The sequence below is a fragment of the Streptomyces sp. AA4 genome, assembly GCF_000158875.1.
Lineage (GTDB): Bacteria > Actinomycetota > Actinomycetes > Mycobacteriales > Pseudonocardiaceae > Amycolatopsis.
The window spans coordinates 7531867-7643537 of sequence record NZ_GG657746.1 but is presented as its reverse complement, the minus strand read 5'-3'; the positions used below and the strand labels follow the sequence as shown (position 1 = coordinate 7643537).

Here is a 111671-nt window from a genome sequence, read left to right as displayed (position 1 = left end):
CCTGGCCTTCCCGCTCGAGCAGGTGCCTTACGTGCACCCGGAGACCGAGATCAACCGCTGACCTGCGGACCGCGTCCGGGAGCGCCGCGAGCCGCGGCGCCCCGGGCCTGAAGTTACTGGTCAGTCACCCGGTTGGGGTGGGGTGGCGCGGGTCACCGGACTAGATTCGAGCCGTCCGAACCCACACCACCTGCGGGGAGTACGTGTCATGCCGGTTCCCGGTCCCGGGTATTCGATCACCGTCCGGGTCGAGGCCCCGGCCTCGTCCACGGCGGCGGGCGATCTCACCACCGCGGTCGGCCGCGTCGGCGGCGTGCTGACGGCGTTCGACGTCGTCGAATCGCACGCGGACATGATCGTGGTCGACATCAGCGCCAACGCGCTGTCGGAAAACCACGCGCAGGACATCACGCAGGCGCTCGATTCGCTGCCCGGCGTCCAGGTGCGCAAGGTCTCGGACCGGACGTTCCTGATCCACCTCGGCGGCAAGATCGAGGTCAGCCCCAAGGTCGCGCTCCGCAACCGTGATGACCTGTCCCGCGCGTACACGCCGGGGGTCGCCCGCGTGTGCCAGGCGATCGCCGCGAACCCCGAGGACGCGCGCCGGCTGACGATCAAGCGCAACACCGTCGCGGTGCTCACCGACGGTTCGGCCGTGCTCGGCCTCGGCAACATCGGCCCGGCCGCCGCGCTCCCGGTGATGGAGGGCAAGGCGGCGCTGTTCAAGAAGTTCGCCGGCGTCGACGCGTGGCCAGTCTGCCTGGACACCCAGGACACCGAAGAGATCATCATGATCGCGAAGGCGCTCGCGCCGGTGTACGCGGGCATCAACCTCGAGGACATCGCCGCGCCGCGCTGCTTCGAGATCGAGAAGCGGCTGCGCGAGCAGCTGGACATCCCGGTCTTCCACGACGACCAGCACGGCACCGCGATCGTCGTGGTCGCCGCGCTGCGCAACGCGCTGCGCGTGGTCGGGAAGAACATCGAGGACTGCAAGATCGTGGTCAGCGGCGTCGGCGCGGCCGGTTCCGCGATCATCCGGCTGCTGCTGCGCAAGAACCCGGGCGACATCGTGGCCGCCGACATCGACGGCATCGTCTACCCCGAGCGCGGCAACCTCGACGACAACCTGACCTGGATCGCCGAGCACACCAACAAGGACGGCAAGTCCGGCACCCTGCACGACGCGCTGGTCGGCGCGGACGTCTTCATCGGCGTCTCGGCCCCGAACCTCTTCGGCGCGGAGCAGGTCGCCAAGATGAACGACGACGCGGTCGTGTTCGCGCTGGCCAACCCGGACCCGGAGATCGACCCGCTGGAAGCCCAGAAGCACGCCGCGGTCGTCGCCACCGGCCGCAGCGACTTCCCGAACCAGATCAACAACGTCCTGGCGTTCCCGGGCGTCTTCCGCGGCCTGCTCGACGCCGCCGCGCACAACATCGACGACAACATGCTGCTGGCCGCCTCCGACGCGATCGCCGACGTGGTGGACAACGGCAAGCTCAACGCGTCGTTCATCGTGCCGAGCGTGTTCGACAGCGCGGTGGCCCCGGCGGTCGCGGAAGCGGTGCGCAACGCCGTCCGCGCCGAACGCGCCAGCTGACCCAGGCTCCGTCCGTGAAGGGCTCCTTGAGGGAATCAGATTCCCTGAAGGAGCCCTTCACGGACTTTGGGCGGAGTTGCGCAGTAGCCTCGCGGGCGTGAGTGAACTCAGCCATGTCGACGAGTCCGGGGCGGCCCGGATGGTCGACGTCTCCGGCAAGACCGCGTCCGCGCGCACCGCGCTGGCCGGCGGGACCGTCCACACCACGGCGGAGGTCGTCGGCCTGCTTTCGGCCAACGGCCTTCCCAAGGGCGACGCGCTGGCGACCGCGCGGATCGCCGGGATCATGGGCGCCAAGCGGGTGCCCGAGCTGATCCCGCTGTGCCACCAGATCGCGCTGTCCGGGGTCAAGGTGGAGTTCGAACTGGCCGAAACCGCCGTGCACATCAGTGCGACGGCCAAGACCAAGGACGTCACCGGGGTCGAGATGGAGGCGCTCACCGCCGTCGCGGTCGCCGGGCTGACGCTGCACGACATGATCAAGGCCGTCGATCCGGCCGCGACGCTCGACAACGTGCGGCTGCTCCGCAAGGACGGCGGCAAGACCGGGACCTGGGAGCGGCCATGACCAAGACCGCGCGCGTCATCGTCGCGTCCAACCGCGCCGCGCGAGGCGTCTACGAGGACAAGACCGGCCCGGTGCTCGTCGCCTGGCTGGCCGGACGGGGCTACGACGTGCCGCCGCCGGTCGTCGTCGAGGACGGCGACCCGGTGGGCGTCGCCCTGCGGGCCGCGGTGGCCGACGGCGTCCAGGTGATCCTCACGACCGGCGGCACCGGCATCTCGCCGACCGACCGGACCCCGGACGTCACCCGCGCGGTGCTGGACTACGAGCTGCCCGGCGTCGCGGACGCGATCCGCGCGGCCGGACTGCCGAAGGTGCCCACCGCGGTGCTGTCGCGCGGCGTGGCCGGGATCGCGGGCCGGACCCTCGTCGTGAACCTTCCCGGGTCGAGCGGCGGCGTGAAGGACGGTCTGCGGGTGCTGGAGGACATTCTCGAGCACGCGGTGGACCAGCTGGCCGGTGGAGACCACCCGCGCGAGCCGTCGGGTCCCGCGGTCCGGATCCTGCGCGCGGACGTGAGCGACCAGCCGCTGTCGGTCGAGGAACACGCGCGACTGGTGGAGGACGACGCGGCGGGCGCCGTGGTCACGTTCTCCGGAGTGGTCCGCGACCACGACGGCGGCAAGGGCGTGCGCGATCTGACCTACGAGGGCCACCCGACGGCCCGCGACGTGCTCGCCGAGGTGGTCAACGACCTGGCGGCGCGCTGGAAGGGCGTACGGGCGGTGGCGGTGAGCCATCGGGTCGGCGCGCTGACGATCGGGGACGTGGCGCTTGCCTGCGCGGTCGCCGCCGAGCACCGCGGCCAGGCTTTTACGGCGTGCGCGGAGCTGGTGGACGAGGTGAAGGCGCGGCTTCCGGTGTGGAAGCACCAGCACTTCACCGACGGCACGGACGAGTGGGTCAACTCGCCCTGACCCCGTGAGCGCTGTTCAGCAGCCTGGAGACGACGAAAGGCCCATCGCGAGGGATTGACGCGGTGGGGCCTCTTCGGGCGTTCTGTGCCCCGGCGACGTGCTCGCCGAGGCGGTGAGCGATCTGGCGACGCGTGGGGAGGGCGTGCGGAGACGTAGAGCCCGGAGACGACGAAGGGCCCCACCGCCAGGGGATTGACGCGGTGGGGCCCTTCGGGCGTTCTGTCACAGCAGTCGCTGCGCCGGAACCAGCCTCACGAGGAGGCCAGGGTTCACTTGGTGGCGAGCTTCTGGCCGACCACGATGAAGTTCGGGTTCGACACGTACTGCTTGTTCAGGTCCTGCAGCTTCTGGTAGCCGCCCTGGATGTTGTTCTCCTTGGCGATCTTCGAGAGCGTGTCGCCAGCCTTGACGGTGTAGTCGCCGTTCGGGTTGGAGTTCGCCACCAGCGCGGCGACCGGCTGGGCCACCTTCTTCGGGGCGTCGCTCTTCGGGGTCGCCTTCTTGGTGGCGGTGCTCTTCTTCGGGGTCGCCTTGTGCGCGGAGGCCGAGCTGCCGGCCTTCTTGCTGCACACCGGCCACGCGCCGGGGCCCTGGCCCTGCATCACGCGCTCGGCGACGGCGATCTGCTGCTCGCGCGACGCGCCCTGCGGGCTGCCGGTGCCGCCGTAGGCCTTCCAGGTGCTCTGGGTGAACTGGAGACCACCGTAGTAGCCGTTTCCGGTGTTGGTGTTCCAGTTGCCGCCGCTCTCGCACTGCGCGATGGCGTCCCAGTTCGTCGCCGACGCGGGGGTCGCGGCGATCGCGAGGGGGGCGCCGACCGCGATACCCGCGACTGCGACACGGGCAATGGTGCGGGTGGCGGCGGACATCTTGCGGTGCTTGCCTCGGTAAGACATCTGAAAACTTCTCGATTCCTGCGCCTACGAGCTCGATGCTGCGGGTCGGGTTGGGAGCCCGTCCGCCCGTTGCCGGGCGGCTGACGCGGACGTCGCACGACGCGCCGTCTTCGTCCCCTCGTCTCTGTCCGGAAATGCTTTCGCTCGGGGTATGGGTCCGGGGATCCGTTGGACAGAGCTGGGCGCTACGGATTCCCGGTGTTGCTTGGTCGGTCGGGGCCAACCGAAAAGCGACGGTACGTAATTCCGAGCGTGATCGGAAATCATTCGGGGTGTGACCTACGTCACAGTAACGGCACGCAACCTGTCTCGATCCGCCTGTTTGCGCTGGTCAGAGCGTCGTTATCTGCCCGTTTTCTTGCCGAGATATTTCACGGATCGTGAGGCTTGGGTCACGTCGATAAGGCGTCAAGGGGCCATTCGCAGCAGATAAGGGCGAGCACTCTAAACCACTCGTCAACTGTCGGCCACTGCCCGCCGAGTGGTTCTTTGAGCTGCGCAAATAAGCCGTGAGCGAAACGCTTCGGAGAGTAGGGATAAAGCGCGTTGACCGCTCAGCGCGCCAGTGCCGCCATTCGTCGTGGTCCGGACCAATCGACCGGAAACCGCCGCTCCGGCCGTGCACGCGGCGCTCAGCCGGGTGAACGGGGCCTTTCCGGCGGCTCATCCGCCGGCGAACGGCGGGAGGACGTCCAGATGGGCCCCGTCACTGAGCGCGCGGCCGCGATCGCGGACCGCCACCTCGTTGACCAGGAAGCTCGCCGCGTCGAGAACACGGGAAAGTTGCCCGGGGTGCAGCTCGCGCAGCGCCTGGACGGCGTCGGCCACCGTCGCGCCCGCCGCCAGCTCCACCTTCTCCTCCTCGGTGCCCGCCGCGGCCCGCGCCGAGGCGAAGTACCGGACGACGACCGTCACCGGAGAAGCGGGCACAGAGGGAGAGGTCATCGCTCAACCGCCGATCGCGCTCATCGGCCGGATCGGCTGCGCGAAGCCGGCCTCGTTGATCTCGTGGCCCGCGAGCTTGCGCCACATCGTCGCCCGCCACGCGTCCGCCACCTCCTCATCGCGCGCGCCCGCGCGCACGAGGGAACGCAGGTCCGTCTCGTCGTTCGAGAAGAGACAGGAGCGGACGGCGCCGTCGGCGGTCAGCCGGGTGCGCTCGCAGGCGGAGCAGAACGGCCTGGTCACCGACGCGATCACGCCCACGTCGCCCGGTCCTCCGTCGACCAGCCAGCGTTCGGCGGGGGCGCCGCCGCGCGGGGCCGGGAACGGGGAGAGCGTGAAGGCCTCGCCGAGCATCGCGAGGATCTCCTCGGCGGTGATCATGTCGCGGCGGTTCCAGCCGTGCTGCGCGTCCAGCGGCATCTGCTCGATGAACCGCAGGTGGTAGCCCTCTTCGAGGCAGAACCGCAGCAGCGGAACCGCCTCGTGCTCGTTGTACCCGCGCATCAGCACGGAGTTGATTTTGACCGGCGACAGCCCGGCGTCGCGGGCGGCGGCGAGCCCGGCCAGCACGTGCGGCAGCCGGTCGCGGCGGGTCAGCTCGGCGAAGCGCTCGCGGTCGATCGTGTCCAGCGACACGTTGATCCGGTCGAGCCCGGCCGCGACGAGACCGGGGGCGCGTTTGGCCAGCCCGATCCCGTTGGTGGTCATGGACACCCGGGGGCGCGGTTCGAGCGCGGTGATCCGCTCGACGATGTGCTCCAGCCCCGGGCGCAGCAGCGGTTCGCCGCCGGTCAGCCGGATGTCGGTGACGCCGAGCATCTCGACCGCGATCCGCATCAGCCGGACCAGTTCGTCGTCGGAGAGCACCTGCTCGCTCGGCATCCAGTCGAGGCCCTCGGCCGGCATGCAGTACGTGCAGCGCAGATTGCACCGGTCGGTGAGGGAGACCCGCAGGTCGGTCGCGACGCGGCCGAAGGAATCGACAAGACCGGGGTGCTCGGGCCGGGGCGTGCCGGACGGACCTCGGTTGCCGGGGACGCGAGGAAACCCGAGATGTACTGCTGTCATTACTCTCAGGATAGCTTGCGGCGTCTGAAAAGGCAGTCTTGCGAAAAACCTGGAAACCACCCTCGGTTCCGATGTGGAGGCACTCGGTGAGCACCGCTGAGACGAATAGTGAGCTGACTCACTTCGCCGCGCTGGCGGCTCAGCTGCGCACGCACCTCGTCCTCCGGCACGCTCGCGACGCCGCCCTCGAAGGGCTTTCGGCGACCGAACTGCAGGCTCTCGAACTCGCCGGACAGAGCGCGGATTCCCTTACGCCAGGCCGAATCGGGCAGCTCACCGGCTTGTCGACGGGTGCGGTGACCGGCGTGCTCGACCGGCTGGAGAAGGCCGGTCTGGTGCTCCGCGAACGCGACCGGACCGACCGCCGGAAGGTGCTCGTGACGATCACCGGGGCCGGCCGGGAACGGCTCGACGCCGTCTCCGCGCGGGTCGCGCGCCGCCTTGCCGAGGTGCTCGCGGAGTTCAGTTCCGCAGAACGGAAAGTCCTCGGGCGTTATCAGTTCGCAATGCTCGAAGCGTTACGCGAAAATGCGCGGCCCGCATAGCTTTTCCGCATCTGCGGGGATAATGTTCCGGCCATGCCGCAATTTCGGTTGTCCGAGGCCGCTCGGCTCCTCGGCGTCAGTGACGACACCGTCCGCCGGTGGGTTCGCGCGGGTCAGCTGACCGCGACGGACGACGCCGCCGGCCGCAAGGTCGTCGACGGCGCGCAGCTCGCCGGGTTCGCCCGGGCGCAGGCCAGCGAACCGGACGACCCGTCGGCGGTCGGCCGCTCCGCCCGCAACCGCTTCGTCGGGCTCGTCACCGAGGTCGTCGCCGACAAGGTGATGGCGCAGGTCGAACTGCAGTGCGGGGCGCACCGAGTGGTGTCACTGATGAGCACCGAGGCGGTCCGCGAGCTCGGGCTGCGCCCGGGCGTGCTCGCGGTCGCCGTGGTCAAGGCGACCACCGTCGTGGTGGAAACCCCGGAAGGATCCAGATGAAGAAGCTCGCCCTCGTCGGCGCCGCGACGCTCGCGCTGTTCGCCAGTGCCTGCAGCTCCGGCGACCAGCCCAGCTCGAACCCGGGCGCGGGTTCCGCGTCCGCTCCCGCCCCGGCGGGCGGCGCGAGCGGCACGCTGACCGTGTTCGCCGCGGCCTCGCTCACCGAGTCGTTCAACGCGCTGGGCAAGCAGTTCGAGGCCGCGCACCCGGGCGTAAAGATCACCTTCGACTACGAGGGTTCCTCCGCGCTCGTGCAGAAGCTGGACAACGGGGCCAAGGCCGACGTGTTCGCCTCGGCGGACCAGAAGAACATGGACAAGGCCGTGCAGGACGGCGTCATCGACGGCCAGCCGACGGTGTTCGCCACCAACAAGCTCGCGATCGCCGTGGCCAAGGGCAACCCGAAGGGGATCAAGACCTTCGCCGACCTGACCAAGCCGGGCCTGAACGTGGTCGTCTGCGCGCAGCAGGTGCCGTGCGGTTCGGCCACGCAGAAGGTCGAGCAGACCACCAAGACCGCGCTCAAGCCGGTCAGCGAGGAGACGAACGTCAAGCAGGTGCTGGCCAAGGTCCAGTCGGGCGACGCCGACGCCGGGCTGGTGTACGTCACGGACGCGACGTCGGCGGCGGGCAAGGTGGACAAGGTCGACTTCCCGGAGTCGTCGGGCGCGGTGAACCAGTACCCGATCGCGGTGGTCAAGAACGCTCCGCAGGCGGCGCTGGCGAAGCAGTTCACCGACTTCGTCCTCGGGGAGCAGGGCAAGGCCGAACTGGCCAAGATCGGGTTTGGCCCTGGCAAGTAAGGCGGGCGCGGCGGCCGAGACCCGGCCGCCGCACGCCCGGGTTCCGCTCGTCCTCTGGTTCCCCGCCGCGGCGGCGCTCGCGCTCGTGGTGCTGCCGGTGGTCGGCCTCCTGGTGCGGTCCGATCTGACCCGCCTGCCGTCGCTGCTGGTCACCCCGTCGTCGCTGAACGCGCTCAAGCTGTCCCTGGCGACCGCCGCACTGTCCACAGTGGCCTGTGTGGTGCTCGGCGTTCCGCTCGCGGTCGTGCTGGCCCGCTCCCGGGTGCCGGGCGTGCGGATGCTGCGGTCGATCGTGCTGCTGCCGCTCGTGCTGCCGCCGGTGGTCGGCGGACTGGCCTTGCTGTACCTGCTGGGCCGCAAGGGTTTCCTCGGCATCTTGATCACCTGGCTGACCGGCGAGCAGGTGCCGTTCACGACGGCCGCGGTGGTCATCGCGCAGACGTTCGTGGCGATGCCGTTTCTCGTCGTCAGCCTGGAGGGCGCGCTGCGCGGCTCCGGTGACCGGTACGAGCAGGTCGCCTCGACCCTCGGCGCGCGCCCGTGGACGGTGTTCCGCCGGGTGACGCTGCCGTTGCTGCTGCCCGCGCTGGGCTCCGGCGTCGTGCTGAGCTTCGCTCGCGCGCTGGGGGAGTTCGGCGCGACCATCACGTTCGCGGGCAGCCTGGAAGGCGTGACCCGGACGCTGCCGCTCGAGGTCTACACGCAGGCCGAAGTGGACATCGACAGCGCGGTCGCGCTCGCGTTGCTGCTCATCGTGGTCGCCGTCCTGGTCATCGCGTTCGCGCGGCCGCGGTCGTGGGAAGGCGGGCTGCGGTGACGCTTTCCGCGAAACTGGCGCTGACCCGCGGCGAGTTCTCGCTCGACGTCGAGTTCACCGTGCCCGGCGGCACCGTGCTCGCGCTGCTCGGTCCCAACGGCTCCGGAAAGTCCACTGTGCTCGGTGGCCTCGCCGGTCTGCTGTCGGTGACCTCGGCCGACGTCACGCTCGCTGACCGGCGGCTGGCCGGGAACGGCGTCGACCTTCCGCCGCACGAACGGCGGATCGGCCTGCTGTCCCAGGACGCGCTGCTCTTCCCGCATCTGTCCGCAATGGACAACGTCGCGTTCTCGCCGCGTTCGACCGGTGCCGGCCGGGCGGAGGCGCGGGCGATCGCCGCGCGGTGGCTGGCCGAAGTGGACGCGGCGGAGTTCGCGAACCGGCGGCCGAGCCAGCTGTCCGGCGGGCAGCAGCAGCGGGTGGCGATCGCGCGAGCGCTGGCGTCCGCGCCGGATCTGCTGCTGCTGGACGAACCGTTCGCCGCGCTCGACGTCGACTCGGCCCCGGCGATCCGCGGTCTGCTGCGCCGGGTGCTGCGCGACGGCCCGACGACTGTGCTGGTCACGCACGACCCGCTGGACGCGTTGGCGCTGGCCGATCACGTAGCGGTGATGAACGGCGGCCGGATCGTCGAACGCGGCCCGACGCGGGAGGTGCTCGCCGCGCCGCGGACGCCGTTCACCGCGCGGATCGCCGGGTTGAACCTGGTGTCCGGCGTGGCGGTGGAGGACGGATTGCGCACGCCCGCCGGTGAAGTGGTGACGGGGTTGCTGACGCCCGACACGGTGGTGGGCGAGGGGGCGGTCGCGGTGTTCGCGCCGAACGCAGTCGCGGTTTACCCGCACGACGGCGAGCACCACGGCAGCCCGCGCAACACGATCGACGCCGTCGTCGCGGCACTGGAACCGCACGGTCCGGTGATCCGCGTCCGAACCGAGGGCGACGGCTGGGCACACGGCCTGACCGCCGACCTCACCCCGGCCGCCGTCGCGGAACTCGCGCTGGAGCCCGGTTCGGCGGTGGAGCTATCGGTGAAGGCCGCGACCGTCGCGGTGCATCCGGCCGCGGCCTCCTGAGCCGAGCATCCCCCCTCACGGCGCCCGGCCCGGTCCCGGTCAGCCGTCGTGGTGGTGGCCGCCGCCCGGGTGGACGTGGAACTTCGCCACCTCGGGCGGGTGCACGACGAACGGCCGCATCATGCCCTCGTCCTCGTGGTCGAGGATGTGGCAGTGGTACATGAATTCGCCGGTGCCGCCGCCGAACTGGCCGGCGACGCTCACCCACTCGCCGGGGTTCACGATGATCGTGTCCTTCCACCCCTCCTCGTACTTCTCCAGCGGGATCTCGGTGAAGCCCTCGATCGCCTTGGTCGTGCGCTCGGCGACCGGGTCGAACGTCGTGGCGAAGCGACGCCGGAAGAGCGCCTGGAATTCGGTCAGGTGAATGTGGAACGGGTGCGCCGGCCCGTCTTTCGCGACGTGCACGATGTTCCACACCGCCCACTTGTCGTGGTCGAGGAAGATGCCCGTGGTGTCGTCGAAGAGCCGCCCGATCATCCGGAACGTCTTCAGCCCGCCCGCCGGGTCCTTCAGCTGGATGACCCCCTTGCCGCCCGGATCGGCGTCGACCTCTTCGAGGTCCCACATCTCCGGATGCCCGCTCGCGTTGAGCAGCAGCGCGACCCAGACGTGGGCGTGGTCCTCCGGCAGCGTCGAACCGTGCTTGATCCGGACGTAGGACGTCGAGAGCTTTTCGGGCAGCTCGAACGAATCGTGCCGCGCGCGGCTTTCCACCCGGAACTCCAGGACGTCCGGTTCGACCCCGCCGAGGCCCGGATCGGCGTTGCGCAGCTTGAGTTTCCGTCCCGGGAACCGGCTGAAATCGATCAGCACGTCGAAGCGCTCGGCGGGCGCGACGGTCAGTCCGCCGGACGGCAGCGGTGCGGGCGCCGGCAGCAATCCGCCGTCGGTGCCGATCAGGCGGACCGCGTCGTTCTGCGGCACGTTGTTCTCGTCGACCAGGTTCAGCGTGTAGAACCGCTCGTTGGCCGAGTTGAGCAGCCGGAAGCGGTACCACCGCGCGCTGACGTCGAGGTGCGGCCAGATCACGCCGTTGACCAGCGTGAACGGACCGGAGAACGGGATCATCGGCCCGTTCGGCACGTACGGGAATTTGTACAGCAGCTGCCCGGTGAGCCTGCCGGTCTCCGGGTCGGTGTCGAGGTTGCGGTCGGCCAGGATCAGCGGCAGTTCGCGGTCGCCGCCGGGCAGGCCCAGTTCGTCCTCCTCGTCGTCGCGGATCAGGTACATCCCGGCCAGGCCCGTGTGGACGTTGAACCGGGTGATCGCCATCGCGTGGTCGTGGTACCAGAGCGGCATCGCCTGCTGCCGGTTCTGGTACTCGACGAGCTGCGACGTGCCCTGGAGGCCGGCATTGTGCGCCCAGCCGTCGTTGCCCGCGTTGGTGCGGGCGCCGTGCAGGTGCACGACGGTCCAGGCGGGCAGGTCCGCGACGCCGTCGACGATCGAGTAGCCGGGCCGGTCGAGCTCGCGGCCCGGCCGGCTGGCCGGGCCGTCGCCCACCGGTCCCTGAACGGCGACCAACGGGACCTTTCCCTCTATTTCATTCGACCACGAAATCCGCAGTTGTTTGCCGCTGCGCACTTCGATTGTCGGCCCCGGGAAATGTCCCGCGTAGGTCCACAAGTCGCTCGGCGGCAATTGCGAGTGCAGTCGCTGCCGCTTGGCCACCATCGGAATGGTGATCATGTCCTGGCCCCACCACGGCGGCCGCAGCACCGGCGGAACCGGCAGCGGGTCAAGGAATTTGGCGAGCCCCCAGTTCGGCCCGGTGATCGGGTCCGCGACGGCAGGCCGGTCGGCAATGTCAGTCATGCGGTTGTTCCCCCTTCAAGACAAGGGGCAGGAAGAATTGCGCCACGGCGAATACGCCGGTGCTGACGGAAAAGATTCCCCCGAACCCCCTCGGTGACCGGTCGCGCGACTCCCCTCGCGTTACCGGCAATTTCCACTGTAGCCGTTTTCGTCGTATGCCGCAGGTCTCTCGCGCGCGTGATAGGTTTTCGCGCATGAGCGAAGGCCGGTGGACGTATCTCTCCGACATGGACGGTGTGCTGGTCAGGGAGGAACACCTCGTCCCGGGGGCGGACGAGTTCCTCGCCGAACTGCGGAACAACGATATCGACTTTCTCGTGCTCACCAATAACTCGATCTACACCCCGCGCGACTTGCGGGCGCGGCTGCTGCGGACCGGACTGGACATCCCCGAGGAGTCGATCTGGACCTCGGCGCTGGCGACCGCGAAGTTCCTCGCGTCGCAGCGGCCGAACGGCTCGGCGTTCGTGATCGGCGAAGCGGGGCTCACCACGGCGCTGCACGAGGTCGGCTACGTGCTGACCGAAAGCGACCCGGACTACGTCGTGCTCGGCGAGACGCGCACGTACAGCTTCAGCGCCATCACCCGCGCGATCCGGCTGATCGAGGGCGGCGCGAAGTTCATCGCGACCAACCCGGACGCGACCGGCCCGAGCATCGAGGGCTCGATGCCGGCCACCGGGTCCGTCGCGGCGTTGATCGAACGGGCCACCGGCCGCTCGCCGTACTACGTCGGCAAGCCGAACCCGCTGATGATGCGGTCCGCGCTGCGCCGGCTGGGCGCGCATTCGGAGTCGACGCTCATGATCGGCGACCGGATGGACACCGACGTGCACTCCGGGATCGAGGCCGGACTGCAGACCATTCTGGTGCTCACCGGCATCTCGAACGAGGAATCGGTGGAGAACTACCCGTACCGGCCGACGAAGGTGATCGGCTCGGTCGCCGACCTGATCGGGCGAACGCTCGACCCGTTCGGCGAAGGCTGACCGCCCACCGCCCGGGAACAGGGCATATCGTCGAACAATGAGCGTCTATGTGGTGGGCGACGTCCACGGGCACCGGGACGCCCTGGTTGACGCACTGCGCGCCGAGGGCCTGGTCGACAGCGACGGCAACTGGGCCGGCGTCGACGACCGGCTGTGGTTCCTCGGCGACTTCACCGACCGCGGCCCGGACGGCGTCGGGGTGATCGACCTCGTGCGCCAGCTGCAGGACCAGGCGGCCGAAGCGGGCGGCTCGGTGCAGATGCTGCTCGGCAACCACGAGATCCTGCTGCTGGGGATGTACCACTTCGGCGACCGCCCGGTGCCGTCCGACTTCGGGCCGCGCAGTTTCGCGCGCAGCTGGGAGATCAACGGCGGCCTGCTGTCGGACCAGGACCGGCTCACCCCCGAGCACATCGAATGGCTCACCGCCCGCCCGCTGGTCGCGGTCGACGCGGACCATCTGCTGCTGCACTCGGACACTCTCGAGTACCTCGACTGGGGCGAGGATCTCGACTCGATCAACGCCACCGCCCGCGACATCCTCTCCGGCAGCAACATCGAGGACTGGTGGGACGTGTGGCGGCGGATGACCACCCGGTACGCCTTCCGCGGTCCCGACGGCGAGGAGAACGCCGACCGGCTCCTCGACGCGCTGGGCGGTTCGCGGATCGTCCACGGGCACAGCGTGATCGCCGACCAGCTGGGCATCCACCCGACGCAGATCGAAGGCCCGTACCTCTACGCCGGGGGAAAGGCGCTGGGCATCGACGGCGGCCTGTTCGTCGGCGGACCGTGTCTCGTGGTGAAGCTGCCCTTCGAGCCGGAGGACTAGGCGTACCGCAGCTCGAGGATTCCGGACGGGAAGGCGGTGCTCTTCACCAGGCGCAGCCGCCGCGCCTCGTCGAGCTGCGGGAACAGCGGCGCGCCCTTGCCGGTGACCGCGGGGAGCACCCAAAGCCGGTACTCGTCCACGACGTCGAGCTTGATCAGCGAGTGCAGAAACGCGGTGCCGCCCGCGGCGACGAGATCCTTGCCGGGCTCGGCCTTGAGCTTCGCGATCTCCTCGGCGAGGTCCCCGCTGACGATCCGCGTCTCGGCCCAGTCGGCTTCGGTGAGGGAGCTGGAGAACACGACCTTGGGAATCGCGTTCATCGCCTTGGCCGAGGGATGGTCGGAGGTGGGCCAGAAGCCTGCCATGGCCTCGTAGGTATTGCGGCCCATGAGGAAGGCGCCGGTCTCCCATAGCTCGTCGACGAAGTACTTCTCCTGCTCGGGGTCGTCGATGGACATCAGGACGTCCCGGATGCCGTTGTCGGCGTCGGCGCTCTTGCCGTCGAGCGAGACGTAGAAACCGAGGATCAGCTTTCGAGTGTTGGTCATGCGGCTTAGCCTGCTGCCGATGGATTGAATTGTCAAGACAAAAATATTGTTCGGTGGCGTTCGGGGGAATCGGCTGGTCCGGGAACGGAAGGTGCCGGAGGCTGGAGGTCGTGCCGGTGTGGCAGATCGCGACGTCGAGCGCGGCTGGCTCTTTGATCGCGCTGATCGGTGTGTTCGCCGGAGTCGTGGCGACGACTCGGACTCAAAGGCGGCACTGGGCGCGCGACAAGCTCACCGACGCGTGCCGGGACATCCTTCGAGAAGCGACGCGCGTCCAGCGAGCCTTCCTGCACCGGTGGGAGGGCAGCACTGAGCCGATCGACTGGGTGGCCTGGAACCAGGCGTTGTCCGGCCTGTGGCTGTTCGGCGACGACCGTCTCGTCCGCGCCGCCGCGCAGATGGACGAGACGTTCTTCCTCGTTCAGCAGGCCTTCCGGAAAGGCGAGGTCGCGGACCTCGCCTCGTGGCGCCGCGCCCGGGACGCCATGGAGTCCGACCGGCTCGCCTTCATCAATTGCGCGCGAAGCGGAGCCCTGAACGCGAAGCTGACGATCCGCACGCCGCTGAACTCGCGCCCGGAGTCCGACCGGCGCGACCCCGGCGAAGAGACGAGCCGGTGACTGGCCCTCAGGAGTCCACGATCTCCTTGCCCAGCGGCATCAGCGAGATCGGGATCATCTTGAAGTTCGCCAGCCCCAGCGGGATGCCGATGATCGTGAGGCACTGCAGGGCCCCGGTGATCAAGTGGCCGATGCTGAGCCACAGGCCGGCGACCAGGAACCAGATCACGTTGCCGACGAACGAGCCCACTCCGGCCTCGCGGCGGTCGACGACCGTGCGGCCGAACGGCCACAGCGCGTAGTTCGCGATCCGGAACGACGCGATGCCGAAGGGGATCGTGACGATCAGGACGCAGCAGACGACCCCGGCCAGCAGGTAGCCCAGCGCCATCCAGAAACCGGCGAGCACGAGCCAGATCACGTTGAGGATCAGTCGCATCAGACGTACAACTCCCCGCTCACTACGGTGACGGCCTGGCCGCGCAGCAGCACTCGATCGTCGCGGACTTCGGTGCGTACGGTTCCGCCTCGGGCGGAGAGCTGGTGTCCGACGAGGGCGGTTTTGCCCAGTTGCCCTGCCCAGTACGGGGCCAGCGAGCAGTGTGCGGAACCGGTGACCGGGTCCTCGTCCACGCCGACACCGGGGCCGAAGAACCGGCTGACGAAGTCGTCGCCCGCCGCGGTGAGGATGAGCCGTCCGGTCCAGGTGGCGCGGAGGGCGTCGAGGTCCGGCTCCGCGTCGCGGACCGCTTCGACGCTGTCCAGCACCGCGAAGAGGTTCTCGCGCGCCCGCCCGGTGAACTTCGCGGGCGCTTTGAGGAGGTGGGACAGGTCTTCGCCGGTCTCGACGGGCGGGTCGGCGGGGAAGTCCATCTCGATCCAGCCGTCGGCCTTGGTGCAGGTCAACCGGCCGCTGAGCGTGTCGTAAACCTGGTGCCCGCCAAGGACATGCGTGACCGCGATGGTGGCGTGCCCGCAGAGCGCGACCTCGGCGGTCGGGGTGAACCAGCGCAGCGATTTCGCTCCCTCGCCGGAGTTGACCACGAAGGCGGTCTCGGAGTGCTTCATCTCCGCCGCGACCTGCTGCATCCACGCGGCGTCCGCGGGCTGGTCAAGCACGACGACGCCGGCCGGGTTGCCGGCGAAGGCCCGGTCGGTGAAGGCGTCGACGAGATGGAATTCGGTGTGGGCACTCGGGTCCATGAACCCGATCTTGCCGCGCCGGGCGGGCGAGGGCATCGGGGATTAGCCCTGAATTCTCAGCGCACGCCCTCTTCGATGGTCTCCAGCAGCCACTTGCGCAGGTGCGTGCCGGTCGAAGGGGTGAAGTGCAGCCGGAATCCGCCGTCGGGCAACGGTTCCGAGAACGTCAGGTACCGGCCGCCGTCGGTGTCCACGAACGTCGCCGTCGAGACCGGGCGGAGCGTGCCTCGGCCCGGCCGCAGCGAAAGCTCCACGGTTCCGTGCCGGTGCAGCGGCCATTGCGAGTACCCGGCCAGCGCGTCGCGATCCTGGCGCGAGGGCGCGGGAGGCTCGGCGTTGCGTTTCGCGGGCGGGGGCCGGGTGATCGCGACCGGGGGAACGGGCATCGCGGGATAGGGCGGGAACATGCTCAGCACCAGGTCGACCAGCCGCTCCGGCCGGACCTGGCGGAAGCGGAGCCCGTCGTCGACCTGCTCCGAGAACACGCCGAGGCCCTCGCCGATGCACGCGCGGTACAGCACCACCCCGGACGGCGGTTCGGCCGCGCGCACGATGATCAGCACGTCCGGCTTGGTCCAGGCGCGCAGAGTCGCTTCGACGTCCCGGTCCAGTTTCTCCGCGTCGGCGAGGCCGCGGCCGCGCAGCGCGTCCCAGGCTTCGTCGGCCAGGCGGCGGTGCTCGGTCATCGTCGCGCCCGCGCTGCGGATCTCGAACGGATGCCACGACGCGGGCAGTCCGGTGCGCCGCACCGCCACGTCGGTCTCGGTCCAGCCCAGGGAGAATTCCTCCGGCAACGTCCCCGTCCCCTCGTGCACGCGACAACCCGCACCGAGGGTAGCGGAACGGGCACGACGATCAGCCGCTCGTGCGAGCGCACCCCATAACTAGGGTGGCGGAAAGGTCCGAAATCGAGCTTAGACTCGGGCTCGTCGAAGAAGACCGCCACGGGAGGCACCGATGCCTGACGCGCCCGCACTGCCCAGCTACGCCTCCGGGACCTCCAGCGTCCCCCTGCTCGGCGACACGATCGGGGACAATTTCGACCGCACGGTAGCCGCTTTCGGCGACCGGGACGCGCTCGTCGACCGCGAGGCGGGCGCCCGCTGGACCTACCGCGAACTCGCCGCCGAGGTCGACACCCTCGCGCACGGGCTGCTGGCGTCGGGCATCGGCAAGGGCGACCGCGTCGGCATCTGGTCGCCGAACCGGGCGGAGTGGACGTTCCTCCAGTACGCGACGGCGAAAATCGGCGCGATCCTGGTCAACATCAACCCGGCCTACCGCTCGCACGAGCTGAAATACGTGCTCAACCAGGCAGGCATCCGGCTGCTGGTGGCCGCGGACAAGTTCAAGACGTCCGACTACGCCGCGATGATCGAGGAGGTCCGGCCGGACTGCCCCGGCCTGGAAGCGGTCGTGCTGCTCGGCACCTCGTCGTGGACCGACCTGATGGAATCCGGCCGCGGCGGCGACCCGGCGCGGCTCGCGCAGCTGCAGGCCGGGCTGTCCGCGGACGATCCGATCAACATCCAGTACACGAGCGGCACCACCGGCTTCCCCAAGGGCGCGACGCTCAGCCACCACAACATCCTCAACAACGGCTATTTCGTCGGCGAGCTGTGCAATTACACCGAGGAGGACCGGGTCTGCATCCCGGTGCCCTTCTACCACTGCTTCGGCATGGTGATGGGCAATCTCGCGTGCACCAGCCACGGCGCGTGCATGGTCATCCCGGCCCCGGCGTTCGACCCGAAGGCCACGCTCGCCGCGGTCGCCGCCGAACGCTGCACGTCGCTGTACGGCGTGCCGACGATGTTCATCGCCGAGCTGAACCACCCCGAGTTCGAGACGTTCGACCTCGGCTCGCTGCGCACCGGCATCATGGCCGGCTCGCCGTGCCCGGTCGAGGTGATGAAGCAGGTCATCGACCGGATGGGGATGACCGAGGTGTCCATTTGCTACGGCATGACCGAGACGTCGCCGGTGTCCACGCAGACCCGCGCCGACGATTCGGTGGAACGCCGGGTGTCCACGGTCGGCCGGGTCGGCCCGCATCTGGAGTCCAAAGTGGTCGATCCGGAAACCGGGCTGACCGTGCCGCGCGGCACTCCCGGCGAACTGTGCACCCGCGGCTATTCGGTGATGCTCGGCTATTGGGAGGAACCGGAAAAGACCGCCGAGGCGATCGACGCCGCGCGCTGGATGCACACCGGCGACCTGGCGATCATGGACGACGAGGGCTACCTCAACATCACCGGCCGGATCAAGGACATGGTGATCCGCGGCGGCGAGAACATCTACCCGCGCGAGATCGAGGAATTCCTCTACACGCATCCCGACGTGCTGGACGCGCAGGTGATCGGCGTGCCGGACGTCAAGTACGGCGAGGAATTGATGGCCTGGATCCGGATGCGCGAGGGCGCGGAACCGCTGACCGTCGAGTCGGTGCGCGAGTTCTGCCAGGGGAAGCTGGCGCATTACAAGATCCCGCGCTACATCCACGTGGTCGAGGAATTCCCGATGACGGTGACGGGGAAGGTGCGCAAGGTGGAGATGCGGCAGCAGTCGGTGACTTTGCTGGGGCTGGAGCAGGCGGCGGCGCAGAAGCACGCGTGAACCTCGTGAGTGTTTATGCCGGTTCTAACCGGCATAAACACTCACGAGGAGGTCAGGCGGAGGCGGCTGCGGCGGCTTCGGCGAGCGCCTTTTCGTCTTCCTCTCCGAACGTTTCCTCAAGCTGCTCAGGCGAGTAGTCGAGGTCGATCTGCTCGACCGGCGTGCCTCGTGCGGATTCGATCGCCCCGAGGCGGCGCTGGGCACGGTCAGCGGCGTACTGGAGCAACTCTTCCGGATCGTTGTCGAACGGGACTTCCTCGAACTGGTCCTGCACCCACTGGATCATCCCGAGCGCGTGCGGCAGCAGTTCGCCCATGCGTTCCTGCACCGCGTCCCACATCGCGTCGTCCGCGGCCACGTGCCTGCGGCAAGTAAAGGTGCCCCACGCCATGTGGCGGCGTTCGTCGTCGCCGATGTGGCGCACCAATTCCTGCATTCCCGGCAGGATCTGGTTCTGCGTGCAGATCAGCTGCCACGAGTAGTACCCGGTGAGCGCGAGGCTGCCTTCGATCACGTGGTTGTACGTCACGCTCGCGCGGATCTGGTTGAGCGGGCTGGGATCGTCCTCCAGCGCGCGCAGCGACTGCGGCAGTTCCTCGTAGAAAAGCTTGCGGTAGTGCGGGTTTTCCGCGACGTAGGAGTGCAGGTCGTCGTCCAGTCCGACCGCGTCCATCCAGCGGCGGAAGACCTCGACGTGTTTGGCTTCCTCGAAACAGAACTGCGTCAGGTACATCTCGTCGCCGAACCGGCCGGTGGCCGACATCGCGCGCATGAACGGCTGGATGTCCTCGGTCACCGCCTCCTCGCCCGCGATGAACTGCGCCACCAGGTAGGTGGTCGAGCGCTGCTGTTCGGGCGTCAGGCTGTCCCAGCCCTCGCGTTCCTTGCTGAAATCGAGGTCCGCCGGGTTCCAGAATTTCTTGTTCCCCTTGACGAACAGCCGCAACGGGAACGAGTCCCAGTTCAGGCCGCCCTTGCGCAGGGACGAGAATCCGCTGCGCAGCTCCGGAAGCGTCTCGGTCATGACTGGCCCTCTCGTTTCACTCCATTGTGGACGAATCGGTCGATGGCGGGGGCGAGCACCGCGAGGATCGACTCCGCGGCCTCGGGTGCGGAATGCGTCGGCAGCACCAGGTGGCTGAGCGACAGCCGGACCACCGTTTCGGCGAGCAGCGCGGCGGATTCCGGGGTGAGCCGGGGTTCGAGCGCGAGGTACTGCTGCGTCGCGAGTTCGGCCGACGCGGTGAGGATCGGCTCGCCGCGCGAGGTCAGCAAGGGCAGCAGATCCTCGCCTGCCTCGGTGCCGAGCGCCGCCGCGATCAGCCGGTTCTCCCTGGCGTGTTCGATGGTGTAGACGACCGCGCCGCGGATCCCCGTGAGCAAACTCTCGGCGTCCTCGAACCGGCAGCGGATGCCGTCGAGGAATTCCGCCGCGACGCGCAGCGCGACGGCCTGCGTGAGCGCCGCCTTGCTGCCGAACTCGTTGTAGACCGTCTGCCTGCTGACCCCGGCTTTCGCGGCGACGTCGGCCATCCGGAGGCCCTGATGGCCGCGGTCGGGAAGGAGATCCGCGGCCGCGTCCAGCAGCGTCTCGCGAAGCGTCGCCTTGGTCCGCTCGGTGAAGCTGGTCACACCGCCAGCTTGACACAGGCTGAATCTGTGTCAAGAACCTTTACCTGGATGGTCCACGTGTACAGCAACGGGAGAGGAATTGTCGGTGCGGACGGCTACCGTGTGGGCCGTGGGCATCACGGTGGGGTTCGACCTCGACATGACATTGATCGACCCGCGGCCGGGCATGGTCGCGGCGATGAACGCGCTGGGCAAGAAGTCCGGGCTGCCGTTCGACGGGGAGGCGTTCGCCTCGAACCTCGGTCCGCCGCTCGATCAGGCGCTGCGCGACTTCGGCGCGCCCGAGGACCGGATCCCCGAGCTGATCTGGCAGTTCCGCGAGCTGTACCCGGAGACGGTCGTGCCGAGCACGGTCGCGCTGCCCGGCGCGGCCGAGGCGCTGCACGCGGTCCGGGCGGCGGGCGGGCGGACGCTCGTGGTCACCGGGAAGTACGGGCCCAACGCGCAGATGCACCTCGACGCGCTGGGCATGCGGGTCGACGCGCTGGTGGGCGAGCTGTGGTCCACGCAGAAGGCGGCGGCCCTGCTGGAACACGACGCGCGGGCGTACGTCGGCGACCACCTCGGCGACGTGCGGGGCGCGCGAGCGGCCAGCGCGGTGTCCGTGGCCGTGGCGACCGGGCCGTGCACCCGCGAGGAACTGGCCGCCGAGGGCGCGGACGTGGTGTTCGACTCGCTGGTCGAGTTCCCCGAGTGGTTTGCCAGGACGTTCGTGGAGACCGCGGTGTAACCGCTGCTCAGCCGTGCTTTCCGGCGCGGGCTTCCTGGATCAGCGCGATCAGCCCGAGCAGCAGGCCGAGCGGCGTGATCACCCCGGCGGCCGCGCTGAGCCACACCGGCAGGTTCTCGAGCCCGGCGGCGAACAGCACGAACACCGTCGCCACCGCGAGCATGCCGATGGCGAACAGGCCGATGCCGAGCCGCATGAGGATCGGTTTGCCGGTCTGCTTCGCTTTGTTCTCCATGGGGGGTGAGAGTAACGGGACTATCCGCTTCTCCCCAGCGCCTGTGGCGAGATACGCTTGTCGGACGCGCGCCTCGAGATCGCTCGGGGCGCGTTCGTCGTGACCTGCACAGCAGAAGGACTGGTGAGGGAAGTGCCGACCGGCAAGGTCAAGTGGTACGACGCGGAGAAGGGGTTCGGCTTCGTCACGCAAGACGGCGGTGCGGACGTCTACATCCGCAAGGCCGCGCTGCCCCACGGCGTGGAGGGCCTGAAAGCCGGGCAGCGGCTCGAGTTCGGCGTGGCCGACGGCAGGCGCGGACCGCAGGCGCTCTCCGTCCGGCTGCTGGACCCGCCGCCGTCGGTCGCCGAGGCGCGCCGCCGTCCCGCGGAGGAGCTGCACGGCCTCGTCGAGGACATGATCAAGCTGCTGGAGCTGAAGGTCCAGCCGGACCTGCGGCGCAACCGGTACCCGGATCGCAAGAACACCAAGCAGATCGCGGAGATCATGCGGGCGGTCGCGCGCGACCTCGACCCGTGATCGGCGATGCCACCGCTTGAAAAACAGTGAAGGGCTCCGCGCGGGAATCCCGGCGCGGAGCCCTTCGCGGCTTTTCGAAGACTCAAGCAGGCTGGACCTGCAGCGACCACAGCGCCGTCGTGACCGCCTCGGCGTCGTTCGGGTCGCCGGTGCGGCTGACCACCGACGCCTGCGCGATCTCGACCACCACGATCTGGTCGTCCTTCGCGGGCGGGGTCGCGGTGTAGGCGTAGCGGTCGCGGGAGGTGATGATGTCCTCCTTGAGCGGCTGGGGCTCGCCCTTGCCGTTCACGTACTGCACGGTGACCTTCCACGGCGTCTCGGCGATTTCCTTCGGCACCGAGATCTGCACCGACCGGCCCGGGCGCACCTTGAGCTTGCCGGTCGCGCCGGGATTGGCCGCGCACACGCCGGATTTGATGTCGCAGTTGCCGATCGGCGCGACGTTGATCGTGTGCCCGTCGGCGTAGAAAGTCACCTCGGCCGGGCCCGGCGCGGAACAGCCGGCCACCGCGAAACCACCGGCCGCGAGCACGGCCACCACCCGGGAACGTCGCATGGCCCGAGATTACCGGCGGCCTCGCGCGGGCCCGGGGGCGGGGAAGCTGCCGGTCGGCTCCGGGCGCAACGGGCGATTGCCGCCGAGCCCGGGCAGGAGCGAACCGCCGCGCTGCACCAGGAAGGTCTGCGTCAGGCCGACCGCCAGCAAGAGCGTCACGACCAGGAAGCCGATCCAGTACGTCGGCGGCAGCAGCAGCCCGACCGCGCCGCCCATGCACCACGACAGCTGCAGCACCGTCTCGGAACGCCCGAACGCCGACGCGCGCGACTGCTCCGGCAGATCTTCCTGGATCACCGCGTCGAGGCTGATCTTCGCCAGCGCGCTGGCCGTCGCGCCGATGAGACCGACGATGGCCGCCGTGGCGAGGCCGGGCAGCAGGGTCGCGACCAGCGTGGTCACGACGCACGCCGCCACGCAGGCGACGATCACCTGGTCCGCCGAACCGAAGTGCAGCCGCGAACCCAGCGCGTTGCCGACGAATCCGCCGACGCCGGCCGCCGCGCCGATGATGCCCAGCAACAGCAGCTGCACGAACGGGCTGTGCCCGGCGTGTTCGGTCTGTGCCTTCACCGCGAAGGCGGCGAACATCATCAGGAACCCGGTCAGCACGCGGACGGAACCGTTGCCCCACAAGGCAACGACGATGTGCCGTCCCATCGGCTGGCGCCGCCGCTTCTGCTTCGGCTCCGGCCGCGCGGACAGCGACGTCGGGACCTCGCCCTCGGTCACCTCGACCCAGGACGGGATCCGCATCGACTGCACGGCCGCGGCCACGCAGATCGCGGCGGTGAACCACAGCGCGCCGGAGGAGTTGGTGAGGCTGCTCACGCCGCTGGCCAGCGCGCCGAACACGCCGCCCGCGATCAGGCCGAACACGGTGATCCGCGCGTTGGTCTTCGACAGCGTGATCTCCGGCGGCACCACGCGCGGCGTGACCGCCGCCTTCAGCACGGTGAACGACTTCGACAGCACCATCATCCCGAGCGCCGCCGGGTACAGCAGCCAGTCGTCGAAGTGCAGCGCCATCACCACGGCCATCAGGCCCTGCCCGATCGACGACACGCACATCGCGAGCCGGCGGCCGCGCTGGATCCGGTCCAGCGCCGGGCCGATCACCGGCGCGACGAGCGCGAACGGCGCGATCGTGATCAGCAGGTACAGCGCGACCTTGCCCTTGCTCTCGCCGCTGGTCGCGGCGAAGAACAGCGTGTTGGCCAGCGCGATCGCCATCGCGGCGTCGCTGGCGTAGTTCAGCATCACCGCGTACATCAGCGAGGTGAGGCCGGACTTGTCCGCGCCGTCCGCCTTGGTCGCGCGCTGGAACGCGCCGATCGCCTGTCCGCTCAGCTGACGGCTGCGCAGCGCGGCGACCCGCGTGACGGTGAGCTTCTTCGGCAGCTTCGGAATCGACCCGGCACCGGGGACGGCCGTGGTGTTCAGCGCTTCGTCCTGCAGATCGTCGACGCGAGGCTCGCCCGCGTAGCCGCCGGTGTCGTAGTGCTCGTAGCCGGCGCTGCCGGGCCGGTCCTCGTACGGCCGCGGGTGGACGGGCTCGGTGCGGTGGTCGCGCGGCGGGTACGGCCGGGCACCGCGCGGCGGCGGAGGCGGACGGTGTCCCATCGGGGCGGCACCGGTGGGCGCTTCGTCGGCGTTCGGCGTGAACGGCGGCACGTCGTCGTAGAACGCGCTGCGTCCGGGATACGCGCGAGGCGGTTCGGCCGGGCGGCCGCGCGGCGGTTCGGGCGGGATGCGCTCCGGACGGGCCCGCGGCGGCTCCGGCGCGTACTCCGGCGGAACCTGGCGAACGCGCTGGTCAACGGCCTGATCGACCCGGGTCGGCGGGGCCTCGCGCCACTGGCGGGCCCGTGCCGCGCCGGGCTCGGGAGTCCAGCGGCGCTTCTTCTTCCCACGGCCTTTGCCCGACTGCCCGCCGAGGGGGCTGTCGGAACCGGAGCGCGAGCTGAAGAGGGCCACGGTTCAATCCTGCCTCATCGGGGTCCCGCACCGCCCGCTCACGTGCCGGTTCGCTGATTTTCCGGGACGAACTTCACGCGGAACGACGACTGCCACAGCTTCCCGGTGAGGAGGAATTCGTCGGTGCCCGGGATGGCGGCGATGCCGTTCAGCACGTCCTCGCCGGGCCGGGCGGGCTTGCGCAGCCCGCTGGCGTCGATCTTCGCGGTGATCCGTCCGGTGTTGGCGTCGATGCGCAGAATCGTGTCGGTCTGCCAGACGTTCGCGTAGACGGTGTCGCCGACGCACTCCAGTTCGTTCAGCTGGTCCTGGCCGACCTCGACGGAACCGGTGACCGCAAACGTTTGCGGGTCCCGGAACGTGAGGCTGGATGACCCGTTGCTCATCACCAGCCGCCCGTTGGGCTGGTGGCACAGTCCCCAGCCCTCGCCGTCGTAGCGGACCCGCCGCAGCTCGGCGAGCGTCTGGGAGTCGCGCTCGATCGCGATTCCGTCGCGCCAGGTCAGCTGCCACAGCTTCGGCCCGAGCACCGTGATGCCCTCGGCGAACAGCGGCGACGGCACCGTCACCTGTTTGGCTGGCGTTCCGCCGGCCGGACCCGCGGTGAGCGCGGACTTGCCTTCGAGCCCGCGGCTCTCGTACAGCGTCGTGCCGGAGTACTCGAGCCCTTCGGTGAAGGCCGTCGAGTCGTGCGGCAGCGTTCCGAGCACCTGGACGGCGAGCTGTTCGGGCTGGGCGGGCACGGCTTGGGTGCCCGCGCATCCGCCGAGCACGGCGGCGGCCACCAGGGGCCAGACGATCCGGGTTCGCACGAGGAACAGCCTGGCACGGGCGGCGCGGATGCGTGCGGCACAATTGGGGGTATGACGCTGCTGTTGACCCTGGACGACGGCTCTCTCCACCGGAAGCTCGCGGACGCCGTCGAGGTGGCGCGGGAGGCCGTGCTGGCGGAAGCACCCGCTGACCAGGTCGGCGAGCACGTCGGAGTGGAACGCGAGGACGCGGTCTCGGCGAGCCACCTTTTCGAGGCCTCGGTGCCGGGCTACGGCGGCTGGCGCTGGTCGGTCACCGTCGCGGTGGCCGGGCCGGACGAGCCGGTCACGGTGAGCGAGCTCGTGCTGCAGCCGGGCCCGGAGGCCCTGGTCGCGCCCGCCTGGGTGCCGTGGGAGCAGCGCGTGCGCGCGGGCGACCTCGGCGTCGGCGACCTCTTCCCGGCGGACAAGGACGACCCGCGCCTTTCGCCCGCGTACCTCCAGTCGGACGACCCGGCCGTCGAGGAAGCGGCGATGGAAGTCGGCCTCGGCCGGGTGCACGTCCTCTCGCGCTACGGCCGGCTGGACGCGGCCGCCCGCTGGCACAGCGGCGAGTTCGGCCCGCGTTCGGACATGGCCCGGAGCGCGCCCGCGACCTGCGGGACCTGCGGGTTCTTCGTGCCGCTGGCGGGTTCGCTGCGCGGCTCCTTCGGCGCCTGCACCAACGACATCGCGCCCGCGGACGGGCACGTCGTGGACGTGGCTTACGGGTGCGGGGCGCATTCGGAGGTGCGGGTCGAGGTGACGTCCTCGGTTCCGGTCGCGGAGCTGGTTTACGACGATTCGCTGATCGACTTCACTCCCGCTCCGGAGCCGGCTCCGGAGCCGAGCGCGGTCGCGGACCCGGCGGTGGTCGAAGAGGCGGCGGCCGCGGCGGCGGAGGAAACCGCTGAGGTCGCGGTGGTGGAGCCGGAGACGGCTGCCGAGGTCGCGGTCGAGGAGGCTGCGGAAGCGGCTGCGGACGTTGCTTCGGATGAGGTCGAGCGCGTTGCCGAGGATCCGGTCGAGGGCGCGGACGTGGTCGAGTCGGGTGCTGAGGAGCCGGTGGCGAGCGTGGACACGGCCCAGCCGGTTGCCGAGGAGCCGGTCGCGGACGTGGCCGAGGCTTCGGCGGCGGGCACGGCGGTCGACGTGGTCGTCGAGGCGGTCGCGCCGGAGGCTGCCGAGGAAGGCACCGCCCCGGAGCAGGGTGACGCCGACGGGAGCGATGTCCTCCGGTGAACGAAGTCGCTGGGGGAGCGGCTGATCCTTTCGGGACAGTCCGGCTGCGGGAAGCGGTGCTGAGCGCCTGGCGCGATTCGCCCACCCGCTTCATCGAGGACACCAACTCCGAACGCGACCTGCGCGTCGGCGCTTATCGCGACCGGTTGTTCGTCGAATTGGCCCAGAACGCCGCCGACGCCGCGCAGCTCGCGGGCGAACCCGGGCGCATCCGGGTGTCCGTTGTGGACGGTGAGCTGCGGTTCGCCAACACCGGCGTGCCGCTGGACGCCCGCGGGGTCGAATCGCTCTCGTCGTTGCGGGCGTCGGCCAAGGAAGGGACCGTCGGCCGGTTCGGGGTCGGGTTCGCGGCCGTCCTGACCGTCACCGACGAGCCGCGCGTGGTTTCCACCTCGGGCGGGGTCGCGTTTTCCGCGCAGCGCACCCGGGAAGAGTCCGGTCGGAACGGCGACGTTCCGGTGCTGCGGCTGCCGTTTCCCGTCTCGGAGCAACCGGCTGACGGATTCGCCACCGAAGTGCGGTTGCCGCTCCGGGAATCCGGACAGGGTTTGCTCGACGGCCTGGCGAACGAGATCGAAGATCTCCTGCTGGCGCTGCCGTGGCTCGCTGAGGCCGAAGTGGACGGTCGCAAGTGGACGCGAAGCGGCGAGGAGATCGTCGAGATCACGTCGCCGACCGGGCAACGGCGTTGGCTGAAGCACGGAGTCTGGGCGGTCCCGGTTGACGCCGACGGGGTGCCGCAGCCGCTCGAGGACGATCTGCTTCACGCGCCGACGCCGACCGACGAAGGCCTTTCGCTCCCGGCTCGGTTGATTGCCGAGGTGCCGCTGGAGCCGTCTCGCCGCCGGGTGCTTCCGGGCGCGGAGCTCACTCGCGCGCTGGAGCAAGCGGCGAGCGAGTACGTCGAGCTGGTCCGGGCGGTCAAGCCGGAGCACCGGCCGATTCTGGTTCCCGCCGCGGGTTTCCCGCAGTCCACTGTGGACGCACAGTTGAAAGACCTCGTCTACGCCGCGCTCGCGCAGGAGCCCTGGTTGACCACTGTGGACGGTCGGGAGGTCTCCGGGCAGCAGGCCCGGGTGCTCGACGTCGACGGGCTGGCTCCCCTGCTCGCCGACGTCATTCCGGGCCTGGTGCAAGCGAATCCGCGACTGCTCAAGCCGGTGTCCGCGCAGATCCTCGGCATTGGCGACGTCCTCGAAGTCCTGACCGGCATCGACCGCGAGCCCGGCTGGTGGCAGAAGCTGTACGCGGAGCTGGCGGTCGCGGTCGAGAGTCACGCGCTCAGCGCGAATCAGCTCGACGGCCTGCCGGTTCCGTTGTCGGACGGGCGGACGTTGCCGGGCGTCAAGGGCGCGCTGCTCGTCGACGGCAGCAGCGAGCTCCGCGAACTTCTGTCCGATGTGGACGTTCCCGGTCTTCGGCTGGTGCATCCAGGTGCCGCGCATCAGCTCCTGGAACTGTTGGGGGCCAAGCACGCGGACGCGCGTCAGTTGCTCGAAGCGGAGCAACTGCAGTACGCGGTCGAGCACAGTGTCGCCGACGTTCAGTCCGGTTTGGACGGAATGAACCTCGCCGGTGCGGTGCTCCGCCTGGTCGCGGACTGCGGCGACCAGGCACCGGAATGGATCGGCGCGCTGGCGCTGCCCGCGGAGGACGGCTGGCGGCGCGCGGACGAGCTGGTGCTGCCGACGTCGCCGTTGCTGGACGTGATCGACCCCGAGGTGTTCGAACCCGGCGGCGCGCTTTCCGTGCTGGACGAGGAATTCGCGGAGGACTGGCCGACCGAGACCCTCGTCGCGGCGAAGGTGCTCGACTCGTTCGCGGTCGTGCGGGACGAGGATCCGCACGAGCCCGACCACCACCTCCCGGACGAAGAGCAGTGGTGGGATTCGTTCGAGCAGCCGCCGACGACGGTCGTATCCATCCGGGACCTCGACCTCGTCGCGGACGACGCCTGGCCGGACGCGCTCCGGCTGATCGCGTCCCGTCCGGAAACCTGGCAGGCACTGCACAGCCCGGACGGGCACGCGGGCTGGTGGCTCGCGCGCTACGCCCTGCTGGCCGGCGAAGCCCCCGGCTCTTGGCGGCTCGCCTCGGCGACTGCGCTGGCCGGCCTGTACGACCCGGTGCCCGACCTCGGGCTGAGCGACGACCTGCTTCGCGCGGTGGGGGTCCGCACCGGACTGGATCTGGAGACCGCGGAAGACGTCACCGATCTGCTCGAACGGCTCGGCGATCCAGACCGCACGCCGACTCCGGGCCTGATCGCTCGCGCCCACGCGGCGCTCGTGGCCGCGCCGATCGACATCTCGGACGTCGACGCGCCCGCCCGAGTCCGCGCGGCGGACGGGAGCGTCGTCGAAGACGCCGTGGTGCTGGACGTCCCGTGGGTCGCGGCCGCGCTCGACCCGGCGAAGCTCCTCGTCGCGCCCGCCGAACCCGAGCGGTTGGCGGAACTCCTCGACGTCCCGGTCGCGAGCAGTCTGAAAACCGAGGTCGAGAGCACCGGCGAGTACGTCGCGTGGGCCGACCTGCCCGCCCTCGCGCTCGCCGTGGACCAGCTCGGCATCGCGCTGCCGGACGGCGGGGTGCTGCTGCACGACCGGCTCACCGTGTCGGTCGAGGGCGAGACGGCCGAGGTGCCGTGGTGGTCCGACGACCGGCTGCACGCGGCGGACACGTCCGAGGGGCTGGCGCGCGCCTTCGCGTGGGCGAGCGACCGCTGGGCGGAGCGCTATCGCATCACGGCGTTGCTGGAAGACCCCGCGCCGCGCACGCTGCTGAACTGACGCGGTTAAAGCCGCTGCGCGGACTTGGACCCGCGCCGGGCCGCCGCGCGCTGCCAGAAAATAATCCCGAATCCGATGAACCCGAGCGCGATCCCGGCGATACACGTCTGTAACCAGACGCCTCCGCTCGTGAAGAAAAGCACCACGAGCGCGACAAGCCAGAGCGCAGTACCTACGATCACCACCGGCGTCAGGTCGGTGAGCCGCTTCGGCAGGTCCGGCGTGTGCCGCAACGCGGCCGGAGCGTCCGGGGCACTGGTCGGTTCGTCCACAGGGCAGAGCTTACCCGGACGGAAACAGCGAGACAGGCGGGGAAATGGCGGAGCAGCGCGAACGGGCCGGGTCCACACTGGACCGCTTCTTCCGGATCAGCGAACGCGGGTCGAGCACGGGACGGGAGATCCGCGGCGGCGTGGTCACGTTCGTGACGATGGCCTACATCGTGGTACTCAACCCGCTGATCATCGGCAGTTTCGCGGCCGACACCCCGTCCGCGCACAAGGACGTCCTCGGCCACATCCTCCCGGTCCCGCAGGTCGCCGCGGTGACCGCGCTGGTCGCCGGCGTGCTGACGATCCTGATGGGGCTGGTCGCGAACTATCCGTTCGGCATCGCCACCGGCCTCGGCATCAACAGCCTGCTCGCGGTCACCATCGCGCCGCAGATGAGCTGGCCGGAGGCGATGGGCCTGGTGGTCATCGAGGGCGTGATCATCGTCCTGCTCGTGCTCACCGGCTTCCGCACGGCGGTGTTCCGCGCCGTGCCGCCCGCGCTCAAATCCGCGATCGCGGTCGGCATCGGGCTTTTCATCTGCCTGATCGGCCTGGTCGACGCCGGGTTCGTGCGCCGGCTGCCGGACGACGCGCACACCACGGTGCCGGTCGGGCTCGGCATCGGCGGTTCGATCGCCTCGTGGCCGACCGCGGTGTTCGTGGTCGGGCTGCTGCTCACCGCGGTTCTCGTGGCCAAGCGCGTCAAGGGCGCGATCCTGATCGGCGTGCTCGGCTCGACGGTGCTCGCGATCGTGGTCGAGGCGATCGTGAAGGCCGGGCCGTCCAACGGCACCGACCCGAAGGGCTGGAACCTCGGCTACCCGGCGCTGCCGCAGAAGGTCGTCGGCCTCCCGGATCTGTCGCTGGTCGGCGACGTGTCGTTCGGCGCGTGGACCCGGCTGCCGATCATCACCGTGGTGCTGCTGGTCTTCACCCTCGTGCTCGCGGACTTCTTCGACGCCATGGGCACGATGACCGGCCTCGGCAAGGAAGCCGGTCTGGTCGGCAAGGACGGCCAGCTGCCGAACGTCGGCAAGGCGCTGTTCGTCGAGGGCCTCGCGGGTGCGGCCGGCGGGTTCGGCTCGGCCAGTTCGAACACGGTGTTCGTGGAATCCGCGTCCGGCATCGCGGAGGGCGCGCGGACCGGGCTGGCGAACGTCGTGACCGGGCTGCTGTTCATCGCCGCGATGTTCCTGACCCCGCTGTACCAGGTGGTGCCGGTCGAGGCGGCCGCGCCGGCGCTGGTCGTGGTCGGCGCGCTGATGATGGCGCAGGTCCGCGACATCGACTTCACCGATTTCACGATCGCGCTGCCCGCGTTCCTGACGATCGTGGTCATGCCGTTCACCTACTCGATCGCCAACGGCATCGGCGCCGGATTCGTCAGCTACGTCGTGATCCAGGCGGTCACCGGCAAGGCCCGGAAGGTGCACCCGCTGATGTGGGTCATCGCGGTGGCGTTCGTCGCGTACTTCGCGGTCGGGCCGATCCAGGCCGCACTCAGCTGACCGGCGTAAACCGGAACCTCAAGTCGTGAGGTATGCTAACTATATGTCCGGCGACCCGCACGAGCGTTCCCTGGCGAGCCGCTTGCGTCTCGCGGTGGTGCGGCTCAACCGCAGGCTCCGGGCACAGCGGGTGGCGGACGACGTGTCGCTCACGCAGATCGCGGCGTTGTCCACCCTGCACAAATGCGGTCCGCTGACCCCCGGTCAGCTCGCCGCGAAGGAAGGCGTCCAGCCGCCCTCGATGACGAGGGTCATCGCCGCGCTCGAGGAGATGGGGTTCGTCGAGCGCAGGCCGCACCCGACTGACGGCCGTCAGGCCATCGTCGAGCTGTCCGACGACGGGCTCGCGTTCGTGCGCAAGGCCATCTCGGTGCGGGAGGCGTGGCTGGACCGGCAACTGGCCGAACTCGGCGAGGAAGAGCTCGAAGTGCTCTCCCGCGCCGCGGAGATCATCGACAGGATGGCGGGGAACTAGCACAGGTGACGACCACGGGTAGCGAAACAGGATGTCCGGCCCAATCCACTGCTACCCGGGACACGGCGCCGCCGCCGTCCGGTTCCGCTCCGCCCGGCCCCCGTTCCGTCCCGGCCGGGAAATCGTCTTCCGCGCCGGAACCCGCCGGCGCCGCGGAAACCAAGACCAGGCGCACGATGTTCTCGTCGCTGCGCGTCCGGAATTACCGGCTGTTCTTCAGCGGCCAGGTCATCTCGAACATCGGCACCTGGATGCAGCGCATCGCCCAGGACTGGCTGGTGTTCACGCTGTCCGGCAACGACCCGGTGGCGCTCGGCGTCGCGGTCGCGCTGCAGTTCATCCCGACGCTGCTGCTGTCGCTGTGGGCGGGCGTGCTCGCCGACCGCGTCGACAAGCGGCGGCTGCTGATGCTGATCCAGTCGGTGAACTGCCTGCAGGCCGTGCTGCTCGGCGTGCTCGACCTGACCGGCGTCGCCCAGCTGTGGCACGTCTACCTGCTGTGCGTGATGCTCGGGACGACCTCGGCGATCGAGGTGCCGACGCGGCAGTCGTTCGTCGCCGAGATGGTCGGCCGCGACCAGGTGGCGAACGCGGTCGCGCTGAACTCGTCGATCTTCAACATGGCCCGCATCGTCGGACCGGCCATCGCCGGGTTCGCGATCACCTGGGTCGGCACCGGCTGGCTGTTCATCGCGAACGCGGCGAGCACGCTCGCGGTGATCGCCGGGCTCGCGCTGATGAATCCGGCCAAGCTGTTCCGCGGCCCGGCGATCCCGCGCGCCAAGGGCCAGCTGGTGGAGGGCCTGCGCTACGTGCGCGGACGGCCGGACCTGGTGACCGTCATGGTCCTGATGTTCTTCGTCAGCACGTTCGGCATCACCTACTTCACGTCGCTGCCGATCGTGGCCGCGAACGTCTTCCACACCCAGGCCGACGGCTACGGCCTGCTCTCGACGCTCGTCGCGGTCGGCACCTTCACCGGCGCGCTCGCGTCCGCGCGGCGGGGCGTGAAGAGCCGCCCCCGGGTACGGCTGATGCTGGTGTCGGCGGCGCTGCTCGGCGCGTTCGAGTTCATCACCGCGTTCATGCCGACCTACCTGGCCTTCGGCATCGGGCTGATCCCGCTCGGGTTCGCCACGATCACCTTCCTGAACACGGCGAACGCGCTGGTGCAGACGTCGGTGTCGCCGGAGATGCGCGGCCGCGTGATGGGCATCTACGTGCTGGTGCTGATCGGCGGCAACCCGATCGGCGGGCCGATGACCGGTTGGATGGCCGACGCGTTCGGCGGCCGGTCGCCGTTCTACATCGGCGGCGCGGTTTCGGCGGTCGCGGCGGTGGTGTGCGCGGTGGTGCTGATCCGGCGCGGCGGCGTCCGGATGCCGCGACGGCTCGGCAACGGCCTGCGGATCCTGTCGCGGGAACGGGTCTGACCTGCGGAAATGGCTGCTCGCAGGCGCTGGGACCGCCGAAAGTTGTCACTCCGGAGGGTGAGACTGAGGTCTCCGCTGAGATGGTCTTGCCGTCGTCGGTGAGGTTAGGCTAACCTCATACATGTCCGCTTCGTGGTGGGAGCGGCAGTCAGTTCGGGAACGGACAGAGCCCCGCAACCTGGGAACCCCGGGAGGCGGGGCTCTGTTCATGGTCGGGGCTCTTCCCCGCGAGGGCAAGGCCGTTCACGGGGTTGGGCGTCAGGAAGCGTGCGGGGTCGGCTTCGGGGCCTCCAGCGGATGCTCGCCCGGCCGCATCGGAAGACGGCGCAGCCGCAGGCCGAAGTACACGTGGTACGCCATCCGCACGGCCTCGTCGTTCGGCAGCAGCACCTCGTGGCGCACGCCGTCCACTGTCTCGATCAGCCGGTCGCCGGACAGCGTGACGCGGCCTTGGGCGGTCGGGCGGGAACAGGTGAGGGTCTGCGTGAAGTGCGACTTCGGCGACGTCGACTGCCACCACGCCATCGGCGCGAAGTCCGACAGCTCCCGCCGCCGACGCTCCAGGCGGTACTCGGGCTTGCCGTCGCGCAGGACGTCCACGTCGCCGTACGGAGCGTCCAGGAGGAGGTAGTCGCCCTCGGGGTCGCTCTGCGGTTCGACCGCGGACAGCGCCAGCGGCTGCCGGCTGAACTTGCCGAAGCCGACGTCGACCAGGTACTGCTCGTCGTCGAGCCGGACGAGGATGGCGGCGTGGTCCAGCGGCGGACCGGGTACGCCGGCGTCGGTGAAGACGCGCGCCGCGTGCAGCGTCGCGGTGAAGCCCAGCTCCCGCAGCAGGCCGGCGAAAAGACCGTTCAGCTCGTAGCAGAATCCGCCGCGGCGACGGCGCACGAGCTTGTCGAAGAGTGCTTCTTCGGTGAGGTCGATGGGTTCCCCGAGGTGCACGCTCAGGTTCTCGAACGGGACGTGCATCAGGTGCCGCTCCTGCAGCAGGCGCAGCGCGGCCAGGTCGGCCGCGGGAGGCACCGGCAGGTCGAGGCGAGCGAGGTAGGCGTCGACGTCCATGGGTTCCACTCTCACACCTCCAGTGCACTCCAGGTCAAGCGAAAAAACGGGGCCCGGCCGTTTCCCGGCCGGGCCCCGGGGTGCGCAGCGGGCCTCAGCTGAGCAGGAGGCCGTTGCCGCCGGCGACGGCGTTGTCGAAGCGCTTGCTGATCTCGGCCCAGTTGAAGATGTTCCACAGGGCGTTGACGTAGTCCGGCTTCACGTTCTTGTAGTCGAGGTAGAACGCATGCTCCCACACGTCGACCAGCAGGATCGGCACGGTCGGCAGGATCAGGTTGTTGTGGTGGTCGCGCAGCTGCTGGGTGATCAGCGTCTTGCCGATCGGGTCCCACGACAGCGCGCCCCAGCCGTTGCCCTGGATGGTGGTGGACACGGCGGTGAACTGGGCCTTGAACTTGTCGAACGAGCCGAACGCCTCGTCGATCGCCGCGGCCAGCTCGCCGGTCGGCTTGTCCCCACCCTCGGGGGAGAGGATCTTCCACCACACGACGTGGTTGGCGTGCCCGGCCAGGTTGAACGCCAGCGTCGTCTCCAGGCCGACGATCGAGCCGAAGTCGCCCGCCTCGCGCGCGGCGGCGAGCTTGTCCAGCGTGTCGTTCGCACCCTTGACATAGGTCGCGTGGTGCTTGCTGTGGTGCAGCTCGTTGATCTCGCCCGAAATGTACGGCGCGAGGGCGCCGTAGTCGTAATCGAGTTCGGGCAGCTCGTACCGGGCCATGGGCCCTCCTTCTGATCGACGCGCGGTTTTCTAGGCGGCTTCCCGTGCGGGAGCCTGCTGAAACCGAGCCTCGTACTTCAAGCTAGGTGGAGGTCAACTCGCTGTGACCCGGCTCATGCCGCCGGGTCGCGGTACCGCGCGAGGTCGAGGGCCAGTTCGTCGAACACCGCGACGTTGTGCTCGAACGCGACCACGGATTCGTCGATCACCCGGGCCCGGTCTTCCTCGCTCCACGGCGCTTCGTCCAGCTTCGCGCGGTAGCGGTCGCGGAACGCGGGGGCGCTGCCGATGTCGTCGAAGCGGTAGAAGAGCGTGCCCGCCTCGGCGAGGTCGAACTTCTTCTCGAGCAGCCGCCGGATGATCTGGCCGCCGGCGATGTCGCCGAGGTAGCGCGTGTAGTGGTGCGCCACGAACCCGCCGGACCAGCGTGCCGCCTCGGCGATCCGCGCGGTGTAGGCCTCGGTGGACGCGAGCGGGGCGATCTCGGTGCGCCAGCCGGGACCGACCAGCCGGGCGAGGTCGCGTTCCAGTGCGGGCAGCCGGCGCAGTTCCTCGAACACGAACTGGCCGCCGACCGGGTCGTCGGCCATCGCGTCGCCGGCCCGCTCGATCGCCTGGTAGATGAAGTAGTACTGGGTGGCCAGCGCCGCGTAGCCCGCCAGCGTCAGCTCGCCGCCGAGCAGCGCGTTCATGTACGTGGAGTGATTGGCCTTGTCGTGCACCGCCCGCGTGGACGCGCGCAGCTGTCCGGAGAACGGGCTGGCTTCGAGGTCCGCGGTCACCGTCATCAAAGGCCTCCCGGGCATCTTTCTGACAAGCTGTCAGAAAGAACTGTAGGCCACGACTGGTACTTAGGCTAGCCTAAAATCAGCTGTTTTCACTCGAACCGACCGCTCGGCGCACGAACCGCACGGCGGCTTCGACGGCGTCTTCCAGCTGGTCGGCGGGCACGTCGATCACCTGACGGCTGCCGAGCGCGGCGGTGATCATCGGGACCACCACGTCGAGGTCCTGGGCGGGCCAGCTGCCCGCGTCGACTCCGGCGAGCAGCACCGAACGCAGCTGTTCGATGATCGGGTCGGCGTGCGCGCTGATCCGCTGGTACGCCGCGGGCGCGAGCGCGGACTCCAGCGCGGTGCCCGGCGGAAGGTGGTGTTCGGCCAGCACGCGCAGCTGCAGCCGCACGAATGTGGCCAGCTGGGCGACCGGGTCCGGTTCGGCGTCCACCGCCGCGCGCAGCCGCTCGACGTACCGGGCGGCCTCGTCCTCCACGAACGCGACGAGCAGGCTTTCCTTGTCCGGGAAGTGGTTGTAGATCGCGGTGCGGCCGAGCCCGGCCTCCGCGGCGACCCCGGCGAGCGTGATCGCGTCGAACCCGCGTTCGTACAGCTGCGCGCGGACGACGTCGAACACCCGTGACCGCACTTCGCGGCGGTGCGCTTCGAGCGAACCGCCCAGCACCTTCGGCACGCGCGCCACCCCCTTCCCGTGCGAAACACTTTAGGGGACCCGCGCGAAACGGCTCAGTCGTCGAGCGTCCAGGTGTGCACCGGCTCGCCGTTCTCCGACAGCTCCAGGTACCGCCGCAGCATCCAGTTGAGCGCGGTTTCGCGGTCGGCTCCGCGTTCGTGCGCGCGCAGCACGTAGTCGCGCTGCCAGGTCGCACCGTTGCGGCGGGCGAGGCAGCGGCGTTCGATGATGCCGAGATAACGCACGCGTGCCTCGTCGGAGACGTCCGAACGGCGAAGGCCCTCGTGCGCCAGCGGCAGCAGCACGCGCAGCGCCAGTTCGTCCGGCGGGATCCAGCCGATGCCGGGCCAGTACAGCTGCGCGTCGAAACCCTTGCGCGCGCCCTCGTACAGGTTTTCTTCCGCGGCCTGGAACGACATCTGCGACCAGACCGGCCGGTCCTGCTCCGCGAGCGCGCGTTGGGCGCCGTAGAAAAACGCCGCGTTGGCCACGATGTCGGCGACCGTCGGACCGGCGGGCAGCACGCGGTTTTCCACGCGCAAGTGCGGCAGGCCGTCGACTACGTCGTACACCGGCCGGTTCCACCGCCAAATCGTTCCGTTGTGCAGCCGCAGTTCGGAAAGCTTCGGTGCCTGCCCGGATTCCAGCGCCTCGATCGGGTCCTCGATGTCCGTCTCCGGCAGCAGACCCGGGAAATAGCGGACGTTTTCCTCGAAGAGGTCGAAGATCGACGTGATCCACCGTTCGCCGAACCACACGCGCGGCCGGACGCCCTGGTTTTTCAGTTCCTCCGGCCGGGTGTCGGTGGCCTGCTGGAACAACGGGATCCGGGTTTCGTGCCACAGCGCCTTGCCCAGCAGGAAAGGAGAGTTCGACGCGAGCGCGATCTGCACGCCGGCCAGGCATTGCGCGGCGTTCCAGTGCGCCGCGAATTCCTCGGGGGCGACCTGCAGGTGCAATTGGACCGAGGTGCAGGCGGCCTCCGGAAGAATGGATTCCGCGTAGTGCCGCAGCCGCTCCGGCTGTGCCCCGGGCAACGCCGGGCCGTCCATCGCGAGCGCGATCCGCTCGCCGCGGGCGGCGAAGATCTCGTCGTTCAGCGACGAATAGCGCGTTTTGTGGGAAAGCCACTTTTGATCGAAATGTTCCGGCCCCAGCGTCGGCAGAATGCCGATCATGGCCACCGACGAGCCGGTGTGCGCCGCGCTCTCCTGCGCTTTCGCCAGGTAGGAGTGCAGGTCTTCTTCCAGCCGCAGCGCGGAATCCCCGGCGAGCGGGCGCGGCGGCACGTTGAGTTCCAGGTTGTGCTGGCCGAGTTCGGTGGTGAACGACGCGTCGTCGAGCGCCTCCAGCACGACCGAGTTGGTCATCGACGGGCGCAGTTGCCCGTCCACCAGATTCAGCTCGACTTCGAGGCCGATGTTCTTGCGGGGAAAGGAAAAACTGCCGTCGGTGAGCATCCTCGCCAGGGTGTCCAGGCAGCGCTGGACCTTCCGGCGGTACCGTCCGCGATCGAGCCGGCCGGGATGTGCCGAGAGATCCGTACCCATGGTTCGACGCGCTCCTTGGCTGCTGTCCGCAGTGGTCTGGGCGGCTAGGACGCCAGGCAGACCACCGTCGCACAGCGAGTCGCCATGGGCTAGCGGCCAAACTGGTGCTCTCCGTCACCGGCGGTTGACCCTGCGCGTAACTACGCCGTTTGCCCTAACCCGGCCGCGCGTTCGGACCAGTGGGCACGGGTTCGGCCGGGTGCGAGACTGTCCGATGTGGCTCAACTGATCTTCACCGAGGACCGGGCGCATCCGGGCCTCGACGATTTCCGCGACCTGTCCACAGCGGACCGTCGCCCGGACCGCCCAGGCGGGCGCGGGCTGGTGATCGCCGAGGGAACCGTCGTGGTCGGACGGCTGCTCGCGTCGCGTTATCCGGTGCGCGCGCTGCTCGGCGTGGAGAGGCGGCTGCGGGAATTGGAAGACGAACTCGCCGGCGTCGACGTGCCCGCGTACGTGACGTCCGCGGAGACGATGGCCGACGTGGTCGGATTCCATCTCAATCGCGGCGTGCTCGCGGTCGCGGACCGCCCGGAACCGCCGACGGTTTCCCAAATCGTGGACGGCACGCAGGTTTTGGCCGTGCTCGAAGGGGTCGGCGATCACGAAAATCTCGGCGCGCTGTTCCGCAATGCCGCCGCGCTCGGCGTCGGCGGGGTTTTGCTCGGTCCAGGTTGTTCGGATCCGCTTTACCGGCGCAGTGTGCGCGTTTCGATGGGACACGTGCTGCGCGTCCCCTTCGCGACTTTCGACAGCTGGCCCGGCGGCCTGGATGTCCTGCGGGCACGGGGTTTCACGGTGGCCGCGCTCACACCGCGCGCGGATTCCGTACCGCTGCGCGGATTGCGCGAAAAGGTGCCGGGACCGATCGCGCTGCTGCTCGGTGCGGAGGGACCGGGACTGACGGACGAGGCGATCGAGGCCGCGGACGTCGCGGTCCGCGTGGAGATGGTGTCCGGCGTCGACTCGCTGAATGTCGCCACGGCCGCGGCGATCGCCTTCCACGAGGTCTCCGCGGGGGTCGCCCCACTAGAGTGACCCCCGGCACGTTTCTTGCGGGGAGGGGCACCCATGGAGCTGCGGATCCGCGGCGAGCAGGCGGTGCTCGCCGGGCCGGGCGGCGAGCACGCGCGGGAGGTCGACCCGCGTCGCCTCGCGATCGGTGCCGACCTGGCCCAGGCACTGCACGAATGGGCGCGCGTGGCGTCGGCGGTGGCGCGCTCCGACTCCGACGTCGATGTCGCCGGTTCGGTCGTGTCCCAACGCGGACGGCAGCTCGCCGCGCGACTGGCCGCCGTGATGGGCACCCAGGTGCGGTTCGTCGATCCGGTGACCGGCGTGGAAACGGTGGTCGAACCGCCGCCGCGACCGGACCAGCCTGCGCGCCCACCGCTTCCCGAGGAGCCGACGCCGTGGGCCACTGGGCTTACCGTGTCGGCGTTCGCGGCCGCCGTGGTGATCGTCGCGATGCTCGCGCTGGCCGGGACGCTCGCGCGCGAGACGAGCACGTGGCTGGCGCTGATCGCGTCGCTGGTGGTCACCGGCGGGGTCGCACCGTCGCTGTGGCTGGGCCGCAAGGTGCCGATCTTGCGCTGGGCGGTATACGGCGCGGGCGGCGGTCTGGTGCTCGCGTGGATCGGTGTGCTGGCCACGGTGTTCTGACTCCCGGATACTGACCCGATGGCCCCGCTCGACAAGCTGCGCGCGCTCTGCCTCGCCCTGCCCGAAGCGACCGAACGGCTCAGCCACGGCGAGCCGACGTGGTTCGTCCGGGGACGCAAGACGTTCGTGATGTTCGCTGACCGGCACCACGACGACAAAGTCGCGTTCTGGTGTCCCGCGCCGCCCGGGGTGCAGGAGGAGCTGGTGCGCACCGAGCCGGACCGGTTCTTCCGGCCGCCCTACGTCGGGGTGCACGGATGGCTCGGCGTACGGCTGGACGTGGACGTCGACTGGGGCGAGGTGGAGCAGATCGTGCGGGAGGCTTATCGGCACGTCGCGCCGAAGAAGCTGGCTGCTCTGCTGGACACCTGACCCTGACCGGCGCTTGCCGCTTCCGGTGGGCTCGCCGCGCTGCGGAGGCAACCCCAATGTGGCATTGGGGCGCTGGAAAACCGGAGTGCGTCAGCCGCGCTGGGTGCGGACTCCCAGCAGCACGTCTTCCCACGACGGCACGATCGGATGGTTCTTCTTCGCCTTCGTGCGCGGCTGCTCGGCGTCGTCGCCGTCGGACTCGCCGGGGACGTGCGGGATCTCGCGGGTCTCCTCGGCGCCGTCGTCCGGGCCCTCGATGGCGCGCGGTTCCTCGACGGCGTCGAGGGTCGGCTGCACCACCGAATCGCGAGCGGGGGCCAGCGCGCGGACCGTGCGCGGGGCGACGTACGAGTTCGGGTTCAGCAGGACCTCGGCGTTTTCGTCGAGCGCGTGCACCGTGCCGCCGTGCGCGCCGGGCGAGAACGACCAGTGCGCGCGGTTGTCGGAGCGGCCCGCCTTCCAGCGCAGCACGACGACCCACTTGCCGTCGTCGCCGCGCCACGCGTCCCAGGCGGCCTGGTTGTAGTCGTGGCCGCGGACGCCGAACGCGTAGGCGATGACCTCGCCGAGCGTCTGGACGTCGGGCCCGTCCTCGCGGACCGGGTGCGCCGACTGCGCGAGTTCCGCCGTGCGGGACCGTTCGAGCAGCACCGGATAGGCGAATCGCTCCACCCGCTGCGTCGAGACGCCCGCGCTGCTCGCGACCTGCTCGACGGACTCGCCCGCGCGGATTCGCGCCTGGATCTCGCGTGGCCGCATCTGGCTCTCCAACTCGATCTCGATCTGGCCCAGCCGGGCTATGTCCCCCCTCGCCGCCGCACGCAGTCTCTCGTCGGCCGGGAGCAGGAAGCGGGTACGGCTCGCGGGGTCCTCCAGCACGAGGGACTTCCCGTCCTCGTGCAGCCCGACCACCCGCAACGCCCGCATTTCTCGCCTCCCCGGTGTCACCTTTGTGGGTGCCCACGTTAGAACGGCGCGTCGGCTTGACGTGCGAGGCGCGCCGACGCCTCACCCATCCGAACTCAATCCGACGACACTTTCCCGGCCATTTTCGCGGCGGCGGAGATCGGCGACCGCCGTGACACGCCGACCACGGTCCGTCACGAACGAGTGGTCATCGACGCGAACCGCCCCGCGAGCCGGGGTGGCTGGCGGGGCGGTTTGGGCGTTTTCGGCGCGTTGTGGATTCAGCCGAGCCGTTCCACGACGTATTCGATGCTCTGGGTGAGCTTGGTGACATCGTCCGGGTCGATCGCCGGGAACAGGCCGACGCGCAGCTGGTTGCGGCCCAGCTTCCGGTACGGCTCGGTGTCGACGATCCCGTTGGCGCGCAACGCCTTCGCGACCGCGGCCGCGTCGACCTCGTCGGCGAAGTCGACCGTGCCGACGACCTGCGAGCGCAGCTCCGGGTTCGCCACGAACGGCGTGGTGTACGAGGTTTTCTCGGCCCATTCGTACAGCCGGGTCGAGGATTCCTTGGTGCGCGAGGTGGTCCAGTCGAGGCCGCCCTGGCCGTTCATCCACTCGATTTGCTCGGCGAGCAGGAAAAGCGTGGCGACGGCGGGGGTGTTGTAGGTCTGGTCCTTGCGCGAGTTGTCGAGCGCGGTGGTGAGCGACAGGAATTCGGGGATCCAGCGGTCGCCGCCGCCGATCTCGCCGATCCGCTCGATCGCGGCGGGCGAGGCGAGCGCGATCCACAGGCCGCCGTCGGAAGCGAACGACTTCTGCGGCGCGAAGTAGTAGACGTCGAAGTCCTCGGCCTTGACCGGGAGGCCGCCGGCGCCGGACGTCGCGTCGATCGCGACCAGCGCGCCGTCGCTGCCCTCGGGCCTCCGCACCGGCACCGCGACGCCGGTGGAGGTCTCGTTGTGCGCCCAGCCGACGAGGTCCGCGCCGTGGGAGTAAGCGATCTCCGGCGCGCTGCCCGGGTCGGCCTTCACCACGATCGACTCGCCGAGGAACGGGGCCTTGTTCGTCACGGTCGCGAACTTCGACGAGAACTCGCCGTAGGTGAAGTGCTGGGCGCGCTCGCGCACGAGGCCGAACGCGGCGGCGTCCCAGAAGGCGGTCGTCCCGCCGTTGCCGAGGATGACCTCGTACCCGTCCGGGAGGGAGAACAGCTCGGAAAGCCCGGCGCGCACGCGGCCGACGAGCGACTTGACCGGCTTCTGCCGGTGCGACGTGCCGAGGTAGGTGGAACCGGACCGGGCGAGGGCGGCGAGCTGCTCTTCGCGAACCTTCGAGGGTCCGCAGCCGAAGCGGCCGTCGGCCGGCTTGAGGTCTGCTGGGATCGTCAACTCAGCGTCGGTCATGTGCTTAGTCTCTCAGGTCGGGACAACGCAGGTAACGGCGGTTGGCGGGTGTCCGGCATGTGGAATCCTGACGGAAACGCACGGTTGCCGCCCGGGTTGCGCTCTTCGGCTTGGCGGCGTTGGGACGGCCGTGGGACGCGACTGCGCTGAACGGCGGGCGGGCCGCGCCGCGAGTACCCGGCCTGGACGCCGACGAATCCGGCGTCCAGGCCGAAGCGGGACGAATCAGCGCCATCCGCCCTCGTCCAGCCCGCCGGGGATCGGCGCGGCCGGGTCGTACGGCGTGCGGCTGAAGATGAACGTCGCGAGGTTCAGGTGGTTCGCCGTCCCGTCCGCGTCGCGGCCGACGGTGAGCGTTTCGCCCGCGTAGTAGCCGTCCAGGCCGATCCAGGTGTCCGGGCCCTCGGGGCGGAACCGGGAGGCGCGCCCGGCGCCGACGGCGGGGTTCAGCGAGATCAGGCCGTCGCCCTGCACGCGCAGGAAGTACGGCGACGGGCCCCAGTGCCACAGCCCGGTCAGCGCGAGCAGGTCCGGGTCCACAGTGGACGGGAACCACTCGTCGGGCAGCGCGGGCTCGAGGTCGTCGGCGGTGGTGATCAGGTCGAGGCAGAGCTGGGTGATGCCGACGCCGCCGGTCGAGTTCGCGAGGCACAGCGCGCCGGTGCCGGTGCGCGGGTCGACCAGCGTCGCGGCGAGGAAGCCGGGCATCGAGCCGGTGTGCCCGGCCAGGTGCCTGCCCTGGTAGCGCACGACCATCAGGCCGAGGCCGAACCCGGTCGACCACACCTCGGTGTCGTCGACGGTGTTCATCGTCCGCATTTCGTCGACGGTGTCGGCGGACAGCACGTCGCCGGTGTGGCCGCCGAGGAACGACGTCCAGCGGCCGAGGTCGGTGACGGTGGACCAGAGCTGGCCGGCCGGGGCCATCGCGCCGGCGTCCGGCCACTTCTCCGGCAGCAGCACGTCGGCGAACGGGTGCACGGCGAATCCCTCGGCGTGCGCGCCTTCCGGATGCGGCGTCGTGCGGTTCATGCCCAGCGGGGTAAGGATTTCGTCGCGCACGACGTCGAACCACGGCCGCTCGCGGTGCCGGGCGACCAGTTCGCCGAGGACGCCGTAGCCGACGTTCGAGTAGTGGAATTTGGAGCCGGGACGCAGCTTCGTCGCGTCCTTCTCCAGGCTCGAGACGAGCGCCGCCCAGTCCGCGCCGGGCGAGCGTTCCCACCATTGGCCGGGCGATTCCGACGTGAGGCCCGAGGTGTGCGACAGCAGTTGCGCGATGGTGACCGAACCGAACGCGGTGCCCGGCAGGTGCCGCTCCAGCGGGTCGGTCAGGTCGAGTTTGCCCTCGTCGCGCAGCCGCATGACCGCGGTCGCGATCATCGTTTTGGTGATCGACCCCAGCCGGTACTGCGTGTCGTCGTCCGGGCGCCGGTCGCCGACGCGGCCGCGGGCGCCGGACCAGACGACCTCGCCGCCTCGGACGACGGCGGCGACGAGGGACGGGGCGCGACTGACGGACTGCTCGTGTGCGAGCCGTCGGTACAGGGCGAGTTCGGTGGTGTCGAGCATGGCCGTCATTCTGCCCGGGCAGGTCCGCCGGGCAGCAGGGCCGTCAGCGTGCGCGCCGGAGTGCTTCGTCGATCATCTCCGTGGTCGGCGCGGTCGCCGGTCCGCGCTGGGTCACGGCGAGTGCCGCGGCCACGTTCGCGCGCCGGGCGGCCTGCGTCAGGTCGTTTCCTCGCGCCAGTGCCGCGGCGAGCACCCCGCCGTGTGCGTCGCCCGCGCCGTTGGTGTCGACGGCGGCGACCGGGTAGGCGGGCACGTTCGTCGCCGAGCCCGGCGATTCCGCGGTCGCGACCCAGCAGCCGGTGCCGCCGGTGCGCACGATCGCGGCTCGGCCGCGCACCCGTTTCGCCAGTTCGGGCGCGGCCGAGGCGGGATCTTCGCGGCCGGTCAGGAGGCGGGCTTCCCGGGCGTTCGCGGTGAGGATGTCCGTGCGCGCCAGCACCGCGGCGACCGTCTCGGGAGCGAGGTCGCCGATGAGCGGAGACGGGTCGAACAGCACGCGGACCGGCGCGGGCAGATCCGCCAGCCAGCCCGGCAGCGCATCCGCGTTGCTCCGGTGGGCCAGGCTGTATCCCGAGACGTACACCAGATCGGCCGGGCGCACGGCGATCCGGTCGAGATCGGCGCGGGTCAGGCGGCCTTCCGCACCGGCCGAGGTGACGAAGGTGCGCTCCGCGGTCGCGTCGACCATCGCGACGCAGTAGCCGCTGTCGGTTTCGGCGAGGCCGGGCTGCACGACCTCGAACCCGGACGACGCCAGCGCGGAGCGCACGACGTCGCCGAACGGACCAGTGCCGTACTGCCCGCCGAACACCACCGGCAACCCGTCCCGATGCGCGGCGATCATCGTGTTGTAGCCGCCTCCCGCGGTGAGCGTGCTGGAGGAGGCGACGACGTCGCCGCCGGGTTCCGGGATCGCGTCGACGGTCAGGACGAGGTCGACGATGACGTTGCCGGTGAAAACGAGCCGGGGGTCAGCCACGGGTCTGCTCCGCGTCGGCCGGCGCGGGAGCGTCCAGCCGGCCGCGGGCGCCGCCGAGCGCGAGATATCCCGCTGCTCCCACGGCGAACGCGACGATCCAGGCGATCCCGCTCTGCCCGGCGGCGAGCAGCACGTAGCCGCACACTGTTGCCGCGAGCCAGGAACCGGCCGCGCGCCATTCGATGCCGCCGGTGTACCAGTACCGACCGCCGCGGCCCATGTCCAGCAACGCTTCCGCGTCGTACCAGCGGCGCTTGAGCAGGTCCGCCAGGAACACCGCGAGCCACGCGGTGATCGGGATGGCCAGCAACGAGATGAAGCTGATGAAAGGTCCGTAGAACGAATCCGCGATCAGCATGAAGTAAATCGACCCGAGGAAGGTGACGACGACGTCGACCGCCACCGCCCACACGCGCGGGATGCGCACGCCGAGCGTGAGGGTCGTCAGCCCCGCCGAGTAGACCGAAAGGTGGTTCGACAGCAGCAGCCCGCCGAACGCGGCGATCAGGTACGGCACGGCCATCCACGACGGCAGCAGGTCCCGGATGGCGGCCACCGGGTCGCCCGCGGTCGCCAGTGCCTTGTCGCCCGCGCTCAGCAGCGCGCCGAGGCCGATCAGGACGACGAGCGGGATGCCCGCGCCCGCCGCGCTCGCCGCGACCAGATGTGCCGTCTTGGCACTGGTTTTCTGGTAGCGCGCCATGTCCGCGCCCGCGTTCGCCCAGCCGATCCCGGTCCCCGCGGCCATCGTGCCGATGCCGACGAGAACCGCGCCGAACGACCCGCCGGGGATCGCGGTGACCGCGGACCAGTCGACGGTGGCGACGAGCGCGACCGCCACGACGATGTTGAGCGCCCCGAAGATCCACGTGGCCCACTTCTGGATGACGAGGATCGCCGCGTGCCCGAGCCCGGACACCAGCAGGGTGCAGATCTCGAAGAGCGCGATGGCGGCCAGCGCCAGCAACGGCACGGTCTTGCTGTCCGCGGAACTGCCGAACAGCAACGAGAACAACGACAGCAGCACGAACGCCCCGGTCGTCGTGTTCACCGTTTCCCAGCCCAGCCGGGAAAGCAGCGACACGAACGTCGGGCCCGCGTTGCCGCGCGGGCCGAAGACCGCGCGCGAAAGCGTCATGCTCGGCGCGCCGCCGCGGCGTCCGGCCGTGGAGATCACCCCGACCACGGCGAACGATCCCGCCGCGCCGACCACCGCGACGATCAGCGCCTGCCAGATGTCCAGGCCCTGTATCGCGACCAGCGTCGCGCCGAGCGGCAGCCCGAGAATGGAGATGTTCGCGGCGAACCACACCCAGAACAGCTGGAGCGGGTTGCCGTTCCGCTGGTTCTCGGGCACCGGCTCGATGCCGCGTTGTTCGACGGCGGAAAGAGTGCGCATCGGGATTCCCAACATCGTCGGTGGTTCGGGGAGGGGTCAGGCGCGCAGCGCGAGCAGATCGCGGGCGAGGCGCGCGAGGTCGAGGTCGTTCGCCTCGTCCAGGACGACGCGTTCCCGGTCCGGCCACACCGCCGTACCGTGCGTCGCGCCGAGAATCGCGCCGGCCATCGCGGCGACAGTGTCGGTGTCTCCGCCTAGTCCGGCTGCGACGCAAAGCGTGTCCCAGGGATCGTCGGCCGTCGCGGCGAGCGCGAAGGCGGCGACGACGGATTCCTGCGACGCCACCGAAGTGCCGATCACTTCGGCGACCGCGTCCGCCCGGCGGGACGCGGGAAGTGTTTGGAGATAAGGGATTGCCCAGCGCAACCGCGGGCCGATCTCGCCGCCTGCCGCCCAATGTCCGCGCCGGGCGCCTTCGTCGGCCGCGGCGATCGCGATCTCCACCGCTTCGGCCAGGTCGGCACCGTCGACACCGGCACTCACTGCGGCGCCGACGGCCGCGGCACTCGCGATGCCCAACGAGGTGTTGTGCGTGGCGACGCTGGTCGCCTCGACCGCGTCGACGAATTTCGGCACCGAACGGGTCGAGCGCACGATGCCGAGCGGGGTGATCCGCATCGCCGCGCCGTTCGTCGTCCCGTACCGTCCGGCTTCCTCGGCGGGGAGGCCGTCGGACAGCCGTTGCAGCGCGGATTTGGTGCTGGGGCCGAGAAGATCGAGCGATCCGCGTTCGGCCATGGCGGCTTCCCAGTCCAGGAGCCGCTCGGCGAACACGGCCACGTCGACCTGTCCGGAACCCTCGATCAGCAATTGGGCGAGCAAGACCGCCTGTTCGGTGTCGTCGGTGACCGACCCGGCGGGCATGCCCGCGGCGATCTTCTGCCGGGGACCGGCGGCGAGGAACCCGCGGATCGGCCCGTAATCCTCCTGGATTTCCCGCCGGGACATCGACTGCGTCGGCATCCCGAGCGCGTCGCCGAACGCGAGGCCTTCCAGCGCGCCGAGCGCGCGATCGGCCGCGCTCACCGGGCCCCGCCGAAGGTCGTGTGGAGCCGGAACCGTTTCGGGTCGAGCCAGCTGGTGACCTTTTCGACGAACCGGCCGTCCGCGTCCCAGGAGATCCGCACCGCGTGCAGGAACGCCTCGTCCGGACGCCTGCCGAGCAGTTCGGCGTCGGCGGATTCGAGCGGGGCCACCGCGATCCACTGTTCGCCGCGGGCCGGGGTCAGGCCCTCTTCGGCCATTGTCGCGGTCAGCGAGTCGTCGACCAGGCCCTCGACCGGCACGTCGGCGATCCGGCCGAGCGCGGGGACGCGGCTGCGCTCCAGCGAGACTGCGGTGCCGTCGGCCAGCCGGCGGACCCGGTCCAGCGCGAGGAATTCCATGCCCGCCGACGACACCGACGCGGCGAGTTCGGGGTCGACGACGAGCTGCGCGCGCACGATCTCGGCGCGCACCGCCGCGCCGATGACCGCGAACGCGTGGCCCCAGCTCGATTCGGCGCCGAGCGGCCGTCCGTCGAAGGTGACGAACGAGCCGACCCCGGTCTGCGTGTCGATCAGGTCTTCCTCGGCGAGCGAGCCGAGCGCCCGGCGGATCGTGCCGCGGCTGACCCCGAACCGCTGCGCCAGCTCGTTCTCGCCGGGCAGCAGCGCGCCGTTGCCGTACGTGCCGGCGAGGATCTCCGACCGCAGTTCGCCGGCGATTTCCTGGCGCTTCAGCGTGCCGCGCCGTCGCTGGTCCGGGCTTTCGTGCTCCACCATGCCGCGGACGGTACCTGTACAGTACCTGTACTGTCTAGCCTCGGCTCAGCCGAGCAGGTGCCGGTCCAGCGCCGTCGTCACCGCCGCCGTGCGGTCGGAAACGCCGAGCTTCGAGAACACCCGCAGCAGGTGCGTTTTCACCGTTGCCTCGCCGATGTGCAGCTCACGGCCGATTTCCGCGTTGGTGCGGCCCTTCGCGACCAGCCGGAGCACTTCCACCTCGCGCGCGGACAGCGGCGACACCGGTTCCGGGTTCCGCATCCGGTGCACGAGCTTGCCCGCGACCGACGGGGCCAGCACGGTCTCGCCGCGGTGCGCGGCCCGGATCGCCCCGGCCAATTCGGTGCGCGACGCGTCTTTCAGCAGGTATCCGGCCGCGCCTGCCTCGACCGCGCGCAGGATGTCCGCGTCGGTTTCGTACGTGGTGAGCACGACGATCCGGCGCGCGGGTGTTTCCTTGAGGATCGCGTGGATCGCGCCGACGCCGTCGAGGCCCGGCATGCGCAGGTCCATCAGGACGACGTCGGGTTGTTTCACGCGGTCGAGCGCCACCGCCTCGTCGCCGGACCCCGCCTCGCCGACCACGGTGAGGTCGTCCTCGGCTTCGAGCATGCCGCGCAGTCCTTCGCGCACCACGGGATGGTCGTCGACCAGCATGATCGTGATCACGCGGGCACCTCCAGTTCCAGTTCGGTGCCGCCGTTCGCGCCGGTCCGCACTTCCAGGGCACCGCCCACCTGCTCGGCCCGCGAACGCATGCCGCGCAACCCGAATCCGGCTCCGTCGACGTCCGGGGCGAAGCCGCATCCGTTGTCCGCCACCCGCAACCGGATCGCTCCGTCCACAGCGGACAGCCGGACGCGGACGAGGCTCGCGCCCGAATGCTTGCGCACGTTGGACAACGCTTCTTGCACCGCGCGCAGCAGCACGACTTCGACCGCAGTGGACAGTGGCGGCAGCGCATCGTCCACTTCGCACTCCACCGGAATGCCGCTTTCCTCGGCGAGCCGGTCTGCCTGCCGCTGCACGGCTTCCGGCAACGAACCAGCGGCCAAATCGGACGGTGCGAGCGCGGCGACCATCGCGCGGGCCTCGGCGAGATTCTCGCGCGCCGTGCGTCCGGCGAGCGCGAGATGCTTGCGCACCGCGGACAGGTCAGTGTCCAGTTCGGACTCGATCGCCTGGGTCAGCGTGATGATGCTGGTGAAGCCTTGGGCGAGCGTGTCGTGGATTTCCCGTGCCAGCCGTTCGCGTTCCGCCGCGGTGCCCGCTTCCCTGGACAGCCGGGCGACTTCGGCCTGGCTGGATTCCAGTTCGCGAATCAGCTCTGCGCGGGCGCGGCTCTGCCGCAGGACGTCGCTGGTGAACTTCCCGGCCAGCACGCTGAAGACGATGAGGATCGCGGTCATCGGCAGCAGGACCGACAGCAACTGGTTGTCCCAGCCGCCGTTCAGCACCGCGGAGACGGGTTCGAGCAGGATCAGCAGCGTCGTCGCCACGATCCCGGGGCGCAGTTCCAGCAGCATGAACACCAGCGGGCAGGCGAGGAACAGCACGAAGCTCGCCGTGGTGGTCGCGAGAATGGCGGTGGCGCTCAACGCGATCAGCGCCACCGCCGCGACGACGCGGGCGGTCCCGTTGTCCTCGCCGTGCACGACGCGGCGTCCCACGGCCAGATATCCGACGGCGATCGCGCCCAGCGCGGCCTCGGCGGTGCTCTTCGCCGCCGCCGAACCGTCGTTGAGGAGCACCAGGAGCGCGGTCGCCGCGTAGGCGACCGCGAACAGCACCTCCCAGGACCAGTACGACCGCTCCCACGCGTCGGCCTGGGTCACTTCGCTTCGTTCGTCCACCGGAACGTCACCCTCGCGAGCACCAGGCCCACCACGCACCACACCGCCAGCACCAGCGCCACCTTCGGAAGCTCCCATGTCCCCGCCATTTCCTGGGTCGCGGCCTCCGGCGGAAGGAACACCGAGCGGAAGCCCTGGCAGATCCATTTCAGCGGGAAGAACGACGCGACGTCGACCATGATCCTCGGCAGGTTCGTGATCGGCGTGACGAACACCCCGGAAATGAACTGCAGCACCAAGTACACCAGCTGCACCAGCGCCACGGTTCCGGCCGCGGAACGGGCGACCGAGCTGATCGCGATGCCCAGCAGCGTCGAGGAGACGATCCCGAGCAGCAGCACCCAGACCAGGGTCAGCCACTTCGCCGGATCGGACGGCAGGTGCAGCCGGAACATCAGCATCGCCACCGCGGCCATCAGGACGGTCTGTGCCACGCTGGTCGCCGCGACCATGATCATTTTGCCGACGAAATAGGCCGCCGCGGGCATCGGCGTGCCGCGCAAGCGTTTCAGCGCCCCGATTTCCCGGTCCGCGGCGATGCCGATGCCGACGCTGTTGAACGACGTCGACACGATGCCCGCGCCGATCATCCCGGCGGCGAGCAGCTGTCCGGACGAGACCCCGGACTGCGCGGTCGGGCCGTCGAGGATGGAGCCGAGCAGGATCATCAGCACCGCGGGCAGCGAGAAGGTGAACACCACCTGCTCGCGGTTGCGGAAGAACTGCCGCAGTTCGAGCGCGCCGCGGGCGAGGCCCAGGGGGAACGTGCCCGGCACGGCCATGGTCGCGGTCATGGTTGCTCCCCGATCAGGTCGAGATAGACGTCTTCCAGGCTGGGGCGCGTCACGGTGAGCCCGGCGAGTTCCCCGCGGTCGGCGGCGAGTTGCGAGACGAGCTTCGTCGGGAACTGCGTGCGTTCCTCGTGACTGCCGAGTTCGTCCTGCCACCGCACGACGGCCTCGGCGCGTTCCCGGCCGGCGAGCGTCGCCGGCGTCCCCTCCGCGACGACCGAACCGCGCGCGATCACTGCGAGGCGATCGGCCAGCGCTTCGACCTCGTCGAGATAGTGCGTGGTCAGCAGGATCGTGGTGCCCTCGTGGGCGAGCCCGTCGATGAGCCCCCAGAACTGCCGCCGCGCCTCGGGGTCGAAACCGGTGGTCGGCTCGTCGAGGAACAGCAATTCCGGACGGCCGACGATGCCGAGCGCGACGTCCACGCGGCGGCGTTGCCCGCCGGACAACGACTTCACCCGCGCGCCCGCCTTCGCGGTGAGGCCGACCTGGTCGATCACCTCTTCCGGATCCCGCGGGTTCGGGTAGTACTTCGCGAAGTGCCGCACGGTCTCCGCGACGGTCAATTCCGCCGCGTCGGTCGCTGTCTGCAACACGATGCCGAGGCGGGCGCGCCACGCGCGGCCCGCGGTGCCCGGGTCCTCGCCGAGGACGACGGCTTCGCCCGCCGTCCGCTGCCGGTGCCCCTCCAGGATCTCGACGGTCGTCGTTTTGCCCGCGCCGTTCGGCCCGAGCAGGGCGAACACCTCGCCGTCGGGGATGTCGAGATCGATCCCGGCCACGGCGAGGTGACCCGGGTACTCCTTGCGCAGTCCGCGCACTCGCACTGCTGTGCTCATGCCGTCCAGCGTGCTCCGGCGCGGACGGCTCGCGGGACGTCCGGGCAGTGGAATCCGGCTGTCCGTCGAACGGTGGACACGCTGGTTTCCCGTGGAACCACGGCGCTCGCTGTTGACAAGTTGTCTAACATGACAAGATGTCTCACAAGCAGGTGACTGCCAGCGACGGAGTCCGCCTTTCGGTCCGGGTGAGCGGCAACCCGGACGGGCCCACAGTCGTGCTCGTGCACGGATATCCGGACAACAGCTCGATGTGGGACGGCGTCGCCGAGGAGCTGCGCCGCGAGCACTGCGTGGTCGTCTACGACGTGCGCGGCGCGGGCGAATCCGACAAACCGCGAGAGCGCCGGGCGTACCGGCTGGACCAGCTCGCCGACGACCTCGCCGCGGTGGTCGACGAGGTGCAGCCGTTCGGGAAGGTCCACCTCGTCGCGCACGACTGGGGTTCGATCCAGGCGTGGCACGCGGTCACCGGCGACCGGCTGCGCGGCCGGCTCGCCTCGTACACCTCGCTTTCCGGGCCCAGCCTCGACCACGCCGGCGCGTGGTTCCGCGATCAGCTGACCCGCCCGACGCCGCGTCGCATCGGGCACGCCTTGCGGCAGTTCCTGCACTCGTACTACATCGTCGCGTTCCAGGTTCCGCTGATCCCGGAACTGTTGTGGCGCACGGGAATCATGCGCACGCTGATCCGGAAGCTGGAGCCCGCCGAAACGTCGCCGAAGACGATCGACGGCGTACATGGCCTGAAGCTGTATCGGGCGAACATGGGCCCGCGGTTGTCCCGGCCGCGCCCGCGGCCAGCCGAGATTCCGGTGCAGGTGCTGGCGCCGACCGGCGATTCGTATGTCACCGCGCCGCTGCAGACCGAGGTCGAGCGCTGGGTGCCGGACCTGCATGTCCGGCGCGTGATCGGGTCGCACTGGATTACCCGGACCAAGCCCGAAGTCGTTGCTGCTGCGGCGGCCGAGCTGATCGCGTCGGTGGAAACCGGCGAGGAAACGCGGGCATTGCGGCGTGCGCGGGTCGGTGGCGCGAGCGGTCGCTTCGCGCACCATCTCGTGGTCGTGACCGGCGCGGGCAGCGGGATCGGCCGGGAGACCGCGCTGGCGTTCGCGGCCGAAGGGGCCGACGTGGTCGTCAGCGACATCAACGGCGATTCGGCCGCGGAAACCGCGAAACTGGTGCGGGAGCGCGGAGTCGACGCCGGTGAGTACACAGTGGACTCTTCGGACGGCGAGGCGGTCGCCCGGTTCGCCGAGCAGGTGCGGGACGAGTTCGGCGTGCCGGACATCGTGGTGAACAACGCCGGGATCGGCATGTCCGGCCCGTTCCTCGACACGACGATCGAGGACTGGGAGAAGGTCGTGGACGTCAACCTGTGGGGCGTGATCCACGGGTGCCGCGCGTTCGCGCCGATGATGAAGGAACGCGCCGAGGGCGGGCACCTCGTGAACCTCGCGTCCGCCGCGGCCTATCTGCCGTCGAAGATTCTCACCGCTTACGGCACCACGAAGGCCGCCGTTCTCGCGTTGAGCAATGGCTTGCGCGCGGAGCTGGCCGCCGACGGAATCGGCGTGACCGCCGTTTGCCCGGGGCTGGTGAACACCAACATCACCAAGACCACCACGTTCGTCGGCGTCGACGAGGTCGAAGAGAAGCGGCGGCAGAAGGAATCGTCGAAGCTCTACGCCCGGCGCAATTTCGGCCCGGAACGAGTGGCACGCGACATTCTGCGCGCGGTGGAGAAGAACGTCGCGATCCAGCCGTCCACTCCGGAAGCGAAGGTCGCGCTGGTCCTTTCGCGACTGACGCCGGGTTTGCTGCGTGCGGCGGCGAAACTGGACGTCACGCCGTGAGCCGTCCGCGCCGGATGACCGCGCAGGCCCGGCGGGACGACCTGATCGCGGCGGCACTGGATCTGTTCGGCACCCGGGCTCCGGAATTGGTCACGGTGGACGACATCGTGGCGCGCGCCGAGGTGTCGCGGCCGTTGTTCTACCGGTATTTCCCGAGCCTGCGCGAACTGCAAATGCAGGCGTTGCGCACGGTCACCGACGGTTTGGTCGACCGGCTCGCGACGCTTGAGGAAGGCCCGCCGGAAGAACGCCTGCGCGCGGCCGTGCGCGGTCTGGTCGACGTTGCCGCGCATTACCGCGAAGGCTATGTCGCGTTGCTGCGAAGCGGTTCAGTCATCGCCACTTCGGAGACGGACGCGGCGATCGACGAGGTCCGCAACCGCGCCGTCGAGTTGATCCTGGAAGCGCTGGCGATCCCCGAACCGTCGCCATTGGTGCTGCTGACTTTGCGCTGCTGGACCGCCGTGGTCGAGGGCGCTTTGTTGTCGTGGCTTCAAGAAGGCACGGTCGCACGGGAAACGCTGGACGGCTGGCTGGTCGACCAGCTCACCGCGATGCTCGCCGCCACCGACGCGCACGTGGCCACAACGCCGTGAAGGGCTCCTTGAGGGAATCAGATTCCCTCAAGGAGCCCTTCACGGACTTGGGTCGGCCGGCTCAGATCTGGGTGACGCTGTCCCAGCCCTCGACCTCGGACGGCGTGCGCGGGCCGGGGCCGACGTACTTCGCCGACGGACGGACCAGGCGGCCGGTCTGCTTCTGCTCCAGGATGTGCGCCGCCCAGCCGGCGGTGCGCGCGGAGGAGAACATCGCCGGCATCATGTGCGGCGGCACCTTCGCGAAGTCCAGGATCACCGCGGCCCAGAACTCGACGTTGGTCTCGATCGGGTGGTCCGGACGGCGTTCGCGCAGCTCGGCCAGCGCGGCCTGCTCCAGCGCGGCGGCCACCTCGTAGCGTTCCGCGCCCAGTTCCTTGCAGGTGCGGCGCAGCACGCGGGCCCGCGGGTCCTCCGCGCGGTACACGCGGTGGCCGAAGCCCATCAGCCGTTCCTTGCGGTCGAGGATGCCCTTGACCAGCGCGCGGGCGTCACCCGTGCGCTCGACCTCCTCGATCATCGGCAGCACGCGCGCCGGGGCGCCGCCGTGCAGCGGGCCGGACATCGCGCCGATCGCGCCGGACAGCGCCGCCGCGACGTCCGCCCCGGTGGAGGCGATGACGCGCGCGGTGAAGGTGGAGGCGTTGAGGCCGTGCTCGGCGGCGGAAACCCAGTACGCGTCGACCGCCTTGACGTGCGCCGGGTCCGGCTCGCCGCGCCAGCGGATCATGAACCGCTCGGTGATCGACTTGGCCTCGTCGACCCGCGACTGCGGCACCGCGGGCTGGCCGATGCCGCGCGCCGACTGCGCTACGTAGGACAGCGCCATCACCGAAGCGCGGGCGAGCTGGTCGCGCGCTTCCTCGTCGGTGATGTCGAGCAGCGGCCGGTAGCCCCAGATCGGGGCGAGCATGGCGAGCGCGGCCTGGACGTCGACGCGGACGTCGCCGGTGTGCACCGGAAGCGGGAACGGCTCGGCGGGCGGAAGCCCGGTCCCGAACCGGCCGTCGACCAGGAGACCCCATACGTCGCCGAAGGTCACCTTCCCGGCGAGGTCCTCGATGTCCACGCCGCGGTAACGCAGCGCACCGCCGTCCCGGTCGGGTTCGGCGATTTCGGTCCGAAACGCGACGACGCCTTCGAGTCCGGGCCGGAACCCGTCGTCGGCTTCGTTGGTGGTGCTGATCGTGGAGGTAGTCACTCTTCGCGAACCCTTTCGATGCGCATTCCCCGGCTGTGTTGTGCACGCGCGGACGGGATACACGCTGGCTCCTTGCGCGCCTCATCGCACGGTGGGACAAACCATGCTCCCTTTGCCCGGCTGGGGCAACGGAAGATGTGGTGGTTTCGGTCACGATTACGAGAACGATTCAGTCCAGGTGAGCCCCGTACGCCACTTTCTCCCGTCCGGGGAGGTGGCCGCAGACTGGTACCCCGGTGGACCGCGGGTGAACCCCGCCTTGCCGAAGGCGGACGGGATCACGCTCGGTGTTCGGCATGGCTGCGTGGCGTGCTCAGGAGGGTGGCTGGCGCCGCTGGGCCGAAAGTGCGGAATCGCTGCCGGGTTGTCCGAATTCTTTTCGAGTCCGTCGGACTGGCGCTCTCCGCGCCACGTAAACACTGCGTTGCCGAATCAGGCGGAGCGGTCGCTCCGGTGGTAGACCTTTGCCATGCACCTGAGCCCGCAGGAACGCGACAAACTGCTGGTCCACGTCGCGGCGGACGTTGCTCGCAAACGGCTCGAACGCGGACTTCGGCTCAATCATCCCGAAGCCGTCGCGCTCATTACCGACTACGTCCTGGAAGGCGCTCGCGACGGCCGCACGGTCACCGAACTGGCCGCGGGCGGGCGTTCGGTGCTGACTCGGGCGCAAGTGCTCGACGGGGTGCCGGAAATGGTCGAGTCGGTCCAGGTGGAAGCGACCTTTCCGGACGGCACGAAACTCGTCACGGTGCACGAACCGATTGCTTGAGGAGGAATTCTTGCGGCCAGGCGAGATCATTCCCGGCGAGGAGCCGGTGCCGCTCAATCCGGGGCGCGCTCGGGTCCGGCTGCGCGTGCGCAACCTCGGCGACCGGCCGGTGCAGGTCGGTTCGCACTATCACTTCGCCGCGGTCAATCCCGGGCTGGAGTTCGACCGCGAAGCCGCCCGCGGGCACCGGCTCGACGTGCCCGCCGGGACCTCGGTGCGGTTCGAGCCCGGTATTGACCGTGAGGTCGACCTGGTTCCGCTCAGCGGAAACCGGCGGGTGCCGGGGCTGCGCGCCGAATACGCCGGGGAGTTCTGATGCCGGAGATTGACCGTGCCCGCTACGCGGAACTGTTCGGCCCGACCGCGGGCGACCGGATCCGGCTCGCGGACACCGACCTGCTGATCGAAGTGACCGAGGACCGGTCGATCGGTCCCGGCGGCAGCGGCGACGAGGTGCTTTTCGGCGGCGGGAAGGTGATCCGCGAGTCGATGGGCCAGGGCATGGCGACCCGTGCCGAGGGCGCGCCGGACCTGGTGATCACCGGCGCGGTGATCCTCGACCACTGGGGCGTGGTGAAAGCCGACGTGGGCGTCCGGGACGGGCGCATCGTCGGCATCGGCAAGGCGGGCAACCCGGACACTATGGACGGTGTTGACCCGGCACTGGTGATCGGGCCGTCCACGGAAGTGCTGGCGGGCAACGGAAAGATCCTCACCGCGGGCGGCATCGACTGTCACGTGCATTTCATCTGCCCGCAGCTGGTCGACACCGCGCTCGCGGCCGGGCTGACCACCTTGGTCGGCGGCGGGACCGGGCCGAACGAGGGCACCAAGGCGACCACGGTGACTCCTGGTGCGTGGAATCTCGGCCGGATGCTGTCCGCAATGGACGGTCAACCGGTAAATGTGTTGCTGCTGGGCAAGGGAAACACCGTCCGGCACGACGCGTTGCGGGAGCAGTTGGCGGCCGGAGCCGGCGGGTTCAAGCTGCACGAGGACTGGGGTTCGACACCCGCCGCGATCGACGCGTGTCTCACCGTCGCCGACGAATCCGGCGTCCAGGTCGCGATCCACACGGACACGCTCAACGAGGCCGGGTTTCTGGAGTCCACTGTGGAGGCGATCGGCGGCCGGTCGATCAACGCCTACCACACCGAGGGTGCCGGCGGCGGGCACGCACCGGACATCATCGAGGTGTCCGGGATGGCGAATTTCCTTCCGTCGTCGACGAATCCGACGCGGCCGCACACCGTCAACACCCTCGACGAGCACCTCGACATGCTGATGGTGTGCCACCACCTGAACCCGTCGGTGCCTGAGGACCTGGCTTTCGCGGAAAGCCGGATCCGGCCGAGCACGATCGCCGCCGAGGACGTCCTGCACGATCTGGGCGCGATCTCGATGATGAGTTCCGATGCGCAGGCGATGGGGCGGATCGGCGAGGTGATCATCCGGACCTGGCAGACCGCGCACGTGATGAAAGGCCGCCGTGGCGCGCTTCCCGGCGACGGCGCCGCGGACAATCTGCGTGCCCGTCGCTATGTCGCGAAATACACGATCAACCCGGCGATCGCGCACGGAATGGACGCGGAGATCGGCTCGGTGGAGATCGGCAAACTCGCCGACCTGGTGTTGTGGGAACCGAAGTTCTTCGGCGTGCGCCCGCACGTGGTGCTGAAGGGCGGCTTCCCGGCGTGGGCGGCGATGGGGGACGCGAACGCTTCGATCCCGACGCCGCAACCGGTGCTCGCCCGGCCGATGTTCGGTGCCGCCCCCGCGGTGGCGGCCGCGTCCAGCCTGCATTTCGTGGCCCCGGAAGCGCTGGATTCCGGCCTGGCCGAACAATTCCGGATCGCCCGGCCGTTGGTTCCGGTCGCCAATACCCGCCGCCGGACGAAAGCGGACATGGTGCTGAACGACGCGACCCCGGAGGTGCGGGTGGATCCAGACAGCTTCGCGGTGCGCGTGGACGGAGAGCTGATCGAACCGCATCCGGTGGCCGAATTGCCCATGGCGCAACGGTATTTCCTCTTCTGATGGATCCGGTCTCCCTCATTCTCGCCGATTCCCGGTTCCCGGGCGGCGGCCACGTGCATTCCGGCGGCTTCGAAGAGGTGGCGGCGCGAGGTCTCGTAAGGTCCGAACGCGACTTGCCGGGATTCCTCTTTGGACGGTTGCGTACCGCGGGTCTTCTCGCCGCCGCGTTCGCCGCCGCCTCCGCGCACGCGGCGGCCCGAGCCGTCGAGAGAGGCCATTGGCGACGGCTCGATCAGGAACTCGACGCCCGCACGCCCTCGCTCGCGCAACGGGAAGCGTCGCGAGCGCAAGGCCGAGGCACCGCGCGAGCCGGCCGTGCCGCGTGGCCGTCGTCCGCGCTGTCCCAACTGCTCGCCGAGACTCCCCGGCCGCACCATCCGATCATCACCGGCGCGCTCGTCGGCACCAGCGGCGGCAGCCCCTTGGACGCGGCCACGGCGGTCGCCTACCTCGCGGTGAGCGGCCCGGCGAGCGCGGCAGTCCGGTTGCTCGGGCTGGACCCGTTCGCGGTGAACGCGGTGGTCGCGCGGCTCGCCGGGCCGTTGCGGGACGTGAGCAGCCAGGCCGCCGAAACCGCCGGTGCCGATCCGGCCGAGCTGCCCGCCCCAGCGTCTCCGGCGCTGGATTTGTTCGCCGAGGAACACGCTCGGCATCATCAGGAAGAGGTGCGTCTCTTTGCCAGCTGAACACGGTCACGGGCATTTCCACGCGGTCAACTTCGACCCGACGGCCGCCGAACCGGACCACTACGACGCGGCGCCGACCGCCGGGCGGGCGTACCGGATCGGGATCGGCGGTCCGGTCGGCAGCGGCAAAACCGCGCTCACCGCCGCACTCTGCCGCGCGCTCGGCGACGAGCTGAACCTGGCCGTGGTCACCAACGACATCTACACGACCGAGGACGCCGACTTCCTCCGCCGGGCGGGCGTGCTGGACCCGGAGCGGATCGAAGCGGTGCAGACCGGCGCCTGCCCGCACACCGCGATCCGCGACGACATCACCGCGAACCTCGACGCGGTCGAACGGCTGGAGGAGAAGTTCCCCGGCCTGGAGCTGGTCATCGTGGAAAGCGGCGGCGACAACCTCACCGCGGTGTTCAGCCGGGGGCTGGCCGACAGCCAGATCTTCGTGGTCGACGTCGCGGGCGGGGACAAGGTGCCGCGCAAGGGCGGCCCCGGCGTGACGACCGCCGACCTGCTGGTGATCAACAAAACCGACCTCGCCCCGCTGGTCGGCGCGGCCCTGACCGTGATGACCTCGGACGCCCACCACATGCGCGGCGACCTGCCGGTGTTCACGCAGTCCCTAGTGGACACTCCGGACGCTCCCGCCGTGGCGGACTGGGTGCGTTCGCTGGTGCCGGTCCGGCAGGGGTGAAGGCGCACGCCCGCCTGGTCGCCGTCCTCGACAACGGGCGGACGGTGCTGCGAGAACTGAAGTCGATGGCACCGCTCACGCTCGTCCCGCGTCGCCAGCGCGGCACCGGGGCGGTGGCGCACCTGGTCAACTCGGCCACCGCTCCGCTCGGCGGCGATGAACTGAGGCTCGAGATCCGCGTCGAGGCGGGTGCGGAGCTGAAGCTGTCCGGCGTCGCGGCGACCCTCGCCTTGCCCGGTCTGCGCGAGGTCCCGAGCTTGTCCACTGTGGAGGTTGTCGTCGAGGACGGCGGTTCCTTCGAGTACCTGCCGGAGCCGACCGTCGTCACCGCTCGCGCCGACCACGTCGCGGTGCTGCGCGCCGACCTGGCCGCCGACGCTCGGTTCCGCACCCGGGAAGTCCTTGTCCTCGGCCGAGAGGGCGAACGTCCGGGCCGGTTGTCCTCGACAGTGCACGTGACCTGCGGCGGAGTGCCCGCACTTCGGCAGACGCAGACCGTCGGTGAGGCGCTTTTGGACGCCAGCCTCGCGGTCCTGGCCGGACAACGGGTGCTCGTGACCGAGGTCGAATTCGGCGGACCGCCGCGGCGAGCGGAGTCCGGACCGTGGTGGTCGCGGACCCCGCTCGCCGCGGGCGGCACGCTGACGACCGCGCTCGGTCCGGACGTGGTGAGCGCGTCGAGACTCGGGTTACCCGGCGGTGCGGAAAGTCGGCTCGGGCAGTGAGACCGGGCCGGCGGTGCGGCACATGTCGTGGCAGCTGCTGTCGAGCGTGCAGCACAGCGAGCAGATCGCGCCGCCCTGGTTGGCGCAGTCGGCGATGTCCGGCAGTTCGTACGCGTCGCCGCAGACCGAGCAGGTGTGCGTGGCGGTGAGGTCCGGTTCGACCTCGGGGCCGGAAACGAGGTTGGGCCGCACCAGGTAGTACCGGCCGCGGGTGGCCACCGCGAGCGCCGGCACCAGCGCGACGGCGATCACCAGCGCGAGCAGCGGGCTGAAGGCCGCCAGATACTCGCCGAACGCGCCGAAGTACGCCGCGATCGACACCGCGGAGGCGAGCACCATCGCGCCGAACCCGACTGGGTTGATCTTGTGCAGGTAGGCCCGCTTGAACTCGATGTAACGCGGGGAAAGGCCGAGTGGTTTCGCGATCACGAGGTCCGCGCACACCGCGCCGATCCAGGCGATCGCGACGTTCGAGTAGAAGCCGAGGATCTTGTTCAGGAAACCGAACGCGCCGAACTCCATCAGCGCGAGCGCGATCCCGCAGTTGACCAGCACGTACCAGGCGCGGCCCGGATGGCGGTGCAGGACGCGGGAGAAGAAGTTCGCGAAGGAAAGCGAGCCGGAGTACGCGTTCGTCGTGTTGATCTTGATTTGCGAAACCACCACGAACAACGCGGCGAAGGTGAGCGCGGCCGGTCCGAGCGCGGGCCGCACCGCCTCGAGATAAGGCGCGATCGGCTCCAGCGCGGCGGTCTTGCCGACCGCTCCGAGCGCGAGGAAGGCCAGCAGGGCGCCGCCGATCTGCTTGGCCGCGCCGAGCACCACCCAGCCCGGTCCGGCGGCGAGCACCGCGGCCCACCAGGAGCGCTTGTTCTCCGCCGTTTTCGCCGGCATGAACCGCAGGTAGTCGGCCTGCTCGCCGATCTGCCCGATCAGCGACAGCGCGATGCCCATCCCGAACCCGAAGCCGACCGCGGAGAAGCCGGAACCCGCGCCGTCGATGCCGCCGAACGTCGCGAACTCGGCGAATCGGCCGGGTTCCCGCACGAGCACGACGACGAACGGCAGCACCAGTCCGGCGATCCAGATCGGCTGCGTCCAGGTCTGCATCTTCGCGACCGCGCCCATCCCGTAGAGCGCGAACGGCAGCACGATCAGCGTCGCCAGCAAATAGCCGATCGGCAGCGGAATGCCGAGCGCCAGCTGGAACGCCTGACCCATGATCGAGCCTTCGAGGGAGAAGAAGATCACGGTGAAACTGGCATAGACGAGCGAGGTGAGAGTGGACCCGAAGTAGCCGAATCCGGCGCCGCGGGTCAGCAGGTCCATGTCCACGCCGTAGGTCGCGCAGGCGCGCGCGATCGGTACGCCGGTCACGAAGATCACCACCGCGGCCGCCAGGATGGCGAGGACTCCTGAGGTGAAGCCGTAGGACAGCACGATGCTGGCGCCGATGGCGAAGTCGGCGAGATAGGCGATCCCGCCCAGCGCGGTCGTCGCGACGACGAACGGCGACCAGCGTCGGAAGGACTGTGCGGCGAAGCGCAGCGAGTAGTCTTCGCGTTTTTCGTTCGCGGCGAGCGGGGCGTAGGTGCGCTGGGGCTTTCGCGTGCCGTCGCGTTCGGACAGAGTTTCGGTCATCTGGCCTGCCTCCGTGACTGGGGACGGGTGCCGGAGCAGGTCGAAAGGTAGGTGCGGCCTGTATCGATCAGGGACCAGCCCGTGAACGGCGCGTTACAACTCGGCGTCCTGCGGTTACGGCCCGATGGCGGGCCGGGCGTGGCAGGAGTCACCGTTCGGTGGGTTTCGCCGGGACCGGCGACCCAATACCGTCGCTGGATAGCCGTGATTCGACACCCTCACCAGGGGTAACGGAGGTTGGGCCGGATGACACCGGAGATCGACGAGGCGGTCGTGCGGCTGCCTGGCATGCGGGTGGCTTACGACAGCGCGCCGTTTGACGAGTCCGCGCTCGCGGCCACGTGGCATGACCAGCTGGAAAGCTGGCTGAGCCAGGCGGTGTCCGAAGCGCTCGCGGAACCCAACGCGATGGTGCTCGCGACCGCCGACGCCGAGGGGCGGCCTTCTTCGCGGACGGTGCTGTGCAAGGGCTTCGACGACCGCGGGGTGGTTTTCTACACGAACTACACGTCGGCGAAGAGTCATGACCTGACTGCCACGCGCTATGCGTCGGCCACTTTTCCCTGGTATCCGCTGCATCGTCAGGTGACGATCCGGGGCGAGGTCGAGAAGGTCAGTGCGGACGAGACGGCCGCTTACTGGGCTCAGCGGCCGCGGGGGTCGCAGCTGGGGGCTTGGGCTTCGCCGCAGTCGCGGGTGGTTGAGGGGCGGCGGGCGTTGGATAACGCGCTTCGGAATATCGAGCGTCGGTTCGCCGATGTTGAGGAGATTCCGGCGCCGCCGCATTGGGGCGGGTGGCGGATTCGGCCCGACTTCGTCGAGTTCTGGCAGGGGCGGGAGGACCGGATGCACGATCGGCTTCGGTTCCATCGGACGCATGACGGGTGGCAGGTGGAGAGGTTGGCTCCCTGATCTTTCGGCTCGTCGCCCTGGCGGGCGACATTGCCGGGTTTGTGGTTGCTTGGGCACCCCGATTTTTTAGTGTGACTACGGCGCTGGGGTGCTTGTCAAGGCGGGAAAGATGCCTTGACAAGCACCCCAGCGCCGTGTTTTTGGCTTCGTATCGGGGGCGGGGGAGGTGTGGGTGCCTTTTTGGGTGCATCGGTGCGGTTGTCGGGTGGTGGGGCTAGCGCCCCAATGTGGCATTGGGTGCGTGGGACGCACCGAACGCCACATTGGGTGCATCTGACGCACCCAATGTGGCATTGGGGCGCCTCGTTCCGCGTTGCCAGCTGGCGTCCGGCCAGGCTAGAGGCGTCCCGGATACCGTCTGGGCCAGCATGCGGGGAAAATCACCTGCGCCAGCTTCGTTAGCGCAACTAAGCTGATAGCTCGTGACTTCAGAACCGGGGATACGCCCGCCCCGTACCGGGGCTCGCAAGCTCCTCGGCCGGATTGTCGTCGATACTCGTCCGCTGAGGATTCCGGCGTTTCGGCGGCTTTGGCTGTCCACCGCGGTGACTGCGGTGGGGTCGCAGCTCACTGCGGTCGCGGTGCCGAAGCAGGTTTTCGATATCACCGGCTCGTCTGGTTACGTCGGGCTGACCGGGGCCGTCGCGCTTGTTCCGTTGCTCGTGTTCGGGCTGTGGGGCGGGGCGATCGCGGACGCGGTCGACCGGCGGAAGCTGCTGCTCGTCACCAACGTCGGCGTCGCGGTCACCTCCGCGCTGCTCTGGCTCCAGGCGTTCACCGGGATGCACTCGGTGTGGTTCGTGCTCGGGCTGCTCGCCGCGAACCAGGCGTTCTTCGCGATCAACATGCCTACTCGCGGCGCGGTCGTCGCGCGGTTGGTGCCCGCCACGCTGCTGCCGTCGGCGAACGCGCTCAACACCACGATGGCCACGTTCGGCGCGGTGTTCGGGCCGCTGTTCGGCGGGGCGCTGATTCCGGTCATCGGACTGTCCACTTTGTACTTGGTGGACGTTTGCGCGTTGGCGATCACGTTGATCGCGGTGTGGCGGCTGCCCTCGATTCCGCCGCTCGGCGAGGGGGCGCGCAAGGCCGGGATCGGCTCGGTGATCGACGGGTTCCGTTATCTGGCGCACCAAAAGGTGCTGCTGGCGTCGTTCGTCGTGGACATTATCGCGATGGTCGCGGGCATGCCGCGCGCGTTGATTCCGGAGATGGCCGAGCGGACGTTCGGCGACCAGCCCGGTGGCGGTCCGGCGCTCGGCCTGCTCTACGCCGCGCTCCCCGCGGGCGCGATGCTGATCGGGTTGTTCTCCGGCTGGCTGCACCGGGTGCAGCGGCAGGGCGCGGCGGTCGTGATCGCGATCTGCTGCTGGGGCGCGGCGATGGCGGCGTTCGGGCTCGCGCATTCGCTGTGGCTGGCCGTCGTGTTCATGGCGCTCGGCGGCGCGGCGGACATGGTCAGCTCCGTCTACCGCCAGGCGATCCTGCAGACCGCCACCACCGACGAGATGCGCGGGCGGCTCCAGGGCGTCTTTACCGTGGTCGTCGCGGGCGGACCGCGGATCGCCGACCTCACGCACGGCTGGTCCGCGGCGGCGTGGGGGACCAAGGTCGCGGCGACCGGCGGCGGGTTGCTGGTGATCGTGTTGGTGGTGGCCTCGCTGGCCGTTCTGCCCGGATTCTGGCGGTATCGGGCTCCGATGGAGGAGGGGCACTGACAGGGGCGTTACTGCAAACGGAATAGCATGCCCGATATGCGTGCATATCCGATCGCTCTGCTGATCTCCGCCGCCGCTGTCCTTACCGCCTGCTCTTCCGGCGAGCAGAAAGCCGCCGCACCGGCCCCGCCGCCCGCGAGCAAGGCCCCGGCCTCCTCGTCCGCCCCGGCCGCCAAGACCGCCGATACCTGCTCCCTGCTGCCGTCCGACGACGTCAGCAAGGCGATCAAGATCCCGAACATCACCGCCAAGGCCGGGCCCGCCCACGACAACCCGAGCAACGGCGGCAAGGCCACGAGCTGCGAATACGTCGTCGAGGGCAAGACCGCCGGCGCGCTCGCGGTGACCCGCTACGAAGGGCGCAAGGCCAAGCCCGCCGACATGATCGACGCGATCAAGAAGGCCAAGCCGGGCGCGGTCGACGTGCCGGGCTTCCCGGACGGCGCCGTGTTCTACACCGACGAGCAGAAGACCGCGACGCTCGCCGCGGCCAAGGTGTCCAACGGGGTTCCGGTGCTGGTCAACTACACCGGACCGGTCAAGATGACCAAGGAAATGATGACCCCGCTCGTGCACACGGCGGTCGCCAAGGCCTGACCGGCCGACTTTCCGTACGCGTCCGGACAAGGCACACTAATCGCCCATGACGGACGTGAGCGAGGGCACATCCGAGGTCGCCGAACCCGCTTTGCTGCGGGTCATGGGCCCGAAGCTGCTCCTGTTCTTCGTGGTCGGCGACATCATCGGCACCGGCGTGTACGCGCTGACCGGACAGGTGGCCGGACGCGTCGGCGGCGCGTTGTGGCTGCCGTTCCTGCTGGCGTTCGTGGTCGCCTTCATGACCGCGTTCAGCTACCTCGAACTGGTCGGCAAATACCCGCGCGCGGCCGGCGCGGCGCTGTACACGAACAAGGCGTTCGGGGTGCCGTTCCTGACCTTCATGGTCGCGTTCGCGGTGATGTGCTCCGGGATCACGTCGGCGTCGTCGGCCGCGGTGGCGTTCGGCGCGACCTATCTCGCGGCGTTCGTGAAGCTGCCCACGGTGCTGGTCGGCATCGCGTTCGTGCTTCTGCTGGCGTTGGTCAACTTTCGCGGCGTCGGCGAATCGGTGAAGGCCAACGTCGTCCTCACCTGCATCGAACTGTCCGGGCTGCTGATCATCATCGGCGTCGGCGCGTGGGCGGTGCTGAACGGGGACGGCGAACCGGCGCGGCTGGTCGAGATCGACACCGCGGACAAGACGTGGCTGGTCGCCATCTCCTCGGCGACGTCGCTGGCGTTCTTCGCGATGGTGGGTTTCGAGGACTCGGTGAACATGGCCGAGGAATGTCATGACCCGGTACGGATTTTCCCGCGCGCGATGCTGTGGGGCATGGTCATCGCCGCGACGATCTACGTGCTCGTCTCGGTGACGTCGTCGCTGCTGGTCCCGGCTGCCGAGCTGGCCGGCGCGAAGAGCGACGCGCTGCTGAAGGTGCTCGACGTCGGCGCGCCGGGCTTTCCGCGCGAGATCTTCTCCGCCATCGGGTTGTTCGCGGTGATCAACTCCGCGCTGATCAACATGCTCATGGCCAGCCGGTTGCTGTACGGGCTCGCGAACGAACGCGTGCTGCCGCCGGTATTCGGCCGCGTGCATCCGACTCGCCGGACGCCGTGGGTGTCGATCATCTTCACCAGCGTCATCGCCATCGGCCTGGTGTCCTTTGTGGACATCAGCGCGCTCGGCGGGACGACCGCGTTGCTTCTGCTCGTCGTGTTCGCCATCGTCAACATCGCGCTTTTGGTGCTGCGCAAGGACAAGGTGGCGCACCGGCATTTCCGTGCGCCGACCGCGGTGCCGGTGCTGGCCGCGGTGTTCTGCCTGTACCTGGTCAGCCCGCTGTCCGGCCGCCCGGCGCAGGATTACCAGGTGGCCGGCCTCCTGCTCGCCGTCGGCCTCGTGTTGTGGGTGGTCAACCTCCTGGTGAAGCGGGCGCTCAGTGGTGCGTCATCGCGGCCTGGAGCCACCAGGCGCTGAACCCGGCGATTTTCGCGTCGACCACGAGCGGACGGTCGAGCCCGGCGGCGACCCGCGTCGCCACCTCGGCGAGGTCTTCCTTGGTGCGGACGGTAACCGCGTCGCAGCCGTAGCCGCGGGCGATGGCGGCGAGATCGGTGTCGGGGAAGGTCACTGTATCGGCTGGATGTCCGCCGGGCTCGAAGAAGTAGACCTCAGCGCCATAGGCGTGGTCGTTGTAAACGACGATCAGCATCGGCAGCTTCAGCCGGACGACGGTTTCCAGTTCGGCGATGCTCATCAGGAACCCGCCGTCCCCGCACGCCGCGACTGGGAAGCGGTCCGGCCGGGCGAGCGCCGTGCCGATCGCGGTGGCGAGTCCGAGGCCGATCGACTGGAACGCCTGGGTGAAGCAGAAACCGTTCTCGTCCGGGACGTCGAGGTACATCGTGGGGTAGCCCATGAAGTTGCCGGAATCGACGCCGACGACCCGGTTCGCGGGGAGGAGTTCGTCCAGTGCTGCGGACAACGTGCGCGGGTCGATGACCTCGCCGGTGCTGACGTCGTCGTATTCGTTGTCTCGCCAGCGGATTTCCCGCGCGATCCGGGTCTTGAGCTCGGCGCTGCGGTATCCATTGTGGACTTCAAGCAGTTCGGCCACCGCTAGAGCGGTACCGCCGACATCGCCGACGATACCCAGGTCGACCGGTCGGTTCCGGCCCAGTGCAGCGGATTCCAGATCGACCTGCACCAAAGTCGTTTCCGGTGAGAGCAACCGGCCGTGCGCGGTCGTCCAGTCGTTGAGCGCGGAACCCCAGCCGACTACGACGTCCGCGCCCTGAATCAGCTCGGTGGTCAGCGGAGAAGAAAACCCACCGGACACCCCGATCGCCCACGGCTCGCCAGCGAACAGTCCTTTCGCGACGGCACCTTCGGCGAGCAATGCTCCACAGCGGTCCGCCAGCGCGACTAACTCTGCCCGAGCAGCTCGAGAACCGCGTCCACAAAGGAATACCGGACGCTCGGCTCGCTGCAGGATCGAAGCGAGCGCCTGCACCTCCGCCTCGGCGGCACGCGGCTGTGGCAGCGCCTCGATCGCGGTCAGTCCCTCGAGAAGACTTTCGTCGAACGGTTCGGCCTGGACCTCCAGCGGAAGTCGCAAAAGGACAGTTCGTCGGTCCTGCCGAGCCTGAGTGAACGCCCGCCGCACGTCGGCCAATGCGGTTTTCGCGGACCGCACCAGAATGCTGCTCGCGCCCACGGACCGGGCCAGGGCGTCCTGGTCGATGTGGAAGTTCGACAGCGGATCCGTCGCCTCGGCGGTCACGACGACCAGCGGCGTCCGGCTCTTCGCTGCTTCGCCGATCCCGGTGGTCGCGTTGCCCAGTCCGCAGCCCTGATGCACCGACACTGCCGCGACCTCGCCGCTGCACCGCGCGTAGGCGTCGGCCATCGTGGTCGCGCCGCCCTCGTGCCGGGCCGCGACGAACTCGGCCCCGCCCTGGATCAGGCCGTTGGTGAAGTGGAAGTTCCCGCTGCCCACCACCCCGAACGCCTTGCGGACGCCGAACCGCGCCAACGCGATCCCGACGGCTTGGGCCACGTTCACGACCGGACTCCCGGCGTCACCGCGAGCACCCGCGCCGGGCTGCCGGTCCCGCCGACGATCGGCAGCGGGCAGACCACGACGAGCGCACCGGTCGGCGGCAGCGAACCGAGGTTCTGCAAGGAAGTAATGCCGTATTTGTCCGCGCCGAGCAAATGGTGGTGTGCGGGCATCGGCGGGTCGAGCGCGAAGCCGTTCCCGGCGTCGATGCCGACGGTTTCCACGCCGTAGCCCGCGATCGGCGTTTCCTCGGCGAGCCATTTCGCCGCGGCGGCCGAGATGCCGGGCGTGTGGCTGGTCCCGTCGGAAAAATTGAGGAACGCGTCGCGGTCCTGCGCGTATCGATCCCAGCCGGAGTGCACGAGCAGCCAGCCGCCCGCGCGCAACGGTCCGTGCTCGGCTTCCCAGGCCTGGATGTCGTCGATCTCCAGCAGGAAGTCCGGGTTGTCGGCGACGCGCGCGGAGATGTCGAGAACGTGCGCGGGACCGATCAGCCTGCCGACCGGCAGCTCCGAAACGTCCGCGCCGTCGCGGTTGGAGATCCAATGCCGCGGCGCGTCGAGGTGGGTCCCGATGTGCTCGCCGGTGTGGATGTTGTTGTGCCGCCACAGCGGTCCCGAATCGTCGAACTCGCTGACCGATTCGAGGCTGAAGTCGATCAGGTTCGCGAACGGTTCGGGCAGCTGGAGGGTCGGCGTGGCGGCGCTGAGCTTGTTGGTGAGGTCGACGACCTGCAGCCGGCCCTCGGCCAGCTGGGTCAGGAGCTGGTCGACCCCGGTCTCGGCGGGGGTGCTCATCGGTGCGTCCTCTCGGTCGCGGGGCGCGCTATTGCGGATCCTTGACGGTCGTTGACAGCGCGGAAGGCCCTATCTACAGTACCGGTTTCAGCAGCACTGACGGAATAGCCGTCAGGGATCAGTCAGGGTGAACACGAAGCCTCGACCAGGACGTCCGGAGCCGGAGAAGAGCATCGACGCACGGTGCTCGCCCCGTTACGGTGGCGAACGGACCGGTCTCGCCCGCCAGTGAAGGAACGGAGTGTCGTGACCGACCAGCCCAGCCCAGCCGCATTCCGGGCGCATTTCCCCGCCTTCGCCGACTCGGTGCACCTCGCGAGCTGCAGCCAGGGTGCGCTCTCGGACGCGCTGACCGCGGAGCTTTTCGAGTTTCAGCACACGATCCGCGAGCACGGGGCGCCGTGGGACAAGTGGATGGCGAAGGTCGCCGAGGCGCGGGCCTTGTTCGCCCAGCTGATCGGCGCGGATACCGACGACATCGCCGTCGTGCCGTCCGCGTCCGAAGGGGCGTATCAGGTCGCGTCCACGCAGGCGTGGTCCGAGCGGCCGGAAATTGTCACGACCGACCTGGAATTTCCGTCGCTGGGCCACGTTTGGCTGGCGCAGCAGGGCCGCGGTGCGGAGGTTCAGTTCGTCTCGCACCACGACGGTCTGGTCGACGCCGAGGATTACGCCGCACTCATCACCGAGCGAACGCAGCTGGTGTCCGTCCCGTTGGTCAGCTACGCCAACGGGTTGCGCTTCCCCGTCCGCGAAGTTGCCGCGCTGGCCCGGGAAAACGGTGCCCGAAGCTTTGTCGACGCGTACCAGGGACTCGGCGTCGAGCCGGTCGACGTGACCGAACTCGGCTGCGATTACCTGGTCAGCGGCAGCCTGAAATACCTGCTCGGCATCTCCGGAATCGCGTTCCTCTATGTGCGGCCGGGCCTGCGCGACGCGGTTTCCCCGCCGCTGACCGGGTGGTTCGGCCGCACGAACCCGTTCGAATTCGACCCGCGGCATCTCGACTATCCCGAGCACGCCCGCCGCTTCGAGACCGGGACGCCCTCGATCCCGTCCGCGTACGGCGCGGTCGCCGGGCTGAAACTGGTGCACCAGGTGGACGCGCACTGGGTGCGCGACCACATCGGACAGTTGACCGGGCAGCTGCAGCAGCGGCTGCTCGATGCTGGGGAACAGCTCCGGTCCCCGCTGGACGACGCGCGGCGCGGTCCGCTCGTCGCACTGGCCGACCGGGATCCCGACGCGCTGGCGGCGTTTCTCGCCGGGCGGCGGATCGTGTGCAGCGCCCGCGGCGACGTGCTGCGGATGTCCTTGCACTACTACAACGTCGAGTCCGATCTCGACGCCGTCGTCGCGGCGATCGCCGAGTACCGGGCGAGCCAGTAGGGAGCAGACATGGCCGAGTCCCCGTCCCCGAACCGGTTGCAGCGGAGGCTGCGCGGCAGGCAGTTGACGATGATCGGAATCGGCGGGGCCATCGGCACCGGCCTGTTCCTCGGCTCGAGCCTGGCGATCTCGCACGCGGGACCGGCCGTGGTGCTCGCCTACGTCCTTTGCGGACTCGTCGCGCTGACGATTTCCTGGGCACTGGCGGAAATGGTGGTGGTGCATCCGGCCGCGGGAGCGTTCGGCAGCATCGCGCACAAGTACCTCGGCGCGGGCAGCGGGTTCGTGGTGCGCTGGGCATACTGGGCGATGCAAGTGATCGCGATCGGCGGCGAAACGATCGCGGCCGGCGTGTACGTCCAGTTCTGGTGGCCGCAGATTCCGTTGTGGGTGCCGGTCGCGGTGTTCTCGCTGCTGGTGATCGTCGTCAACGGCGCGGCGGTGCACATTTTCGGCGAGTTCGAATACTGGTTCGCGATGATCAAGGTCTGCGCGATCCTCGTGTTCGTCGCGCTCGGCGTGATTCTCGTGTTCTTCGGCTTGCCGAAGGCGCCCGCGCCGGGCTTCACGAATCTGAGCGCGGGCGGCGGATTCCTGCCGAACGGCGTCTCCGGGCTGTTGCTGGCCATGGTGTTCGTGCTGTTCAGCTACATCGGCACCGAGGTGGTTTCGGTGACCGCGGCGGAATCGGAAAACCCGACCCGCGACATCCCGCGCGCGGCCCGCGCCATGGTGGTACGGCTGGCGATCTTCTATGTCGCGGCGATGCTGGTGGTCGTGCTGGTGGTGCCGTGGACCGTCACCGGCGAGGGCGGATCCATCACCGCCAGCCCGTTCGTCCGCGTCTTCCAGGCCGCCGGAGTTCCCGCGGCGGCCACGATCATGAACTTCGTGGTGCTGACCGCCGCGTTGTCGAGCGCGAACACCAACCTCTACCTCACCACGCGGATGCTGCATTCCCTCGCCGAGCACCGATTCGCCCCGGCCTGGGCCGGACGGCTGACGAGGTCCGGCGTGCCGCGCAACGCGCTCGTGCTGTCCACCGCGGGCCTCGTGATCGCGACCATCCTGTCGAAGAATTCCGATTCCAACGCGTATCTCGTGCTGTTCGGCATTTCGATCTTCGCCGCACTAGTGGTGTGGATGATCATTCTGGTGACGCATCTGGCGTTCCGGATCCGCCGTCGCCGAGCCGGCCTGCCGCCATCGCCGGTGCGGTTGTGGGGAGCGCCGGTGGTGAACGTCGTGGTGATCGCCTTCCTTGCCACCGTACTGATTTCGACGTTCTGGATCGACGGACTCGACCCAGCGTGGAAGTTCGGCATTCCGTTCTTCGTCCTGCTGGTAGTGGCCTATCTGGTGCTGCGGATGACCGGACGGGCGAAGCGCGCCGCGGACATCGAATTGGAAGACTCGACGCTGGTGCGCCAAAAAGCCTGATCACGGAGTGAGGGAGGCGGCGAGTTCGGCCGCCGCCTCCCTCACCTGCGCGGCGAAATCCGTGTCCTCGGGCCGCTCGCCCCATCGCTCGAACGCGGTTTGAAAGACCGCGATGCCGACCTGCGCGAGCATCTTCGCGCTCGATTCAGTGGCACCGCGTTCCTGCAATGCATCGACGACCGCAGCGGTGACGGCCGCCAGTTTCGTACGCTCGCGTTCCTGCAGTTCGGGGCTGGACGCGATGATCGCGCGGCGTTGGGCGGCCTGCGAAACCAGGCCGGTGAACAACTCGCCCGCGTCGATCAGTGCGGCCAGCAGGGCGGGGAACGGCGCCAGCGCGGGGTCGGCCCGCCGGACGGCGTCGGCCATCGCGTCCGGGAGCCGCTCCGACCCGGCGAACAGCACGTCGCGCTTGTCCGCGAAGTAACGCGAGAACGTGCGCCGGGTCAGCCCGGCCCGCTCGGTGATCTGCGTGACGGTGGCGTTCTCGTAGCCGTGCTCGGCGAACAGCTCCAGCGCGGCCGCGCGGAGCCGCTCCTTGGCTTCGGGGTCCCAGCGCGGCATGCAGTGAGCTTAACAGTGATGACGCAGTGGGACATCACTGCTACCGTTGATGTCTCACTGAGTCATCACCTTCCGGAAGGACTCCTCATGGCATTGCTTGACCAGCGGGTTGTCGTCCTCGGCGGCAGCTCGGGCATGGGATTGGCGACCGCTCGGGCCGCTGCGGCGGCGGGCGCGGCCGTCACGATCGCGGCGAGCGGCAAGGAACGACTGGACGCAGCGCTCGCCGAATTGCCGGACAGCTGCGAAGGATTCGTCACCGACGTACGCGACGAAGCGAACGTCGCGGCCCTGTTCGAGCACGTCGGCTCGCTGGACCATCTCGTGTACACCGCAGGCGACGCACCACGGCAGCTGCCGCTCGCCGACTTGTCGCTAGCTGACGCGCAGAGCGGCTTCGATGTCCGTTACTGGGGTGCCGTCAGCGCGGTGAAGCACGCCGCGCCGCGCATCCGGCCGGGCGGTTCGATCGTCCTGACGTCCGGAATCATCGGCCTCCGCCCGACGCCCGGCGCGGCGCTCGCGGCCGGTGCCGTCGGCGCGGTCGAGGGATTGGCGCGCGGTCTGGCCGTCGACCTGGCCCCGGTGCGGGTCAACACAGTCCGCCCGGGGCCGGTCCACACGCCGATGTGGGACAGCCTTCCGCAACCGCAGCTGGACGCGATGATCGCCGCGTTCACGGAACGGACGCTGACCAAATCGGTCGGCGAGGCGGACCAAGTAGCGGCGACGAATGTGTACTTGATGGAGAACAGTTTCGTCACCGGTGCGGTGATCACCGTCGACGGAGGGTTCGTGCTTACCGGAAGCTGACCTGTTCTCCGGGCTTGAGCAGATGCAGCCGGTCCGCGAGCCTGGCCTGCTCGAACGCCGGGCGCAGCGTGTCCGGACCCTGGGTGAAATGCGCCCACTGCTCGAAATGCAGCGGGACGACCTGACGCGCGTTGAGGATCCGGGCCGCCTCGGCCGCGCTCTCGCTGGGCAAGGTCAGGTACGCGTCGCCGACCAGCGGAGTTTGCGCCCCGCCCGCGAACAGGACGGCGAGGTCAATCCGCTCGAAGCGTTCGGCGATCTGCCGCACTACGCCGAGGGAAGCGTTGTCGCCGCTGACATAAACGGTCGGCTCGTCCGCGCTTTCGAGCACGAACCCGGTGACCTCGCCGACCAGATGCTCGCTGCCGTCCGGCCCGTGCTGCGCGGGCACTCCGGTGACGCGGACGCCGCCGAGGTCGTAGGTCTCCCAGTTGGCCAGCGCCCGAACCGGGTCGCCGATCCGCTCCCGTGCCGAGGCGGTGGACAGGACGAGCGGGGCGGCGAGGGCGTACTGCCGCCCCGCGGCGTCCAGGTTGTCCGGGTGCTGGTCGTGCGAGAGCAGCACCGCGTCCACCGCGCCGACCTCCGCGGCGGTGACAGCGGGACCAGCGGTTTTCGCCAGCTTGCGGGTGCCGATCGGGTAGTCGCCGGGACCGTCGAAGGTGGGGTCGGTGAGCAGGCGGATCCCGCCGTACTCGAGGAGGGCGGTCGGGCCGCCGACGTACCGGATGCGCGTCATGCGGGTAGTCAACTCGCGGACGGCTGTGCGGTATTCCGGCGCAGCGCCTGGAATTCGACCGGGCTGTGCGCGCTGAACACCGAAACCTCGTCCTGGTGTTCGCGGGCGAGGGTCTGCAGCCGGGCGAGATTGGCGCGGCGCGCGGAGCCGTCCATCTGGTTCATCACCTCGAACGCGCGCATGCCGGGCGGGCAGTGCGGGTGCACCGGGGCGACTTCGCCGTGGAAGAAGTACGCGTCGCCGGCGTGCAGGAGCCAGCCGTCGCCGGTGTCGACCGCGACGCCGGAGTGGCCGTGTGTGTGGCCGGGCAGCGGAACGAGCAGGATCTCCGGCGGCAGACCGCGCAGCGGCCGCACCGCGTCGAAGCCGAACCATTTTTCGCCGGCCTCGTCGTACGTGCTCCACAGTGGACTGTGCGCGAATTGCTCGGCCCGGTACCGCGTTTTCTCCGGGAAGCTCTTCGGGTGGTCCGCCGCGCGGCGTTCGGTGGCGCGGACGTGCACGGTGGCGTCGGGGAAATCGGCGAGCCCGCCGGCGTGGTCGACGTCGAGGTGGGTCATCACGATGTGCCGGACGTCGGCCGGATCGTGGCCCAGCGCGCGGATCTGTGCCACGGCGGTCTCCTCCATGGTCGGCTTCGCGCCGACCATCGCCATGAACGGACCGCCGAGCCAGCGCCGCGATTCGGTGACCCCGCGGGTGCCGAACCCGGTGTCGACCAGCACGAGCGAATCGGCGGTCTCCACCAGCAGGCAGTGCGCCACGATCGTGCTGCGCCGCAGCATCCCGGGGCGGCCGTCGAGCGCCTTGCCGCCGAGCGGGCGCATCGTGCCGCAGTTGAGGTGGTGCACCTTCATACCGTGGTCCTTTCGCTGAGCCGGACGAAATCGGTCAGGTCGTGCGAGGCGAACACGGTCACCTCGTCCGCGTGGTCCCGGCGCAGCTCGCGCAGCCGGCGCTGGTTCTCGCGCCGCGGCCCGGGCAGCGTCTGGACCCGCCGTTCGAACATAGCCAATCCGGGCGGGCAATAGGGCTCCGCGTCGATCTCCTGGTGGAAGAAATACGCGTCGCCCGCGTTGAGCAGCCAGCCGGACCCGGTGTCGACGGCCACCCCGGCGTGTCCGGCGGTGTGCCCGGCGAGCGGCACGAGCGCGACGCCCTCGACCCCGTCCAGCTCGCGGACCGCTTCGAGACCGAACCAGCTTTCGCCAGCGTCCGAATAGGACTTCCACTGTGGACCGTGCCGGAACTGGACGTCGCGGTACCGCGGGTTTCCGGCGCGGTAGGCGTCGAGTTCCTTGCCGTAGACGTGCACGCGAGCCTGCGGGAAATCGACGAGGCCGCCGGCGTGGTCGAGGTCGAGGTGAGTCAGGACGATGTCGCGCACGTCGGCCGGGTCGAAGCCGAGCGCGCGGATGCGGCTCAGCGCGGTTTCGCTTTCGTCGGTCGCCGGGTTCGACGTGCGCAGGAAACGCGGGCCGAGCCAGCGCGCGGCGTCGGTGACGGTGGGCGAACCCATTCCGGTCTCGATCAGGGTCAATCCGGTGCCGGTTTCGACCAGCATGCAGTGGCACACGAGGGTGGCGCGGCGCAGCAGTCCGGGCTTTCCGTCGACCAGCTTGCCGCCGATCGGGCGCATGGTGCCGCAGTTGAAGTGGTGTACGCGCATTAGGCGAACTCCCGTTCGACAGTGGTGTGCAGATGAGCGGCGACGGCTCGCAGCGGCGCAGTGTCCCGTCGAGTGCGCGCGAGCAGCAGTGCGCCTTCGATCGCGGACAGCACGATCGTCGCCAGGGAAGCGGCGCGGTCCTCGGCGAGGCCGCAGTTGGTGAAGTAAGCGGAAATGTCGCGCAGCCAGCCTTCGTAACCCTGATCGCAGGCTTCGCGGATTGGCTCGCTGTCGGCGGCTTCCAACGCGACAGTCGCGATTGGACAACCGCAGCGATAGTCCGATTCGGACAGTGACGCGGCGAGCGCGGTGACGATGAGATCGATGGCAGTGGCCGGATCCGGTGCGCCAGCGGTGATTTCGCGGAACTGGCCGGCCAGCCGTTCGCCGGAAAGCCGCACGGCCTCGGCGGCGAGTTGCTCTTTGCCGCCGGGGAAATGGAAGTACAGCGAGCCCTTCGGAGCCCGGCTTTCGGACACGAGCTGGGTCATCCCGGTGGCGTGGTAGCCCTGGGTGCGAAACAGCTCCGCCGCCGATTCGAGCATCCGGCGGCGCGTGTCGGTGCGGTTGACCATGCGCCCACCGTAGCTCAAACTATGACGACCGGTCTAGTTAGTTTCGCGGCGTGCCCGCGCGGCGCGGACGATCGGTAACCTCAGCGCCATGGCGAACCCCACCGGAGAGCAGTTCGAGATCACCCGCGGCAACGCGCGCGCCGTCGTCACCGAGATCGGTGCTGGCCTGCGTGCGTTCGAGATCAGCGGAGTGCCGTATGTCGAGACGTTCGCCGAGGACGAGAAGCCGCCGAAGGGCCTCGGCCAAGTGCTGCTGCCGTGGCCGAACCGGACCAAGGGCGGCAAGTGGGAGTTCGAGGGCGAAGAGCAGCAGCTGGAGATCACCGAGGAGGCGCGCGGCAACGCCATCCACGGGCTGACCCGGCACCTGGAGTGGGAGCTGCTGGAGCACGCCGAAACGTCGATCACCCTGGCGATCGACGTCGAGGTGCAGCCCGGCTGGCCGGTCCCGCTGCGCGCGACGATCACCTACGACCTGCAGCCGCGCGAACTCGTCGTCACGCACGAGATCCGCAACGAGGGGGAGAAGCCGATCGGCGTCGGCGTCGGGACCCATCCGTACTTCCGGATCGGCGACGCGCCCACCGACGAGCTGACCCTCACGCTGCCCGCCACGCGCGTCCGGCCGTACGAGGGCGATCAGCAGATGCCGTACGCGGACGAGCAGGACGTGGAGGGCACCGAGTACGACTTCCGCCAGGGCAAGCTGCTCGAAGGCGTCGACCTGGACACCGCGTTCGGCGGGCTGGAACTGGCCGCCGACGGCACCCACCACCACGTGCTGTCCCACGGCGACCGCCAGCTGGTGGTCTGGACCGGCCCGGACTTCCGCTGGGTGCAGGTGTTCACGCCGGACGAGCTGGTCGGCCGCGGCCGCGCGGTGGCGATCGAGCCGATGACCTGCCCGGCGGACGCGCTCAACACCCGCACCGACCTGATCGAACTGGAACCGGCCACGTCGTGGACGGGCAGCTGGGGAATCCGGGTCCCGTGAAGCTCGAGCTGCTGACCGCGGCCGACGCGGGGGAGCTGCTGACCCTGCAGCAGGCCGCGTATCTCACCGAGGCGCGGGCGCACCAGAACTTCGACCTGCCGCCGTTGCTGGACACCCTCGACGACGTGCGCGCGGCCATCGCCGACCCGTCGACCACGGTCTGGGGCTTCCGCGACGGCGGCAGGCTCGTGGCGAGCGTGCGGATGCGAGTGGACGGTCCGGTCGGCGAGGTCGGCAGGCTCGTCGTGGCGCCGGACCGCCAGGGCGAGGGGCTCGGCACCGCGCTGCTGACGGCCGCCGAGGAGGCGACCCCGGCGGAGGTGACGGTGTTCCGGCTGTTCACCGGCGAGCGTTCGGCCGGACCGCGCTATTTGTACGGAAAGCTCGGTTACCGCGAGACGCATCGGTCGCCGGAGGCCGACTATCACTTGGTGCACCTGGAAAAACCCCGGATGCGCGACCCCGGGCGAGTTCGTTAGCGTGTCAAACTATGGCTTACAAGGCGATTGTCGGGGGCTATGTGGTCCCCGTCGGCGCCGCTCCGATCGAGGGCGGCACTGTGCTCATCGAAGACGGCCGGATCTCCCAGGTCGGGACTGAGGCCGACGTCGAGGTCCCGGAGGACGCGGAGCTGGTGGACGCGTCCGGCAGCTGGGTCCTGCCGGGCTTCATCGACGCGCACGCGCACCTCGGCGTCCACGAGGACGGCGAAGGCTGGGCGGGCAACGACACCAACGAAATGACCGACCCGAACGGCGCGCGCTTCCGCGCGGTCGACGGGATCGACCCGTACGAACCGGGTTTCGACGACGCGCTGGCCGGCGGCGTCACGAGCGTGGTGATCAAGCCGGGGTCGGGCAACCCGATCGGCGGACAGACCATCGGCGTGAAGACGTGGGGCCGGTCCATTCTGGACATGACGTTCGCCGAGCAGGTGAGCGTGAAGAGCGCGCTGGGCGAGAACCCGAAGCGGGTGTACGGCGAAAAGAAGGTCACGCCGTCGACCCGGCTCGGCGTGGCCGCGATCCTGCGCGAGGCGTTCACGAAGGCCCGCAACTACCAGGAGAAGCGCGACCACACGCGGTCCGAGGGCAAGCCGTTCGAAACGGACCTGACCAACGAAACGCTGGCCAAGGTCCTGGACGGCGAGCTGTACTGGGACCAGCACGTGCACCGCGCCGACGACATGGTGACCGCGATCCGGCTCGCCGACGAATTCGGCTACAAACTGGTGATCAACCACGGCACCGAAGGCCACCTGATCGCGGACCTGCTGGCCGAACGCGACATCCCGGTGATCCTGGGCCCGCTGTTCACCACGAAGTCCAAGGTGGAACTGCGCAACCGCACCCTGCGCTCGGCGGGCATCCTGGCGCGGGCCGGGGTGAAGATCGCGATCACCACGGACCACCCGGTCATCCCGATCAATTTCCTGGTGTACCAAGCCGCGTTGGCGGTGAAGGACGGCCTGGACCCGGAGACGGCGCTGAAGGCACTGACGCTGCACCCGGCGCAGATGCTCGGCCTGGACGACCGGATCGGCACCCTGACGCCCGGTTTGGACGCCGACGTGGTCCTGTGGTCGGGCGACCCGCTGGACGTGATGAACCGCGCGATGCGGGTGTTCGTGCGGGGCCGGGAGGTCTACCACTTCGACGAGACGACCGGCGAGGGTGTTTCGGCGGATCGGCGGTATCGGGAAGCTCGCTGAGGGTGGTTGAGGCGGTCTGTTGGGCCGCCTCAATCCAGCAGGGCGGGGAGGTCAATTTCTGCGGGGAATGGCTCGGCGGTGCGGAATACTCCAGTGACGGCCGGGGCGTCCTGGTAGCCGAGTTCCCCAGCCTGGTGGCAGGCGACGAGCGAGACTGGGTCATCGAGGTCGAGGATCCAATAGAACGGGATTCCGGCATCGGCGTACTCGTCGTGCTTGGTGGTGTAGTCAGTGCGTTTTGAACCTGGCGACACGATCTCGACGACGAGAAGGATCCCGGTCGCGCGGAGCAACCCGCCTTCGCGGCGACGGCGTGCGAGTTCTGCTTTGCTGACGATCAGCAGGTCGGGGCGGCGGGAAAAGCCTGGTCCTCCGGCGGGGGCGAGTTCAAGATCGATGTCCGTCTCCGCCACCGTTTTGAACGCCTCCGGCACGAAGGGCCGAATTTGGTGGGCAAGCTCTAGCATCGCGAGGCCGTGATCGGGTCTCGGACTGGGCGACATCATCAAACGGCCCTCCACAAGCTCAGTGAAGCCGGAGTCGGTTTCACCGAGGGCCGCGTATTCCTCGATCGACAGCAGGTGATCCGGGATCTCCCAGGGGAATTCACCATGCGTCGGCTCGGGAAGTGCTGTCACAGCGTCTCCTCACGTCACCGGCATTGTCTCACGCCTGCTGCGAGACTGTCAGTAACCATATCGATACGAAGAGCCATGTTTCGCCGCCGGGTTGATCATGCTTAGCTTGCTCAGGACACAACACAGTCCGCCAAGAAGGCCCGCAACCCCCGCGGCTTCCGCCCCGCGAGCGCGCTGAAATCCCCCGACAGCCAAGCCCCGTCGCCCTCCGCGAGCAGGCCGAAAACCTGCGCGTTCGACCCCGCCTCCGGTACCCCGTTCGACTCCATCGCCGCGCGGTGCTCCGCAACCGAAATCCGCCGGTACTCCACGGGCAACCCGAAACCGAAGCCCATTCCCGCGCCACGTCGGCGAACGTGACCAGTTCCGGCCCGGTCAGCAAATATGTCCGTCCGCCATGCGACTCCGGCGCCACCGCGATCGCCGCAGCCGCCGCGGCGACATCGCGGGCGTCGATCATCCCGATCCGCCCGTCTCCCACGGAGCTGGAAAAGCCGCCGGTCGCAGCGATCTCCGGTGCGAGCGCCAGCAGGTTCTGCATGAAGAAGTTCGGCGCGAGCAGCGTGTACTCCATCCCCGACGCCTTCAGATGCGCATCGATCCGCGCATGCTCCCGCCTCCGGGTGACCGGCGAGTCGGCATAAGCCTTGTGGTTCGTAATCCGCACGACGTGCCGCACGCCCTGCGCGGCGGCGCGATCGAGAACCGCGATTTGCGCTGCCACGGCAGGCCCGATCAGCAGCAGCGTGTCGACGCCGCGCAGGGCCGGGTCCAGCGTCTCCGGGTGGTCGAAATCGCCGACCACCTCGCCCGCGCCGCCCGAAGGAGCGCGGACGAGCGTACGGACAGGTCCGAGCAGCCGGACCGCCTCGCGGCCGATTTTGCCAATGGCTCCGGTAACCAAGATCATGCGAACAGCCTGCTCGCCGCCGGTATCGTTTGTGAAGAAGGCACCCCGAAGAACCATAGGTACCCCATGGATACCAAGTATGCGAAAGAGTGCCCCTCGCGCACCGTGATGGACGTGCTCGCCAACAAATGGACGCTCTACGTCCTCGGCCTGCTCCGGCAGTACGAGCGCCCGCTGCGGTTCACCGAGCTGCGCCGCGGCGTAGAGGGAGTCACGCAGAAATCGCTCACCCAGGTGCTGCGCAACCTGGAACGCGACGGGCTGGTCAACCGCACGATCTACCCGACCATCCCGCCGCGCGTGGAGTACGCGCTCACCGATCTGGGCCGGGACGTCGGCGCGTTGACCGGCGCGATCGCGGACTGGTCGAAAGCCAACGCGGACCGCGTCCACGCCGCCCGCGCGGCTTACGACGACCGAAAAGACTAGGCGTTCTTCAGGGAACGCGCGATCACCATCCGCTGGATCTGGTTCGTCCCCTCGAAGATCTGCGGCACCTTCGCCTCCCGCATGTACCTCTCCACCGGGAAGTCCCGCGTGTACCCGGCGCCGCCGAGCACCTGGACCGCGTCCGTCGTCACCTTCATCGCGCCGTCCGTCGCCACCAGCTTCGCGATCGACGACTGGCGCTGGAAGTCCAGCCCGCGGTCCCGGCGGCGAGCGGCGTCCAGGTAAGTCGCGCGGGCCGATTCGACCGTCGCCGCCATGTCCGCCAGCAGGAACTCCATGCCCTGGAAATCCACGATCGGACGGCCGAACTGGGTGCGTCCCTTCGCGTACTCCACGGCCTCGTCCAGTGCCGCCTGCGCCAGGCCCACCGCGCACGCGGCGATCCCGAGCCGGCCCGAGCTGAGCGACGCCAGAGCGATCTTCAACCCGGAACCCTTGCCGCCGATGAGCCGATCGGCCGGGACCCGGGCGTCCTCGAACAGCAGCTGCGCCGTCGGCGACCCGGTCAGGCCCATCTTCCGTTCGCGCGGAGCCGCCGACAGGCCCGGGGTCGACGAGTCGACAAGCAGGCACGAGATGCCGTGGCCGCCGTCGTCGCTCGTGCGGACCATGGTCGTGTAGAAGTCGGCGACCCCGGCGTGGGTGATCCACGCTTTCGTGCCGTTGACGACGTACTCGTCCTCGGACAGGCGCGCGCGGGTGGACAGCGCCGCGGCGTCCGAGCCGGCGTGCGTTTCCGACAGCGCGTACGCGCCGAGCAGCGAGCCGCCCAGCATGTCCGGCAGCCAGCGGTCCTGCTGTTCCTCCGTGCCGTAGTTCGCGAGCGCGTAGCAGGACATCGTGTGCACCGACAGCCCCACGCCGACGCTCATCCACGCGGCGGCGATCTCCTCCAGCGCCTGCAGGTAGACCTCGTACGGCTGCTCAGCCCCGCCCCAGCGCTCCGGGTACGGCAAACCCAGCAGGCCGGACTTGCCCATCAGCGTGAACAGGTCGCGCGGGAACTCCTCGGCCTCCTCGCCTGCCGCGGCGCGCGGTTTCAGCTCGTCACGGGCGATTTCCGTGACGAGCGAGAGCAGGTCCTCGGACTCCGGCGTCGGCAGCAGACGGTCGACCGGCATGGCTTCCTCCCAGGCAACGGTACTGAAAACAGTACTGGCGGCTGATTGAGAGTACCGTATGCGGAGCGGGACTGTCCCTGATCGGTAGGAGATAGTGACGTGATGTCCACCCCTGAAGCCCGTCGCCGGCCCACCGCGCGGCAGCAGGCGCTGCTGCGCGACTTAGAGGCGTTGTTCCTGGCGGAGGGCTTCGCCGGCTTCACGCTCGACGATCTGGCCGCTCGCCTCCGCTGCTCGAAGTCGACGCTGTACGCGCTCGCGCCGAGCAAGGAGCAGCTCGCGGTCAAGGTCGTCGCGCACTTCTTCCGCGACGCGGCCGAACGCCTGGAGAAGCGGATCGCGGGCATCGACGACGCGCGCGAGCTGATCGGCGAGTACCTCTCCGGCGTCTCCGAGCACCTGAACCGGGCGTCGCCGGAGTTCATGGCCGACATCGCCGCCTTCGCGCCCGCCCGCGACACCTATCAGCTCAACAGCCGCGCTGCCGCGCGCCGGATCCGCGCGTTCATCGACAAGGGCGTCGCGGACGGAGTGTTCCGCGACGTGCACGCGCGGCTCGTCGCCGAAATGACCGGACTGATCATCGAGGGCATTCAGACCGGCGTGCTCGGCCGCCGCACCGACGTGTCCGACGCGGAAGCGTTCACCGCGCTCGGCGAACTGCTGCTCGGCGGGCTCGACAAGAACTGATTTGTCCGCATCGGGACAGGAATTGTCAGCGCCGGTTCCTCTACACTCGCCGCTTGTGATCGTGGTGGGTGGAGAGGCGCTGGTCGACCTCGTTCCGGGCGAACCGTTGGATTCCACTGTGGACGGTGGGCTGCGCGCGCTGCTGCCCCGGCTCGGCGGCGGTCCGTACAACGTCGCGCTCGCCGCGGCGCGGCTCGGCGTTCCCGCGGCGTTCCTGTCCCGGATTTCCACTGACCGGTTCGGCGTCGCGTTGGTGGATCGCCTTTCCGCTTCGCACGTCGACACTTCGTTGCTGCTGCGCGGCGACGAACCGACGACGCTCGCCGTCGTCGCACTCGACGAACGCGGCGCCGCGGAATACACGTTCTACGTAGAGGGAACCGCCGATCGGCTGGTCTCCGATCCTGGTGCGCTGCCGGAGGAAACCACCGCGCTGTCGCTCGGAACGCTCGGCATGGTGCTGGAACCCGGCGCGAGCGCGTACGAGCGCGTTCTGCGCCGCGAATCCGCGCGTGGGACCCTGACGGCGCTCGACCCGAACATCCGGGAGGCGCTCATCGCCGACCCGGCGGCCTATCGCGCGCGCTTCGCCTCGTGGCTGCCCGACGTTCGGCTGTTGAAAATTTCCGACGACGACGCCGCGTGGCTCGCCGAGGGAGCCGACCCGGTGGCCGCCGCGAAAACGTGGGTGGAGTCCGGTGTGGACGCCGTCGTGCTCACCCGGGGCGCGGACGGCTTGTCTGTGATCACTTCGGCTGGTGAGCTGGCCCACGTCGCGTCCCGCAAGGTGGCGGTGGCGGACACGATCGGCGCCGGCGACACCGTGCAGGGCGCCCTGCTCGCGTGGCTGCACGAGCGCACCGTGCGCGACCTGGCCGCACTCGACGCCGGCGCGTGGAACGAAGCGCTTGCTTATGCGGCGAAAGCGGCGTCGATCACGGTCTCCCGCAGCGGAGCGGAGCCGCCGACCGCGGCGGATATGGCGGCCACCGTGTGAACCTGGTCCCAATGGGGCCTTTTGGGGCAACGCAGCGAGTGCGGACTGACCCACCCTTCGACTAGCGTAGTGGTGAATTCATACCCAGCGGGGCGGTGTGCAGCGAGGCGCGTGTTTCCTCGCGTGAACACGTGGCTACTGCGGAACCTTGCAGGCGCCGCCGTCCCGTGCCCAACGTGAGAGGGACCTGCATGTCCGACGCGACGAATGCGGGGCAGTCCGGCGGCGAAACCGCGACGCTGCGCCTGCCGAGTGGCGAGCACGAGTTCAAGGTCGTCAACCCGGTCGAGGGCGCGCCGGGGATCGAGCTGGGAAAGCTGCTGGCGCAGACGGGGTACATCACCTACGACCCCGGGTTCGTCAACACCGGCGCCGCGTCGTCGGCCATCACCTACATCGACGGTGATGCGGGCATCCTGCGCTACCGCGGCTACCCGATCGAGCAGCTGGCGGAGAAGTCCACCTTCATCGAGGTGTCCTACCTGCTCATCTACGGCGAGCTGCCGACCGAGGCCCAGCTGGCCGACTTCACCGAGCGGATCCAGCGGCACACCCTGCTGCACGAGGACCTCAAGGCCTTCTTCTCCGGCTTCCCGCGCGACGCGCACCCGATGCCGGTGCTGTCCAGCGCCGTCTCCGCGCTGTCGACCTTCTACCAGGACTCGCTGAACCCGTTCGACGAGCCCAACGTCGAGCTGTCCACCATCCGCCTGCTGGCGAAGGTGCCGACGCTCGCGGCGTACGCGTACAAGAAGTCCGTCGGCCAGCCGCTGCTGTACCCGGACAACTCGCTGGGCCTGGTGGAGAACTTCCTGCGGATGACGTTCGGCTTCCCGGCCGAGCCGTACGAGGTCGACCCGGACGTCGCGAAGGCGCTCGACCTGCTGTTCATCCTGCACGCCGACCACGAGCAGAACTGCTCCACCTCCACGGTGCGGCTCGTCGGCTCGTCCGAGGCGAACCTGTTCGCCAGCATCTCGGCGGGCATCAACGCGCTGTTCGGCCCGCTGCACGGCGGCGCGAACGCGGCGGTGCTGGAGATGCTCGAGGGCATCCGCGACGACGGCGGCGATGTCGCGACGTTCGTCAACCGCGTGAAGAACAAGGAAAAAGGTGTCAAGCTCATGGGCTTCGGGCACCGGGTCTACAAGAACTACGACCCGCGCGCGAAGATCATCAAGAACACCGCGGACGAGATCCTCGGCAAGCTCAAGGGCGGCGACCAGCTGCTCGACATCGCCAAGAAGCTCGAGGAAACCGCCCTTTCCGACGACTACTTCGTCGAGCGCAAGCTGTACCCGAACGTGGACTTCTACACCGGTCTGATCTACCGCGCGCTCGGGTTCCCGACGAAGTTCTTCACCGTGCTGTTCGCGCTCGGCCGGCTGCCCGGCTGGATCGCGCACTGGCGCGAGATGATCAACGACCCGCAGACGAAGATCGGCCGCCCGCGCCAGATCTACACCGGCTACGCCTCCCGGGACTACACCCCGATGTCGGAGCGCTGAGCCGCTGCTCGCTGAAACGCCCCGTCGTGCTTTCGCGCGGCGGGGCGTTTATCGTTGTGCGGCATGACGATGGAAGCGCCGGTCGTGCTGTGGTTCCGCCGGGATCTGCGATTGCGGGACCACGCCGCCCTGTTCGAGGCGGCCAAGCACAGCAAGCACCTGCTGGCGCTGTACGTGCTGGACGACCGGTTGCTCGAACCGGCCGGTTCGCCGCGGATCGCGTTTCTGCTGAATTCCTTGCGGGAACTGGACAAAGCGTTGTCCGGACGGTTGATGGTGCGGTGCGGCGATCCGGTGCGAGAGGTCGTCGCGGCGGCGCGGGAAATTCGGGCGGCGGCAGTGCATGTCTCTGCGGATACCGCACCCTATGGGCGGGAGCGTGACGATGCCGTGGCTGAAGCTTTGGCAGAGCATCGAATTCAGTGGGTGCCGACGGGTTCTCCGTACGCCGTGACGCCAGGGCGGGTCACCAAGCCGGACGGGACGCCGTATCGGGTCTTCACTCCGTTCTACCGGGCCTGGGCGCAGCACGGCTGGCCTCGTCCGGCGGACACCAATGTGTCTATTGTGGACTGGGTCAAGCCCGCTTCTTCGGAACCCTTGCCGGAACCTCCGGAGGTGGAGTGCGAGCTGCCGCCCGCGGGGGAGGAAGCCGCGCTGGCGGGGTGGCAGGAGTTTCTCGCCGACGGTCTCGCGGAGTATGCGACCGAACGCGATCGTCCGGATCATGCTGGCACCACCAGGCTTTCCCCCTATCTGCGCTGGGGCGCGATCCATCCGCGGACGATGCTGGCCGACCTGGCCGGAAACCGGTCCGAGGGCGCGCAGGCCTTGCGCTCCGAGCTGTGCTGGCGCGAGTTTCACGCCGACGTCCTGTGGCACCGGCCGGAAACCGCGCGGCGGAATTACGATCAGCGTTTCGACGGAATGCGTTACGACACCGGAAAAACCGCGCGGGAGATGTTCGCGTTGTGGCGCGAGGGGCGGACGGGCTACCCGATCGTCGACGCCGGAATGCGGCAGCTGCTGGCCGAGGGCTGGATGCACAACCGGGTCCGGATGATCGTGGCGAGTTTCCTGGTGAAGGACCTGCATTTGCCGTGGTGGTGGGGGGCGCGGCACTTCATGAAGCATCTGGTCGACGGCGACCTGGCGTCGAATCAGCTGAACTGGCAATGGGTCGCTGGCTCCGGAACGGACGCCGCGCCGTACTTCCGGATCTTCAATCCGACCACGCAGGGGCAGAAATTCGACCCGAAGGGCGATTACGTGCGCCGGTATGTCCCGGAATTGCGTGGTGTGGCGGGCAAAGCGGTGCACGTGCTGAAAGAGCGTCCAGAGGGGTATCCGCAGCCGATCGTGGACCACGCGGAGGAACGGCAGGTCGCACTGCAGCGGTACGGGGCGATTACCGGGTCTTAGGGTCGTGTGCCTGTTCGTGGCTTTCCGCGAGGGACAGGCCGCTTTGCCGCTTTTCGATGATCGACCAGAACCGCGGGCACTTCAGCGGATCACGGGCCGGACAGTGCCGTCCGTGTTCGAGCGCGGCGCGGGCGATCTCGATGCGGCGCTGCTGCTCGGTCAGTTCGGCGAGTTTGCCGTCGATCATTTCCTGGCGGCCGGATTGTCCGCCGGTCAGGAAACGGCCGATTTCGGACAGCGTGAAGCCGATTTCCTGGAAGAACAGCAGCACGCCCACGTCCTTGACCGCGGACTCGGCGTAGCGTCGCCGGCCCGCTTCCCGCTCCGCGGGGCGCACGAGACCGAGTTCGTCGTAATAACGCAACGCGCTCGTCGGCACGCCGGTGCGCTCGGCGAGTTCGCCGATGGACAGGGTGGCAATCATTTGACTTCAAGCGTACTCGAAGTGGTTGGCTCGCCCCATGAACGTGATGGAACGGGCTTTGCGCTGGTGGGGCCCGCGCGGCGGGATCGCGCAGTTTCACCGGCCGACCGGGGTTCCGGGACACGTCGCCGGGCTGATCATGGGGCGACGGTCGTCGAACGTGACGCGCAATCGGTGGGCGGTGCGATTGCTCGACGTCCAGCCTTCCGAGCGGGTTCTCGAACTCGGCTGCGGTCCGGGCGTGGCGGTCGCCGCGCTGGCGGACCGGGCGGCGCTGGTGGTCGGGGTCGACCATTCGGCGGTGATGATTCGCCAGGCACGACACCGAAATCGGGCGGCGGTCCGGGCTGGGCGAGTGCGGCTGGTGTGCGCGTCGGTCGAGCACTTGTCGCTCGCCGAAGGACCGTTCGATGCCGCGCTGGCGGTCAACACGCTGGGCATGTGGCCGGCTCCGGTAGCCCGGCTGTGGGAGCTGGGCCGGTTGTTGTGTTCGGGCGGACGTGTTGCGTTGGTATCTCAACCACGCCTCCCAGGCGTGACAGCGGCCGCGGCAACCGAAGAGCTGACCGAGAAGCTCACCGAAGCTGGGTTCACCCAGCTCCGAATCGAAACCCTCGATCTGGAGCCGCCCGTGGTCTGCGTGCTAGGCCGAGTGCCCTAACGGCGCAACGCGTCAACCAGCCGTACGCGGCTGCCGACCCGCAGTACTCCATTCCGGTACACCCGCGCACCAGCCCAGGTGACCACGGCGATCAGCGCGCCCGTCAGCACCAGCGACAGCACGATTTCCCACGGCTCGACCGTGCCGAGCGCGATCCGCGCGGGCATCAGAACCGGCGACAGCAACGGAATCAGCGACACGACCCGCGTCGCCGTCCCCTGCGGGGCCTGGGTCAGCAGGTTGATCCCCGCGACGAACCCGATGACCAGCGCGATATTCACCGGTCCGACCACCGCCTGCGTGTCCTCCTGCCGGGACACCAGTGCACCAGCCGCGCCGTACAGCATCGCGTAGAGGAAGAAACCGAGCAGATACCAGACGAAACCCCAGCCCAGTGTCCCCAGCGTGACGCTGGAAATCGAGAACACTCCGGATACGCCACCGGCCACTAAACCGGCTGCGGCGAGGATCGCGAGCTGCGTCAAGCCGACCAGGCCGAGCCCGATGACCTTGCCCAGCAGCAAATGCACCGGACGGACGGTCGCGAGCAGAATTTCCACGACGCGGCTGGATTTCTCCTCGACCACGCCCTGCGCGACGAACATCCCGTAGGTCATGATGCTGACGTACAACAGGATCGCGACCACGATCCCGGTCACGAGCTTCGTCCCGGCCTGCGGATCCGCGGGTTCGAGGGCCTGCACGTCAGCATGGGTGGCGGATACCGCCTGGTGCACGGCGGCGGGGTCGAGGTTCGCGGAGTACAGCTGTGCGTCGAGGACCTGTTGCTGCGCGATGCCGTCCAGTGTCGTACGCAGTTGTGGGTCCAAAGTGGACTTAACGACCACCCGCGGCCGGGAAGCGCTGCCGGAGACGAGTGCGTCGACGTCGCCGTCGCGGACCTGGGTCAGTCCGTCCGATTCGGACTGGACCAGGACGATCTTGAGGTGCCGGTCGTTGTTCTCCAGTTGCGCGGCGATGCCCTGGGCTTGTCCGGCCAACGCGACGCGAGTGGTCTCCCGGTCGCTGGCGAGGAACACCTGCAGCGCGACGTAACCCAGCAGCAGCAACAGCATTACCGCGGTACTGAGCACAAAGGACCGAGTGCGCAGCCGTGCGTTGAGTTCCCGCTTGGCCACCAGCCGCACCGCGCGGACGGGACGGATCCGGCTCATCGAGGTGCTCCCGGCGTGGCGACGGAATCGCGGAACAGGTCGGCCAGCGTACGGCGGCGGTGGCTGAATTCGGTCACCGGACCGGTGGCCAGCGCGGCGGCCAGCACGGCCTGGTCATCGGCACTGGGCGACAGCTCCAGCACCGTTGTGGTGCCGTGGTTTTCGAGCACCCGGGCACCGGGAACCGTTGCCGCCCAACCGGGATTCGCGCTGGGCGCGGTGACGACCAGCCGACGTCCGGCGTCGCGGGTCAGCTCGTCCACGGTGCCGACCGCGACCATCCGGCCGTCGCGGATGATGCCGACCCGGTCGCACAGCCGCTCCACGAGGTCGAGCTGATGGCTGGAAAACACCACCGGCACTCCCGCCGCCGCCTTCTCGCGCAGCACGCCGCTCAGCACGTCGACCGCGAGCGGGTCGAGGCCGGAGAACGGTTCGTCGAGCACCAGCAACGCCGGGTCGTGCACCAGCGCGGCGGCGAGCTGCACGCGTTGCTGGTTGCCGAGGCTGAGCTTCTGGATGTCGTCCTTGCGCTTCGGCCCGAGCCCCAGCTTCGCCATCCACAACTCGGCGGCGCGGTGGGCGTCGTTGGTGCTGAGGCCGTGCAGTTCGGCGAGGTAGACGAGCTGGTCGAGGACCTTCATTTTCGGGTACAGCCCGCGCTCCTCGGGCAGGTACCCGATCTGCGCGCGAGTGTCGTGCGTGATCGGCCGCCCGTCGAAGCGCACCTCGCCGGAATCGGCGGTCAGCACCCCCAGCACGATCCGCATCGTGGTGGTCTTGCCCGCGCCGTTGCTGCCGACGAACCCGAACAGCTCGCCCGGCGCCGCGGTGAAACTCACGCCGTCGAGCGCGGTTTTCGCGCCGAACCGCTTGCTGATCCGGTCGATCTCCAGCGTCACGCGTCCCCCTCCAGCGGCGCCCGGCTGAACACGGCCTCCACCGGCAGGTCGAACACCGCGCAAATGCGCAACGCCAGGTCGAGACTCGGGTAATGATCGCCGCGCTCCAGTGCCCCGATCGTCTGCGGATTGACCTCGACCGCCTCGGCGAGCTCCGCCCGGCTCATCCCGCGCTCCGCGCGCAGCACCGGCAGCCGGTTGTGGATCGGCAGCTCCTTGCCACGCCGCACCGGGCTCATGGACCGCACTGTTGCAAAAACCCAACGACCCGTCAAGCTGCCTTGCCGGTAGGTACCCGCCCCAATGTGGCATTGGGTGCATGCGACGCACCCAATGTGGCGTTCGGTGCGTCTGACGCACCCAATGCCACATTGGGGCACGCCACGCTCAGGCCGCGCGATGACGGATTACAGAGGGACGTGGGCGGCGTGCCGCAGCTTCGTGCGCGGCGCGAAGTTCTGCCGCCACCTGGTCTGGCTCAGTACGCAATCTGATCGGAAGCGTCTGGAGTACGACAATGCCCGCGGCGGCGTAGCGAGCGTTCCGCTGGAGTGTGGCGGAGTAGTCGTCCCATTTCTCGTGCCAGGCCCGTGAGTCGATCTCCCAGGCAAACGCCACCTCGTCCCACCACGCATCAGGTCTGGCCACGAACTCGCCAGTGCCGGTGGTGACTACGACGTTCCATTCGGCTTCAGGAAGGCCTGTTCTTTTGCAGATTTCCCAAGCGTCGGCCTCCGCTATGGACTGCGTTCCTGCCAGAAGTGCGATCAGCGCGCGACGGGGCAGAGCAGAGCCGCGCTGGCTTCCGCGGCTTAGCTCGCGACTAAGCTGTTCCAGGGTGCAACGCCGTCGCTGCACAGACTCGGCCAAGAGCGACCGGACGGCATCGAAATCGCGGATTCGCCGCGCTGCGTCCAGTACGGCTCGATACGCGGGTGCTACCGGAACTCCACTCCTGACCACAGCCTGGGGAAGCCGAGTGGTGCGTTCCACGACCATGAAGCCCACGCTGCTTACTTCCCGCTTCTCTGGAACCAACAGGTGAATCTGGTCTGGTTCGGGGATCTGGTTCAGCCCGTGCAGCCGTGCCGCCCACAGGCCCGTCACCATCGCATCGGGACCGGCCCTCAACAACGCCGCTTCGATTCGCTGCGGAGCGTCAGGTTCGCACGGCAGAAGCAGCACGACGCCGGGAAGAATCCGACGCCAGGGTCCGCCTGGAAGGCAGCGCCGGTAGATGCTGCTCCTGGACATGCCCAGTTCTTCGAGTTCGGCGGCTCTGACAACTTTCCCCGCGGTTTCGTGCAGCACGGGGTGCCGCTCCCAGTTTCCTTTGCGCATCTGTCCAGGTTGTGCTGTCGGCAAGAAATGCGCGAGTAAAACGTGTGCGAGTGGTCCCCTCGTGCGTGAATACCGCGACAACCACCCGTTCGTGGTGCTGACCCCAATGTGGCATTGGGTGCATGTGACGCACCCAATGTGGCGTTCGGTGCGTCTGACGCACCCAATGCCACATTGGGGCTGCGCTGGGTCGGGTCAGGACAGTCCGGCCAGTGCTTTCTCCACCAGTTCGGCCACCCGATCCCGTGCGGCTTCGGCGTCGGCGGGGACGAGGGCCAGCCGGGTGCGGCGTTCGAGGACGTCCTCGACCGTCGTCGCGCCTTCGTGGCGGACCGCCCACACCACCTCCGCCGCGGTGATTTCCGTCGAGTCGCACAGCGGGGCGGCGAATTCCGGTTCCAATTCGCCGAGCGCCGCGACGCGCGGTGCTTCGGTGCCGTACTTGGCCACCAACCGCGCCGGAGCGTCCACAAGCGACAGTCGCGAGCGTGGGGCGGCACCGAGCAGCGGCAGTTTGGCGGTCCGCGAAGGGCCTGCGGGCAATCCGGCGTGCGTCAAGGCGGCGTCGACGGCGTCCTCGGCCATGCGCCGATACGTCGTCAGCTTCCCGCCGACCACCGTGAGCACACCGTCCGAGCCGGTGATCACCGCGTGTTTCCGGGACAGGTCCGCGCTGCGTCCGGCGGAACCGGAGACGAGCGGGCGCAATCCGGCGTACGAGCCGAGCACGTCCGCGGCGGTCAACGGGCGGTTCAGCACCGAGGAAGCAGTCGAGAGCAGGAAGTCCACATCGGACTCCGGAACAGTGGGGACGTCCGGGACTCCGCCGGATACGGGTTCGTCGGTGAGTCCTAAGTAGACCCGACCGTCGAGCTGCGGCAGCAGGAACACGAACCGATTGGTCTCGCCCGGGACCGGGATGTTGACCGACGTGGCTCCGACCCGCACGGTGTCCGGCGCGAGCACCAGGTGCGACCCACGGGAAGGCCGCAGCTGGACGGAATCGGTCAGCCTGTCCGCCCAGACGCCGGTCGCGTTGATGACCTGCCGCGCGCGAAGCGTGTACGACGAGGTCCCATCACTTACCTGCGCTTCGTTGCCAGACAAGGAAACCGCCGACAACCGCGTGAGAATCCGAGCGCCGAGCAAGGCCGCGGTGCGGGCGATGCTGACCACGAGACGTGCGTCATCGACCAAAGCACCGTCGTACGCCAGCAGCGCACCGCGTAGTCCGCCGGGAGCGAGGCCAGGGGAGAGGGCCAGCGCCTCGGCAGCGGGGATCCGGCGCGGCGCAGGCAGCACGGACGACGGCGTACGCGCGGCCCGCCGCAAGCCGTCACCGGCCCGGAGGCCGGCGGCGATCAAAGCCTGCTGCGCGGCGGAAGTACCCGGGTAGAGCGGAAAAAGCTGCGGCATCGCGCGCGTGAGGTGCGGCGCGGTGCGCGTCAGGAGAATCCCGCGCTCCACGGCGCTCTCGTGGGCAAGGCCGAGTTCGCCCTTCGCGAGGTACCGCAGTCCGCCGTGCACGAGCTTGCTGGACCAGCGCGACGTGCCGAACGCGAGGTCGTGCGCCTCGACCAGCGCGACGGAGAGACCCCGCGCGGCCGCGTCGAGTGCGATGCCCGCGCCGGTGACCCCGCCGCCGACCACGAGGACGTCGACTCGTTCACCGTCGACCAGCCGGGACAGTTCGCGTTCGCGGCGGCGCGCGTTGAGGGATCCGGTGCTCATGGTTTCAACCCCGCTTCGACCAGGTGCCGGAATTCGGCGAGCAAGGCGGCCTCGTCGACGTCGGCGGTGGCCGGGCGCAGCGAGAACGCGAACGACTGCACGACCAGCAGCACCGAGCGCGCCTGCGCGGCGACCCCGGCGACGCGCACCGAGCCGTCTCGGTGACCTTCTTCGAGCAGGCTTCGGAGCACGTGCTCGGCGAAATGCTGCGTCGCACCCAGCCGCTCGACGATGTACGGCAGCACCAGTTCGGCGTCGACGTCCAGCAGCGTCCGGAACAGCGGGTCGGCCGAGAGCGCGCCGACGCTGGCCGCCGCCAGGTGCACGATGCGGTCGCGCGCGTGCGCCGTCTGGTCGCCGGTCTCGTTCACCCGCTGCAGCAGTCCGCTGAACTCGCGCGTCATCAGCGCGGCGAGCACACTGCGGACATCGGGGAACCGCCGGTACACCGTCATGCGGCTGACCTGCGCGGTTCGGGCGATTTCGGCCAGCGTGGTGCGCCGCACGCCGACCGCGAGCACGCACTGGCGCGCGGCGTCGAGAAGCTCGTCGTCGGCGACGCGAGCCGAGGTCGGGCGGCTGCGGGCGTCCGCGAGCGCGGAGGGGGCCGCTCCCGGGCGGGAGTGACGTTTGACGTCCATGTGTCACACTGTAGTCGTGAGCGATCTCATCAACCACCGCATCCGGCGTTCGTGGACCGAGGAGGGCTCGGCCGCGGCCGGTCTGCCCGATCGCGCGGTCCGGTGGCTCAGCCAGCGTATCGGCCAGGTCGGCCCGGATCGAGGCGGGAAAACCGCCGCGGTCCGTCCGGTCGCCGAGTCCGCGCTGACGGTGCCCGTCCGTACCGAGTTCGAGGACCTTCTCGGTGCGGACCACGTGCTGGTCGATCCTCAGGAACGGCTCGGCCGCACCGGCGGTCTGTCCTATCTGGACCTGCTGCACGCGCGGACGGGCGACGAGGTGCCGGTGCCGGACGCGGTGCTGCTGCCCGCGGACCCGGACGAGGTGCAGGCCGTGCTGGACCTCTGCGTGCGGCACGACATCGGCGTGGTCCCGTTCGGCGGCGGCACCTCGGTGGTCGGCGGGGTCGCGGCGCTGCGCGGCGACAAGGCGGCGGTCGTCGTGCTGGACCTGGTGCGGCTCGACGAGCTGGTGTCGGTGGACCCGGTGTCGCGGATCGCGGTCCTGCAGGCTGGCGTGCGCGGCCCCGAGGCGGAGCGGCTGCTCGCGGCGCACGGCTACACGCTCGGCCACGTGCCGCAGTCGTTCGAACGCGCCACCATCGGCGGGTTCGCGGCGACGCGTTCGGCAGGCCAGGCGTCGTCCGGTTACGGCCGGTTCGAGGACATGGTCGCCGGGGTCCGGCTGGCCACGCCCAAGGGCGAGTGGCGGCTCGGCGTCGCGCCGGCGTCCGCGGCCGGGCCGGATCTGCGGCAGCTCGCGGTCGGCAGCGAGGGCACGCTCGGCGTGATCACCGAGGTCGCCCTGCGCGTCCGGCCGTTGCCCGAGCAGCGGCATTACGAGGGCTGGATCGTCGATGGCTGGGAGGCCGGAGCGGCGGCGGTGCGCAAGCTCGCGCAGGACCACGCGCTGGCGGACGTCACCCGGCTGTCCGATGTGGACGAAACGAACGTGTCGTTCTCGCTCAACGCCGGGCTGAAGACCACGGCACTGAAGACCTACCTGGCGGCGCGCCGGGTCAAGAACCCGTGTCTGCTGATCGTCGGCTGGGAAGGCGACGTGGCCCGGCGCCGGCGGCGGACGTCCGCGATGCTGAAGTGTTCCGGGGCCGTGCGGATCGGCAAGGTGCTCGGCGAGTCCTGGCGGCACGGCCGGTTCAACGGACCACGCCAGCGCGATGCGTTGCTGGACCTCGGGGTGTGCGTGGAAACCCTGGAGACCGCCGCCTATTGGTCCAATTTGGACGAACTGCACGACGCGGTGCGCGCGGCTTTGGTGGCCTCGCTGGGCCGGGCGATCGTGATGTGCCACGTTTCGCACGCCTACGAAACCGGCGCGTCGCTGTACTTCACCGTGCTGACCTCGCGCGACGACACCGATCCGGTCGGACAGTGGCAGCGCGCGAAGGCGGCGGCGTGCGAGGCGATCACCGGGATCGGGACGATCAGCCACCACCACGCGGTCGGGGTCGACCACGCGCCGTACCTGGAGGCGGAGATCGGCCGGATCGGGTTGGACGTGCTGCGCGCGGCCAAGTCCGCGGTGGACCCGACCGGGATCCTGAACCCCGGAAAACTGCTCGGCTGAACGCGCCCGCGCGGGCAGACTGGCGCGGGTGAGCGATGCAGTGGGTTCCTTTCCGCAATACGAAGTGTTCGCCGACGAATTCCTCGACCACGCGCAGAACGGGTTCTACAACGCGCACTACGACCGTCCGGCCTGCCTGGAATTGCTAGGCGACGTCGCCGGGCAGCACGTCCTCGACGCCGCGTGCGGTCCCGGCCTCTACGCCGAAGAACTGACCGCCCGCGGCGCGCGAGTGACCGGGTTCGACCTCAGCCCTCGCATGGTCGAACTGAGCCGCGAACGGGTTCCGGAGGGCGAGTTCCGCGTCCAGGATCTGGCCGAACCGCTGACCTGGCTGCCGGACGCGTCGGTGGACCAGGTGCTGTTCGCCCTCGCGCTGGAGTACGTGGACAACCGGGTGGGTGCGCTGCGCGAGTTCCGCCGGGTGCTGCGGCCGGGCGGGGCGCTGGTGCTGTCGAGGCAGCATCCGACCGGCGATTGGCTGCGGCACGGCGGCAATTACTTCGACGTCCGGGTCATCGAGGAGGTCTGGAGCCGCGGCTGGAAAGTGCGGTACTGGCTGGCTCCGCTGGAACGCACCTGCGCGGAACTGCGCGAGGCCGGGTTCCTGATCGAGCAACTGCGTGAAGGACGTCCGCCTGCCGAAGCCGCTTCGGTCGATCCGGAGCGACATGCCCGGTTGACGCGGGAGCCGCTGGGTTTCCTTACCGTGCGCGCGATTCCGGATCCGCGAGTCAGCTGAAGGTCTTTTCCGGCGGCAAGACGGTGCAGGCGAGACCGTGCCCGGCCGCTGGTTCGCCGACGAGCGCCGCCGCGTCGGCTTGGTTGACGTCGGCGACGCGGACCGGGGATCCGTTGACCAGCAACGGGTATCTGATCGGCGAGGCCCCGACGTACGCGTGCACGCCGGAGAGCAGCACGCCGTCGAGGCGGATGTCGGCGTGGTCCAGCGTCGCCAGGTCGTACCGATTGCCGCGGCCCTCGCAGATGTCCAGCACCGCCAGCTGTTCCGGCGTCGCGAACCAGACGAAGTGGTCCTCCGTCACGCCCGGCAGCGCGGTGAGCGTTGCCGGGCGCTGGCCGTCACGTTGCCGCAGCCCGGCGGCCCACACCGCGGCGAGCCCGGTGCACTGCACACGCGCCGCGACGACCGGTCCGGTCAGGCCGAGCTGGGTGCGCAGCCAAGTGATCTTCGACGGGCACGCGTTCGACCCGTACGCGAGCAGCGGCGTGCGGGAACGCCACCCCGGCGGCGCGGTGTCCAACGCGTGGCCCGCGCCGTCGAGGTGCACGAACGAACAGTCCGGCCGCGTGCCCGGGTACGGGTCGGCCGGATAGTCCGCGTCGGCGAAAAGGATCAGAACTCCACCACGCTGCGCAGCACGTCGCCGTGGTGCATTCGCTCGAAAGCCTGCTCCACGCCGTCGACGCCGATCCGCTCCGTGACGAATTTGTCCAGCGGCAGCCTGCCCTGCAGGTACAGGTCGACCAGCATCGGGAAGTCCCGCGACGGCAGGCAGTCGCCGTACCACGACGACTTCAGCGAACCGCCGCGCGAGAAGAAGTCGATCAGCGGCAGGTCGTTGAGCTTCATGTCCGGCGTGGGCACGCCGACCAGCACGACGGTGCCGGCGAGGTCGCGGCCGTAGAACGCCTGCCGCCAGGTCTCCGGCCGCCCGACCGCGTCGATCACGACGTCCGGGCCGAACGAGTTCGTCGCGTCCTGCATCGCGGCGACCACGTCCTCCTCGCTGAGGCCCCGGCTGTTGACCGTGTGCGTGGCCCCGAAGTCCTTGGCCCACTGGAGTTTCCGGTCGTCGGTGTCGATCGCGACGATCGTGGTCGCCCCGGCCAGCCGCGCACCCGCGACGGCCGCGTCGCCGACGCCGCCGCAGCCGATCACCGCGACCGAATCGCCGCGCCCGACCGCGCCGGTGTTGATCGCCGCGCCGAGCCCGGCCATCACGCCGCAGCCCAGCAACCCGGCAACGGCGGGCTCAGCGCGCTCGTCGACCTTCGTGCACTGTCCACTGTGGACGAGAGTCTTCTCGAGGAAGGCCCCGACGCCCAGCGCGGGGGAGAGCTTCGTGCCGTCGGTGAGCGTCATCGGCTGCTCGGCGTTGAAAGTCGAGAAGCAGTACCAAGGCTTGCCGCGTTTGCAGGCCCGGCAGGTGCCGCAGACCGCGCGCCAGTTGAGGATGACGTAGTCGCCGGGCGCGAGGTCGGTGACGCCCGCGCCGACCTTGTCCACCCGCCCCGCGGCCTCGTGCCCGAGCAGGAACGGGAACTCGTCGTTGATCCCGCCCTGGCGATAGTGCAGGTCGGTGTGGCAGACCCCGCACGCCTGCACCGACACGACGGCCTCGCCAGGCCCGGGATCGGGCACCACGACCGTCTCGAGCGTGACCGGCTCACCCTTGGCCCGCGACACCACTCCCTGGACCTCGTACGGCATGCGCACAACCTTTCACCCGCGACGGCGTTCTCGCGGGCAGCTAATCACGGATCATGCGCATCTCGCCATAGGCCAGCCTCGTGAGTGTTCAGGCCGGTGAGAACCGGCTTCGCCACTCACGAGCCACCTGCTCAGCGCCTCACGGCGTGATCAGGTAAACCACTCCGCCCGGCCCGCCAGCCACCGCGCCGCTCTCGGTGTGCCGCTTCGTGCGCTGCCAGATCTTCTCGAACTGGTCCCGCTTGTACACCGTCCGCACGCGGTCGTCGGAGCTGGACGCTGGGTCGTTGGCAATTACATCGCCCGACTGGGTGAAGCCGACCACGACCATCAGGTGCCCGGCCGTGCCGTAGCCCGCGCCGTCCAGTTCACTCGCCAGGAACGACTGCGACGTGATCACCGGAATGCCGCGCGCGATGTAGTCCTCGAGTTCGTTCAGGTCGTGCAGCCGGGTGATGTGCCCGCGCAAGCCGAGCGAAGCGGCGTACGCGGTGTTGAACGGCCAGTTGCCGGTGCCGTCGTACGCGTAGTCGTAGGTGCCGCGCGCGGCATAAACCACCGAGCGGTCCTGGTAATCCGCCGGGATCCAGTCCATCTGCTCCGCGCTCGGCTTGCGGCCCCAGTATTCGGCGACCATCTCGGTCGACGTCGGGCTGCACCACGCCTCCCCGCCGCCGCCGTACTGCGGGAACTGTCCTTTGTGGATGTTCTGGGCGAACGGCGGCACCTTCAGCTCGATCCCGCGCGCCCGGCCGGGCTTGGTGGTCTGTACGTCGAACCGGTCCGGCACGTTCGAGGTCATCGCGCCGAGCGAGGACAGCGTCGGCGTGGTCGGCGAACCCTGCTCGCGGTAGAGCATCACGCGCAGCTGGTACGAACGCAGCGTGACGCCCGCCTTCGTGGCGAGCGTGTCGACGTCGACCGAGGCGTTGTCGTCGCTCTGCCCGTCGACGCTGGTGCGGTGGATGTCGCCGTCCCCGCTGGCCCAGCGGCCCATCGTGTACCACGCGGTTTCGGTCCCCGCCGAGGTCCGGCCGCGGGCCTGCACCTCCAGCCACGTCTTCGCCGGGGTGCGCGCGTTCCACGACGCGATCAGCTGCGTCGCGTCGAAGCCCTGCCGGTACTTCGGCGACGTCCACGTGCCGTAGTCGTAGGTGCGCGTGGTGCCGAGCCCCGGTTCGGTGTGCGCGACGCTGCCCGCCGGATGCGTGATCCGCAGGCCGCCGTAGCCGAAGCCGAGCCCGTCGAGCCGGCCCGCGAAGAACGAGCCGGACGACCACTCGTGGTAGTCGATGGCCTCGTCGTTACGCGCGTGCCGCGGTTCCGCGGCGGCCTGCGCCGCACCAGCCGTGAGCATGACGATGGACAGTAACGTGACCAACCCGCGAACCCGCATTCCGGCTCCGTCCCCAGACCCCAGTGGTAGCCAAAGATTTTCGCCTTCCGGGGCGGGTAAGTAAAGGGCCGCCGCTACAACACTGCTTGCGTCTGGGTGATTTTCGCGGCCAGTTTGCCGTCGTCGTCATGGATCTCGGTCTCGACGACCACCACGCGGCGCCCGGTGTGCAGTGGTCTGGACGACGCGGTGGCGTACCCCGAACGGACGCCGCGCAGGAAGTTCGTCTTGGACTCCAGCGTGGTCGTGCCCTGCGCGCCCTCGGGAAGATTGAGGAACGCGCAGACGGCTCCGGTCGAATCGGCCAGCGCCATCAGGGCCCCGCCGTGCAGCACGCCGCCGAGCGTGCACAGCGATTCGTCCCACGCGAGCCGGCTGCGGACCAGGTGCGGGCCGTGCTCCAGCACCTCGATGCCGAGCCGCTCGCTGAACGGCATCGTTTTGTGGAACAGCTGCGTGCCTTCGACGTCGGTCATGCCGAGCAGTCAACCGCAGCCGGGCGCGTGGCGTCGATTACCTCGCGGGTAATCAGCTGAGCGGGTTAGTCAGCAGCAGCTCGGTATTGCGGTCGCCCGTCTCGCCGACGTGGCTGAGGTTCGCGTGGATGTCGTTGTAGGAGAACTCGCGGTACATCGAAGCGAGTGCCTCGGGGGTGTGGGCGGAGTAGTCCACGGCGTACGGGGCGTCGGCCTCGATGAGCGTGGTGAACAGCGAGAGCGTGCCGTCATGGTTGTCGGCCAGCTCGATGATCCGTGCGTGCTGCGGGAAGTCGATGTGGCTGGCGGTGTTGATCTCCCAGAAGCTCTGCACCGGGGTTTTGCCGACGTGCGGGGTGATCTTGTTGAGGTGGGTGTGCCCGTTGACCCACGCGACGACGTTCGGGAAGCGCTGCAGCATCGCGACGAAGGTGTCGCCGTTCAGCCGAGGGTCCAGCAGATTGCGCATGTCGGGCAGGAGGTTGCCCATCGTGCCGCTGGTGTGGTGGCTGAAGAGGACGAACAGCTCGTCGGTGACGGAATGCGTGACCTTGCGGCCGAAGAAGTCGTAGTACGTCGAGCTGTTGCGCTTGAGCGTCGCCTCGACCCAGTTGAACTGCGCGAGCCCGATCGACCCGTCGGCGAGCCCGCCCTGCGTAGTCGTGTCGAGGCTGATGCCGGTGACCCCAGGCGCGATCCGGAAGGTGTAGTAGACGTTGCGCCCGTCGGAGTTGGCGTCGGTGAACCCGTGCCCGACCGGACCCGGCCCGGTGTTCTTCGCGGCCAGATGCGCCTTGACGAACTCCGAGGTGCTGAACGGCCGCCGCCGCGGATCCGGCGTGACCTCGCGGACGGTACCGCCGCCGAACAGCTCACTGAGCGGCACACTCTGGCCGTTCTGGATGGCGGTGCCGAGCTTGCGCGCGCTGCTCTCGTCCTTGCCGATGACCTTGTACTTGCCGGTGTACCAGCCTTCGATGCCCGGGATGCCCTCCGGCAGCGTGCCGACGACGCTGTCGTCGTGGTTGCCGAACGTGCAGTACCACGGCAGATTCAGCCCAGGCGCGGTGAAGGGCGCGATGCCCGCCTCGAGCAGGCCGGGGATCTGCGGAAAGCCCTTCCTGGTGTAGTCGTCGGCGAGCTGCCTGTCCGGGTTCCAGAACGCCAGATTGCCGGATGCCTGGACGCCCTCGTAGCGGTTCGGGTCGCCGGAGTTGGGCGTGATCGCGCCGCCGTTGAGCGTGGTGAGGAACCAGTCGAGCTCGATCAGCTCGTGGTTGTCGGTGTTGTCGCCGGTGGTCATGACGAAGTCGAACTGCCGCCCGGTGAACGGCCCCGCGCGGAGACTGTTGACCCGCTTGACGAGCGCACTGGTCGCGACGGTCCCCAACGTTTCCTGGGGCCGGTGCGCGGACGCGATGAACGGATGCAGATACTCGAACCGAGCAGGCGATTCGGTGTCGGTGATATGCAGGTCGGTGAACTGCACGAACGCCCCGAGCGCAGTCCGCCGGTCGTCGCGCCCAGCCTTGGCCTCGACGAGATCGGCCCGAACCGCGACCGGCCACCCCGGCCCGGCGGACAGCCGCGAATACCCCGTATCCGCCCCATACGCAGCCTGCTCCAGCGTCGTGCCGGTGGTCCGCACGGCCCGCTGCGCAGTCCGCCGCAACGCCCGGTCCAGCGCGTTCGCCGTCGGGGTGCAGAGCAACAACCCCACTCCAGCCACGCCCGCGGTGGTGAACGCCCGTCTGGTCAGCTCCGCCATGGTCCTTACTCCCCGTCCTCGCCGGACCTCGCACGCTTCCGGACGCCCATGACGATCCGGTGAACTAAGCCGAAGCAGAACGTGAAGGTCTCTCACATTTGCCGTGACAACGGGGGAGACTCTGTCACAAGGGCAAGGCACCCACTACCGCCGAACGGAGGGCAAGATCCGTCTCCTGCGGCGCGGTCCGTCCGTGAGGGCCACCTTCACGGACTCAGAGTTCCTTAGGGTTCCCCTCACGACCCCTCCGTCGGACGTGAAGGACTCCTTGAGGGAATTAGATTCCCTCAAGGAGCCCTTCACGGACCGCTTCCCCGGCGACGCCGCCGAGATCTCCCCGCACCGCCGCATTGGGCGCATCCCGCGCACCCAATGCCACATTGGGTGCGTCAGACGCACCGAACGCCACATTGGGTGCATCGCACGCACCGAACGCCACATTGGGTGCGTCACATGCACCGAACGCCACATTGGGTGCATCACATGCACCCAATGCCACATTGGGGCGCTACCCGCCCGCCGCCCCACTCAAAGGAGCAACGCCAGAGTCGCGCAGAAAACCGCAGCCAGTGCGCTCAAACAGCGTGGCACCCAGCCCTCCCCCAACCCCGATACGAAGCACCCCCGAACCGTCAGCACAATCAGACTTCGGGGTGCCCCACGCAACCATCAACCGGCAATGTCGCCGCCAGGCGACGAGCCGAACCCAAAAAACCCTCAGCAATAAAACGCGCAAGTAGCCCCAACAGCAGACAAAGAAACAAAGAACCAAATCAAGAAAATCACCGCCGGAATAGCCGCCAAAATCCCGCAGACCAGCCCGGCGATCCCCATCCCCTGCCCAGTCCACCCAGGCTTGCCGGCTTGAACCATCCCAGCCCAAGACAACCCGATAGCCGTAATAGCAGCGACCACATCAAAAAACGGCACCCAGAAAAAGATCAGCGCGACAATCCCGACGACCATCCCAGCCACCGCGAGCCCGCTGGTCTTCAACGGCGTCGCGTACTGAGCCGCATACGGCGCCCCGTACATCGGCGCCCCATACGGCACCGGCGGCTGCCCGTACCCAGGAGTAGACGGATACCCAGGCGCGGGCACCGGCCCGGACGGATGGCCCGTCGGGTCCTGGCCGGGGTAGGGCTGCTGCTGATACGGGTCCGTCATGGGTGCACTCCTGCTGCGACTGTCGCGACGGTGAGTCGTCGGTGGCTAACGGCGAAACGTTACGCGCGCTCGACGGCCGATGTGACGGTTTTCAGCCTTTCAACCCGGATTCGGTGACCCCGCGTACCAGATATCGCTGGAGGAACGCGAAGAGCAGCACGATCGGGACGATCGACAGCACCGCGGCCAGGAACAGCAGGTTCAGCTGCGGGTTCTGCGCGGTCAGCAGCCCGGACAGCGCGACCTGCACCGTCCACGAGTCCGGCGACTGCGCGATGATCAGCGGCCACAGGAACGCGTTCCAGCTGCCGATCACGGTGATCACCGCGATCGCGGCGAAGAAGCCGAGCGAGTTCGGCACCACGATCTTGCGGAAGACGCCCCAGCGGGACAGCCCGTCGACGCGGCCGGCGTCTTCCAGTTCCTTCGGGAAGTCGAGGAAGTACTGCCGGAAGAGGAAGACGCTGAACGCGCTGAACAAGCCGGGGATGACCAGGCCGCGGAAGTCCGAGAGCCAGCCCAGCGTCGAGACCACGACGAAACTCGGGACGAACGTCACCGACGTCGGGATCATCAGCGTCGCCAGCACCGCGTAGAACACCGGCTTCGAGTAGCGGTACGGCACCCGCGCCAAGCCGTAGCCGGCGAGGGAGCACACCACCAGCAGGCCGACCGTTTGCAGCACCGCGACGACGACCGAGTTCACGATGCTGCGCGCGAACGGCACGTCCTGCTGGTGGAACAGCTTCGCGAAATTCTCCCAGTGGATCTGCTTCGGCCACAGCGTCCAGCCGGGCGCGGTGAGCTCCGCGCGGGACGCGAGACCGTTGCGCAGCAACAGGTAGAACGGCAGCAGGAACAGGATCGCGGACACGAGGAGAGCCGTCCAGCGAAGCACCGCGCGGATCATGTCGCGCTCCGATCGAACCGGAAAAGCTTGCCCTGCAAGAGAGTCACCATGGCGATCAGCAGTGCCAGGATGACCGCGCCCGCGCTGCCGCGGCCCAGGTCCTGTCCGCCGGAGCCGAGGGAGGTGTAGTAGAGGTACACCAGCGGCGGCCGCGCGAACGGCGGATAACCCCGGGAATCGCCCATGATGTTGTAGAACTCGTCGAACGCCTGATAGGCGTTGATCAGGTTCAGCAGCAGCACGGCCACCGACGTCGCGCGCAACTGCGGCAGCGTGATGTGCCGGAAAACCTGCCAGCCCGGCTTCGCGCCGTCGAGCCACGCCGCCTCGTACAGGTGCTGCGGAATCCGTTGCAGCGCGGCGAGGAACAGGATCATGTAGAAGCCGAGCTGCAGCCACAGCCGCGCGGTCACCAGCACCACCCAGTACAGCGGCGGGTGCACGGTGCCGGTCCACGCCACCGGGTCGATGCCGAAGACGCCGAGGACCGTGTTCGCGAGCCCGTAGCGGACGCCGGAGAACAGCGACGTCTTCCAGATCAGCGACGCCACCACGTACGAACACGCGAACGGCAGGAAGAACACCGAACGGAAGAACGCCCGCGCGAACCGCAGCTGGTTCACGCCGACCGCCAAGGCCAGCGACAGCACGAACGTCAGCGGCACGATGAACAGTGCGAACACGCTGAACGTGCCGAGGCTCGCGACGAACGGGCCGTCGGAAAGCATCTGCGCGTAGTTGTCCAGTCCGACGAAGACGCTGGGGGTGACGGTGTTGCGCGCGTCGAAGAACGACAGGTACAGGCTCCACCCGATCGGCACGTAGGCGAAAATCGCCAGGCCGAGCAGGAACGGACCCACGAACCCCCAGAACGCCAGCGTGTCCCGGGTTTTCCGGGACAGCTTCATCCGAACAGGCGTTTCAGCTCGGACTGCGCGACGGTGACCGCGGCCTTCGTCTGCGCCACCGGGTCCGCGCCCTCCTTGGCGATCTTCGCGACCGCGTCCGACAGCGCCGTGTTCGACGTCTGCGTCCACACCGGACCGCCGACGAGGTGGCTGTTCTCCTTGACGAAGTTCACCACGTCCGCGGCCGGGCCGCTCTGCAGCGTCTGCGCCTTGTCGATCAGGCTCTGCCGGGCGGGCACGTGGAAGCCGTAGCGGGTGGCGAACTCCAGCTGGCTGTCGGTCTGGTCGATCCACAGCCACTTCACGAACGCCTTGGCCTCGTTGACATGCGCGCTCTTCGCGTTGACCATCGCGCCGTACGCGCCGACCGGCACCGACGGCTTGCCGCTGTCGTCCAGCTTCGGGAACGGCAGCACGCCGAAGTCGTCGTTGAGCGCGTCGCGGATCTTCGGGACGTTCCACAGCCCGGTCCACTGCATCGCGCAGAGCCCGTCGACGAACGCGCCCGGGTCCGACCAGTCGGCAGGCGCGCCGAGCAGCAGGGAACCGCTGGCGTTCAACGTGTGCAGCTTGCTGAACGCGGCGGCCGCACGCGGATCGTCGAAGCCGACCTCGCGGTTGTCGTTCTTGAGGTAGTCCAGCCCGGCCGACCACAGCAACGGTCCGGTGAGCGTGCCGACGCCGCCGTCATTGCCCGCGAAGAAGCCCTTCACGCCGTCCTTCGTCAGCTTGCCCGCGGCGTCGATCAGCTCGTCCACCGTCTGCGGCGGCTGCACGCCCGCGGCCTGCAGCATGCTCTTGCGGTAGAAGAGGACCTGCGTGTCGGTGGCCTGCGGAATGCCGTAGACCTTGCCCTCCACGGTCTGCGCGGCGAGCACGGCGGGGCTGAAGTCGTTCTTGACCGGCCCGATGATGTCGTCGAGCGCCACCACCTGGTTCTGCCGGACCCAGTCGATCTTCACCTGCGCCTCGAACACGTCCGGCACCGGGCTGTTCTGCAGCGCGGTGACGATCTTCGAGTCGTAGTCGCCCGGGTTCCACACGACGTTGACCTTCGCGCCCGGATAGCTGGCCGCGTAGTTCTTGACGGCTTCCTGGACGCCGTCCTCGCCGTAGGCGTGGTACCACTGCTGCAGCGTCACCTTCGGGGCTTGCGTCGGGGTCGTGGCTCCCGCCGACATCGCCGTGGACGGCGGCGGATCCCCCGGACGCCCGGTGTTCGACCCGCACGCGGCCGCGACCGCGCCCACCGCCGCCGTCCCCGCCAACGACAGGAACGACCTCCTGCTCCGCTGCTGCATCCCCAGTTCTCCTCCGACGTGCTGGGAAGGGCTCCTTGCCGGGATCAAGATTCCCTTACGAAGCCCTTCCCAGGCCGACAACTCGCCGGAGATTTACCGCTCAGAGGTGTGAGATGTCGAGCTTTCCCTCGGAGTAGGACGCGCGCAGCCGCTTCTTGTCGAACTTGCCGACGCTCGTCTTGGGCACCTCCTCCACGAACGTCCAGTTCTCCGGCAGCTGCCACTTCGCGACCTTGTCCGACAGGTAGTCGCGCAGTTCCTCGGCGGTGGCCTGCTGGCCCTCCTTCACCACGACGGCGACCAGCGGGCGTTCGTCCCATTTCTCGTCCGGGATGCCGACCACCGCCGCCTCGGCGACCGCCGGATGGCCCATCACCGCGTTCTCCAGGTCCACCGACGAGATCCATTCGCCGCCGGACTTGATCACGTCCTTGGCGCGGTCGGTCAGCGTCAGGAAGCCGTCCGGGCTGATCTTGCCGACGTCGCCGGTGCGCAGCCAGCCGTCGTGGAACTTCTCCGGGTCGATGTCGGAGCCGCCGTGGTAGGCGCCCGCGATCCACGGACCGGACACCTCCAGCTCGCCGACCGCCTCGTTGTCCCACGGCAGTTCCTCGCCGTTGTCGCCGATCAGCCGGGCCGCGACGGACGCCGGGAAGCGGCCCTGGGTGTAGCGGTAGGCCCAGCGCTCCTCGCCGGTCGCGCTGGCCGGCGGACGCGCGACGCTGCCCAGCGGCGACGTCTCGGTCATGCCCCATGCGTGCAGGATCGGCACGTGGTAGCGCTCCTCGAAGGCGTGCATCAGCGACGGCGGGGCGGCCGACCCGCCGACGACCACCTCGCGCACGTGGCTGATGTCCTGCGGGTTCGCGTCCAGGTGGGCGAGCAGGCCCTGCCAGATCGTCGGCACCGCGGCGGCGAAGGTCGGCTTCTCCGCGGCCAGCAGCGCGGCGATCGGGGCGGGCTGCAGGAACCGGTCCGGCATGAGCAGCGACGCGCCGACCATCATCGCCGCGTACGGCAGGCCCCACGACATCGCGTGGAACATCGGCACGATGGCGAGCGCCAGGTCCTCCTGGGCGAGCCGCATGCTGTCGGTCATGCAGACCTGCATCGAGTGCAGCCAGATCGACCGGTGCGAGTAGACGACGCCCTTCGGGTCGCCCGTGGTGCCGGACGTGTAGCACATCGCGGCCGCGGACCGCTCGTCGATCTCCGGCCAGTCGAACTCGTCGGACTGCGCGGCGAGCAGCTCGTCGTAGGAGTGCACGGTGACGCCCTCGGGCGCGGTCAGCGCGGACGCGTCGCCGTTGGCCACGACTACGTGCTTGACCGTCTTCATCCCCGGCAGGTTGCTCGCGAGCAGCGGCACGAGCGTGCCGTCGACGATGATGACGTGGTCTTCCGCGTGGTTCGCCACGAAGACCAGCTGCTCCGGGAACAGCCGGATGTTCAGCGTGTGCAGCACCGCGCCCATGGCGGGCACTGCCAGGTAGGCGGCGAGGTGCTCGGCGTTGTTCCACATGAACGTGCCGACTCGCTGGTCGCCGGTGACGCCGAGGCCGCGCAGCGCGTTCGCCAGCCGGGCGGCGTGCTTGCCGAGCTCCGCATAGGTCTCCCGGCGGGCTTCTGAACCGGTCCAGGTGACGACTTCGCTCTTCGCGTGCACCTTCGTGCCGTGGCGCAGCAGCTTCGCGAGCGACAGCTGTCCGTCCTGCATCGTGCTCAACATGGGTGACTCCCGTGGTGCTCGTTCGCCGGTGAACTGGGGTGCGCCCGACTCTAATGCGGATCCGCCGGATCGGGCACGAACAAGTTCGGTAACGGCTTGTCGGCCCTCTCCCGCCTTCGGGTGGCGGCCCCGCGCTTTCATGATCCACTTCTGTCGCGATTCCTGTTGCGGGGCAAGAAAACGCCTTGTGTTAACTGCGTTGAAATAGACTCCCGTTCGGGTGAGGTAATGGGGGCGGAAATGAGCCCTTCGAGGCCGTTTCCACAGGTCGCGAGGGGTCCCCTCACGCAGGTCCGCCGCGCCCGTCGACGGGTGATAAGTGCGTGTCGGTTGCGCGTACTGCGGGCACGTGGCGTTTACTGGGGCCGTGGTAAGTGACGGCTGGCCAGCGCTTGCAGCTGCAAGCATCGGCTGAGACCGTCGGCCGCGAAAGCGGAGACCTGAGAGGAAAGGACATTACGTTGGCTCTGCCCACGTTGACTCCGGAGCAGCGCGCCGAGGCCCTCGCCAAGGCGGCAGAGGCTCGTAAGGCGCGCTCGGAGCTGCTCGCTTCGATCAAGTCCGGCAAGGAGAGCATCGAGTCGGTGCTCAAGCAGGCCAAGGAGAACAAGACCATCGGCAAGACGAAGGTCACGCAGCTCCTCAAGGCGGTGCCCGGCCTGGGCGCGGTCAAGGTCGCCGCACTGCTCGAGCAGGCGGGGATCGACCCCGACCGCCGGGCCGCCGGCCTCGGCGAACGGCAGCGCGAAGCGCTGATCGACGCGCTCAAGTAACGCCGATCCGGCGGCCGCGGGGAAGGTGGCGCGAGGTGTTGCACCGGCGACACTTTCCCCGCGGCGCTCCCGGATCCTGAGACGCTGGTGGAGTGACGACCAGTACCGCGCCGGCGACCCCGGCCGAGACCACCGTCCGCTACCAGCGCGGCGACTTCCTGTTCGCGACCGCCCGGCGCGCCCTGCTCGCCCGCGGTGCGCTCGGGACCGTCACCGACGCCGACCCGCGCCGCCTGGCCCGCTCGGCAGCCGCCGAGCTGGACCGGTCCGGCGTGCCGCTCGCCGTCGGCGTGCTGCCGTTCGACACCGGACCCGGCGCTGCCTCGCCGGGGCACCTCGTGCTGCCCCGGACGGTGCATCGCGCCCAGACGGGCGCCGAGACCCCGCCCGCGCCGCCCGCCGCCGACCTGCCCGCTCCCGCGGCCACCCGGCGGCTTCCGTCCGCGGACGGCCATCGCGAGAACGTGCGTGCCGCCGTCGCCGCTCTGCGCGACCGTGACCTGCGCAAAGCCGTGCTGGCCCGCGCGCTCGAACTCGAATTCGCCGAGCCGATCCCGGTCGAGGGGATCGTCCGCAACCTCGCGCGCGGCAACCCGCGCCACTTCACGTACGCCGCCGAACTGCCCGGCGGCCGCACCCTCGTCGGGGCCACCCCTGAGCTGCTGCTTTCCCGCGCCGGCGACTCCGTGTTCACGACCCCGCACGCCGGGTCGATGCCGCGTTCGGCCGACCCCGAGACCGACCGGGCCAACGGCGAAGCCCTCCTCGCGTCCGCGAAGGACCGGGAGGAGCACGATCTGGTGATCGACTACGTCGTGGAGTCGCTGCGGCCGTTCTGCCGGAAACTCGACGTCCCCGCGGGCCCTGAGCTGGTCTCCACGCCCGCGATCTGGCACCTCCGGACGTCCATCACCGGCGAGCTGGCGGACCGCTCAGTGACCGCTCTCGACCTCGCCGCCGCGATGCACCCGACGCCCGCCGTCTGCGGCACCCCGACCGTCCCCGCGCGCGACCTGGTGCAGGAACTGGAACCGTTCGACCGCGGCTACTACGCGGGCGCGGTCGGCTGGGTAGACGCGTCGGGAGACGGCGAATGGGCGGTCGCGATCCGGTGCGCCGAGGTGGCCTCGCGCTCGATGCGGCTGTTCGCGGGCGGCGGGATCGTGCCCGCGTCGGATCCGGATGTCGAGTACCGGGAGACGATCGCGAAGTTCCGCACGCTGCTGGGGGCGATGGGGCTGGACGACAGCGCGTCGTGAGGCTTACGGCAGCCAGTGCTCCTCAGTGAGGCTCAGGCTGTCCGAGGTCAACGCCGCGACCGCCGCGCGATGGCCGTCAGCCGCTTTGAGGTCGGCGAGGCGGGTCCGCGCCGGGTCGAGTGCTTCGTCGCCGGACGTCACCAGCTCGGCCGGGGCGTCGTAGCGGGAGAACGTGATGCTCTGGAGCGGGATCTTCAGGCCCTTGCCGGTGGCCTTCATCACCGCTTCCTTGCGCGTCCAGTAGATGAAGAAAGCCGCGGAACGCTCCTCGTCCGACAGGCCCGCGACGGCCTCCCGTTCGGCTGGGCTCAGCGCGTACTCCACGAGCGAGGCGTCCGCCTTCCGGCTGGCCGTTTCGACGTCGAGGCCTACCGGCACCCCGTCAGTGACCGCGAGACCGATCAGATTGCCCGAATGCGAGATCGACAGCACGAGGTCCGAGCCCGGCACGCGCGGACGGCCGTGCGGTTTGCCGCAGTCTTCGCAGGTCGCGTCGAAGCGCACGGACTCCGCCGCGCCGCCGAGCCGTTCCGCGACGAGGGTTTTCGCGAGCACCCGGCCGGTCAGGAAGCGGCGCTGGTCGATTTCGAGCCGGTACGCGTCGTAGCGGCCTCTCTCCAGGTCGTCGAGCAGCTTCAGGTAGCGGTCCTCCGCAGGCAGCGGTTCGGACCAGCGCACCACGATTTCGGTCACCGGCACCCCTCCTCGTCCGCCTCCGATCTTGCCGGGGCGCGCCGCGGTTTGTCATGCCCCTATCCCGGACGCGGCGAAGGCCCCCTCGGAGTCCGAGAGGGCCTTCGCGGCTGGATTAACGAGTGCTACGACTTGTCTTTGTTGCGCATGGCGATGGGGACCCCGGCTAGGTCTTCCTCATTGCACAGCAGCTTCACGTCGTAGTAGGGCGAACCCTGTCGCTCGTCGTAGTCTAGGTGGATCGCGAGGACGTCGAGCGGTTCTCCCAGCCACTCCTGCGCTTGGCGCAGCCATACTGCACAGCGCTCGAGCGCGCTGGGCAGGTCGTCGTCACGAAACTCGACTGGTCGATACGGCACGTCCTGGACCTGATCGCGCGGGTTTGAAGGCGCGGGCAGGCCAGGAGAGAGACCGGAGTCGTCCAGTTCGAGTTGGATCGTTTGCTCAGTCACCCTTCGAGCGTCCCCCACGTTCGCCGTCTGAGCAAGGCGTAGGGCGCTAAAAGCCCTCTTGGACAGGCAAGTCCCACACCTGGGCGACCACTTCGAGGCATTGCCGGAGGTCGTGCGCACGCACCGCGACCGGATGTCCGAGCGCCCGTAATGCCAGCTCCGCGTAGTGCGTGGCCAGGTCTTCCAGCCGAAGCGGGCCCTTCGGGGAATACCACCTGGCCACGCCGCTGCACATTTCCAGCAAAGCGAGCCGCGTCACGGTCGGGTGTGCGGTGTGGAACACGTTTGCCGCGGCGCCGTCTTCGATCGCCTTCGCCCAGAACCGCTCGTATTCGTCCCGCAGCGCGACGACCCGGGCACGCGCCGGAGCCGAAAGCGCGTCGACTTCGTTGTCCACCACCCGGGTTTCGCCCGGCTGGGCGGCGTGGGCGAGGACGTGCAGCGCGACCAGCGTGCGCATCCGGACCACCGGATCGTCGCTGCCCGCGGTGGCCTTCGCGACCGCGTCGATCAGGCGGTGCAGCGAGGTCGTCATGATCTCGACGAGAAGATCTTCCTTGGTGCCCATGTAGTGGTAGAGGCTCGCCGAAGAAAGTTCGGCCTCCTGGGCCAGATCCCGAATGCCTGTGCCGTGGAAACCCTTGCTGGCGAACAGTTTCACGGCCGCCGCTCGTACGCGTTCGGCGCTGCTCACAGCCACTCCCCGGTGCTGCGGTCCCAGGATCCGGCGCGGAGGTCGGCGACCTTCCGCAGTTCGCCCTTCGCGACGCGTTCGGACGGCGTGCGCGGCAGGTCGTCGGCGAACGTCCAGAACCTCGGCACCTTGAAGTACGCCAGTTGCTGCGCGCAGAACTCCGCCAGCTCCTCGGGCGACGGCCGGTCCTCGCCGCACACGACGTACGCCTTCACTTCCTCGCCGCGCAGGTCGTCCGGCACCGCGAGCACGGCCGCGAGCCGTACTTTCGGATGCTGCAGGAGCGCGCGCTCGACCTCGTCGGCGGAGATGTTCTCGCCGCTGCGGCGGATCATGTCCTTGGTGCGGCCGAGATAGTAGACGCGGCCCTCGGCGTCCATCCGCGCGAGGTCGCCGGTGTGGAACCAGCCGCCGGCGAAGGCGCGCGCGGTCGCTTCGGGATCCTCGTGGTAGCCGTGCATGAGCCCGATGCCGCGGATCAGCAGTTCGCCGGTTTCCCCGCGCGGCAACGGTTTCCCGTCCGGTCCGGCGATCATCACCTCGCGGTCGCGGGTCGGCCGTCCGATGCAGCCGGCGCCCACCGCGGCGTCGTGATCGGACTCGGAGACCCGGATGTCGCCGCCGGTCTCGGTCATCCCGAACGCCTCGTACCACGGCACGCCCCAGCGCTGCTCCAGCTGAGCGTGCAGGTCGGGCGGGATCGCCGACGCGCTGATCGCGCGGACGCGGTGGTTCCGGTCGTCCGGATGCGGCGGCTGGCGCAGCAGCAGCGTCGGCATCAGGCCGAGGCAGTAGAACCAGGTGACCTCGTGCTCGCGGACCTTCTCCCAGAACGTGGAGGGGTGGAACCGGTCCAGCACGACGAGCGTCGCCCCGGCGGCCAGCGCGAGCGCGACGTTCCACTGTGGATCAATGTAGTGGAACGGTTGCGCGGTAAGCAGGACGTCGTCCTCGCCGACGGCGGGAAAGTCGGTGGCGAGTCCGATCGCGAGCGTGGTCCAGTAGCGGTGCGGCAGCACGCAGCCCTTCGGCGCGCCGGTGGTGCCGGAGGTGTACTGGATGTTCACCGGCTGCTCGGCGACCACCGATTCCGGTTCGTACCGCGTTTCCGACTTCAGCGCGTCCGGCGTGACGACGCGTTCCACGGCCGTTTCCGGCGCGATTTTCTCCAGCAGTTCCACGAACTCTTCGGCGGCCACCGCGAGGCGCGCGCCGGAGTGGCGCAGGACGTGGGCGCCGTCGAATTCGCGGTAGTTGATGTTGACCGGGACCAGAACTGCGCCGAGTTTGGCGAGCGCGAGCCACAGGAGCGGGAATTCCGGCTCATTGCGGAGCATCACCGCGACGCGATCGCCGGCCCGGATGCCTTCGTCGTGGAGCGCTTTCGCCAGGCGTCCGCTGCGGTCGTCGACCTCGGCGAAGGTGAACCGGGTATCGGTGCTGTCGAAGATCCACGCGGTGCGCTCCGGCCAGAGCTGCGCGGCGCGCGCGACCAGCGCGACCAGGGTGTCGACCTGCTGCAGCGGCGTCACGCCCGGCTCCGGAACGCTTCGGTCGACTCGCGGACGGCGGCCG

Annotated in this window: 115 protein-coding genes and 1 pseudogene (2 of these 116 only partly in view); 51 read left to right on the top strand and 65 right to left on the bottom strand. The window is 69.2% G+C overall.

The window, feature by feature from the left end; genetic code table 11:
* The 4 genes from SSMG_RS44500 to SSMG_RS47840 all read left to right on the top strand — a co-directional run.
* On the top strand, window positions 1–61 hold the final stretch of the coding sequence (locus tag SSMG_RS44500) for a hypothetical protein (protein WP_086024922.1). The gene continues 116 nt to the left of window position 1, outside the view; only the last 61 of its 177 coding nucleotides appear in the window; its start codon lies beyond the left edge, outside the window; it ends in the stop codon at window positions 59–61.
* Window positions 62–208: 147 nt separating this feature from the next.
* Window positions 209–1603, top strand: coding sequence for an NAD-dependent malic enzyme (locus SSMG_RS34815; protein WP_009083946.1), 1395 nt, complete (start codon window positions 209–211; stop codon window positions 1601–1603).
* Between the two features lie 139 nt (window positions 1604–1742).
* Window positions 1743–2171, top strand: a complete 429-nt coding sequence (gene moaC, locus SSMG_RS34810; protein WP_037715841.1) for a cyclic pyranopterin monophosphate synthase MoaC — start codon at window positions 1743–1745, stop codon at window positions 2169–2171.
* Window positions 2168–3085, top strand: coding sequence for a molybdenum cofactor biosynthesis protein MoaE (locus SSMG_RS47840; RefSeq protein WP_037715839.1), 918 nt, complete (start codon window positions 2168–2170; stop codon window positions 3083–3085). Before moaC ends, SSMG_RS47840 begins: the two co-directional genes overlap by 4 nt.
* A gap of 269 nt (window positions 3086–3354) precedes the next feature.
* On the opposite strand, the gene SSMG_RS34800 is transcribed toward SSMG_RS47840, so the two are convergent.
* The 3 genes from SSMG_RS34800 to moaA all read right to left on the bottom strand — a co-directional run bounded on the left by SSMG_RS34800 (window position 3355) and on the right by moaA (window position 5994).
* Window positions 3355–3981 (bottom strand): transglycosylase family protein, encoded by a 627-nt coding sequence (locus tag SSMG_RS34800; protein WP_009083941.1) that lies wholly within the window; start codon window positions 3979–3981, stop codon window positions 3355–3357.
* A gap of 663 nt (window positions 3982–4644) precedes the next feature.
* Complete coding sequence (locus tag SSMG_RS34795) at window positions 4645–4926, bottom strand: MoaD/ThiS family protein (RefSeq protein WP_009083939.1); 282 nt, start codon at window positions 4924–4926, stop codon at window positions 4645–4647.
* A gap of 3 nt (window positions 4927–4929) precedes the next feature.
* Entirely contained in the window at window positions 4930–5994 is a 1065-nt protein-coding gene (moaA, locus tag SSMG_RS34790; protein ID WP_009083937.1) for a GTP 3',8-cyclase MoaA, read from the bottom strand.
* An 86-nt stretch (window positions 5995–6080) separates the two neighbouring features.
* Here moaA and SSMG_RS34785 point away from each other — a divergent pair, with 86 nt between their 5' ends.
* From SSMG_RS34785 to SSMG_RS34765, 5 genes are read left to right on the top strand one after another with little or no spacing between them, the layout of a single operon-like run.
* Complete coding sequence (locus SSMG_RS34785; RefSeq protein ID WP_234392780.1) at window positions 6081–6539, top strand: MarR family transcriptional regulator; 459 nt, start codon at window positions 6081–6083, stop codon at window positions 6537–6539.
* Window positions 6540–6572: 33 nt separating this feature from the next.
* Complete coding sequence (locus SSMG_RS34780) at window positions 6573–6977, top strand: molybdopterin-binding protein (RefSeq protein ID WP_009083933.1); 405 nt, start codon at window positions 6573–6575, stop codon at window positions 6975–6977.
* On the top strand, window positions 6974–7780 hold the full coding sequence (gene modA, locus SSMG_RS34775; protein WP_037715837.1) for a molybdate ABC transporter substrate-binding protein: 807 nt from the start codon (window positions 6974–6976) through the stop codon (window positions 7778–7780). Before SSMG_RS34780 ends, modA begins: the two co-directional genes overlap by 4 nt.
* Window positions 7764–8597 carry an ABC transporter permease gene (locus SSMG_RS34770; RefSeq protein ID WP_286156995.1) on the top strand — a complete coding sequence of 278 codons (834 nt, stop codon included), beginning with the start codon at window positions 7764–7766 and terminating at the stop codon, window positions 8595–8597. Before modA ends, SSMG_RS34770 begins: the two co-directional genes overlap by 17 nt.
* A complete protein-coding gene (locus tag SSMG_RS34765) occupies window positions 8594–9673 on the top strand; it encodes a sulfate/molybdate ABC transporter ATP-binding protein (protein ID WP_037715835.1) in 1080 nt (359 codons plus the stop codon). Before SSMG_RS34770 ends, SSMG_RS34765 begins: the two co-directional genes overlap by 4 nt.
* 39 nt (window positions 9674–9712) lie before the next feature.
* On the opposite strand, the gene SSMG_RS34760 is transcribed toward SSMG_RS34765, so the two are convergent.
* Window positions 9713–11491, bottom strand: coding sequence for a multicopper oxidase domain-containing protein (locus SSMG_RS34760; RefSeq protein ID WP_009083926.1), 1779 nt, complete (start codon window positions 11489–11491; stop codon window positions 9713–9715).
* Window positions 11492–11685: 194 nt separating this feature from the next.
* Here SSMG_RS34760 and SSMG_RS34755 point away from each other — a divergent pair, with 194 nt between their 5' ends.
* Both SSMG_RS34755 and SSMG_RS34750 read left to right on the top strand, forming a co-directional pair.
* A complete protein-coding gene (locus SSMG_RS34755) occupies window positions 11686–12480 on the top strand; it encodes an HAD-IIA family hydrolase (RefSeq protein WP_009083925.1) in 795 nt (264 codons plus the stop codon).
* Between the two features lie 37 nt (window positions 12481–12517).
* The gene (locus SSMG_RS34750; protein ID WP_009083923.1) at window positions 12518–13312 is read left to right on the top strand and encodes a metallophosphoesterase; all 795 of its coding nucleotides are present in this window, start codon (window positions 12518–12520) and stop codon (window positions 13310–13312) included.
* Here the strand turns inward: SSMG_RS34750 and SSMG_RS34745 are convergent.
* A complete protein-coding gene (locus SSMG_RS34745; RefSeq protein ID WP_037715833.1) occupies window positions 13309–13860 on the bottom strand; it encodes a dihydrofolate reductase family protein in 552 nt (183 codons plus the stop codon). The genes SSMG_RS34750 and SSMG_RS34745 overlap by 4 nt on opposite strands.
* Window positions 13861–13913: 53 nt before the next feature.
* On the opposite strand from SSMG_RS34745, the gene SSMG_RS34740 reads away from it, so the two are divergent.
* The gene (locus tag SSMG_RS34740) at window positions 13914–14480 is read left to right on the top strand and encodes a hypothetical protein (RefSeq protein ID WP_009083917.1); all 567 of its coding nucleotides are present in this window, start codon (window positions 13914–13916) and stop codon (window positions 14478–14480) included.
* 7 nt (window positions 14481–14487) lie between these two features.
* Here SSMG_RS34740 and SSMG_RS34735 read toward each other — a convergent pair whose 3' ends face one another.
* From SSMG_RS34735 to SSMG_RS34725, 3 genes are read right to left on the bottom strand one after another with little or no spacing between them, the layout of a single operon-like run.
* Window positions 14488–14859, bottom strand: coding sequence for a YccF domain-containing protein (locus tag SSMG_RS34735; RefSeq protein ID WP_009083915.1), 372 nt, complete (start codon window positions 14857–14859; stop codon window positions 14488–14490).
* A complete protein-coding gene (locus SSMG_RS34730) occupies window positions 14859–15623 on the bottom strand; it encodes a PhzF family phenazine biosynthesis protein (RefSeq protein WP_037718502.1) in 765 nt (254 codons plus the stop codon). Before SSMG_RS34730 ends, SSMG_RS34735 begins: the two co-directional genes overlap by 1 nt.
* Before the next feature lie 56 nt (window positions 15624–15679).
* Window positions 15680–16438, bottom strand: a complete 759-nt coding sequence (locus SSMG_RS34725) for an ESX secretion-associated protein EspG (RefSeq protein WP_009083911.1) — start codon at window positions 16436–16438, stop codon at window positions 15680–15682.
* 142 nt (window positions 16439–16580) lie between these two features.
* On the opposite strand from SSMG_RS34725, the gene SSMG_RS34720 reads away from it, so the two are divergent.
* On the top strand, window positions 16581–18239 hold the full coding sequence (locus tag SSMG_RS34720; protein ID WP_037715831.1) for an AMP-binding protein: 1659 nt from the start codon (window positions 16581–16583) through the stop codon (window positions 18237–18239).
* A gap of 52 nt (window positions 18240–18291) precedes the next feature.
* On the opposite strand, the gene SSMG_RS34715 is transcribed toward SSMG_RS34720, so the two are convergent.
* Both SSMG_RS34715 and SSMG_RS47395 read right to left on the bottom strand, forming a co-directional pair.
* On the bottom strand, window positions 18292–19263 hold the full coding sequence (locus SSMG_RS34715) for a R2-like ligand-binding oxidase (RefSeq protein WP_009083906.1): 972 nt from the start codon (window positions 19261–19263) through the stop codon (window positions 18292–18294).
* A complete protein-coding gene (locus SSMG_RS47395; RefSeq protein WP_037715829.1) occupies window positions 19260–19871 on the bottom strand; it encodes a TetR/AcrR family transcriptional regulator in 612 nt (203 codons plus the stop codon). Before SSMG_RS47395 ends, SSMG_RS34715 begins: the two co-directional genes overlap by 4 nt.
* Window positions 19872–19980: 109 nt before the next feature.
* On the opposite strand from SSMG_RS47395, the gene SSMG_RS34705 reads away from it, so the two are divergent.
* Window positions 19981–20601 carry an HAD family hydrolase gene (locus SSMG_RS34705; RefSeq protein ID WP_037715826.1) on the top strand — a complete coding sequence of 207 codons (621 nt, stop codon included), beginning with the start codon at window positions 19981–19983 and terminating at the stop codon, window positions 20599–20601.
* Between the two features lie 7 nt (window positions 20602–20608).
* Here SSMG_RS34705 and SSMG_RS34700 read toward each other — a convergent pair whose 3' ends face one another.
* Window positions 20609–20836, bottom strand: a complete 228-nt coding sequence (locus SSMG_RS34700) for a hypothetical protein (protein WP_009083901.1) — start codon at window positions 20834–20836, stop codon at window positions 20609–20611.
* A 132-nt stretch (window positions 20837–20968) separates the two neighbouring features.
* On the opposite strand from SSMG_RS34700, the gene SSMG_RS34695 reads away from it, so the two are divergent.
* Entirely contained in the window at window positions 20969–21355 is a 387-nt protein-coding gene (locus tag SSMG_RS34695; RefSeq protein WP_037718500.1) for a cold-shock protein, read from the top strand.
* A gap of 82 nt (window positions 21356–21437) precedes the next feature.
* On the opposite strand, the gene SSMG_RS34690 is transcribed toward SSMG_RS34695, so the two are convergent.
* Genes SSMG_RS34690 through SSMG_RS34680 form a run of 3 tightly spaced genes read right to left on the bottom strand, consistent with a single transcriptional unit; the run spans window position 21438 to window position 24703 of the window.
* Complete coding sequence (locus SSMG_RS34690) at window positions 21438–21914, bottom strand: DUF2771 family protein (protein WP_009083897.1); 477 nt, start codon at window positions 21912–21914, stop codon at window positions 21438–21440.
* A gap of 9 nt (window positions 21915–21923) precedes the next feature.
* The gene (locus SSMG_RS34685) at window positions 21924–23891 is read right to left on the bottom strand and encodes an MFS transporter (RefSeq protein WP_037715822.1); all 1968 of its coding nucleotides are present in this window, start codon (window positions 23889–23891) and stop codon (window positions 21924–21926) included.
* Window positions 23892–23929: 38 nt separating this feature from the next.
* Window positions 23930–24703: a glutaminyl-peptide cyclotransferase gene (locus SSMG_RS34680; RefSeq protein ID WP_009083894.1), complete on the bottom strand. Its 774-nt coding sequence runs from the start codon at window positions 24701–24703 to the stop codon at window positions 23930–23932.
* Window positions 24704–24754: 51 nt separating this feature from the next.
* On the opposite strand from SSMG_RS34680, the gene SSMG_RS34675 reads away from it, so the two are divergent.
* Window positions 24755–25924, top strand: coding sequence for a DUF3027 domain-containing protein (locus SSMG_RS34675; protein ID WP_009083892.1), 1170 nt, complete (start codon window positions 24755–24757; stop codon window positions 25922–25924).
* A complete protein-coding gene (locus SSMG_RS34670; protein ID WP_009083890.1) occupies window positions 25921–28713 on the top strand; it encodes a sacsin N-terminal ATP-binding-like domain-containing protein in 2793 nt (930 codons plus the stop codon). The genes SSMG_RS34675 and SSMG_RS34670 overlap by 4 nt, the downstream gene beginning before the upstream one ends.
* Before the next feature lie 5 nt (window positions 28714–28718).
* On the opposite strand, the gene SSMG_RS34665 is transcribed toward SSMG_RS34670, so the two are convergent.
* Window positions 28719–28985, bottom strand: a complete 267-nt coding sequence (locus tag SSMG_RS34665) for a DUF2530 domain-containing protein (RefSeq protein WP_009083887.1) — start codon at window positions 28983–28985, stop codon at window positions 28719–28721.
* A 44-nt stretch (window positions 28986–29029) separates the two neighbouring features.
* On the opposite strand from SSMG_RS34665, the gene SSMG_RS34660 reads away from it, so the two are divergent.
* From SSMG_RS34660 to SSMG_RS34650, 3 genes are all read left to right on the top strand, one after another.
* Window positions 29030–30493: an NCS2 family permease gene (locus SSMG_RS34660; RefSeq protein ID WP_009083884.1), complete on the top strand. Its 1464-nt coding sequence runs from the start codon at window positions 29030–29032 to the stop codon at window positions 30491–30493.
* A gap of 43 nt (window positions 30494–30536) precedes the next feature.
* The gene (locus SSMG_RS34655) at window positions 30537–30968 is read left to right on the top strand and encodes a MarR family winged helix-turn-helix transcriptional regulator (RefSeq protein ID WP_009083883.1); all 432 of its coding nucleotides are present in this window, start codon (window positions 30537–30539) and stop codon (window positions 30966–30968) included.
* 176 nt (window positions 30969–31144) lie between these two features.
* Window positions 31145–32401 carry an MFS transporter gene (locus tag SSMG_RS34650; RefSeq protein WP_037715821.1) on the top strand — a complete coding sequence of 419 codons (1257 nt, stop codon included), beginning with the start codon at window positions 31145–31147 and terminating at the stop codon, window positions 32399–32401.
* Between the two features lie 258 nt (window positions 32402–32659).
* On the opposite strand, the gene SSMG_RS34645 is transcribed toward SSMG_RS34650, so the two are convergent.
* The 5 genes from SSMG_RS34645 to SSMG_RS34625 all read right to left on the bottom strand — a co-directional run bounded on the left by SSMG_RS34645 (window position 32660) and on the right by SSMG_RS34625 (window position 37204).
* On the bottom strand, window positions 32660–33466 hold the full coding sequence (locus SSMG_RS34645) for an arylamine N-acetyltransferase (protein WP_037715819.1): 807 nt from the start codon (window positions 33464–33466) through the stop codon (window positions 32660–32662).
* Between the two features lie 94 nt (window positions 33467–33560).
* Window positions 33561–34184: a superoxide dismutase gene (locus SSMG_RS34640; protein WP_009083877.1), complete on the bottom strand. Its 624-nt coding sequence runs from the start codon at window positions 34182–34184 to the stop codon at window positions 33561–33563.
* 113 nt (window positions 34185–34297) lie between these two features.
* On the bottom strand, window positions 34298–34972 hold the full coding sequence (locus SSMG_RS34635; protein ID WP_009083876.1) for a heme oxygenase (biliverdin-producing): 675 nt from the start codon (window positions 34970–34972) through the stop codon (window positions 34298–34300).
* 79 nt (window positions 34973–35051) lie between these two features.
* Entirely contained in the window at window positions 35052–35654 is a 603-nt protein-coding gene (locus SSMG_RS34630) for a TetR/AcrR family transcriptional regulator (RefSeq protein WP_037718491.1), read from the bottom strand.
* Between the two features lie 53 nt (window positions 35655–35707).
* Window positions 35708–37204, bottom strand: coding sequence for a glutamate-cysteine ligase family protein (locus SSMG_RS34625; RefSeq protein WP_009083872.1), 1497 nt, complete (start codon window positions 37202–37204; stop codon window positions 35708–35710).
* Between the two features lie 216 nt (window positions 37205–37420).
* Here SSMG_RS34625 and SSMG_RS34620 point away from each other — a divergent pair, with 216 nt between their 5' ends.
* From SSMG_RS34620 to SSMG_RS34610, 3 genes are read left to right on the top strand one after another with little or no spacing between them, the layout of a single operon-like run.
* Window positions 37421–38242 (top strand): RNA methyltransferase, encoded by an 822-nt coding sequence (locus tag SSMG_RS34620; protein WP_037715817.1) that lies wholly within the window; start codon window positions 37421–37423, stop codon window positions 38240–38242.
* 33 nt (window positions 38243–38275) lie between these two features.
* Entirely contained in the window at window positions 38276–38866 is a 591-nt protein-coding gene (locus SSMG_RS34615) for a DUF2537 domain-containing protein (RefSeq protein ID WP_009083867.1), read from the top strand.
* An 18-nt stretch (window positions 38867–38884) separates the two neighbouring features.
* Window positions 38885–39238: an MmcQ/YjbR family DNA-binding protein gene (locus SSMG_RS34610; protein WP_009083865.1), complete on the top strand. Its 354-nt coding sequence runs from the start codon at window positions 38885–38887 to the stop codon at window positions 39236–39238.
* Between the two features lie 90 nt (window positions 39239–39328).
* Here SSMG_RS34610 and sepH read toward each other — a convergent pair whose 3' ends face one another.
* From sepH to SSMG_RS34555, 11 genes are all read right to left on the bottom strand, one after another.
* Window positions 39329–40165 carry a septation protein SepH gene (gene sepH, locus SSMG_RS34605; protein WP_009083863.1) on the bottom strand — a complete coding sequence of 279 codons (837 nt, stop codon included), beginning with the start codon at window positions 40163–40165 and terminating at the stop codon, window positions 39329–39331.
* Between the two features lie 260 nt (window positions 40166–40425).
* Complete coding sequence (serC, locus tag SSMG_RS34600) at window positions 40426–41550, bottom strand: phosphoserine transaminase (RefSeq protein ID WP_009083862.1); 1125 nt, start codon at window positions 41548–41550, stop codon at window positions 40426–40428.
* Between the two features lie 225 nt (window positions 41551–41775).
* Window positions 41776–43122 carry a serine hydrolase gene (locus SSMG_RS34595; RefSeq protein ID WP_037715815.1) on the bottom strand — a complete coding sequence of 449 codons (1347 nt, stop codon included), beginning with the start codon at window positions 43120–43122 and terminating at the stop codon, window positions 41776–41778.
* Between the two features lie 43 nt (window positions 43123–43165).
* Complete coding sequence (locus SSMG_RS34590) at window positions 43166–44101, bottom strand: PfkB family carbohydrate kinase (RefSeq protein WP_009083854.1); 936 nt, start codon at window positions 44099–44101, stop codon at window positions 43166–43168.
* Window positions 44094–45500, bottom strand: a complete 1407-nt coding sequence (locus SSMG_RS34585; protein WP_078561180.1) for a cytosine permease — start codon at window positions 45498–45500, stop codon at window positions 44094–44096. Before SSMG_RS34585 ends, SSMG_RS34590 begins: the two co-directional genes overlap by 8 nt.
* Window positions 45501–45536: 36 nt before the next feature.
* Entirely contained in the window at window positions 45537–46526 is a 990-nt protein-coding gene (locus SSMG_RS34580; protein WP_009083851.1) for an ADP-ribosylglycohydrolase family protein, read from the bottom strand.
* A complete protein-coding gene (locus tag SSMG_RS34575) occupies window positions 46523–47263 on the bottom strand; it encodes a GntR family transcriptional regulator (RefSeq protein ID WP_009083849.1) in 741 nt (246 codons plus the stop codon). The genes SSMG_RS34580 and SSMG_RS34575 overlap by 4 nt, the downstream gene beginning before the upstream one ends.
* Before the next feature lie 45 nt (window positions 47264–47308).
* Window positions 47309–47932 (bottom strand): response regulator transcription factor, encoded by a 624-nt coding sequence (locus SSMG_RS34570; RefSeq protein WP_009083847.1) that lies wholly within the window; start codon window positions 47930–47932, stop codon window positions 47309–47311.
* On the bottom strand, window positions 47929–49116 hold the full coding sequence (locus tag SSMG_RS34565; RefSeq protein ID WP_199786070.1) for a sensor histidine kinase: 1188 nt from the start codon (window positions 49114–49116) through the stop codon (window positions 47929–47931). Before SSMG_RS34565 ends, SSMG_RS34570 begins: the two co-directional genes overlap by 4 nt.
* Window positions 49095–49910: an ABC transporter permease gene (locus SSMG_RS34560; RefSeq protein WP_009083841.1), complete on the bottom strand. Its 816-nt coding sequence runs from the start codon at window positions 49908–49910 to the stop codon at window positions 49095–49097. Before SSMG_RS34560 ends, SSMG_RS34565 begins: the two co-directional genes overlap by 22 nt.
* Window positions 49907–50746, bottom strand: a complete 840-nt coding sequence (locus SSMG_RS34555; RefSeq protein WP_009083840.1) for an ABC transporter ATP-binding protein — start codon at window positions 50744–50746, stop codon at window positions 49907–49909. The genes SSMG_RS34560 and SSMG_RS34555 overlap by 4 nt, the downstream gene beginning before the upstream one ends.
* Window positions 50747–50883: 137 nt before the next feature.
* Between SSMG_RS34555 and SSMG_RS34550 the strand changes: the two genes are divergently transcribed.
* A complete protein-coding gene (locus SSMG_RS34550) occupies window positions 50884–52605 on the top strand; it encodes an SDR family oxidoreductase (RefSeq protein ID WP_009083839.1) in 1722 nt (573 codons plus the stop codon).
* Window positions 52602–53201: a TetR/AcrR family transcriptional regulator gene (locus SSMG_RS34545; RefSeq protein ID WP_009083834.1), complete on the top strand. Its 600-nt coding sequence runs from the start codon at window positions 52602–52604 to the stop codon at window positions 53199–53201. Before SSMG_RS34550 ends, SSMG_RS34545 begins: the two co-directional genes overlap by 4 nt.
* A 61-nt stretch (window positions 53202–53262) precedes the next feature.
* On the opposite strand, the gene SSMG_RS34540 is transcribed toward SSMG_RS34545, so the two are convergent.
* A complete protein-coding gene (locus tag SSMG_RS34540; protein WP_009083832.1) occupies window positions 53263–54402 on the bottom strand; it encodes a citrate synthase 2 in 1140 nt (379 codons plus the stop codon).
* A gap of 469 nt (window positions 54403–54871) precedes the next feature.
* Between SSMG_RS34540 and SSMG_RS34535 the strand changes: the two genes are divergently transcribed.
* From SSMG_RS34535 to SSMG_RS34510, 6 genes are read left to right on the top strand one after another with little or no spacing between them, the layout of a single operon-like run.
* Window positions 54872–55174, top strand: coding sequence for an urease subunit gamma (locus SSMG_RS34535; protein WP_009083830.1), 303 nt, complete (start codon window positions 54872–54874; stop codon window positions 55172–55174).
* A gap of 10 nt (window positions 55175–55184) precedes the next feature.
* Window positions 55185–55490 carry an urease subunit beta gene (locus SSMG_RS34530; RefSeq protein ID WP_037715807.1) on the top strand — a complete coding sequence of 102 codons (306 nt, stop codon included), beginning with the start codon at window positions 55185–55187 and terminating at the stop codon, window positions 55488–55490.
* Window positions 55490–57211, top strand: coding sequence for an urease subunit alpha (locus SSMG_RS34525; protein ID WP_037715806.1), 1722 nt, complete (start codon window positions 55490–55492; stop codon window positions 57209–57211). The genes SSMG_RS34530 and SSMG_RS34525 overlap by 1 nt, the downstream gene beginning before the upstream one ends.
* Window positions 57211–57897, top strand: coding sequence for an urease accessory protein UreF (locus SSMG_RS34520; RefSeq protein ID WP_037715804.1), 687 nt, complete (start codon window positions 57211–57213; stop codon window positions 57895–57897). Before SSMG_RS34525 ends, SSMG_RS34520 begins: the two co-directional genes overlap by 1 nt.
* Window positions 57887–58588 (top strand): urease accessory protein UreG, encoded by a 702-nt coding sequence (gene ureG, locus SSMG_RS34515; RefSeq protein ID WP_009083826.1) that lies wholly within the window; start codon window positions 57887–57889, stop codon window positions 58586–58588. Before SSMG_RS34520 ends, ureG begins: the two co-directional genes overlap by 11 nt.
* Window positions 58585–59313: an urease accessory protein UreD gene (locus SSMG_RS34510; RefSeq protein ID WP_037715795.1), complete on the top strand. Its 729-nt coding sequence runs from the start codon at window positions 58585–58587 to the stop codon at window positions 59311–59313. Before ureG ends, SSMG_RS34510 begins: the two co-directional genes overlap by 4 nt.
* Here the strand turns inward: SSMG_RS34510 and SSMG_RS34505 are convergent.
* The gene (locus SSMG_RS34505; RefSeq protein ID WP_009083824.1) at window positions 59278–60954 is read right to left on the bottom strand and encodes a cytosine permease; all 1677 of its coding nucleotides are present in this window, start codon (window positions 60952–60954) and stop codon (window positions 59278–59280) included. The two genes, SSMG_RS34510 and SSMG_RS34505, sit on opposite strands and share 36 nt — an antisense overlap.
* A gap of 246 nt (window positions 60955–61200) precedes the next feature.
* Here SSMG_RS34505 and pdxH point away from each other — a divergent pair, with 246 nt between their 5' ends.
* From pdxH to SSMG_RS34485, 4 genes and pseudogenes are all read left to right on the top strand, one after another.
* The gene (gene pdxH / locus SSMG_RS34500) at window positions 61201–61866 is read left to right on the top strand and encodes a pyridoxamine 5'-phosphate oxidase (RefSeq protein WP_037715794.1); all 666 of its coding nucleotides are present in this window, start codon (window positions 61201–61203) and stop codon (window positions 61864–61866) included.
* Window positions 61867–62354: 488 nt separating this feature from the next.
* Window positions 62355–63584, top strand: a pseudogene (locus SSMG_RS34495) (MFS transporter); the annotation flags it as partial.
* A gap of 36 nt (window positions 63585–63620) precedes the next feature.
* Window positions 63621–64181 (top strand): DUF3558 family protein, encoded by a 561-nt coding sequence (locus tag SSMG_RS34490; protein ID WP_037715793.1) that lies wholly within the window; start codon window positions 63621–63623, stop codon window positions 64179–64181.
* 46 nt (window positions 64182–64227) lie between these two features.
* On the top strand, window positions 64228–65601 hold the full coding sequence (locus SSMG_RS34485) for an APC family permease (protein WP_009083817.1): 1374 nt from the start codon (window positions 64228–64230) through the stop codon (window positions 65599–65601).
* Here the strand turns inward: SSMG_RS34485 and SSMG_RS34480 are convergent.
* Window positions 65561–67189 carry a thiamine pyrophosphate-binding protein gene (locus SSMG_RS34480; RefSeq protein ID WP_037715792.1) on the bottom strand — a complete coding sequence of 543 codons (1629 nt, stop codon included), beginning with the start codon at window positions 67187–67189 and terminating at the stop codon, window positions 65561–65563. The genes SSMG_RS34485 and SSMG_RS34480 overlap by 41 nt on opposite strands.
* Entirely contained in the window at window positions 67186–67983 is a 798-nt protein-coding gene (locus SSMG_RS34475; RefSeq protein WP_009083813.1) for a cyclase family protein, read from the bottom strand. The genes SSMG_RS34480 and SSMG_RS34475 overlap by 4 nt, the downstream gene beginning before the upstream one ends.
* 246 nt (window positions 67984–68229) lie before the next feature.
* Here SSMG_RS34475 and SSMG_RS34470 point away from each other — a divergent pair, with 246 nt between their 5' ends.
* On the top strand, window positions 68230–69372 hold the full coding sequence (locus SSMG_RS34470) for an aminotransferase class V-fold PLP-dependent enzyme (protein WP_009083811.1): 1143 nt from the start codon (window positions 68230–68232) through the stop codon (window positions 69370–69372).
* A gap of 9 nt (window positions 69373–69381) precedes the next feature.
* Complete coding sequence (locus SSMG_RS34465; protein WP_037715787.1) at window positions 69382–70812, top strand: amino acid permease; 1431 nt, start codon at window positions 69382–69384, stop codon at window positions 70810–70812.
* Here the strand turns inward: SSMG_RS34465 and SSMG_RS34460 are convergent, their stop codons facing one another.
* Entirely contained in the window at window positions 70813–71376 is a 564-nt protein-coding gene (locus SSMG_RS34460; RefSeq protein ID WP_009083808.1) for a TetR family transcriptional regulator, read from the bottom strand.
* An 87-nt stretch (window positions 71377–71463) separates the two neighbouring features.
* Between SSMG_RS34460 and SSMG_RS34455 the strand changes: the two genes are divergently transcribed.
* Entirely contained in the window at window positions 71464–72189 is a 726-nt protein-coding gene (locus SSMG_RS34455) for an SDR family oxidoreductase (RefSeq protein WP_009083807.1), read from the top strand.
* Here SSMG_RS34455 and SSMG_RS34450 read toward each other — a convergent pair.
* Genes SSMG_RS34450 through SSMG_RS34435 form a run of 4 tightly spaced genes read right to left on the bottom strand, consistent with a single transcriptional unit; the run spans window position 72176 to window position 75172 of the window.
* On the bottom strand, window positions 72176–72928 hold the full coding sequence (locus SSMG_RS34450; protein ID WP_037715784.1) for an MBL fold metallo-hydrolase: 753 nt from the start codon (window positions 72926–72928) through the stop codon (window positions 72176–72178). The two genes, SSMG_RS34455 and SSMG_RS34450, sit on opposite strands and share 14 nt — an antisense overlap.
* A gap of 8 nt (window positions 72929–72936) precedes the next feature.
* Window positions 72937–73785 (bottom strand): MBL fold metallo-hydrolase, encoded by an 849-nt coding sequence (locus SSMG_RS34445; protein ID WP_009083805.1) that lies wholly within the window; start codon window positions 73783–73785, stop codon window positions 72937–72939.
* Entirely contained in the window at window positions 73782–74597 is an 816-nt protein-coding gene (locus SSMG_RS34440) for an MBL fold metallo-hydrolase (RefSeq protein WP_009083804.1), read from the bottom strand. The genes SSMG_RS34445 and SSMG_RS34440 overlap by 4 nt, the downstream gene beginning before the upstream one ends.
* The gene (locus tag SSMG_RS34435) at window positions 74597–75172 is read right to left on the bottom strand and encodes a TetR/AcrR family transcriptional regulator (protein ID WP_037715782.1); all 576 of its coding nucleotides are present in this window, start codon (window positions 75170–75172) and stop codon (window positions 74597–74599) included. Before SSMG_RS34435 ends, SSMG_RS34440 begins: the two co-directional genes overlap by 1 nt.
* Window positions 75173–75260: 88 nt before the next feature.
* On the opposite strand from SSMG_RS34435, the gene SSMG_RS34430 reads away from it, so the two are divergent.
* From SSMG_RS34430 to SSMG_RS34420, 3 genes are read left to right on the top strand one after another with little or no spacing between them, the layout of a single operon-like run.
* Complete coding sequence (locus SSMG_RS34430; protein WP_009083802.1) at window positions 75261–76166, top strand: aldose 1-epimerase family protein; 906 nt, start codon at window positions 75261–75263, stop codon at window positions 76164–76166.
* The gene (locus SSMG_RS34425) at window positions 76163–76645 is read left to right on the top strand and encodes a GNAT family N-acetyltransferase (RefSeq protein ID WP_199786069.1); all 483 of its coding nucleotides are present in this window, start codon (window positions 76163–76165) and stop codon (window positions 76643–76645) included. The genes SSMG_RS34430 and SSMG_RS34425 overlap by 4 nt, the downstream gene beginning before the upstream one ends.
* A gap of 11 nt (window positions 76646–76656) precedes the next feature.
* Window positions 76657–77877, top strand: a complete 1221-nt coding sequence (locus SSMG_RS34420; RefSeq protein ID WP_009083799.1) for an amidohydrolase — start codon at window positions 76657–76659, stop codon at window positions 77875–77877.
* Between the two features lie 29 nt (window positions 77878–77906).
* On the opposite strand, the gene SSMG_RS34415 is transcribed toward SSMG_RS34420, so the two are convergent.
* Together SSMG_RS34415 and SSMG_RS34410 are read right to left on the bottom strand one after the other, a co-directional pair.
* The gene (locus SSMG_RS34415) at window positions 77907–78515 is read right to left on the bottom strand and encodes a Uma2 family endonuclease (RefSeq protein ID WP_009083798.1); all 609 of its coding nucleotides are present in this window, start codon (window positions 78513–78515) and stop codon (window positions 77907–77909) included.
* Window positions 78516–78543: 28 nt separating this feature from the next.
* A complete protein-coding gene (locus SSMG_RS34410; RefSeq protein ID WP_199841108.1) occupies window positions 78544–79425 on the bottom strand; it encodes an NmrA family NAD(P)-binding protein in 882 nt (293 codons plus the stop codon).
* Window positions 79426–79491: 66 nt separating this feature from the next.
* Here SSMG_RS34410 and SSMG_RS34405 point away from each other — a divergent pair, with 66 nt between their 5' ends.
* Complete coding sequence (locus SSMG_RS34405) at window positions 79492–79854, top strand: helix-turn-helix domain-containing protein (RefSeq protein WP_037715780.1); 363 nt, start codon at window positions 79492–79494, stop codon at window positions 79852–79854.
* On the opposite strand, the gene SSMG_RS34400 is transcribed toward SSMG_RS34405, so the two are convergent.
* Window positions 79851–80996 carry an acyl-CoA dehydrogenase family protein gene (locus tag SSMG_RS34400; protein ID WP_009083793.1) on the bottom strand — a complete coding sequence of 382 codons (1146 nt, stop codon included), beginning with the start codon at window positions 80994–80996 and terminating at the stop codon, window positions 79851–79853. The genes SSMG_RS34405 and SSMG_RS34400 overlap by 4 nt on opposite strands.
* Before the next feature lie 102 nt (window positions 80997–81098).
* Here SSMG_RS34400 and SSMG_RS34395 point away from each other — a divergent pair, with 102 nt between their 5' ends.
* The 4 genes from SSMG_RS34395 (at window position 81099) to SSMG_RS34380 (ending at window position 85613) form a co-directional block, all read left to right on the top strand.
* Window positions 81099–81686, top strand: a complete 588-nt coding sequence (locus SSMG_RS34395) for a TetR/AcrR family transcriptional regulator (protein ID WP_037715779.1) — start codon at window positions 81099–81101, stop codon at window positions 81684–81686.
* A gap of 55 nt (window positions 81687–81741) precedes the next feature.
* The gene (locus SSMG_RS34390; RefSeq protein WP_037715778.1) at window positions 81742–82683 is read left to right on the top strand and encodes a carbohydrate kinase; all 942 of its coding nucleotides are present in this window, start codon (window positions 81742–81744) and stop codon (window positions 82681–82683) included.
* A 191-nt stretch (window positions 82684–82874) separates the two neighbouring features.
* Window positions 82875–84191, top strand: coding sequence for a citrate synthase (locus SSMG_RS34385; RefSeq protein WP_009083788.1), 1317 nt, complete (start codon window positions 82875–82877; stop codon window positions 84189–84191).
* Between the two features lie 63 nt (window positions 84192–84254).
* Window positions 84255–85613, top strand: a complete 1359-nt coding sequence (locus SSMG_RS34380; RefSeq protein ID WP_037715777.1) for a deoxyribodipyrimidine photo-lyase — start codon at window positions 84255–84257, stop codon at window positions 85611–85613.
* Here SSMG_RS34380 and SSMG_RS34375 read toward each other — a convergent pair.
* A complete protein-coding gene (locus SSMG_RS34375) occupies window positions 85600–86037 on the bottom strand; it encodes a MerR family transcriptional regulator (protein WP_009083784.1) in 438 nt (145 codons plus the stop codon). The genes SSMG_RS34380 and SSMG_RS34375 overlap by 14 nt on opposite strands.
* Before the next feature lie 37 nt (window positions 86038–86074).
* Between SSMG_RS34375 and SSMG_RS34370 the strand changes: the two genes are divergently transcribed.
* Window positions 86075–86698 carry a class I SAM-dependent methyltransferase gene (locus SSMG_RS34370; protein WP_009083783.1) on the top strand — a complete coding sequence of 208 codons (624 nt, stop codon included), beginning with the start codon at window positions 86075–86077 and terminating at the stop codon, window positions 86696–86698.
* On the opposite strand, the gene SSMG_RS34365 is transcribed toward SSMG_RS34370, so the two are convergent.
* The 6 genes from SSMG_RS34365 to SSMG_RS34345 form a co-directional block, all read right to left on the bottom strand.
* Window positions 86695–87873, bottom strand: a complete 1179-nt coding sequence (locus SSMG_RS34365) for an ABC transporter permease (RefSeq protein ID WP_009083781.1) — start codon at window positions 87871–87873, stop codon at window positions 86695–86697. The genes SSMG_RS34370 and SSMG_RS34365 overlap by 4 nt on opposite strands.
* Entirely contained in the window at window positions 87870–88775 is a 906-nt protein-coding gene (locus SSMG_RS34360; protein WP_009083777.1) for an ABC transporter ATP-binding protein, read from the bottom strand. Before SSMG_RS34360 ends, SSMG_RS34365 begins: the two co-directional genes overlap by 4 nt.
* Entirely contained in the window at window positions 88772–89014 is a 243-nt protein-coding gene (locus SSMG_RS34355) for a helix-turn-helix transcriptional regulator (protein ID WP_037715776.1), read from the bottom strand. The genes SSMG_RS34360 and SSMG_RS34355 overlap by 4 nt, the downstream gene beginning before the upstream one ends.
* A 148-nt stretch (window positions 89015–89162) precedes the next feature.
* Window positions 89163–90116, bottom strand: coding sequence for a hypothetical protein (locus SSMG_RS44015; RefSeq protein WP_199786068.1), 954 nt, complete (start codon window positions 90114–90116; stop codon window positions 89163–89165).
* 195 nt (window positions 90117–90311) lie between these two features.
* Window positions 90312–91847: a glycerol-3-phosphate dehydrogenase/oxidase gene (locus SSMG_RS34350; protein WP_009083773.1), complete on the bottom strand. Its 1536-nt coding sequence runs from the start codon at window positions 91845–91847 to the stop codon at window positions 90312–90314.
* Window positions 91844–92488, bottom strand: a complete 645-nt coding sequence (locus SSMG_RS34345) for a TetR/AcrR family transcriptional regulator (protein ID WP_009083771.1) — start codon at window positions 92486–92488, stop codon at window positions 91844–91846. The genes SSMG_RS34350 and SSMG_RS34345 overlap by 4 nt, the downstream gene beginning before the upstream one ends.
* Window positions 92489–92504: 16 nt before the next feature.
* Between SSMG_RS34345 and SSMG_RS34340 the strand changes: the two genes are divergently transcribed.
* Window positions 92505–94115, top strand: coding sequence for an FAD-binding oxidoreductase (locus tag SSMG_RS34340; protein WP_199786067.1), 1611 nt, complete (start codon window positions 92505–92507; stop codon window positions 94113–94115).
* Between the two features lie 28 nt (window positions 94116–94143).
* Window positions 94144–94857, top strand: coding sequence for a class I SAM-dependent methyltransferase (locus SSMG_RS34335; RefSeq protein ID WP_009083770.1), 714 nt, complete (start codon window positions 94144–94146; stop codon window positions 94855–94857).
* Here SSMG_RS34335 and SSMG_RS34330 read toward each other — a convergent pair.
* From SSMG_RS34330 to SSMG_RS34285, 10 genes are all read right to left on the bottom strand, one after another.
* Window positions 94850–95407, bottom strand: coding sequence for a hypothetical protein (locus SSMG_RS34330; protein ID WP_009083768.1), 558 nt, complete (start codon window positions 95405–95407; stop codon window positions 94850–94852). The two genes, SSMG_RS34335 and SSMG_RS34330, sit on opposite strands and share 8 nt — an antisense overlap.
* A 65-nt stretch (window positions 95408–95472) precedes the next feature.
* Window positions 95473–96570: an S-(hydroxymethyl)mycothiol dehydrogenase gene (locus SSMG_RS34325; protein WP_009083766.1), complete on the bottom strand. Its 1098-nt coding sequence runs from the start codon at window positions 96568–96570 to the stop codon at window positions 95473–95475.
* Window positions 96571–96709: 139 nt separating this feature from the next.
* Window positions 96710–97927, bottom strand: coding sequence for a peptidase C39 family protein (locus tag SSMG_RS34320; protein ID WP_199786066.1), 1218 nt, complete (start codon window positions 97925–97927; stop codon window positions 96710–96712).
* A gap of 113 nt (window positions 97928–98040) precedes the next feature.
* Window positions 98041–98442: a PaaI family thioesterase gene (locus SSMG_RS34315; RefSeq protein ID WP_009083763.1), complete on the bottom strand. Its 402-nt coding sequence runs from the start codon at window positions 98440–98442 to the stop codon at window positions 98041–98043.
* A 52-nt stretch (window positions 98443–98494) separates the two neighbouring features.
* Window positions 98495–100210, bottom strand: coding sequence for a TIGR03767 family metallophosphoesterase (locus tag SSMG_RS34310; protein WP_037715774.1), 1716 nt, complete (start codon window positions 100208–100210; stop codon window positions 98495–98497).
* A gap of 717 nt (window positions 100211–100927) precedes the next feature.
* Window positions 100928–101377, bottom strand: coding sequence for a DUF4190 domain-containing protein (locus SSMG_RS34305; protein ID WP_009083760.1), 450 nt, complete (start codon window positions 101375–101377; stop codon window positions 100928–100930).
* A gap of 91 nt (window positions 101378–101468) precedes the next feature.
* Entirely contained in the window at window positions 101469–102287 is an 819-nt protein-coding gene (locus SSMG_RS34300) for a carbohydrate ABC transporter permease (protein ID WP_009083759.1), read from the bottom strand.
* Window positions 102284–103195 carry a carbohydrate ABC transporter permease gene (locus tag SSMG_RS34295; RefSeq protein WP_009083758.1) on the bottom strand — a complete coding sequence of 304 codons (912 nt, stop codon included), beginning with the start codon at window positions 103193–103195 and terminating at the stop codon, window positions 102284–102286. Before SSMG_RS34295 ends, SSMG_RS34300 begins: the two co-directional genes overlap by 4 nt.
* Window positions 103192–104496: an ABC transporter substrate-binding protein gene (locus tag SSMG_RS34290; RefSeq protein WP_009083757.1), complete on the bottom strand. Its 1305-nt coding sequence runs from the start codon at window positions 104494–104496 to the stop codon at window positions 103192–103194. The genes SSMG_RS34295 and SSMG_RS34290 overlap by 4 nt, the downstream gene beginning before the upstream one ends.
* Window positions 104497–104596: 100 nt before the next feature.
* Complete coding sequence (locus tag SSMG_RS34285) at window positions 104597–106225, bottom strand: long-chain fatty acid--CoA ligase (RefSeq protein WP_009083756.1); 1629 nt, start codon at window positions 106223–106225, stop codon at window positions 104597–104599.
* A 461-nt stretch (window positions 106226–106686) separates the two neighbouring features.
* Here SSMG_RS34285 and mihF point away from each other — a divergent pair, with 461 nt between their 5' ends.
* Both mihF and SSMG_RS34275 read left to right on the top strand, forming a co-directional pair.
* Window positions 106687–106998, top strand: a complete 312-nt coding sequence (gene mihF / locus SSMG_RS34280; protein ID WP_050788348.1) for an integration host factor, actinobacterial type — start codon at window positions 106687–106689, stop codon at window positions 106996–106998.
* A gap of 92 nt (window positions 106999–107090) precedes the next feature.
* Complete coding sequence (locus SSMG_RS34275; RefSeq protein ID WP_009083754.1) at window positions 107091–108257, top strand: isochorismate synthase MenF; 1167 nt, start codon at window positions 107091–107093, stop codon at window positions 108255–108257.
* A 3-nt stretch (window positions 108258–108260) separates the two neighbouring features.
* On the opposite strand, the gene SSMG_RS34270 is transcribed toward SSMG_RS34275, so the two are convergent.
* The 5 genes from SSMG_RS34270 to SSMG_RS34250 form a co-directional block, all read right to left on the bottom strand.
* The gene (locus SSMG_RS34270; RefSeq protein WP_037718473.1) at window positions 108261–108950 is read right to left on the bottom strand and encodes a 4'-phosphopantetheinyl transferase superfamily protein; all 690 of its coding nucleotides are present in this window, start codon (window positions 108948–108950) and stop codon (window positions 108261–108263) included.
* 125 nt (window positions 108951–109075) lie between these two features.
* Window positions 109076–109402 carry a hypothetical protein gene (locus SSMG_RS34265; RefSeq protein ID WP_009083750.1) on the bottom strand — a complete coding sequence of 109 codons (327 nt, stop codon included), beginning with the start codon at window positions 109400–109402 and terminating at the stop codon, window positions 109076–109078.
* 46 nt (window positions 109403–109448) lie between these two features.
* A complete protein-coding gene (locus tag SSMG_RS34260) occupies window positions 109449–110096 on the bottom strand; it encodes a TetR/AcrR family transcriptional regulator (RefSeq protein ID WP_009083749.1) in 648 nt (215 codons plus the stop codon).
* Window positions 110093–111628, bottom strand: coding sequence for an ATP-dependent acyl-CoA ligase (locus SSMG_RS34255; protein WP_009083747.1), 1536 nt, complete (start codon window positions 111626–111628; stop codon window positions 110093–110095). The genes SSMG_RS34260 and SSMG_RS34255 overlap by 4 nt, the downstream gene beginning before the upstream one ends.
* Window positions 111625–111671: the 3' end of an enoyl-CoA hydratase/isomerase family protein gene (locus SSMG_RS34250; RefSeq protein ID WP_009083745.1), read on the bottom strand. It continues 697 nt past the right edge of the window; 47 of the gene's 744 nt are visible here — the last part of the coding sequence; its start codon lies beyond the right edge, outside the window — the gene reads right to left on this strand; its stop codon occupies window positions 111625–111627. The genes SSMG_RS34255 and SSMG_RS34250 overlap by 4 nt, the downstream gene beginning before the upstream one ends.

Coding starts and splice junctions, on each gene's coding strand:
- SSMG_RS34465 (WP_037715787.1), top strand. CDS start 69,382: ATGGCCGAGTCCCCGTCCCCGAACCGGTTGCAGCGGAGGCTGCGCGGC.
- SSMG_RS34435 (WP_037715782.1), bottom strand. CDS start 75,172: ATGGTCAACCGCACCGACACGCGCCGCCGGATGCTCGAATCGGCGGCG.
- SSMG_RS34455 (WP_009083807.1), top strand. CDS start 71,464: ATGGCATTGCTTGACCAGCGGGTTGTCGTCCTCGGCGGCAGCTCGGGC.
- SSMG_RS34555 (WP_009083840.1), bottom strand. CDS start 50,746: ATGAGCACAGCAGTGCGAGTGCGCGGACTGCGCAAGGAGTACCCGGGT.
- SSMG_RS34755 (WP_009083925.1), top strand. CDS start 11,686: ATGAGCGAAGGCCGGTGGACGTATCTCTCCGACATGGACGGTGTGCTG.
- SSMG_RS34440 (WP_009083804.1), bottom strand. CDS start 74,597: ATGCGCGTACACCACTTCAACTGCGGCACCATGCGCCCGATCGGCGGC.
- SSMG_RS34430 (WP_009083802.1), top strand. CDS start 75,261: ATGGCGAACCCCACCGGAGAGCAGTTCGAGATCACCCGCGGCAACGCG.
- SSMG_RS34475 (WP_009083813.1), bottom strand. CDS start 67,983: ATGAGCACCCCCGCCGAGACCGGGGTCGACCAGCTCCTGACCCAGCTG.
- SSMG_RS34720 (WP_037715831.1), top strand. CDS start 16,581: ATGCCTGACGCGCCCGCACTGCCCAGCTACGCCTCCGGGACCTCCAGC.
- SSMG_RS34300 (WP_009083759.1), bottom strand. CDS start 102,287: ATGATCCGCGCGGTGCTTCGCTGGACGGCTCTCCTCGTGTCCGCGATC.
- SSMG_RS34730 (WP_037718502.1), bottom strand. CDS start 15,623: ATGGACCCGAGTGCCCACACCGAATTCCATCTCGTCGACGCCTTCACC.
- SSMG_RS34285 (WP_009083756.1), bottom strand. CDS start 106,225: ATGTTGAGCACGATGCAGGACGGACAGCTGTCGCTCGCGAAGCTGCTG.
- SSMG_RS34525 (WP_037715806.1), top strand. CDS start 55,490: ATGCCGGAGATTGACCGTGCCCGCTACGCGGAACTGTTCGGCCCGACC.
- SSMG_RS34800 (WP_009083941.1), bottom strand. CDS start 3,981: ATGTCTTACCGAGGCAAGCACCGCAAGATGTCCGCCGCCACCCGCACC.
- SSMG_RS34690 (WP_009083897.1), bottom strand. CDS start 21,914: ATGCGACGTTCCCGGGTGGTGGCCGTGCTCGCGGCCGGTGGTTTCGCG.
- SSMG_RS34365 (WP_009083781.1), bottom strand. CDS start 87,873: ATGAGCCGGATCCGTCCCGTCCGCGCGGTGCGGCTGGTGGCCAAGCGG.
- SSMG_RS34410 (WP_199841108.1), bottom strand. CDS start 79,425: ATGATCTTGGTTACCGGAGCCATTGGCAAAATCGGCCGCGAGGCGGTC.
- SSMG_RS34560 (WP_009083841.1), bottom strand. CDS start 49,910: ATGACCGCGACCATGGCCGTGCCGGGCACGTTCCCCCTGGGCCTCGCC.
- SSMG_RS34305 (WP_009083760.1), bottom strand. CDS start 101,377: ATGACGGACCCGTATCAGCAGCAGCCCTACCCCGGCCAGGACCCGACG.
- SSMG_RS34325 (WP_009083766.1), bottom strand. CDS start 96,570: ATGCCGTACGAGGTCCAGGGAGTGGTGTCGCGGGCCAAGGGTGAGCCG.
- SSMG_RS34640 (WP_009083877.1), bottom strand. CDS start 34,184: ATGGCCCGGTACGAGCTGCCCGAACTCGATTACGACTACGGCGCCCTC.
- SSMG_RS34400 (WP_009083793.1), bottom strand. CDS start 80,996: ATGCCGGTCGACCGTCTGCTGCCGACGCCGGAGTCCGAGGACCTGCTC.
- SSMG_RS34385 (WP_009083788.1), top strand. CDS start 82,875: ATGTCCGACGCGACGAATGCGGGGCAGTCCGGCGGCGAAACCGCGACG.
- SSMG_RS34310 (WP_037715774.1), bottom strand. CDS start 100,210: ATGGCGGAGCTGACCAGACGGGCGTTCACCACCGCGGGCGTGGCTGGA.
- SSMG_RS34760 (WP_009083926.1), bottom strand. CDS start 11,491: ATGACTGACATTGCCGACCGGCCTGCCGTCGCGGACCCGATCACCGGG.
- SSMG_RS34370 (WP_009083783.1), top strand. CDS start 86,075: ATGAACGTGATGGAACGGGCTTTGCGCTGGTGGGGCCCGCGCGGCGGG.
- SSMG_RS34715 (WP_009083906.1), bottom strand. CDS start 19,263: ATGACCGAGACGCTTCCGGAGCTGCGCAGCGGATTCTCGTCCCTGCGC.
- SSMG_RS34420 (WP_009083799.1), top strand. CDS start 76,657: ATGGCTTACAAGGCGATTGTCGGGGGCTATGTGGTCCCCGTCGGCGCC.
- SSMG_RS34610 (WP_009083865.1), top strand. CDS start 38,885: ATGGCCCCGCTCGACAAGCTGCGCGCGCTCTGCCTCGCCCTGCCCGAA.
- SSMG_RS34635 (WP_009083876.1), bottom strand. CDS start 34,972: ATGACGGTGACCGCGGACCTCGAAGCCAGCCCGTTCTCCGGACAGCTG.
- SSMG_RS34645 (WP_037715819.1), bottom strand. CDS start 33,466: ATGGACGTCGACGCCTACCTCGCTCGCCTCGACCTGCCGGTGCCTCCC.
- SSMG_RS34405 (WP_037715780.1), top strand. CDS start 79,492: ATGGATACCAAGTATGCGAAAGAGTGCCCCTCGCGCACCGTGATGGAC.
- SSMG_RS34535 (WP_009083830.1), top strand. CDS start 54,872: ATGCACCTGAGCCCGCAGGAACGCGACAAACTGCTGGTCCACGTCGCG.
- SSMG_RS34745 (WP_037715833.1), bottom strand. CDS start 13,860: ATGACCAACACTCGAAAGCTGATCCTCGGTTTCTACGTCTCGCTCGAC.
- SSMG_RS34355 (WP_037715776.1), bottom strand. CDS start 89,014: ATGAGCCCGGTGCGGCGTGGCAAGGAGCTGCCGATCCACAACCGGCTG.
- SSMG_RS34375 (WP_009083784.1), bottom strand. CDS start 86,037: ATGATTGCCACCCTGTCCATCGGCGAACTCGCCGAGCGCACCGGCGTG.
- moaA (WP_009083937.1), bottom strand. CDS start 5,994: ATGACAGCAGTACATCTCGGGTTTCCTCGCGTCCCCGGCAACCGAGGT.
- SSMG_RS34750 (WP_009083923.1), top strand. CDS start 12,518: ATGAGCGTCTATGTGGTGGGCGACGTCCACGGGCACCGGGACGCCCTG.
- SSMG_RS34660 (WP_009083884.1), top strand. CDS start 29,030: ATGGCGGAGCAGCGCGAACGGGCCGGGTCCACACTGGACCGCTTCTTC.
- SSMG_RS34795 (WP_009083939.1), bottom strand. CDS start 4,926: ATGACCTCTCCCTCTGTGCCCGCTTCTCCGGTGACGGTCGTCGTCCGG.
- SSMG_RS34595 (WP_037715815.1), bottom strand. CDS start 43,122: ATGCTCGACACCACCGAACTCGCCCTGTACCGACGGCTCGCACACGAG.
- SSMG_RS34520 (WP_037715804.1), top strand. CDS start 57,211: ATGGATCCGGTCTCCCTCATTCTCGCCGATTCCCGGTTCCCGGGCGGC.
- SSMG_RS34700 (WP_009083901.1), bottom strand. CDS start 20,836: ATGGAGAACAAAGCGAAGCAGACCGGCAAACCGATCCTCATGCGGCTC.
- SSMG_RS34320 (WP_199786066.1), bottom strand. CDS start 97,927: ATGCTCACGGCTGGTGCGGCGCAGGCCGCCGCGGAACCGCGGCACGCG.
- SSMG_RS47840 (WP_037715839.1), top strand. CDS start 2,168: ATGACCAAGACCGCGCGCGTCATCGTCGCGTCCAACCGCGCCGCGCGA.
- SSMG_RS44015 (WP_199786068.1), bottom strand. CDS start 90,116: ATGCGCAAAGGAAACTGGGAGCGGCACCCCGTGCTGCACGAAACCGCG.
- SSMG_RS34780 (WP_009083933.1), top strand. CDS start 6,573: ATGCCGCAATTTCGGTTGTCCGAGGCCGCTCGGCTCCTCGGCGTCAGT.
- pdxH (WP_037715794.1), top strand. CDS start 61,201: ATGACACCGGAGATCGACGAGGCGGTCGTGCGGCTGCCTGGCATGCGG.
- SSMG_RS34380 (WP_037715777.1), top strand. CDS start 84,255: ATGACGATGGAAGCGCCGGTCGTGCTGTGGTTCCGCCGGGATCTGCGA.
- SSMG_RS34350 (WP_009083773.1), bottom strand. CDS start 91,847: ATGAGCACCGGATCCCTCAACGCGCGCCGCCGCGAACGCGAACTGTCC.
- SSMG_RS34675 (WP_009083892.1), top strand. CDS start 24,755: ATGACGCTGCTGTTGACCCTGGACGACGGCTCTCTCCACCGGAAGCTC.
- SSMG_RS34585 (WP_078561180.1), bottom strand. CDS start 45,500: ATGCGCACTCTTTCCGCCGTCGAACAACGCGGCATCGAGCCGGTGCCC.
- SSMG_RS34485 (WP_009083817.1), top strand. CDS start 64,228: ATGACGGACGTGAGCGAGGGCACATCCGAGGTCGCCGAACCCGCTTTG.
- SSMG_RS34295 (WP_009083758.1), bottom strand. CDS start 103,195: ATGAAGCTGTCCCGGAAAACCCGGGACACGCTGGCGTTCTGGGGGTTC.
- modA (WP_037715837.1), top strand. CDS start 6,974: ATGAAGAAGCTCGCCCTCGTCGGCGCCGCGACGCTCGCGCTGTTCGCC.
- moaC (WP_037715841.1), top strand. CDS start 1,743: ATGGTCGACGTCTCCGGCAAGACCGCGTCCGCGCGCACCGCGCTGGCC.
- SSMG_RS34650 (WP_037715821.1), top strand. CDS start 31,145: ATGTTCTCGTCGCTGCGCGTCCGGAATTACCGGCTGTTCTTCAGCGGC.
- SSMG_RS34815 (WP_009083946.1), top strand. CDS start 209: ATGCCGGTTCCCGGTCCCGGGTATTCGATCACCGTCCGGGTCGAGGCC.
- SSMG_RS34550 (WP_009083839.1), top strand. CDS start 50,884: ATGTCTCACAAGCAGGTGACTGCCAGCGACGGAGTCCGCCTTTCGGTC.
- SSMG_RS34655 (WP_009083883.1), top strand. CDS start 30,537: ATGTCCGGCGACCCGCACGAGCGTTCCCTGGCGAGCCGCTTGCGTCTC.
- SSMG_RS34290 (WP_009083757.1), bottom strand. CDS start 104,496: ATGCAGCAGCGGAGCAGGAGGTCGTTCCTGTCGTTGGCGGGGACGGCG.
- SSMG_RS34450 (WP_037715784.1), bottom strand. CDS start 72,928: ATGACGCGCATCCGGTACGTCGGCGGCCCGACCGCCCTCCTCGAGTAC.
- SSMG_RS34575 (WP_009083849.1), bottom strand. CDS start 47,263: ATGGTGGAGCACGAAAGCCCGGACCAGCGACGGCGCGGCACGCTGAAG.
- serC (WP_009083862.1), bottom strand. CDS start 41,550: ATGACCGACGCTGAGTTGACGATCCCAGCAGACCTCAAGCCGGCCGAC.
- SSMG_RS34615 (WP_009083867.1), top strand. CDS start 38,276: ATGGAGCTGCGGATCCGCGGCGAGCAGGCGGTGCTCGCCGGGCCGGGC.
- SSMG_RS34445 (WP_009083805.1), bottom strand. CDS start 73,785: ATGAAGGTGCACCACCTCAACTGCGGCACGATGCGCCCGCTCGGCGGC.
- SSMG_RS34345 (WP_009083771.1), bottom strand. CDS start 92,488: ATGGACGTCAAACGTCACTCCCGCCCGGGAGCGGCCCCCTCCGCGCTC.
- SSMG_RS34315 (WP_009083763.1), bottom strand. CDS start 98,442: ATGACCGACGTCGAAGGCACGCAGCTGTTCCACAAAACGATGCCGTTC.
- SSMG_RS34625 (WP_009083872.1), bottom strand. CDS start 37,204: ATGGGTACGGATCTCTCGGCACATCCCGGCCGGCTCGATCGCGGACGG.
- SSMG_RS34460 (WP_009083808.1), bottom strand. CDS start 71,376: ATGCCGCGCTGGGACCCCGAAGCCAAGGAGCGGCTCCGCGCGGCCGCG.
- SSMG_RS34395 (WP_037715779.1), top strand. CDS start 81,099: ATGTCCACCCCTGAAGCCCGTCGCCGGCCCACCGCGCGGCAGCAGGCG.
- SSMG_RS34505 (WP_009083824.1), bottom strand. CDS start 60,954: ATGACCGAAACTCTGTCCGAACGCGACGGCACGCGAAAGCCCCAGCGC.
- SSMG_RS34735 (WP_009083915.1), bottom strand. CDS start 14,859: ATGCGACTGATCCTCAACGTGATCTGGCTCGTGCTCGCCGGTTTCTGG.
- sepH (WP_009083863.1), bottom strand. CDS start 40,165: ATGCGGGCGTTGCGGGTGGTCGGGCTGCACGAGGACGGGAAGTCCCTC.
- SSMG_RS34490 (WP_037715793.1), top strand. CDS start 63,621: ATGCGTGCATATCCGATCGCTCTGCTGATCTCCGCCGCCGCTGTCCTT.